At 44.3% G+C, this 115,343-nt stretch carries 89 protein-coding genes, 7 tRNA genes and 2 pseudogenes (2 of these 98 cut by a window edge); 28 read left to right on the plus strand and 70 right to left on the minus strand.

Translation table 11 applies throughout. From position 1 onward, the window contains the following. The 5 genes from AC1EKT_RS04075 to AC1EKT_RS04095 all read right to left on the minus strand — a co-directional run. Positions 1-1,235: the 5' portion of a dipeptide ABC transporter ATP-binding protein gene (locus AC1EKT_RS04075; RefSeq protein ID WP_419399007.1), read on the minus strand. 790 nt of this gene lie to the left of the window's left edge; only the first 1,235 of its 2,025 coding nucleotides appear in the window; the start codon lies at positions 1,233-1,235; its stop codon lies off the left edge, out of view. Positions 1,236-1,260: 25 nt separating this feature from the next. Beyond that, positions 1,261-2,253, minus strand: coding sequence for an ABC transporter permease (locus AC1EKT_RS04080; RefSeq protein WP_415686973.1), 993 nt, complete (start codon positions 2,251-2,253; stop codon positions 1,261-1,263). A 12-nt stretch (positions 2,254-2,265) separates the two neighbouring features. Continuing rightward, complete coding sequence (locus AC1EKT_RS04085; protein ID WP_415683430.1) at positions 2,266-3,192, minus strand: ABC transporter permease; 927 nt, start codon at positions 3,190-3,192, stop codon at positions 2,266-2,268. Positions 3,193-3,396: 204 nt separating this feature from the next. Beyond that, positions 3,397-5,025 (minus strand): peptide ABC transporter substrate-binding protein, encoded by a 1,629-nt coding sequence (locus AC1EKT_RS04090; protein WP_415683429.1) that lies wholly within the window; start codon positions 5,023-5,025, stop codon positions 3,397-3,399. Between the two features lie 386 nt (positions 5,026-5,411). Beyond that, complete coding sequence (locus tag AC1EKT_RS04095) at positions 5,412-6,380, minus strand: tyrosine recombinase XerC (RefSeq protein ID WP_415683428.1); 969 nt, start codon at positions 6,378-6,380, stop codon at positions 5,412-5,414. Between the two features lie 85 nt (positions 6,381-6,465). Here AC1EKT_RS04095 and AC1EKT_RS04100 point away from each other — a divergent pair, with 85 nt between their 5' ends. Then, a complete protein-coding gene (locus tag AC1EKT_RS04100) occupies positions 6,466-6,756 on the plus strand; it encodes a DUF6725 family protein (RefSeq protein ID WP_481616039.1) in 291 nt (96 codons plus the stop codon). Between the two features lie 407 nt (positions 6,757-7,163). On the opposite strand, the gene AC1EKT_RS04105 is transcribed toward AC1EKT_RS04100, so the two are convergent. From AC1EKT_RS04105 to asnB, 10 genes are all read right to left on the minus strand, one after another. Beyond that, entirely contained in the window at positions 7,164-8,267 is a 1,104-nt protein-coding gene (locus AC1EKT_RS04105; protein WP_415687745.1) for a prephenate dehydrogenase, read from the minus strand. Continuing rightward, positions 8,261-9,256, minus strand: coding sequence for a prephenate dehydratase domain-containing protein (locus AC1EKT_RS04110; protein ID WP_481616040.1), 996 nt, complete (start codon positions 9,254-9,256; stop codon positions 8,261-8,263). The genes AC1EKT_RS04105 and AC1EKT_RS04110 overlap by 7 nt, the downstream gene beginning before the upstream one ends. Positions 9,257-9,402: 146 nt before the next feature. Next, positions 9,403-9,909 carry an alcohol dehydrogenase gene (locus AC1EKT_RS04115; protein ID WP_481616041.1) on the minus strand — a complete coding sequence of 169 codons (507 nt, stop codon included), beginning with the start codon at positions 9,907-9,909 and terminating at the stop codon, positions 9,403-9,405. Next, complete coding sequence (gene typA, locus AC1EKT_RS04120; protein WP_481616042.1) at positions 9,854-11,779, minus strand: translational GTPase TypA; 1,926 nt, start codon at positions 11,777-11,779, stop codon at positions 9,854-9,856. The genes AC1EKT_RS04115 and typA overlap by 56 nt, the downstream gene beginning before the upstream one ends. A 722-nt stretch (positions 11,780-12,501) precedes the next feature. Next, on the minus strand, positions 12,502-13,341 hold the full coding sequence (locus AC1EKT_RS04125; RefSeq protein WP_004110398.1) for a ParA family protein: 840 nt from the start codon (positions 13,339-13,341) through the stop codon (positions 12,502-12,504). Between the two features lie 48 nt (positions 13,342-13,389). Next, the gene (gene xerD / locus AC1EKT_RS04130; RefSeq protein WP_415686979.1) at positions 13,390-14,349 is read right to left on the minus strand and encodes a site-specific tyrosine recombinase XerD; all 960 of its coding nucleotides are present in this window, start codon (positions 14,347-14,349) and stop codon (positions 13,390-13,392) included. 94 nt (positions 14,350-14,443) lie between these two features. Then, positions 14,444-14,827 carry a 50S ribosomal protein L20 gene (gene rplT / locus AC1EKT_RS04135; protein WP_004105106.1) on the minus strand — a complete coding sequence of 128 codons (384 nt, stop codon included), beginning with the start codon at positions 14,825-14,827 and terminating at the stop codon, positions 14,444-14,446. A gap of 68 nt (positions 14,828-14,895) precedes the next feature. Further along, on the minus strand, positions 14,896-15,090 hold the full coding sequence (rpmI, locus tag AC1EKT_RS04140) for a 50S ribosomal protein L35 (protein ID WP_004128670.1): 195 nt from the start codon (positions 15,088-15,090) through the stop codon (positions 14,896-14,898). Further along, complete coding sequence (infC, locus tag AC1EKT_RS04145; protein ID WP_415689314.1) at positions 15,071-15,832, minus strand: translation initiation factor IF-3; 762 nt, start codon at positions 15,830-15,832, stop codon at positions 15,071-15,073. The genes rpmI and infC overlap by 20 nt, the downstream gene beginning before the upstream one ends. 229 nt (positions 15,833-16,061) lie before the next feature. After that, positions 16,062-17,948, minus strand: coding sequence for an asparagine synthase (glutamine-hydrolyzing) (asnB, locus tag AC1EKT_RS04150; RefSeq protein ID WP_415686980.1), 1,887 nt, complete (start codon positions 17,946-17,948; stop codon positions 16,062-16,064). A 299-nt stretch (positions 17,949-18,247) separates the two neighbouring features. On the opposite strand from asnB, the gene AC1EKT_RS04155 reads away from it, so the two are divergent. The 4 genes from AC1EKT_RS04155 (at position 18,248) to AC1EKT_RS04170 (ending at position 21,360) form a co-directional block, all read left to right on the plus strand. After that, positions 18,248-19,045, plus strand: a complete 798-nt coding sequence (locus AC1EKT_RS04155; protein ID WP_415687026.1) for a thiamine diphosphokinase — start codon at positions 18,248-18,250, stop codon at positions 19,043-19,045. Between the two features lie 370 nt (positions 19,046-19,415). Next, positions 19,416-20,471, plus strand: coding sequence for a type I glyceraldehyde-3-phosphate dehydrogenase (gap, locus tag AC1EKT_RS04160; RefSeq protein ID WP_004573912.1), 1,056 nt, complete (start codon positions 19,416-19,418; stop codon positions 20,469-20,471). 176 nt (positions 20,472-20,647) lie between these two features. Next, a complete protein-coding gene (gene ybaK / locus AC1EKT_RS04165; RefSeq protein WP_004105119.1) occupies positions 20,648-21,148 on the plus strand; it encodes a Cys-tRNA(Pro) deacylase in 501 nt (166 codons plus the stop codon). Positions 21,149-21,285: 137 nt separating this feature from the next. Beyond that, positions 21,286-21,360, plus strand: a complete 75-nt coding sequence (locus AC1EKT_RS04170; RefSeq protein ID WP_369803150.1) for a 50S ribosomal protein bL37 — start codon at positions 21,286-21,288, stop codon at positions 21,358-21,360. Positions 21,361-21,428: 68 nt separating this feature from the next. Here AC1EKT_RS04170 and AC1EKT_RS04175 read toward each other — a convergent pair whose 3' ends face one another. After that, entirely contained in the window at positions 21,429-22,115 is a 687-nt protein-coding gene (locus AC1EKT_RS04175; protein WP_415686981.1) for a sigma-70 family RNA polymerase sigma factor, read from the minus strand. A gap of 149 nt (positions 22,116-22,264) precedes the next feature. Here AC1EKT_RS04175 and AC1EKT_RS04180 point away from each other — a divergent pair, with 149 nt between their 5' ends. The 4 genes from AC1EKT_RS04180 (at position 22,265) to AC1EKT_RS04195 (ending at position 27,015) form a co-directional block, all read left to right on the plus strand. Next, positions 22,265-23,044 carry an exonuclease domain-containing protein gene (locus AC1EKT_RS04180; protein WP_415686982.1) on the plus strand — a complete coding sequence of 260 codons (780 nt, stop codon included), beginning with the start codon at positions 22,265-22,267 and terminating at the stop codon, positions 23,042-23,044. Positions 23,045-23,069: 25 nt separating this feature from the next. Beyond that, positions 23,070-24,881 (plus strand): UDP-N-acetylmuramoyl-L-alanyl-D-glutamate--2,6-diaminopimelate ligase, encoded by a 1,812-nt coding sequence (locus tag AC1EKT_RS04185; protein ID WP_415686983.1) that lies wholly within the window; start codon positions 23,070-23,072, stop codon positions 24,879-24,881. Positions 24,882-25,009: 128 nt separating this feature from the next. Then, complete coding sequence (locus AC1EKT_RS04190; protein WP_481616043.1) at positions 25,010-26,251, plus strand: carboxylate--amine ligase; 1,242 nt, start codon at positions 25,010-25,012, stop codon at positions 26,249-26,251. A 35-nt stretch (positions 26,252-26,286) separates the two neighbouring features. Next, entirely contained in the window at positions 26,287-27,015 is a 729-nt protein-coding gene (locus AC1EKT_RS04195; RefSeq protein WP_421784466.1) for an aspartate/glutamate racemase family protein, read from the plus strand. 17 nt (positions 27,016-27,032) lie between these two features. Here the strand turns inward: AC1EKT_RS04195 and AC1EKT_RS04200 are convergent, their stop codons facing one another. Beyond that, positions 27,033-28,490 (minus strand): bifunctional folylpolyglutamate synthase/dihydrofolate synthase, encoded by a 1,458-nt coding sequence (locus tag AC1EKT_RS04200; protein ID WP_116442640.1) that lies wholly within the window; start codon positions 28,488-28,490, stop codon positions 27,033-27,035. A 770-nt stretch (positions 28,491-29,260) separates the two neighbouring features. Here AC1EKT_RS04200 and AC1EKT_RS04205 point away from each other — a divergent pair. Further along, entirely contained in the window at positions 29,261-30,856 is a 1,596-nt protein-coding gene (locus AC1EKT_RS04205; protein ID WP_481616044.1) for an aminopeptidase P family protein, read from the plus strand. Positions 30,857-31,141: 285 nt separating this feature from the next. After that, on the plus strand, positions 31,142-32,044 hold the full coding sequence (locus AC1EKT_RS04210; protein ID WP_415683415.1) for a carbohydrate kinase family protein: 903 nt from the start codon (positions 31,142-31,144) through the stop codon (positions 32,042-32,044). A gap of 79 nt (positions 32,045-32,123) precedes the next feature. Here the strand turns inward: AC1EKT_RS04210 and AC1EKT_RS04215 are convergent. From AC1EKT_RS04215 to AC1EKT_RS04250, 8 genes are all read right to left on the minus strand, one after another. Then, a tRNA-Ile gene (locus tag AC1EKT_RS04215) sits at positions 32,124-32,197 on the minus strand. An 867-nt stretch (positions 32,198-33,064) separates the two neighbouring features. Continuing rightward, positions 33,065-33,745 (minus strand): ECF transporter S component, encoded by a 681-nt coding sequence (locus tag AC1EKT_RS04220; protein ID WP_415686989.1) that lies wholly within the window; start codon positions 33,743-33,745, stop codon positions 33,065-33,067. Positions 33,746-34,039: 294 nt separating this feature from the next. Continuing rightward, a tRNA-Glu gene (locus AC1EKT_RS04225) sits at positions 34,040-34,111 on the minus strand. A 462-nt stretch (positions 34,112-34,573) separates the two neighbouring features. Next, complete coding sequence (trmB, locus tag AC1EKT_RS04230) at positions 34,574-35,392, minus strand: tRNA (guanosine(46)-N7)-methyltransferase TrmB (RefSeq protein ID WP_415683413.1); 819 nt, start codon at positions 35,390-35,392, stop codon at positions 34,574-34,576. A gap of 158 nt (positions 35,393-35,550) precedes the next feature. Next, positions 35,551-36,009 carry a cell division protein SepF gene (locus AC1EKT_RS04235; RefSeq protein WP_415683412.1) on the minus strand — a complete coding sequence of 153 codons (459 nt, stop codon included), beginning with the start codon at positions 36,007-36,009 and terminating at the stop codon, positions 35,551-35,553. 24 nt (positions 36,010-36,033) lie between these two features. Then, on the minus strand, positions 36,034-37,245 hold the full coding sequence (ftsZ, locus tag AC1EKT_RS04240) for a cell division protein FtsZ (RefSeq protein ID WP_116431860.1): 1,212 nt from the start codon (positions 37,243-37,245) through the stop codon (positions 36,034-36,036). Between the two features lie 202 nt (positions 37,246-37,447). Then, complete coding sequence (gene dusB, locus AC1EKT_RS04245; RefSeq protein ID WP_481616045.1) at positions 37,448-38,602, minus strand: tRNA dihydrouridine synthase DusB; 1,155 nt, start codon at positions 38,600-38,602, stop codon at positions 37,448-37,450. A 69-nt stretch (positions 38,603-38,671) separates the two neighbouring features. After that, complete coding sequence (locus AC1EKT_RS04250; protein WP_415686990.1) at positions 38,672-40,192, minus strand: glycine--tRNA ligase; 1,521 nt, start codon at positions 40,190-40,192, stop codon at positions 38,672-38,674. A 730-nt stretch (positions 40,193-40,922) separates the two neighbouring features. Between AC1EKT_RS04250 and AC1EKT_RS04255 the strand changes: the two genes are divergently transcribed. Continuing rightward, entirely contained in the window at positions 40,923-41,291 is a 369-nt protein-coding gene (locus AC1EKT_RS04255; protein ID WP_415683409.1) for an MTH1187 family thiamine-binding protein, read from the plus strand. On the opposite strand, the gene AC1EKT_RS04260 is transcribed toward AC1EKT_RS04255, so the two are convergent. The 3 genes from AC1EKT_RS04260 to AC1EKT_RS04270 are packed head-to-tail and all read right to left on the minus strand — an operon-like array spanning position 41,288 to position 44,361. Continuing rightward, positions 41,288-42,082 (minus strand): isoprenyl transferase, encoded by a 795-nt coding sequence (locus AC1EKT_RS04260; protein ID WP_415683408.1) that lies wholly within the window; start codon positions 42,080-42,082, stop codon positions 41,288-41,290. The two genes, AC1EKT_RS04255 and AC1EKT_RS04260, sit on opposite strands and share 4 nt — an antisense overlap. Before the next feature lie 2 nt (positions 42,083-42,084). Then, a complete protein-coding gene (recO, locus tag AC1EKT_RS04265; protein ID WP_415683407.1) occupies positions 42,085-42,831 on the minus strand; it encodes a DNA repair protein RecO in 747 nt (248 codons plus the stop codon). A gap of 30 nt (positions 42,832-42,861) precedes the next feature. Further along, positions 42,862-44,361, minus strand: a complete 1,500-nt coding sequence (locus AC1EKT_RS04270; RefSeq protein WP_481616046.1) for a DivIVA domain-containing protein — start codon at positions 44,359-44,361, stop codon at positions 42,862-42,864. 118 nt (positions 44,362-44,479) lie between these two features. On the opposite strand from AC1EKT_RS04270, the gene AC1EKT_RS04275 reads away from it, so the two are divergent. Continuing rightward, a tRNA-Val gene (locus tag AC1EKT_RS04275) sits at positions 44,480-44,553 on the plus strand. 81 nt (positions 44,554-44,634) lie between these two features. Here the strand turns inward: AC1EKT_RS04275 and AC1EKT_RS04280 are convergent. After that, positions 44,635-45,522: a YlbL family protein gene (locus tag AC1EKT_RS04280; protein ID WP_481616047.1), complete on the minus strand. Its 888-nt coding sequence runs from the start codon at positions 45,520-45,522 to the stop codon at positions 44,635-44,637. 260 nt (positions 45,523-45,782) lie between these two features. Here AC1EKT_RS04280 and AC1EKT_RS04285 point away from each other — a divergent pair, with 260 nt between their 5' ends. Further along, positions 45,783-47,585, plus strand: coding sequence for a zinc-dependent metalloprotease (locus AC1EKT_RS04285; protein ID WP_481616048.1), 1,803 nt, complete (start codon positions 45,783-45,785; stop codon positions 47,583-47,585). A 260-nt stretch (positions 47,586-47,845) separates the two neighbouring features. Here AC1EKT_RS04285 and AC1EKT_RS04290 read toward each other — a convergent pair whose 3' ends face one another. Next, entirely contained in the window at positions 47,846-49,393 is a 1,548-nt protein-coding gene (locus tag AC1EKT_RS04290; protein ID WP_481616049.1) for an ATP-dependent helicase, read from the minus strand. 155 nt (positions 49,394-49,548) lie between these two features. On the opposite strand from AC1EKT_RS04290, the gene AC1EKT_RS04295 reads away from it, so the two are divergent. Together AC1EKT_RS04295 and AC1EKT_RS04300 are read left to right on the plus strand one after the other, a co-directional pair. Further along, positions 49,549-51,270, plus strand: coding sequence for a phosphotransferase (locus AC1EKT_RS04295; protein ID WP_481616050.1), 1,722 nt, complete (start codon positions 49,549-49,551; stop codon positions 51,268-51,270). A gap of 120 nt (positions 51,271-51,390) precedes the next feature. Next, on the plus strand, positions 51,391-51,609 hold the full coding sequence (locus tag AC1EKT_RS04300) for a DUF3107 domain-containing protein (RefSeq protein ID WP_004573894.1): 219 nt from the start codon (positions 51,391-51,393) through the stop codon (positions 51,607-51,609). Between the two features lie 113 nt (positions 51,610-51,722). Here AC1EKT_RS04300 and AC1EKT_RS04305 read toward each other — a convergent pair whose 3' ends face one another. After that, positions 51,723-52,580 carry a PHP domain-containing protein gene (locus AC1EKT_RS04305; RefSeq protein ID WP_415687028.1) on the minus strand — a complete coding sequence of 286 codons (858 nt, stop codon included), beginning with the start codon at positions 52,578-52,580 and terminating at the stop codon, positions 51,723-51,725. A gap of 175 nt (positions 52,581-52,755) precedes the next feature. Here AC1EKT_RS04305 and AC1EKT_RS04310 point away from each other — a divergent pair, with 175 nt between their 5' ends. Beyond that, positions 52,756-53,406, plus strand: a complete 651-nt coding sequence (locus AC1EKT_RS04310; protein ID WP_415686994.1) for a vitamin K epoxide reductase family protein — start codon at positions 52,756-52,758, stop codon at positions 53,404-53,406. 69 nt (positions 53,407-53,475) lie between these two features. Here the strand turns inward: AC1EKT_RS04310 and murI are convergent, their stop codons facing one another. The 5 genes from murI to AC1EKT_RS04335 form a co-directional block, all read right to left on the minus strand. Beyond that, positions 53,476-54,246: a glutamate racemase gene (murI, locus tag AC1EKT_RS04315; protein WP_415683400.1), complete on the minus strand. Its 771-nt coding sequence runs from the start codon at positions 54,244-54,246 to the stop codon at positions 53,476-53,478. Between the two features lie 62 nt (positions 54,247-54,308). Then, positions 54,309-56,054, minus strand: a complete 1,746-nt coding sequence (gene nikE, locus AC1EKT_RS04320) for a nickel ABC transporter ATP-binding protein NikE (RefSeq protein ID WP_415683399.1) — start codon at positions 56,052-56,054, stop codon at positions 54,309-54,311. 6 nt (positions 56,055-56,060) lie between these two features. Continuing rightward, positions 56,061-57,767, minus strand: a complete 1,707-nt coding sequence (locus AC1EKT_RS04325) for an ABC transporter substrate-binding protein (protein ID WP_415683398.1) — start codon at positions 57,765-57,767, stop codon at positions 56,061-56,063. 172 nt (positions 57,768-57,939) lie between these two features. Further along, the gene (locus AC1EKT_RS04330) at positions 57,940-59,136 is read right to left on the minus strand and encodes an ABC transporter permease (RefSeq protein ID WP_481616051.1); all 1,197 of its coding nucleotides are present in this window, start codon (positions 59,134-59,136) and stop codon (positions 57,940-57,942) included. Next, the gene (locus tag AC1EKT_RS04335) at positions 59,133-60,065 is read right to left on the minus strand and encodes an ABC transporter permease (protein ID WP_481616052.1); all 933 of its coding nucleotides are present in this window, start codon (positions 60,063-60,065) and stop codon (positions 59,133-59,135) included. Before AC1EKT_RS04335 ends, AC1EKT_RS04330 begins: the two co-directional genes overlap by 4 nt. A 299-nt stretch (positions 60,066-60,364) precedes the next feature. Here AC1EKT_RS04335 and AC1EKT_RS04340 point away from each other — a divergent pair, with 299 nt between their 5' ends. Both AC1EKT_RS04340 and AC1EKT_RS04345 read left to right on the plus strand, forming a co-directional pair. Next, a complete protein-coding gene (locus AC1EKT_RS04340) occupies positions 60,365-60,640 on the plus strand; it encodes a BrnT family toxin (protein ID WP_004110572.1) in 276 nt (91 codons plus the stop codon). Further along, positions 60,618-60,821 (plus strand): hypothetical protein, encoded by a 204-nt coding sequence (locus AC1EKT_RS04345; protein ID WP_415683395.1) that lies wholly within the window; start codon positions 60,618-60,620, stop codon positions 60,819-60,821. Before AC1EKT_RS04340 ends, AC1EKT_RS04345 begins: the two co-directional genes overlap by 23 nt. 93 nt (positions 60,822-60,914) lie before the next feature. Here AC1EKT_RS04345 and ileS read toward each other — a convergent pair whose 3' ends face one another. From ileS to AC1EKT_RS04430, 17 genes and pseudogenes are all read right to left on the minus strand, one after another. Then, positions 60,915-64,337, minus strand: coding sequence for a mupirocin-resistant isoleucine--tRNA ligase (gene ileS / locus AC1EKT_RS04350; protein ID WP_481616053.1), 3,423 nt, complete (start codon positions 64,335-64,337; stop codon positions 60,915-60,917). 357 nt (positions 64,338-64,694) lie between these two features. After that, positions 64,695-65,777: an Abi family protein gene (locus AC1EKT_RS04355; protein ID WP_415683569.1), complete on the minus strand. Its 1,083-nt coding sequence runs from the start codon at positions 65,775-65,777 to the stop codon at positions 64,695-64,697. Positions 65,778-65,982: 205 nt separating this feature from the next. Further along, positions 65,983-66,055: transfer RNA gene (locus tag AC1EKT_RS04360), tRNA-Arg, on the minus strand. A gap of 281 nt (positions 66,056-66,336) precedes the next feature. Further along, complete coding sequence (locus AC1EKT_RS04365) at positions 66,337-66,678, minus strand: exodeoxyribonuclease VII small subunit (protein ID WP_415687000.1); 342 nt, start codon at positions 66,676-66,678, stop codon at positions 66,337-66,339. Between the two features lie 45 nt (positions 66,679-66,723). Continuing rightward, positions 66,724-68,100 carry an exodeoxyribonuclease VII large subunit gene (gene xseA, locus AC1EKT_RS04370; protein ID WP_481616086.1) on the minus strand — a complete coding sequence of 459 codons (1,377 nt, stop codon included), beginning with the start codon at positions 68,098-68,100 and terminating at the stop codon, positions 66,724-66,726. 120 nt (positions 68,101-68,220) lie between these two features. After that, positions 68,221-68,294 (minus strand) — tRNA-Lys (locus AC1EKT_RS04375). Between the two features lie 750 nt (positions 68,295-69,044). Continuing rightward, positions 69,045-70,181 (minus strand): class C sortase, encoded by a 1,137-nt coding sequence (locus AC1EKT_RS04380; RefSeq protein WP_481616054.1) that lies wholly within the window; start codon positions 70,179-70,181, stop codon positions 69,045-69,047. A gap of 93 nt (positions 70,182-70,274) precedes the next feature. Beyond that, complete coding sequence (locus AC1EKT_RS04385; protein WP_481616055.1) at positions 70,275-72,017, minus strand: SpaH/EbpB family LPXTG-anchored major pilin; 1,743 nt, start codon at positions 72,015-72,017, stop codon at positions 70,275-70,277. Beyond that, complete coding sequence (locus AC1EKT_RS04390) at positions 72,014-74,962, minus strand: hypothetical protein (RefSeq protein WP_481616056.1); 2,949 nt, start codon at positions 74,960-74,962, stop codon at positions 72,014-72,016. The genes AC1EKT_RS04385 and AC1EKT_RS04390 overlap by 4 nt, the downstream gene beginning before the upstream one ends. Positions 74,963-75,712: 750 nt before the next feature. Beyond that, positions 75,713-76,753 carry a class C sortase gene (locus tag AC1EKT_RS04395; RefSeq protein WP_481616057.1) on the minus strand — a complete coding sequence of 347 codons (1,041 nt, stop codon included), beginning with the start codon at positions 76,751-76,753 and terminating at the stop codon, positions 75,713-75,715. Between the two features lie 766 nt (positions 76,754-77,519). Then, a complete protein-coding gene (locus AC1EKT_RS04400; protein WP_481616058.1) occupies positions 77,520-78,161 on the minus strand; it encodes a hypothetical protein in 642 nt (213 codons plus the stop codon). Positions 78,162-78,519: 358 nt separating this feature from the next. Further along, positions 78,520-80,226, minus strand: coding sequence for a SpaH/EbpB family LPXTG-anchored major pilin (locus tag AC1EKT_RS04405; RefSeq protein ID WP_481616059.1), 1,707 nt, complete (start codon positions 80,224-80,226; stop codon positions 78,520-78,522). Between the two features lie 272 nt (positions 80,227-80,498). Then, the gene (locus tag AC1EKT_RS04410; protein ID WP_481616060.1) at positions 80,499-84,479 is read right to left on the minus strand and encodes a hypothetical protein; all 3,981 of its coding nucleotides are present in this window, start codon (positions 84,477-84,479) and stop codon (positions 80,499-80,501) included. Between the two features lie 1,036 nt (positions 84,480-85,515). Further along, positions 85,516-86,529, minus strand: coding sequence for an Abi family protein (locus tag AC1EKT_RS04415; RefSeq protein WP_481616061.1), 1,014 nt, complete (start codon positions 86,527-86,529; stop codon positions 85,516-85,518). 100 nt (positions 86,530-86,629) lie between these two features. Next, positions 86,630-86,971 (minus strand): annotated as a pseudogene (locus tag AC1EKT_RS04420) (ORF6N domain-containing protein); the annotation flags it as partial. Between the two features lie 901 nt (positions 86,972-87,872). Then, positions 87,873-88,313 (minus strand): helix-turn-helix domain-containing protein, encoded by a 441-nt coding sequence (locus AC1EKT_RS04425; RefSeq protein WP_415683382.1) that lies wholly within the window; start codon positions 88,311-88,313, stop codon positions 87,873-87,875. 205 nt (positions 88,314-88,518) lie between these two features. Beyond that, the gene (locus AC1EKT_RS04430) at positions 88,519-88,773 is read right to left on the minus strand and encodes a DUF4160 domain-containing protein (protein ID WP_165844139.1); all 255 of its coding nucleotides are present in this window, start codon (positions 88,771-88,773) and stop codon (positions 88,519-88,521) included. Positions 88,774-89,435: 662 nt separating this feature from the next. On the opposite strand from AC1EKT_RS04430, the gene AC1EKT_RS04435 reads away from it, so the two are divergent. Further along, entirely contained in the window at positions 89,436-89,711 is a 276-nt protein-coding gene (locus AC1EKT_RS04435) for a type II toxin-antitoxin system RelB/DinJ family antitoxin (RefSeq protein WP_019260758.1), read from the plus strand. A 17-nt stretch (positions 89,712-89,728) separates the two neighbouring features. Next, a pseudogene (locus AC1EKT_RS04440) lies at positions 89,729-89,991 on the plus strand (Txe/YoeB family addiction module toxin). A 164-nt stretch (positions 89,992-90,155) separates the two neighbouring features. Here AC1EKT_RS04440 and AC1EKT_RS04445 read toward each other — a convergent pair. Continuing rightward, positions 90,156-90,228 (minus strand) — tRNA-Arg (locus AC1EKT_RS04445). Further along, the gene (locus AC1EKT_RS04450; RefSeq protein WP_102155374.1) at positions 90,219-90,416 is read right to left on the minus strand and encodes a hypothetical protein; all 198 of its coding nucleotides are present in this window, start codon (positions 90,414-90,416) and stop codon (positions 90,219-90,221) included. The genes AC1EKT_RS04445 and AC1EKT_RS04450 overlap by 10 nt, the downstream gene beginning before the upstream one ends. Positions 90,417-90,610: 194 nt before the next feature. Between AC1EKT_RS04450 and AC1EKT_RS04455 the strand changes: the two genes are divergently transcribed. Continuing rightward, positions 90,611-90,919, plus strand: a complete 309-nt coding sequence (locus AC1EKT_RS04455; protein ID WP_421790137.1) for a hypothetical protein — start codon at positions 90,611-90,613, stop codon at positions 90,917-90,919. A 180-nt stretch (positions 90,920-91,099) separates the two neighbouring features. On the opposite strand, the gene AC1EKT_RS04460 is transcribed toward AC1EKT_RS04455, so the two are convergent. The 9 genes from AC1EKT_RS04460 to AC1EKT_RS04500 form a co-directional block, all read right to left on the minus strand. Beyond that, on the minus strand, positions 91,100-91,606 hold the full coding sequence (locus AC1EKT_RS04460) for a hypothetical protein (RefSeq protein ID WP_481616062.1): 507 nt from the start codon (positions 91,604-91,606) through the stop codon (positions 91,100-91,102). After that, positions 91,596-94,478 carry an ATP-binding cassette domain-containing protein gene (locus AC1EKT_RS04465; protein ID WP_481616087.1) on the minus strand — a complete coding sequence of 961 codons (2,883 nt, stop codon included), beginning with the start codon at positions 94,476-94,478 and terminating at the stop codon, positions 91,596-91,598. The genes AC1EKT_RS04460 and AC1EKT_RS04465 overlap by 11 nt, the downstream gene beginning before the upstream one ends. A gap of 154 nt (positions 94,479-94,632) precedes the next feature. After that, the gene (locus tag AC1EKT_RS04470) at positions 94,633-95,244 is read right to left on the minus strand and encodes an ECF transporter S component (RefSeq protein WP_119526908.1); all 612 of its coding nucleotides are present in this window, start codon (positions 95,242-95,244) and stop codon (positions 94,633-94,635) included. A gap of 535 nt (positions 95,245-95,779) precedes the next feature. After that, on the minus strand, positions 95,780-96,553 hold the full coding sequence (locus AC1EKT_RS04475) for a DUF4191 domain-containing protein (RefSeq protein WP_415683565.1): 774 nt from the start codon (positions 96,551-96,553) through the stop codon (positions 95,780-95,782). A gap of 202 nt (positions 96,554-96,755) precedes the next feature. After that, positions 96,756-97,394, minus strand: a complete 639-nt coding sequence (locus AC1EKT_RS04480) for a DUF3043 domain-containing protein (RefSeq protein ID WP_481616063.1) — start codon at positions 97,392-97,394, stop codon at positions 96,756-96,758. Between the two features lie 280 nt (positions 97,395-97,674). Then, positions 97,675-99,042, minus strand: a complete 1,368-nt coding sequence (locus tag AC1EKT_RS04485) for a dipeptidase (protein ID WP_415683379.1) — start codon at positions 99,040-99,042, stop codon at positions 97,675-97,677. Positions 99,043-99,241: 199 nt separating this feature from the next. Continuing rightward, entirely contained in the window at positions 99,242-99,790 is a 549-nt protein-coding gene (locus AC1EKT_RS04490; RefSeq protein WP_415683378.1) for a low molecular weight protein-tyrosine-phosphatase, read from the minus strand. Positions 99,791-99,837: 47 nt separating this feature from the next. Next, positions 99,838-100,503, minus strand: coding sequence for a dihydrofolate reductase (locus AC1EKT_RS04495; protein ID WP_481616064.1), 666 nt, complete (start codon positions 100,501-100,503; stop codon positions 99,838-99,840). Between the two features lie 75 nt (positions 100,504-100,578). Beyond that, a complete protein-coding gene (locus AC1EKT_RS04500; RefSeq protein WP_481616065.1) occupies positions 100,579-101,451 on the minus strand; it encodes a thymidylate synthase in 873 nt (290 codons plus the stop codon). A 151-nt stretch (positions 101,452-101,602) separates the two neighbouring features. Here AC1EKT_RS04500 and AC1EKT_RS04505 point away from each other — a divergent pair, with 151 nt between their 5' ends. Both AC1EKT_RS04505 and AC1EKT_RS04510 read left to right on the plus strand, forming a co-directional pair. Then, the gene (locus AC1EKT_RS04505; protein ID WP_415687363.1) at positions 101,603-102,022 is read left to right on the plus strand and encodes an OsmC family protein; all 420 of its coding nucleotides are present in this window, start codon (positions 101,603-101,605) and stop codon (positions 102,020-102,022) included. 174 nt (positions 102,023-102,196) lie between these two features. Beyond that, on the plus strand, positions 102,197-103,489 hold the full coding sequence (locus AC1EKT_RS04510) for a glycosyltransferase (RefSeq protein ID WP_421790588.1): 1,293 nt from the start codon (positions 102,197-102,199) through the stop codon (positions 103,487-103,489). Between the two features lie 709 nt (positions 103,490-104,198). On the opposite strand, the gene AC1EKT_RS04515 is transcribed toward AC1EKT_RS04510, so the two are convergent. From AC1EKT_RS04515 to AC1EKT_RS04525, 3 genes are all read right to left on the minus strand, one after another. After that, positions 104,199-105,224 carry a universal stress protein gene (locus AC1EKT_RS04515; protein ID WP_004105206.1) on the minus strand — a complete coding sequence of 342 codons (1,026 nt, stop codon included), beginning with the start codon at positions 105,222-105,224 and terminating at the stop codon, positions 104,199-104,201. A gap of 156 nt (positions 105,225-105,380) precedes the next feature. Further along, entirely contained in the window at positions 105,381-106,103 is a 723-nt protein-coding gene (locus AC1EKT_RS04520) for a C40 family peptidase (protein WP_415689240.1), read from the minus strand. A 189-nt stretch (positions 106,104-106,292) separates the two neighbouring features. Continuing rightward, positions 106,293-107,444 (minus strand): CHAP domain-containing protein, encoded by a 1,152-nt coding sequence (locus AC1EKT_RS04525; protein WP_481616066.1) that lies wholly within the window; start codon positions 107,442-107,444, stop codon positions 106,293-106,295. Between the two features lie 185 nt (positions 107,445-107,629). On the opposite strand from AC1EKT_RS04525, the gene AC1EKT_RS04530 reads away from it, so the two are divergent. Further along, entirely contained in the window at positions 107,630-107,896 is a 267-nt protein-coding gene (locus AC1EKT_RS04530) for a DUF2530 domain-containing protein (RefSeq protein WP_391496310.1), read from the plus strand. Positions 107,897-108,014: 118 nt separating this feature from the next. On the opposite strand, the gene AC1EKT_RS04535 is transcribed toward AC1EKT_RS04530, so the two are convergent. Further along, positions 108,015-109,319, minus strand: coding sequence for a sensor histidine kinase (locus AC1EKT_RS04535; RefSeq protein WP_421790149.1), 1,305 nt, complete (start codon positions 109,317-109,319; stop codon positions 108,015-108,017). Between the two features lie 345 nt (positions 109,320-109,664). Between AC1EKT_RS04535 and phoU the strand changes: the two genes are divergently transcribed. Then, positions 109,665-110,345 (plus strand): phosphate signaling complex protein PhoU, encoded by a 681-nt coding sequence (gene phoU, locus AC1EKT_RS04540; RefSeq protein WP_415683369.1) that lies wholly within the window; start codon positions 109,665-109,667, stop codon positions 110,343-110,345. Between the two features lie 509 nt (positions 110,346-110,854). Here the strand turns inward: phoU and AC1EKT_RS04545 are convergent. Together AC1EKT_RS04545 and lysS are read right to left on the minus strand one after the other, a co-directional pair. Continuing rightward, a complete protein-coding gene (locus tag AC1EKT_RS04545) occupies positions 110,855-111,595 on the minus strand; it encodes a phosphoglyceromutase (protein WP_004112459.1) in 741 nt (246 codons plus the stop codon). A gap of 58 nt (positions 111,596-111,653) precedes the next feature. Beyond that, positions 111,654-113,351 (minus strand): lysine--tRNA ligase, encoded by a 1,698-nt coding sequence (gene lysS / locus AC1EKT_RS04550; RefSeq protein ID WP_481616067.1) that lies wholly within the window; start codon positions 113,349-113,351, stop codon positions 111,654-111,656. 260 nt (positions 113,352-113,611) lie between these two features. On the opposite strand from lysS, the gene AC1EKT_RS04555 reads away from it, so the two are divergent. Together AC1EKT_RS04555 and AC1EKT_RS04560 are read left to right on the plus strand one after the other, a co-directional pair. Then, positions 113,612-113,685 (plus strand) — tRNA-Pro (locus tag AC1EKT_RS04555). 227 nt (positions 113,686-113,912) lie between these two features. Further along, positions 113,913-115,343: the 5' portion of a DUF4037 domain-containing protein gene (locus tag AC1EKT_RS04560; protein WP_481616068.1), read on the plus strand. It continues 726 nt past the right edge of the window; 1,431 of the gene's 2,157 nt are visible here — the first part of the coding sequence; the start codon lies at positions 113,913-113,915; its stop codon lies beyond the right edge, outside the window.

Below are 115,343 nucleotides of genomic sequence, written 5' to 3' on the forward strand. Positions count from 1 at the left end.
CTTTTTTCGAGAGTTTGCTCACCTACTACATGATGCTCAAGAAGGCTATCAGCATTACCACCATGCTCTTTCACTGAGATGATTCGCTGAGATGCCAAAGATGGAGCGGCAGCAACAAGTCTCTTTGTATACGGATGCTGAGGATGCTGCAAAACTTCCAACGATGGACCAGATTCAACAACACGACCCTTATACATAACAACAACGTGCTGTGCACGAGCAGCAGCAAGGCCCAAATCGTGTGTAATGAACAGAACAGAAGTTCCGAGCGAATCAGTTAGTGTGTGCAAATGGTCAAGAATACGCTTTTGCACAGTAACATCCAAAGCAGAAGTCGGCTCATCTGCAATAAGCAAGTCTGGTCGGCAAGCCAAACCGATAGCAATCAAAGCGCGCTGACGCATACCACCGGAAAACTCGTGCGGGAACTGACGAGCTCGAGTTGCAGCATCTGGCAAACCAGCTTCGTCAAGCAAACCAGCAATACGATCTTCAATAGTTGCGCCAACAACATACTTCTTGGCAATTTCCCAAGCTTTGTCGTCATTCACACCATACTTGATTAAATCGTCTGCTACGCGCCAACGAGTTTCAGAACCTGGAACCCACTCTTTTTTGTAGTATTCCATGGCTTCATTGAACTTTTCAGAATTGTTATTCTCATCAAGTCCAACTTCTTTCAAAGCATTCTTAGTAGCTTCAATCAATTCTGGTAATTCTTTAGAGCCAAGGAATGTTTCATCATCGTTGTTTTTGACTTTAACAGAATCGCCTGCAAGAGCCTCAGCTAATGAAGAGCGACTCTCATGATCAACGTCAACACCATTTGCGATTAATGCTTCTTTAACCTGTGTACCAATACGCCACACAGGATTCAAGTTGCTCATAGGATCTTGTGGAACTAAGCCCATGGTATTACCGCGCAATGCAGCATACTCTTTTGGCTTTAATTTGCTAATTTCTTTACCTTTGAGCTTAATAGATCCACCTGTAACATGACCGGTTCCAGGAAGCAAACCCAAAACTGCCATTGCAGAAGTAGATTTTCCTGAACCAGATTCACCTACGATTGCAACCCACTGTCCTGGGTAAACACAGAAGCTAGCATCTCTAACAGCGTGAACAGCTTTTTTTGAGTCTGTTGTGAAATCTACCTGAAGATTTTTCACTTCCAACAACGGCCCTTGCTCTAATTGCATGGCGCGAATGTCGATATCTTTACGTGTAGTATTCATGAGTTTCTATTCCTTCACGATGATTTCACGCCTTGCGGCTCTTTGGATCCAATGCATCCTTAACAGCGTCGCCCATCATAATAAAAGCGAGTACTGTAATTGCGAGCGCAATAGACGGATAGAACAAGACTTCTGGGTTTGTTGTAAGAACATTTCTAGCGGTAGAAATATCTCCACCCCAGCTGACCGTAGTAGTTGGCAAACCAATTCCCAGGAAGCTTAATGTTGCTTCCAGCACAATATATGTTCCAAGCGAAGTTGTTCCAACGACAATGATTGGAGCCAAAGAGTTCGGGATAATATGTTTGAAAAGGTTACGTGTTGGAGTAGATCCTAAAGCAGTAGAAGCTGTATTAAACTCAAGATTCTTTGATTCCATAACGGCGCTTCTTGCAATTCGAGCTACACCAACCCATCCAAAAAGCACCATAACAAGTACGATTTTCCAAATTGACTTAGATGTGCGGAACATTTGTAAAACTACGATTGCACCAAGAAGCATTGGCAAAGCCAAGAAAATATCAGTTATTCGGCTGAGAATAGTATCAACCCATCCTCCGAAGAATCCTGCTAGTGCACCAATTAAAGAACCAACAAGTACAACCAAAATCGTTGCAAGTAAACCAACACTAAGCGATGTACGAGTACCATAAACAACTCGAGCGTAAATATCGCATCCTTGCATATCAAAACCAAATGGGTGCGTAGATGAAGCTGGCTCAAGTGAATGTTCCAAAACACAATAATTAGGATTGTGCTTTGTAAGAGTACTTGGGAAGAACGCAACAAAAATAATTGCAATAATCAAAACTGCAGAAACAATAAACAATGGATTTCTGCGCAAAGTTCTCCAAGTATCTGCCCACATACTTGTTGCAGCAGCGGATTCATCTACGGAATCTACTGCTTGAATAGGAGTATCGTCTAATGATGCAACGTAGCGTTCTTGTCCCGGCAATGTATTGCAATTCGAAGCATCATTTGCAATCAAATCATTTTTCATCAAATCATCTTCCATAGTTTGCTCACCTCACGCGTAACGAATGCGCGGATCAAGAGCCGCGTACAACATATCAACAAGGAAATTGCTAAATACGAATATCAATGTCAAAAGCGTTACGATGGAAACAACAAGGTTTCCTTCTCCCTTTAGAATTCCTTGATATGTGATGAATCCAATGCCATGAATATTGAAAATTGTTTCCGAAATCATTGCGCCGCCCATAAGAGCACCCAAATCCTGACCTAAGAAGGTAACAACAGGAATAAGCGAGTTTCGCAAAATATGGCGAACAATTACAGAACTTTCTTTTAAGCCCTTTGCGCGAGCTGTACGCACATAGTCGAGAGCAATATTTGAAGAAATTTCAGACCTTGTAAGTCGAATAATATATGCCATAGACACAGAACCAAGAACCATTGCAGGAAGAAGCAAATCGAAGAATCCAGGATCGTTACTAGCTGTAACTGGTAATATGCGCCATTTAACACCGAATAAGTACTGTCCAACGAAACCTGTAACAAATGTTGGAACAGAAATAAGAAGAAGCGATACAACCAAAATTACACTGTCGTACCACTTGCCTTTCTTCAAACCTGAAATTATACCAAATACGACACCAAATATTGCTTCGAAAGCAAATGCCATAATTGCTAGTTGAATAGTAACTGGGAATGCACGACCAATTTCATCGATAACTGGTTGACCTGCAAAAGTATTACCAAAATCGAGGGTAAGAGCATTCTTTAAGAATAATAAATATTGAACAATAAATGGTTTGTCTAAGTTATACTCGGCTCGTATTTGTGCAGCTACTGCAGGATTAACAGGTTTCTCGCCAAACATTGCTTTTACTGGATCTCCAGGCAAAGCAAATACTAAAGCATAAACTAATAATGTTGTGCCGAGAACAACAGGAATCATCTGCAAAATACGACGCAGAATGTACTTACCCATCGAATTCTCCTTGAATTGTTAAAACTTACTCAAAAAACAACAAAGTGCCGCTCCAGCTAAAGTGGCTTTACTTAATCTTACTTCAACTGGAGCAGCAATCTCGCAATAAGCGATATTAAATTATTGAGAGGAATCAAATAGCGTTACTTACTAATTTTCTAAAGAGCATGTAACGCTATTCTGTTTTCTCGATTGATTACCAACTTATTTGTGAAGCTGATAGTACAGTGCCATATTCTGCCAATCCATTGTGAAGCCCTTCAAAGTTGGAACCATCACAGCCTTAGCGTTCGAGTAGAACAATGGGATTGATGGAAGTTCATCAAGAAGGATTTCGTTTGCTTGCTGATAGAGCTTAGTAGCTTCAGCTGGCTTAGCAGATGCAGCCTTCTTAAGCAAATCGTCAAACTTTGGATTCTTATAATCGCCGTCGTTGGAACCATTGCCATCAGCTGCAACGGATGCAAACTGCTGAGTCAAGTAGTTTTCTGCACTTGGATAATCTGGCATCCAGCCTGAACGCCATGCACCCTTAATCTGACGCTTGGAGCAAGCATTACGGAACTCCTGGAATGTAGGAATTGGAGTAGTTTCAGCCTTGATTCCCAAGTTGTTCTTCAAAGAATTCACAACAGCATCGAACACGGACTTTGCGTTTCCATCAGCATTGTAGGAGAAAGTAAGAGATCCATCATACTTGGAAATCTTATCTGCCTTAGCCCAAAGTTCCTTAGCTTTCTTTGCATTAAATTCAGTGTTCTCATGACCCTTAAGATCAGCCTTATAGCCTGGAGTCAATGGAGAAGTAAATTCGTTTGCAGGAGAAGCAGTGCCATTAAGAATCTTGTCTATGATTACCTTACGATCTATAGCCATAGAAATAGCTTGACGACGAAGCTTACCCTCTTCAGTATTCACATCGAAGTGTGGGAGGCTTGAAGAAATAGTGAACTGCTGAATTACAGAACCTGGACGGTTGTAAGCCTTAACAGTTGTATCCTTCTGGAAAGTCTTAGTTTGCGTATCTGGAATGTTATCGGTCATATCGAGGTTTCCAGCCTGAACGTCGCGGTATGCAGCGTTGCCATCTGTGTAAACCTTGAAAGTAACACCATCATTCTGAGCCTTACGTGGACCCTCGTAATCTGGGTTCTTCACAACTTCAATCTGCTTGTTGTGATCCCAAGACTTGAACAAGTATGGACCAGAAGAAACTGGCTTTTCGCCATAAGCCTTTGGATTCTTGTAGAAGGATTCTGGAAGTGGAGCAAATGCCAAGTAACCAACCTTAATTGGGAATACAGAATCTGGCTGTTCCAAATCAACAGTAAAAGTATTCTTATCAACAACCTTCAAACCAGAAAGCTGCTCGTCACCCTTGGTGCCGTCCTTCTGCAAATCAGCATAACCCTTAATGGTCTGGAAGAAGGAAGCGCACTTCTGAGCGTTCTTAGCGTTAGCAACGAAGCTCCAAGCTTTAGTGAAGCTCTCAGCGGTAATAGGAGTACCATCGCTGAACTTCTTTCCCTTCTTAACCTTAACGGTGTACTGGGTGGCATCAGCATTTGGAGTAATGCTTTCAGCATCCTCATTTACAGGATTACCCTTTTCGTCGAAAGTTACCAACGTGGAATTAACCAACATGGCAGGACGAGCGCCAGCGTTTTCGTTAATGTTTCCAGGAACTAATTCGTTCTGCGGCTCAGAATTTGAAACGGTAATAATAACCTTGCCACCGTTTGTTTTTGCATTCTTAGCGGAAGAGCCACAGCCACCAAGTAACATTGCCAGCGAGCAGGCAGCAGCAGCAAAAGCTAAAGCCTTATTCTTCATATATTTTCTCCTAACGTCTGGTAGGCAGGATTGTCATATCATGAAAAAGTCAGGAACAGGCTAAAACGTAAGAATCCACCCGGTTTTTATTGCCAGATGGATTCTTGCAAGCCAATTACGAGGCCTCTTCATTGATTAAAATTCAATGATACATATTTTTACAAACAACGCAATAGCAAAAGAAAAATGAGAAAAAATATTCTATATTCCTAATAATTAATTATTTTATTCTAAAATTAATTATGAATATCGAAAATTTTATTATACAAACAGTAAAATTTATTGTTTTTTACACGTACATATATATTACATAAATGTAAATAACATATTTATTATGTAAAAAACATGTTAAACATGAATAATTAAATATCTAAAAACATTTAATATCATGCACGCGGAAAAGCTTGAGAATACTTACGTTTTAAAGATTCAATAGAAACATGAGTGTAGCGCTGAGTAGTATTAAGCGATGAATGCCCCAATAATTCCTGCACTTCGCGTAGATCTGCTCCACCATTCAACATATGCGTCGCAGCACTATGCCGCAAAGCATGAGGAGAAATATCCGGAACATGCGCACTCTTAGCCTCGTCATGCACAATCTGTCTTACCAAACGCTGATCAATACGTTTTCCGCGAGCGCCAAGAAATACTGCCTCTTCAACAGAATTTCGCAATAAAATTTCTCGTCCATCTTTAGAAATCCAAGCAGATAAAGCTTTATAAGCAGGAACCCCAAAAGGTACAACACGCTGCTTATTACCTTTGCCAGTAACTTTTATAGTGTGTGAGGAGAAATTAATATCCTGAATATTTAAACTAGTAAGCTCGCCAACACGAATACCAGTCGCATATAAAAGCTCCAGAATTGCAGCATTACGAAGTTCTACAGCTTTCTGATTTTTGGTACACGAAGATGAAACATTAGCTTTAGAATCAACATTATTCATTAATGATTCTGCTTGATATTCATCCAAGACAGATGGCAGCATATTCTTAATTTTTGGCGTCATTAAAATTTCTGCAGGATCACTTTTTATGTATTCAACATGCTGACACCACGCAAAAAAACCACGCACCGCAACTACTTTGCGAGCCAAGCTTGAACGCGCATGACTTCGCGACTCATCAGCCATCCATGAACGCAAATCATCCGTAGTAAGATCCGAAATATTATTAAATCCGTGCCGATTACACCATGCTAAACATTGCAAAATATCGCTTTTGTAAGCTCGCTGCGTGCGCTCCCCCAAGCCCTTATTAGCTCGAACATAATCAATATAATCATCTATTAAACTCATATATTTAGAAGGTAAGGCTAAGAAATTTTCAGAAACAGATTTATTGTTTCTCATACTTAACTCACCTTCCATAAAAGCTCAAAACAAAACGTTTGCTATACGCGCCTGTCACATGCATAATACAACAAGGAGCTTGTTTATGAACACACGTACAAAATCAACTACACTACCGCAGCAAATACCTGCAGGCGCGCGCATAGTAGTAAGAACATACAAAATTATAGAAGAAAATAACGATGGAACGCAAAAAATCGAGTATCATGATGCAATTGGGCACGTACTCGAGTGGGACGGGGTAATGCTTCATTTACTTCGAGATCCTGCAGCAAACGGCACTAGAGCTGCCGAAGAAATGTTCATTGATGCCAAAACTATTTACCGATTAAAGCCAATCCCAGAACGCAAATTCCAAAAACCTCTTAGCGTGTAAGTTGTTTGGCTGGCGGGTTTCTGGAGTGGCTGTGTGAGATAGGAATTACTTGTCTCGCAGCGCTCCGCTCTTATACCTTATTTGGACTTAGCGGTTGCGTGGTTAAGTTTAGTTTTTTACTTACTTTTTCTGCAAAAATAGTATTCGTCAACAAGATTATTACTATCGTTCCGCTTTTATATTGCTCGACCAAGCAATTCCTATCTCCCACTACTAGTAAAACCGCTAGTGTTTTTTGGTGTGGTAGGTGCGTCTGGTGTGGTGTGGGCAGCAGCATGAGTGCTAGCGTTCTCTATGCAATAGAGAATCAGCGTCTGCAGAGCACAACTGCAAAACTTCATGAACGTGCAAGCATCCAATCAGGCAAAAAATATCAAAACTCGCGCAACATTAAAGAGAAACTCGCATTATAAGTTTCTTAGCGAACTATCTAAACGCAATAAGAGTTGCGAAGATTCGTCAGTATTGGATCCGAAAAGTTCAACAATAGACTCACCTAAGCGCGCGGAATCCAGCAAATCTTTCTGCCAATTGCTTCTGGAATCATACTTCCACAATCTGCTATTTGCATCATCATTTTGCTTCTCATCGTCGCTTTGTTGCGTATTAGTTTTAGACGAGTTGCGCTGCTGGTATTTATATTCTCTCCACGATTGAGCTTTAGCAAAAAACTCTTGCTCTAAAGCATCCGCGGTTTCAACATCATTATCTAACATATTTGCAGCAAAAGTTAGCTCAGAAATTACGGAACGCAATAATTTCGCAGTATTATGCCGATTTTCGCTTACCATAGCGCGCGTGCGTTGCGGATCCGTAAGAGCAACTCGCGTCATATCTCGCCAAGAACCGGCAGATAGTTGCAAAGCGATTGCACGATTAGGTTGTTCGCACAAAACATTTGCAAGAGCAGTTGCAACAACGTGAGGCATGTGAGAAATAAGAGCTGCAGAATTATCGTGCGTTGCATCATCCAAAACTATTGCGCGATTCTTGCATAGCGAAACAATCATTTGCAAAACATTGCGAACTCGCCAAAACTCAGTAGAATCATCAACAGTTAAAGCCCACAAAGCACCATTTAAAAGCTCATCACTAGAAGCTTTCCAACCAGTAAATTCACTTCCAGCCATCGGATGCGCACCAACGTAGCAATCTTGCAAACCTGCGTCTTTTACTTGCTCTCGAACTAAAGTTTTTACGCTGCCAACATCGCTGATAGTTGTGCGAGATTTGTCAATATAAGGTGCGATTTCCTGCAAAATACTTGGCATAGCAAACAAAGCATTGCACAAAATCAGAACATTTGGGCGAAGTTTTGCTAAATCTTGCACTTTTTCTACGCAAGTAATTCCTAAACTTTTAGCTTCTTCGTACGGATCATGATGACGATTCCAAGCGTACACTCTACATTCCGGCAATTTAGCAAGTCGTTTTGCAAGAGATCCGCCAATAAGACCAAGACCTACAATACCGACAGAAAATTTTTGAGAAAACTCAGCATCTTCTACCATAATAATTCTCTTTCTGCACGCAATACGTTCAAATTACGCAAAGCATCAACCGAAGGCTCAACACACACTCCACCATGAGGCAGCATCCAATCATTCATAACTGGATTATTGCGCTTATCGGAAGGATACACTGCTAAAGCTCGAACCCAATCGCCATGTTCGACAACCTCTTGAATCATAGCTTTACACATAAAATCCCAAGGAGCAGCATCAACAGTTGCAATAAAACTGTATAAACCGCCTTGCCCTTTAATCGGTCTAGACATAAAAGAAGTCATATTAAGACCGTGATCACGCACAACATCAAGCAAATTTGCTAACACTCCAGCACCTGTGCAACGCGGAATAAACGCAATAATTGAGGAAAATGATGAAAAGTTTTCTCGCTGCACATTAACAAAATCTAAAGCCTGATCTCGAGGAGCTAGCACTAAAAACTCAGTTCGCGCGCCAGAAAAATCTTCAACTGCTTCACTCACAATCTGCCTATTGTATAAATCAGCACAAATTTTAGGACATAAAGCAACTTCGCCAGGAACTAAATCCCTACAAGCAGCAGCATTTGAAGACGCAGTTTTTTCTTTCAATCCACGCTCTTGAGCAAACTTACGGCATTGTGCCAACGCGTGCGGGTGAGCAACAATAGTAGAACAATTATCGATTGAATCTGATTTGCAAACAACAGCATCAAAACTAATATCGACGCCGACGCGAGCAATACCAACCATATTTTTTGCATCGATTAGTAAATCTAAATTAGGTATTACAACGCCTTCAATATTGTTTTCCCACGCAATAACACCCCAATTGTGATTCTCTTCAATTTCACTAGCAATACTAAGAACATTCTCGCAAGCAGTTGGAATAAGTTGCAAATTATCAAATGATTGTAACTGCTGTTGAACTTTTAAAGCTGCTTGATGCGTAAAAGAACCTTCCGGCCCTAAATAGCATAATTTACGTGAGCACTTACTGTTACTACTATTCATAAGTATTCCTTAAAAACTGTTGCAGTTAAGAATATTGTAATCAAGAGTACTGTAAAAATACTGCTTAATACTGCTTAATACTTCTTTGTATGCAAAATTCACAGCGAAGTCGCGCTTAAATTATTGCAAATTCTTAACTTATTTTACTATTCAATAACAAACCAACGCTGAGGCATACAAAGCAAAACTAAGTGAGCAACAATAACACCGTAAAGCCACAAATATCCCACATATTGCGAACACCATGGCAACGGTATTGTGAAACCAACAGGTACAAGAATTGCACTGCCAATAAAACCTAATGCGAGAATCCAAGCAAACGCGGAAAAAACTATTGCGTGAATAAGTAATCCACTCCAACCACTACGAGATCTTGCACACCAAGCAGACAAAAACAGCAAAAGCATAGATAATACGAATCCGTAAGGAATGTTATCCATTGCACCGCAGCGATGAGCAAAAGTACCAATCAACGCGCATATTACTGCAGAAACACACGTGATCGCATACCTGCCCCAAGAAGGCAAGCAATGCGACCACGGTTTCGACGACATAATAAAACCTAACGTTTCATTACTAATTGGTATATTGCGATTATCACGCAGCGTTGTTGTTTTGACGACGCTGCTTGGCACGCCACTTGTACCACTCATCGCGGCTCAAAATAATTTTGCGCACGCGAATTGCTTCAGGCGTAACTTCCACGCACTCATCTTCGTTAGCGAAGTCAAGAGACTCTTCCAAGCTCATCTTGATTGGCGGAGTTAAAGTTTCAAGCACGTCAGCAGTTGAAGAACGCATGTTAGTCATGTGCTTAGCAAGCGTAATATTTACATCCAACTCATCTGGCTTGTTGTTAATACCAACGATTTGTCCTTCGTAAACTGGGCTTTGTGGGTCAACGAAGAATACACCACGAGCTTGCAAACGCTGCATAGCATAAGGAGTTGCAACACCCTTACGGTCGCAAACCATGGAACCATTCTGACGAGTCACAATCTGACCAGCCCATGGAGCATAACCGGCGGAAATAGAGCTTGCAATACCAGTTCCGCGAGTAGCAGAAAGCAAAGCAGTGCGGAAACCGATAAGACCGCGAGAAGGAACAGTAAATTGCAAACGAACCCAACCAGAACCGTGGTTGCTCATAGAATCCATGCGACCCTTGCGATCAGCCATAAGCTGAGTGACGGTACCCATGTACTCTTCTGGGACGTCAATCGTAGTGCTTTCCATAGGCTCATTAATTTGACCATCAATAGTCTTGGTAACAACTTGAGGACGACCAACTGTAAGCTCGTAGCCTTCGCGACGCATCTGCTCAGCTAGCACAGCCAAAGCAAGCTCGCCACGACCTTGAACTTCCCAAGCATCTGGACGCTCAGTTGGAATAACCTTAATAGAAACGTTACCAATAAGCTCGCGATCCAAACGATCCTTAATCATACGAGCAGTAAGCTTATGATCTTTGCCTTCAGTTCCAGCAAGAGGAGAATCGTTTACGCCGAAAGTCATAGAAATTGCAGGATCGTCGACATGAATTAATGGAAGCGGCTTTGGATCGTTTTGGTCAACGATAGTTTCGCCAATCATAATGTCATTCACGCCAGCAACAGCAACAATATCGCCAGGACCTGCAGAAGCTACAGGAGTGCGCTCCAAACCTCGAGTGCGAAGAAGCTCAGAAACACGGAAGTTTTCAATGGAACCATCGACACGAGAAAGACCGTAAGTCTTGCCCTTTTCCAAAGTACCGTTGTAAATTCGCACTAAACCGAGACGACCCAAGAAGTCAGAGGAATCAATGTTTGCAACATGAGCCTGAAGAGGAGCGCCTTCTTCGTATTCAGGTGCTGGAATGTTCGAAATAATAGAATCAAACAATGGCTCCAAATTATCGTTATCTGGCAAACCACCATTTTCAGGCTGGTTAACAGAAGCATAACCGGCTTTAGCAGCGCAATAAATCACTGGCAAATCAAGCAAAGCGTCGAGATCGAGGTCAATACCTTCCTCAACAACATCCTGAGCCAAACCAAGAAGCAAATCTGTAGATTCGCCAACAACTTCTTCAATACGAGCATCTGGACGATCTACCTTATTTACGCACAAAATAACAGGAAGCTTAGCTTCCAAAGCTTTACGAAGCACAAAGCGAGTCTGTGGAAGAGGACCTTCAGAAGCGTCAACCAACAAAACAACGCCGTCAACCATAGAGATACCACGCTCGACCTCACCACCGAAATCAGCGTGACCTGGAGTATCAATAACGTTAATAGTGATACCTTCTGGATGGCCATACTTTTCAGCTAATGGACCTGTGTACTGCACAGCAGTGTTCTTAGCAAGAATAGTAATGCCCTTTTCGCGTTCCAAATCATTGGAATCCATAACGCGATCTGGAACTTCTTCGCGCTCAGAAAATACGTGCGACTGCTGAAGCATGGCGTTTACCAGAGTGGTCTTACCGTGGTCTACGTGCGCCACAATTGCCACATTTCGAATATCACCGCGAACAGTCATCACAAACCTCTTCCATTCTTCGCGTTTAAGTAATTATTAACATGCAACCGCTTAAGCTATAAATATCAGCTAAAACAGCAGCTATATACATTATTGACAAGCACCCAAATAGGTAAACTGCCAAACCGCACCGATTTTACTAGCGAGCGCAGACAGTTTTACAAATAACACACTGAATAAGAAGCTTTGCAATCGTATTGCTGACTATGACTACCGTCGATTACTGAACATTAACAATCATGCTCCGCCGAGACCAGAACAAATAAATCTACAAACCACGCACCCACCCGCAGCTTATTTGCGCGACTTTAATTTCAGGGATATTCGTGTGGTAGAGATTTGAGATTTTTCGCACTGAGCGAGGCGAACGTCAGAGCCGCAGGCTGCTGATTCGCCAAGCGAAGAAGAAAAATCGAAAAATCTCTGCGATAGACACGGTTATTAACGATTAAACACGCAGAGTTTGGGGGATTTCTTTACGAGCACTAAAAGAGGACTGATGGAGCAACATTCTTAAAGAAAGACGAACACACTAAACTCTTTTAGCAGCCAGAGCGACTGAAGGACGGGACGTGCGAGGAAAGAAATCCCCCGAAACTCGCGCAACAGTAAACACGAGCGGAGCGCTGCGAGACAAGTAATTCCTATCACTCACCTTTGCGTAAAATAAAATCGCAAATAAAGAAATCCCCCAAAACTCGCGCAAATCAAGCCGTAAAAACTTAAGCAACAACACCTTTAGCAATAAGCTCACGCGCAACTTCGCGATACTCTTTTGCAGTCTTGTGTTCAGGAGCAAAAATAGTGATAGGAACTGCAGCAACTGTAGAATCTGGCAGCTTAATAGAACGCGAAATCACAGAGTGCAAAACGCGATCTTGGAAAGCTTCATAAATGCGCTGCAACACTTCCTCACTATGAAGCGTGCGAGTATACATAGTGACAAGAACTCCAAATACTTTAAGATTTGGATTAATACGAGATTGTACCTTCTCAATTGATTGCATAAGAAGAGCAACGCCTCGAAGAGCAAAGAATTCTGCAGCAAGTGGAATAATCACGCCATCAGCTGCTGTTAACGCATTTACAGTAAGCAAGCCGAGAGAAGGCTGGCAATCGACTATAATAACATCGTATTCGTCGCGCACTTTGCGCAATACGCCTGCTAATATTTGCTCTCGTCCTACTTCAGTTACTAACTGAACTTCAGCTGCAGATAAATCAATATTTGCAGGAATAATATCAATATTTTCTGTTTCAGTATGACGAATTACATCGTGAACGTCTACAGACGAATCAAATAATGCCGTATAAACTGTATTATCAAGCGCATTTGCGTTAATTCCAAGTCCAACTGTTGCTGCACCTTGCGGATCGAAATCAACAATCAAAACGCGACGACCATACTGACTTAATGCGCCAGCAATATTAATGGAGCTTGTAGTTTTACCAACTCCACCTTTCTGGTTGCACATTGCAATAATGCGAGCAGGACCGTGTGAAGTTAACGGCTCTGGAGCATGAAAAGTTTCGTATTCGCGTCCAAGTAAATCAGTAGGCATGTTCCCCACTTTATCAACAGGTATACTCACGAAACTCTGAGCATAAAATTATTTAGCTCGAGGATGGCTCATTACGTAAGCTTCAACTAATGCGTCAGGACTAATATGCGTATAAATTTGAGTTGTTGTAACTGAAGCATGTCCAAGCAACTCTTGAACTGTGCGCACATCAGCACCACCTGCAATAAGATGCGTTGCAAGAGAATGCCGTAGTGTATGCGGATGCAATGGTTTGTCAAGTTTTGCGCGCTCGCCAGCTTGCGTTACTATTCCCCATGCTGATTGGCGAGAAAGTGCATTACCTCTCTTATTTAAGAAGATTGTGTGCAATTCACGTTTACCCTTTAACGCTAATTCTGGGCGAGATTTCTCCATATAGTTACGAAGAGCACGAACAGCACACCCACCAATCGGAACTAAACGCTGCTTAGAGCCTTTACCAGTAAGTTTTACAACAGACTCGTTTAAATCAATATCTTCAAATTTTACGCCAACTGCTTCCGAAATTCGCGCTCCAGTAGCGTATAAAAACTCGAGAAGCGCAGTATCTCTAATCGAAATAGCATCGGAACTTCCAAAATTCCCTGCAGCTTCAATAACTCTATCTACTTCTTCAATACTTAAAACATCCGGCAAATACTCGGCTTGTTTTGGAGCTTTTACTTGCGCTGAAACGTCAGCTTGTATGTCGCCATGGGCAAGCATAAAGCGATGCCATTCGTGAATACTCGCAAGTCGACGCGCAACTGTTCTAGCCCCCAACCCTAATTCATTCAAAGTTCGAATGTATGATTCAATATCTAATTGAGAAATAGTAGTAATATCTTTTATTTTTCGTTCGTCGTAAAGCCAGCACGTGTAATCTTGCAAATCTGAAGCGTAGGCAGATACTGTTTTTTTAGAAAGACCACGCTCAATATCAATATGCGCAATAAAGCGTTGAATATAAAGTGCAAACTCTTTAGGAATATTATTTTTCTTATTGTCAGAATCAAGATTTGAGCGCATAAAAATAATTATAGCTAATAAGTAAATTTGTTGATTTAAAAGAAAAAGCCCACCTAAATTGGTGGGCTTAAAATAAAACTCTATTAAAGCAAAATCAGGCTTCAACTGGAGCGTTTACATCAGCTGGCAATGCAGCCTTAGCAGCTTCAACAACAGCCTTGAAAGCTTCAATATCGGAAACTGCGAGCTCAGCAAGAGCGCGACGATCCAATTCGATGCCTGCCAAGTGCAAGCCCTGAATGAAGCGATTGTAAGTGATGCCTTCAGCGCGAACTGCTGCGTTAATGCGCTGAATCCACAACTTGCGGAAATCACCCTTGCGAGCCTTGCGGTCGCGGAAGTTATAAGTAAATGAGTGGAGCAGCTGTTCCTTTGCCTTGCGATAAAGACGGGAGCGCTGACCGCGGTAGCCAGAAGCCCTCTCAAGAACAACGCGACGCTTCTTGTGAGCGTTTACTGCGCGCTTTACTCGTGCCATAAGTATTCCTCAGCTTTCTTAAAAATTTTCGATTGCGTATTCGTTTACAAGCAATTCTTACTTGTTACTTACTTAACGAGCAAGCCCTTAAGCTTCTTGCTCTGCGCAGTAGCCAATACTTTATCTTCAGAAAGAGCACGACGCTTACGAGCCGACTTGTGCTCCAAGTTGTGGCGCATGGCGCTACCATCGTGCATCACCTTACCGGTACCGGTAAGACGAACGCGCTTGGACGCTGCGGAATTAGTTTTCATCTTCGGCATTGCTGCCCTCCTTGTGATGTTGATCGGATTGCATAGCATTTACTGCAGCTGCAGCTTGTGACTGAACCTCTTGCTTAGCTGCAAGACGAGCAGCCTGACGAGCTTGACGCTCAGCGCGAGATTCAGCGCCGCGACGACGCTGCTCAGACTGTGTATGAATTTTCTTGCCTTTTGGAGCAAGAGTCATAATAATATTTCGACCTTCTTGCTTTGGCGCAAACTCTACTGTGCCACTTTCAGAGACCTCATCTGCAAGTCGGCGCAACAATTCAACGCCACCAACCGGACGAGATTGCTCACGGCCACGCAACATAATAGTTACTTTTACCTTGTCTCCGCCGTTCAAGAAACGAAGCACATGACCTTTCTTCACATCGAAATCGTGATCGTCGATCTTAAGGCGGAAACGAATTTCCTTAACCTCTGCGACGGTTTGATTACGACGTGCTTCACGAGCCTTAATCTTTTCGTTGTACTTGTACTTACCGTAGTCAATAAGCTTGGCTACTGGAGGCTTAGCAGTAGGTGCAACTTCGACAAGATCGAGGTTAGCTTCCCTTGCAAGGTTTAACGCGACAGAGGTTGCGATAACTCCCACTTGCTCGCCCTTTGGACCAATAAGGCGCACCTGAGGGACTCGAATTTCCTCGTTAATGCGTGGTTCGTCGCTAATGATGACTCCAATCCTTCTAAATACTTGTAAGATGCAATACACCAAGAAGTCCAAGAGATTAGGATTCACTACTTCATATCAATAAGACGCTATAAACAGCGCAGCAAGCAGCACAAAAAGCAAACTTGCGTGACCGAAGTCATGAACCCGAAACCACAGTAGGCTTCCAGGTGGGGACATCCCACTTTCTTGATTACTCAAGCCGAATGTCTATTCTACTAGAAGCCTTGACAAAAAGGCAGCCAACACACGAAACGTGTTTTGACTGCCACAAATCAAAGCTAGAACTATGCGATTTCTACGCTAACTGCATTGGCTCAGGCTTCAATCCATCATGATTAAAGTACACATCATACCAAGTCAGGAATGTGTAAACTGTCCAAATCTTACGACGATCGTCATTTTTCTTTGCATAATTATCGTCAATCATACGAAGTAAAGCATCTCTATCGAAGAATTTAGCAGCGTCGTCACTTTCAAACGTCTTACGCACAATCTTATAAAAACGTTCCTCGCGCAACCAATCCTTAACCGGCACAGGGAAACCGAGCTTTTCTCTGTCATACCAAGCTTTTGGCAAATGACGGGACGCAGCTTGTCGGAAAGCAAACTTCGTATTTTCGTCAGTAATTAAGTATTTAGTAGGAACTTTTTCTGCAACATCCATGAGCACGCGATCAAGCAAAGGCACGCGAAGCTCCAAAGAATGAGCCATAGTCATTTTATCCGCCTTAAGCAAAATATCTCCTGGCATCCATTGATGCATATCAAGATATTGCTTTTTCTTCACTTCAGAAAGTCCCTTACCAGCAATTCTATTGTAAATAGAATCGACAATGCTGCGAACGCTAGGACCTTTGCGATACTCAGGCTTCAAAAGTTTTACAGCATCTTCCTCATTGAAAACCTTTGACTGACCGATAAAATGCTCCTCAGCTGGAGCTAAATTAGCGTACAAATGCCAAGCTCCGTGGAAATGCTTACCCTTTGCAGCTCGACCAATCGCGTAACGCAACTTTTTTGGCAACTTTGCAAGCATGCGAGTCACAACTTTAATAAGTTTAGAACGCGTATGAACACCATAATCAATGTATCCTGCAAATAATTCATCTGCTCCCTCACCGCTTAGCACAACGCGTAAATCTTGCGAAGCTAATTTTGCAAGGAAGAATAATGGGACGCAAGAGAAGTTAGAATCAGGCTCGTCCAAATACCACTGAATTTGTGGGAAATAACGGAATGCGTCAGCAGCGTCAATAATTTCAGATTTATTGTTTAAGCCAATAATTTTTGCCAATTCGCTTGCTTGTTTGGATTCATTGTATCTTCCACCGGCAAAACCAATAGAGTATGTGTGTTCAGGGCGCGCAACAGCGGCAACATAACTTGAATCAACTCCAGAAGAAAGGAACGAACCAACTTCAACATCCGCAATTTGGTGAGCTTTAACAGAATCACAAACTGTTTTATCGATAGAATCAACTAATTCATTCAAGCGTTGCTTTGTTTCTTTGAAATTAGGATCGTAATATTGCTCAATCTTCATTTCGCCATTCTTATACGTAAAGCAATTACCTTCACGCAGCTTAAAAACGCCTTTGAAGAAAGTTTCGTTAATTGCAGGATATTGGAATGTCATAAACGGCTTAAGCGCATTTTCGTTAAGTTCCTTCTTAAAATCTGGATGGCGCAGTAAAGATTTAATTTCGGATCCGTACATAAAAGTACCGTTCATTTGCGCATAATAAAAAGGCTTAATACCAAAATGATCGCGAGCGCCGAACAATTCTTGAGTACTCTTGTTCCAAATAACGAATGCAAACATTCCGCGTAAGCGATTAAGTAAGCCTTTACCCCACTCTTCGTAGCCGTGCACTAATACTTCTGTGTCGCAATCAGTGTGGAAAGTGTGACCAGCTTTAATAAGTTCTTCGCGAAGTGGCTTGTAGTTATAAATCTCGCCATTGAAAGTAACTGCAAGATTCCCATCCTCGTTGTACATAGGTTGGGATCCACCGTGAAGATCTATAATGCTAAGTCGACGAAAACCGAGTGCTGCGTGTTCGTCAATCATAGTTCCATACTCGTCAGGACCACGATGCGCAATCACATCTGTCATATCTTTTACAATTTGGCTTTTGACGTTAATTGGGGTGTCATTAATGAACCCTGCAATTCCGCACATTTATTTCTCCTCGTAGAATATACAACACAGCATTACGTTAGTCTACTAGCAAATAATTAACGAAAATCCATAATAACTTGGAAAATCTAACTTGCCATGCAATATTACACCAAGCACTTTATGTTAAGCGAGTATTAGTCTAAAAATTCCTGTATTTGCCGAAATAAAAGCAATCAAATACGCTAATATCAAATCCGAAAAATGGCATAAAACATAGTCAAATGTTGGTTGACACTACGCTTATAAACTCTTGTTATAAATGTATGTCATCAGTACAAATGCAGCGTTATTATGTTGCTATGGAACCTTTGCAACGCTGCGTAGTATTAGCAGCAGGAGATTATTACGATCATACGCGTGAGCATGTGCCAGATCGCGCTTTAACAATTGCAGCTGATGGAGGCTGGGATCATGCATGTGAATTAGGTTTGCATGTGGATGCACTCATCGGCGATTTTGACTCTGTTAGATTAAAACTCCCTACTGATGCAGTTATTACTAGATTGCCTGCAGAAAAAGATGATCCGGACTTACTTTCTGCGTTAAAAGTCGGTTGGGCTAAAGGCTCTCGAGAATTTCATATTTTCGGAGGATTAGGTGGTCGAGTTGACCATACTATTTCTAATATTCAACTTATGGTTCGTTTAGCACGTCGCGGTGGAATTGGATTCTTGTATGGCGACGGTCAAATTGTTACAGCAATACATGATGGATCTCTTGATTTTCCAGCATCATCTGGAGATGATTTGCGTATAGTTTCCGTTTTTTCTCATACTCCAGTTTCTAATGATGTAAATGAAGTTGGATTAAAGTATCAGCTTAAACACGCAACCATGCATGGAGATGCTGTACAAGGTTTAAGTAACGAATTATTAAATGATACGCCAGCTCATATTGACGTTCATGAAGGAACACTTATTGTAACCTTCCCTATTAACACCCCATTGCCACAGGTGAGCTGGTTTAAAAGACCAATTGGAGATTTAGGCGAAGTTGATACTTCTATATCGGAAGCATTAGCAGTTCCTCTTGAAAGCGAGACTACTCCAACATATTCGACTACTGCAGCTGCTGAAGCAATGACGTATAACGAATAGGCGAAAACTTTAGTTTGCACAAATGGCTGACGAGAATCTTTTACTTTAAAACTCGTCAGCTTTTTTCTTTTTAAAATTACATGCGTTGTTCAATTGAACAATATTGATTCGTAAAATGTTATGCAAAAACGCAACTGGAAACTATCAAAAAATTCACAAAAACACTCATAAAACACAGCATGTTAACGCTCACTGTTTTCACAATGCACAATTGCAATAAAAGTGAGCTATATTACAACTCTTCGTACATACCGCACACTAAAATGAACACCGTTAATTCAAATAACGATGACCTAAATGCGTGAGTTTTCATCGCGAAAATAGCGCGGCTTAAACGTTGCGCACGAGGTCTCACTCAAGGGAGAACCACATGACAGTCAAGATTGGTATTAATGGTTTCGGTCGTATCGGTCGTCTCGCATTCCGTCGTATTTTTGAGCTTCAGGCTCGCGGCGGTCAAGCAGGTGACATCGAAGTCGCAGCCATCAACGATCTGACCACCCCTTCGATGCTCGCCTACTTGCTCAAGTATGACAGCACCCACGGCACATTCCGCCACGATGACGGCACCCCAGTTGAGGTAACCTCCACCGAAGACGCAATCGTTGTAGATGGCAAGACTTATAAGGTTTACGCCGAAAAAGATGCAAATAACATTCCATGGGTTAAGAACGACGGCGTTGAATTCGTTCTCGAATGCACCGGTTTCTACACTTCTGCAGAAAAGTCCCAGGCTCACTTGAACGCAGGCGCTAAGAAGGTTCTTATTTCTGCTCCTGCTAAGGACGAAACCACTCCAACAGTTGTGTTCGGCGTTAACCACGAAATCTTGAAGGCTTCTGACAACATTGTTTCCGCTGGCTCTTGCACCACCAACTCCATGGCTGCAATGGTGAAGTTGCTTCAAGACAACTGGGGAATCAAGTCCGGCTTCATGACCACAATTCACGCCTACACCGGCACTCAGATGATTCTCGACGGCCCACGCGGCTCCAAGCCACGCAACAACCGTTCCGCAGCTTGCAACACCATTGAGCACTCCACCGGCGCTGCTAAGGCAATCGGCAAGGTTGTTCCAGAAGTTAACGGCAAGCTCCAGGGTCACGCACAGCGTATTCAGGTTCCAGACGGCTCTGTTACCGAGTTGACTACTGTTCTTGAGAAGCCAGCAACCACTGAAGAAATTAACGACGCTTTCAAGAAGGCTTTCGAAAACTGCGAGTACTTCGGTTACAATGCAGACAGCATCGTGTCTTCTGATATCATCGGCGACACCCACGGTGGCGTTTTCGATCCAACTCAGACCGATGTGAACACTGTTGACGGTGTAACTTTGGCTCGTACCGTTACCTTCTACGACAACGAGTACGGCTTCACCTCCAACATGATTCGCACCCTTCTTTACTTCGCTGAAATCTCCGAGTGATTTCGCTAAGCATCGATCAGCAATAGCTGGTTGTGCGAATATTTAATCTATCAAACCCCTTGTGCTGCTTTCTAAGCTCACAAGGGGTTTATATGTTTAATATACATTAAGTCAACAGTCGGTATAGCATATCATGTAACACAATTTGATAGTTGAGTATAAGGCACGGTAACAAAATGAGTAAAAAACATGCAGAAACCGGAAAAGCAACTCCTGCTATTGCGCAACTCGAAAACGCAGGCATCACCTTCCGCATAGCGCAATACGAGCATGACGCTGATCACATGGACGACGGCTACGGAATTGAGGCTGCTGAGAAGCTAGGCGTAAGCGCAGCTCAAGTTTGCAAAACTCTTATGGTTGACACTGGTGAAAAGCGAGTAGTTGGAATTGTTCCAGTAAACGGACGTCTCAATATGAAAGCAATTGCAGGAGCCGTACACGCAAAGAAAGCAAGTATGACAAGCCCAGAAGTTGCGCAACGAGAAAGCGGCTACGTAGTTGGCGGAATTTCACCATTCGGACAAAAAACTCATCATGAAACAGTACTAGATAGTAGCGTAATGCAATTTGATGAGATTCTTGTTTCTGGAGGAAAACGAGGATTGGACGTAGTTCTTAATCCTCAAGATATCGTAACATTATTAAACGCAACTGTAGCTGATATAGCAGCATAAGCAACATAAGCTTTATCACTGCAAATATTGCTACCAAAAAGTGATTACTCGCACGAGATTAGTACGTTGGCAAATATAACGTCTTGGCAACGTGCGATAATCCCTAAGGTTGTTCATTAATCGTTAAGGAGTGCATTATGGGTATGCGTGGCCGCAAGCGCAAGGCGCGTCGTAAAAAAGCAGCGAATCATGGCAAAAGACCAAATGCTTAAGCTATAAATTCGCTTATACATACTGTAAAGCCCACGTAAATCGTGGGCTTTTTCGTTTTAGCATACTTTTATTCACCAGAATAATCAGAATAATCAGAAAGCTCACGTTTAAGTTGCATGCGAGCGCGGTTAAGTCTGCTCATAACGGTTCCTATTTTTACGCCTTCTTCTTGCGCAATTTGTTTATAAGATTTACCTCGAATAGCGGCTTCAATAAAAACTTTTCTGCGCTCAGGCGGCAACTTACTAAGCGCTGCAATAATCTCTTGTGGAGCAAACCCTTCTAAATATTCTTGTTCAGCAGAAAGCATTCCTTTTGCGCAATGATTAGAAGCTTCATAAATATCCCAATCATTGTAGTCACCAGTTTCATCGTTAGCACGTTTAGGGCTTCGTTTTGCTTTCGCGTACTGATTAAAATACAAATTTCGTTCAATCCTGTTAATCCAGGCATCAAAATTTGTGCCAGGCTGAAAAGTTTCAAAAGATTTAAGAGCGCGCTCAAAAGTATCTTGCACTAAATCTTGCGCATCCTGCGCATTTTGCGTAAGACGCATAGCTTGAGTGTATAAAGGATCAACGCAAGTAGATACAAGTTGTTCAAATCTTTTGCGTCGACTTTCTATTGCAGAACTTTGCTTAGTATTTACTAAACGATCACTAAATAAGCGAGCATTACAATTTTTTGCACTTTGTTTTTTAGCTCTTACGCTTTTAGAGCACATAACATTTGTCTTCTCGATTTGCTCACTCATATAGTCAATAATACTTTTACTTTGCACATATAGCTACTGATTTATCGTGTTGCATAGTGTAACGCAACGCGAGATGATAACACATCGCAGCACAATAACGCAGCGCGGCATAGTGTGACATTGCGTGACATTGCGGTAGTATTGTGACTATGCCAACTCATATTCAAGAATTGTTAAATGCTTTAGATTTAGCACCTAAGCAAGATGAGAATACATTACTTGCTGAATCATGGTTACTTGGTTTCGACACTGAAACTACAGGTGCAAATATTGGTAAAGATGCCATTGTTTCTGCAACTCTAGTATTACGCAATCCTGAACTAGCTCACGCTGGAGATGTGGTATCAACTTGGTTAATTAACCCTCATCAGCCTATGAATCCTAAAGCAAGCGAAGTAAATGGTTTCACAGACGAATACCTCAAAGAACACGGCGGAGAGCCTGAAGAAGAACTTGAATTCCTTGCACGCGCAGTAAGCATGGCTCAAGCTAAGAATATTCCACTACTTGCTTATAACGCTCCATTTGATATTTCAATGTTACGTCACGACTTGAAGCGTTGGCATCTTACTGCGCTAGAAGAACGCCCAACTTGTTCAATACATGCACTAAACGCTAATGACATTCTTACTGTTGATCCTCTTGTTATCGATAGAGCTGTTTCTAGAAGATCCGGCAAGCGTACTCTCACTATTACATCTCAATTTTACGGAGTTGAACCAATCGGAGATTTCCACGATGCTACAGCAGACACAGTTGCAGCTCTTGATTTGATTGCTCCAATGAGCAAACTATATGAGTCAGTAAGTTGCATGAGGCTGAACACTATGATGGATTGGCAGCGCGAAGCTTATATTAATTGGCGAGATAGCTTCAATCAATGGCTGCAATCTCACGGACGTGAGCCTATTACTGGAACATGGCTATAAAACATTTGGTGAAAAGAAGTAAATTATGATCATGCATAACACGTTGTCATTAGCAAGCGCAAGTGAAATTTTGCAGCACTATGGTTTGTTGCGCGAAATGATTCAATATTGTAAAGCAGAAGATACTAATAGTGCTAATACTAAAGAAAAAACTGTAGACTCTACTCACTCTCGTAATGAAATATGGTCTTTAAATCCGTATTATTTCCCAAATATTGATGCAGATGAGTGTTTTACTAACGCAACTTACGATACTCGCGATATTAAACCTGGAACACTTCTGTTTATTAAAGGCAATTTTAAGTCGGAATATCTTTTAGATGCAGACAACAAAGGACTTGCTGCATATGTTGCTGAACAAAGCTACGCGCAATACACAAAAGCTGTTGGTTTAATTGTTACGGATGCTAAAAAAGCAATGAGCGTGCTTGCAGCAGCATTCTTTGGAAATCCACAAGAAAAACTCACTATTGTTGGAATTACTGGAACTAAAGGCAAAACAACTACAGCCTACTTTACTCACGCTATTCTAAACTCCCATTCGCACGGTAAAACAGCACTGTTTTCTTCAGTAGATAATTGCGTAGACGGAAAAAATTACGTTGAATCTAATTTAACTACTCCTGAAAGTTTTGATGCTTTCAAAATGATGCGCGAAGCTGTAGATAACGGCATGAAGTATCTTGTTATGGAAGTTTCTTCGCAAGCTTATAAGGTGAATCGCGTATACGGTCTTAAATTCGATGTTGCAGCATTCTTAAACATTAGCCCAGACCACATTAGTCCTATTGAGCACCCAACTTTTGAAGATTACTTGTATTGCAAACGACAAATTATTGCAAATACTAAGCGTTTAGTACTAAATTCTGATACAGATCATGCAGATCTTCTTTTACAAGATGCAGAACGCAACAATGTGCTCGTAACAACTTTTGCGCGCATTAAAAAAGATGAAATAGAAGGCGATGCTTGCGAAAATAACAATTTCGATGATCTTGACGACGATCGCATAAATTATTGCGCTCCTGCTAACGATGAAGATTACACGGAATTACTTACTCCTGACTACATTGCAATGCCAGTAGAAAATAGTGAATCACATTGCATCGCTATGCGAGACTCAAGCGAAGACGACGACTACGAAGATAGCGACTACGAAGATAGCGACTACGAAGAAGACGTGCACTACTGCCCTATTGACGAATTCGCATTGTCTATTGCAGGAGATTTTAACTACGAAAATGCTTTAGCTGCGATCGCTATTGCAGGAGAATTGGGAATTAATCAAGATACTGATTTACACGCACTACACGCTATTGAGAACGTGAAAATTTCTGGACGCATGGAAGTTTTCAAAGACACGCACTCAAACATGATTGCAGTTGTCGACTATGCGCATAACTACATTTCTACAAAATCAGTTCTTGACTTTGTAGAAGAACGCTACGGCAAATTTAATCCTCGAATTACGCTAATAACTGGTTCCACAGGAGATAAAGCTGTCGACCGCCGTAAAGAGATTGTTGAAGCAGCGCAAAACCGCATAGAACAGTTTATTTTCACTACTGAAGATACTGATACTGAAGACGTAATGCATATTTGCGAGGATATGCAAAGTTATGTTACGAACACGAATGTTTCTTCACGCATTATTATCGACAGAGCTGAAGCAATAGAATATGCTTACAACGATGCTGCAAACAGCGAACAAAAAAATGGAAGATTAAACATTCTTCTTGCTATTGGTAAGGGCGATGAACGTTGGATTAAAAACAAACGAAAGCATGTGCCGTATGAGGGTGATTCATTCGTAATAAAGCGTCTTTTTGGTCTGTAATACGCTTATGCGAAAGTATGAAAATATACGAATAAAATAAACGCAATTACTACATAAACTAAATAACAAGCTAGCTAACAAACTAAGACAAACTAAATAACAAATTAAAACAAATGAAGAAGATACAAATGAATAATCAACGATTCCAACCTGTGTTACTCGGTAGCGATATAAACGCATATGGCATGGCTCGAGCATTCCATGAAGAATATGGCATTACTTCAATTGCTTTTGCGCACTTCCAACTTTCACCTACGAAATTTAGTAAAATTGTCGATGTGAGAATTGTTCCAGGCTTTGGAGAACTTCCTACATTCCGCAATACAATGCTTAATTTTGCTAAATCATGGCATCAAGAGCATCCTAATACCAAGCTTCTGCTTATTCCTTGCGGCGACGTATATGCGAACCTTCTAAGCCAATGTGGTGATGAATTGCACGAATATTTTGCTTTCCACACATTGCAAAATTCGCTCAATCGCCAGCTTAGCCTTAAAAGCTCATTCTATAAAACTTGTGAAAAATACAATCTTCCTCATCCAAAAACTAAAGTTGTAAACGCTCAAGAAGTAGCAGCGCACGCTTATGAAGATTTGCCATTCAGCTTCCCTATTGCTATGAAACCAGCGAATAGCACTAAATGGCTTGATATTGATTTTGAGGGACGCAAAAAAGCTTTTATTATCAATACTCCGCAAGAACTTGATACTCTTATTCAACGCTCGTACAAAGCTGGCTACGATGACGAAATGATTTTGCAAGACTTTATTCCTGGAGACGACAGCCGCATGCGTGTGCTAAATGCTTACGTTGATAGCGACCATCATGTGCGCATGATGTTTCTAGGACACCCTCTGCTGGAGGATCCAACTCCAGAAGCAATCGGAAATTATGCAGCTATTATTCCAGACTACAATGAGGAAGTTTTCCAAAATATTAAAGCATTTTTGGAAGATATACGTTATGTTGGCGTAGCTAATTTTGATATGAAATACGATGAGAGAGACGGAAAGTATAAGCTTTTTGAAATCAATTTACGTCAAGGACGTTCAAGCTATTTCGTCACTTTAAACGGATTTAATATTGCTAAATATTTTGTTGAAGATTTAATTGACCATAAGCCTTTTGATGGAAATACTGTGTTCGGCCATGGAGAAAAGCTGTGGATGGAGATTCCGCGATCGATATTTTGCAATTATGTAGCAGAAGGCGATGAAAAGAAGCGCGGTCTTAATATGATTCGTCGCGGCGATTGGGGCACTACGCTAGAATATAAAAAAGATATGAATCTGCTACGCTGGTTGATGATTCGTCATATGTTTTCAATCTACACAAGACGTTACGCAGAATTTTTCCGCAACAAAGCGTGAAAATTATTACGTAACTTTGAAGGGAATATGAGACAATGAAACGTCCGTTTTTTGCTGTACTTGGCGGCATGGGCACACTTGCAACAGAAAGCTATATTCGTTTACTTAACAAAGAAACGCATGCGCATAACGATCAAGAGTTTTTAGATTATGTGGTGTTCAATGATGCTTCTGTGCCAGATAGAACAGCATATATTGTTGGCGAATCATCCGAAAGCCCATTCCCTACTCTTGCAGACGACATAGCTAAAGCAACTGCGATGGGTGCTTCATTTATTGTGCTCACGTGCAATACTGCTCATTACTTTTACGATAAGTTCCAAGCACTTACCGACGTGCCAATTATGCATATGCCGCGTGGTGCTGTAGCTGAAGTTTCTAAACGTTACCCAAAGTCTAAATGTAACCGTATTGGATTCTTAGGTACTGCAGGGTCGCGTAAAGCTGGAGTGTATCAGCGCGCTATAGAAGAAGCAGGATACACATTCGTAGCACCCGACGACGATTTACAAAAACGCATTACATCACTTATTTATGATGATGTAAAAGGCACAGGCGATCTTAATTTACGCCGTTACGAGTCCGTTTTAAGCGACATGCTTGACCCTGCAGGAGCGTGCCGTTGCGACGCACTTATTTTGGGTTGCACAGAATTAAGCGTGCTTAATGAAGCTTTCCCTCTTCCGCAAATACCGTTAGTTGACGCTCAAGCAGTACTTGTAAAAAATACTGTAGAAAAAGCTAAATCTTTGCGAATTAAGTAGCAGAAATAGCTTAATTTTCAAGACTCGTCAATATTTGGGTGGATTGCTACGCGCTGATCCTTTGGCTTTTTTAGATCCGGATTCACGTGCTCAACAAGCATTGTGCGCGCGTCTCCTGCAGTGACGAAACTACCGCAAATAAGCACTCCGTGACCATAGCCCACACCAAGCTCATCGTCTTCATCAACTAAATCAACAGCAGTTTGAATAGCATCCGGCAACTCGTCAACACGAATTACGCGATCCTCGCCAAATACGCCTACAGCAATCTTTTCGAGCTCTTCTGGATCCATTACACGGTCGCGCCAAGAATTACGCGTAACAACAATCTTCGTCAAAATAGGCTCAAGAACACCCAAGTATTCTTCAACTTGCTTATCTGCCATCATTGCCACAACGCCAATAAGCTGCTCAAAATGATAGTTTTCTTCAATAGTTTCGCGAAGAGACTCAGCAGCATTCACGTTATGTCCACCGTCAATGATGATTGTCGGCGAAGTACGAACCTGCTCAATACGACCAGGAACCTTAACCTGGCTTAAAGCCTCTGCAACCAAATCGCCATCCAAAGCACCATTTACAGGCAGCACAACCTCTGCAGCGGCAAGAGCTGCCAAAGCATTATGAGCCTGATGTTTGCCAAACTTGTCAATTGGAACATCCTCATAAGTGCCAAGAGGCGTACGCAAAGTAACAACCTGTCCACCAACTGCAGGAGTACGAGACACAACTTCAAGTTCGCCATCGCCATAAGAAGAATCGCGCAATAATGTAGCATGATTGCGCTCCGCAACTTCCTTAATAATTGGCAAAACCTTAGCTTCATGCGGCTGAGGACCCAAAATAACAGTGCAATTTGGCTTAATAATACCAGCCTTCGTGCGAGCAATCTCTTCAACAGTGTTTCCAAGCCATTGCATGTGATCCATATCAACCGGCCCAATAATTGCAGCATCAGCATTCATAACATTGGTGGCATCCCATTCACCACCCATGCCAACTTCCATAACAGCAACATCAACAGGAGCATCCGCAAAAGCCCAAATTGCCATGGCTGTAAGCACTTCAAAAAAGCTCATTTTTGGCTTACCGTCAGCCTCCATGCGAGCGTCAACCATGTCGATAATGTCTTTCATTTGATCCCACACATCGACGAACTGATCGTCACTAATTTCCTGTCCGTCAATCATAATGCGCTCGTTTACGCGCTCCAAATGTGGAGAGGTATATAATCCGGTTCGCAAACCGTATGCTCGACAAATCGACTCAGCCATTCGAGCAGTAGAACCTTTGCCGTTCGTGCCAGTTATGTGAATAACACGCATAGACTGCTCTGGATGACCTAAAATATCGAGAATAAGACGCATGCGATCCAAGTCGAGATTGGTTTTATTATGCTCTGGAGCTCGGCTCATAATATTGCGTTCAATATCAACAATTCGCTCATTATTGCGATTTGGATTTTCAATAGACATAACTACTCCCCCTAATTTTTACGCTCGCTTACTCATTTTCCAACTATCTAGATTAGTTGATACCAACAACACTTACAAAAAAATAATAGGTTATTCTGCAAATTAATTGCTTCGTCATTCAGTCGTGTGGATATTCGTGTGGTAGAGATTTGAGATTTTTCGCACTGATTTGATGATTGCACGTTCATGAAGTTTTGCAGTTGTGCTCTGCAGACATTGAGTATTTATTGCTTAGAGAACACTAGCGTCATTGCTGCTGCACACACCACGCCAAACACTCCTACCACACCAAAAAACAATGGTGGGTGAATTTATGAGTGAGGGGTGGGTGTTGCTTGGTCGAGCAATATAAAAGCGGAACGATAGTAATAATCTTGTTGACGAATACTATTTCTGCAGAAAAAGTAAGTAAAAAACTAAACTTAACTACGCAACCGCTAAGTCCAAATAAGGTATAAGAGCGGAGCGCTGCGAGACAAGTAACACCCACCCTCACAGCCACATAAGAAACCCGCCAGCCAAAAAAACAGTCCCCAAAACTCGCGCCACAGCAAACTAATTGTAATATAAACTATAATTTTTAATAAGAAAGCTAGTACTAATACTCGCATACAATTGTTTTGTAAATTGCGTATAAAATCTTGCTATTTTGCACTAAAAAACTCGCATAAAACACTAAATAAGACTATGTTAGTTTATTGACTGTTTATTTACTATTTGTATAATTTGCGCAAGCAAAAATTAACAAGCAAAAATTAAGGAGTCTCATAATGGCAGAATATACGCCAACTGAGCACGGCGAAGAGCTAAAAGCTGACGGCACGCAAAAGGCAGAAGATCGCGTAAATAACCGCTCACTTCGTCCAAACAGTGATTCTTTTAAAGATTTTATGACGAATAGCTGGGATAACCAGGAGCCAGAAGTTAAGGCTCTTGAATCTAGCAAGTACATTCCAGCTCGTTTAGAGGCTCTTTCTAAGCGTTTCCCAGGCGAACGTTTAATTATTCCTGCAGGACAGCCAAAGGTGCGTAATAACGATTGCGATTATGCTTTCCGCCCAGACACTACTTTTGCTTACTACACTGGCTTAGGTCAAGACTATGAGGCTGGTGCTGTGCTTGTTATGGAACCGGTTGAAAAAGACAGCGAAGAAGCTAAGGCTGGAAAAACGCATGTGCCTGAACTTTTTGTAGCCCCACGCGCAGATAACAGCACTTCAGCATTTTACAAGGATCCTCACTATGGAGAATATTGGGTTGGTCCTCGTGCAGGCTTAAAAGAACTTAAAGCAATGACCGGCATTGAAACGCGCGATATTGCAGAACTTGATGACGCTATTGCAAAGAACGTAAGCGACGACGCTAATGGCGAAGGCATTCGCGTGCGAATTGTTCGAGAAACCGATCCTGAGCTTACTGCAAAAGTTGAAACAATGCGCGAGGCAAGTGGATTTACTGATGAAGATGCAAACACTTGCGCAGACGACAAATTGCACGAATTCGCTGCAGAAGCACGAATGCTTAAGGACGACTATGAAATTCGCGAAATGCGCAAAGCTATTGCAGCCACAAAACTTGGTTTTGACCGCATGCTTACGCGTTTGCCTAATGCTTTAGGTCATGAGCATTCCGAGCGCATGATTGAGGGTGCTTTTAATTCTGTTGCTCGCGAAGAAGGCAACGAAGTTGGCTACGACACGATTGTTGCTTCCGGCAAGCACGCGCCAATTTTGCACTGGATGCGCAACACTGGCGTTGTTTCCAGCGGAGAATTGCTACTTATTGATGCCGGCGTTGAAGTTAACAGCCTCTACACTGCTGACATTACACGCACTTTCCCAACTAATGGCAAATTCACTGACTTACAAAAGAAGCTTTACCAGTGTGTTCTTGACGCTCAGCAAGCCGGTTTTGAAGCAGCTAAGCCAGGTGCAACCTACTCCGATATTCACCATGCTTGCATGCGCGTTCTAGCTGAACACTTGCACGAATGGGGAATTTTGAAAGTTAGCGTTGAAGAATCACTTTCGCCAGAAGGTCAACAGCATCGTCGTTGGCACGCTTGCGGTATTGCTCATCATCTTGGTTTGGACGTACACGATTGTGCGCAAGCACGCTACGAGTCTTATCAGGGCGCAAAAATTACTCCAGGAATGATATTCACTATTGAGCCAGGATTATACTTTGCATCTAACGATTTGATGCTTCCTGAAGAAATGCGCGGAATTGGAATTCGTATTGAAGACGATGTGCTAATGACTGAAAACGGTCCAGAATGGCTTTCTATTGACATTCCAAAGCAAATCGATGACGTAGAAGCATGGATGGCTGAACAAGCTCACAAAAGTGATATTTTTCAGCATTAAGCAATAAATCAAAATAATAGAAAAATATAATAAAAAAGAATAATAATAAATATAGTACGCCAGCATAAGCTAAGTTAAACGTACACAATATTGCACTTATGGTGCGCTCTATAGAAACGTAACACGCATTGCGCATGTTACTTATCGAAAGGGCGCACCATAATTGTTTATGTAGCATTTTTACAAGCAAAATTTGCATCAAAATGCTTTTGAAGAAGCGAGAAGATATTTAGTAAAAGTATAGCTCTACAAACTTGCTGCACTGACGCGCGCGAAAGGAATATTATGACTAAGCCAATTGTTCTTTCACTCGGCGAACTTTTATGGGATTTGCTCCCACATGGAAAACGTGTTGGAGGAGCACCAGCAAATTTTGCATATCATGCACAGTGTCACGGGGCGCAAAGTTGCATGATTAGCGCTGTTGGTCAAGACCAACTCGGCGATGAGCTGATTGACAAAGTGAACAAAGCTGGCATCGCTTCAATTATTCAACGCAACGCTTGGCCAACAAGCACTGTTGAAGTAACGCTAAAAAATGGAATACCAGAGTACACTATTCTGCGAAATATAGCATGGGATCATATTCTTTACACTCGAGAACTCATTGATTTAGTAGAACGAGCAGATGCGGTATGCTTCGGCACTCTAAGCTTACGTTCTCAAGAAACTCACGACACAATTTTGCAATTGTTAAAGCATACTAAGCCTGGAGCAATGAAGTTCTTCGATATTAACATTAGAAGCGATCACTACTCTAAGGATCTTATTGACACATTACTTCAAGAAGCAACAGTATTTAAGCTTAACGATTCGGAACTATTCTTATTGCGCGATATGTTCAATATTCGCGACACTTCAGACGAGGAAGCTTGCAAGTGGTTCCAAGCTCGTTACGGACTAGATTATGTGATTCTTACAGGCGGCTCTACTTTTAGCACGATTACTACAAATACCGGAGAAAGCTCTACTATCCCAACTCCACACGTTGAGGTTCTTGACACAGTTGGTGCTGGAGACTCGTTCTCAGGAACATTTGCAGCGCATATTCTTAAGGGAGAAAGCTTGCAAGAGGCGCATCGCGCAGCTGTTAATACTGCAGCATTTGTGTGCACTCAAGAAGGAGCATGGCCTAAGTATCCAAAGCAAATACCAGATTACTTGTCAATGGTAGAAAATAACAAATAAAACAAAAAATAAAATTTAAATTATAAGATACAAAAATGCCACTTCATAAACCATAATGAAGTGGCATTATTATATCTTGTGGGGCCTCAGGGGCTTGAACCCTGGACCGACGGATTATGAGTCCGCTGCTCTAACCGACTGAGCTAAAGCCCCACGCTAACAAAGTTAGCAACGACTAGATTAGCACATACCCATAAACGTAGGCAATTCAGTGAGTCGAATTTTTGACCTTGCTAACGAAGGCAGACCTTGCTTGCGTTGAAAGCACACCGTGCTTTCAACCTAAGCAAGCTCGGCGCTCCGAGTTGCTTTCGCACGCTAAATCGCAGCGCTCAAGCAGGTCGTTACTAACGCATTCACTAATCTGCACCAGTAACAAAAACGGCAGAAATTTTACGTGCTTGTAAAGAAAAAGCCGCCTACGCGCGCAATCCCGGCAGAAACTGTGCAGAGGTGTAAAGTAAAAGTCGCGAAATGACGGAATGGAGACAGAAACTTTACAGCCGCGCGCAGTTTATGCCGTTTACGTGAGCAATGCCGGCAGAAACTTTACAGGCGTGTAAAGGAAAAGCCGGCTACGAGCGAAAAAACGGCAGAAACTGTACAGAGATGTAAAGAAAAAGCCGTTTGCACTCCAAAAAGCGACCAAAACTTTACAGCGGTGTAAAGGAAAAGCCGTTTGCACGCCTCAATCCGGCAGAAACTTTACAATTGCGCTGCTAGCGAATCGATACACGCGTTAAATATTTTTGCAGTCAATAGAAAATGTCGAAAATATCGGTTGATTTGGTGTTTTCGACAGTTTTCTCTTGCATTTCGTTTATTTCATCAAATGGTTTTGTGTTTTCGACGGTTTCGGCTTGCGTATAAAGAACAACCTAGTTTCTAAAGCACAGCCATACTAACCTGCCCTGCCTTCGTCTTTACTGACGAAGGCAGACCTCGCTTGCGTCGAAAGCACACCGTGCTTTCAACCTAAGCAAGCTCGACGCTCTGAAGGAGCTTGAAATCCCGATGATTTCAAGCTCGGTCAGAGCGTCCGGAAGCAAAGTTATCAAGAGCACCAGTTTTGCGCAAAGCCAAATACACAAACCACACAAGCACTCCAGAAAGCAACAATCCACTAATAAGCTCATTAATCATATGAATAGTAATATAACTTGAAGCCTTAGCTTGATACTTAGTAAATGTTAAGAAAATTCCATACTCAAACGCTACCAACAATCCAGATGCAATGCTTAAAGTCAAATTAAACTTTCGCAAACGGAAAATTAAGAACGGAATCTCCGCAAACACACCCTGCAAAAGTGCGGAAATAAGCGTATCCCGCATATTAAACGGAGTTCCAAGAAGCACCTGTACAAATGCTGCAACAACGTTTACATACACTGCAGAACCTGGCTTACGAATAAGCAAAACTGCAAGAGTTCCAGACAAATACCAAACACCATGCGTTATGCTTGCAAAACCAGGAAGAACAGCTGAATTCAAAGTACGAATCAAAGGAATAAACACCAAGCCATAGCCATACAAAATAACGCCAAAAACAGCAGCAAGAGCAGCACCTAATGCGATATCTGCAACACGCCAACGCATGCTTACAACCCTATTAATACTAGAAGCAGCATTACTATCTACTTGATCCGTTACACAATTAGACGATTCTAATCCATCATTATTTGTATTGAAAATATCGCTCATAGGAAATCCTTTTTTAAGCTGCTGCGCATTGTAAATTACTTAATTGAATACTTCCTGACCTACGCAGCCCGGGCAGAAGCACCAATGAGAAAGTGTATCATCTCTAAAAAGCACAACATACATTTTGTGATATTTAATACATTGTCAGAAGTTATACCGATTTATAAAAAATATGAAAGACTGATTGCTGCGCAACAATACGAAAAATAGAGGCAAGCAGCAAAAACAGAAATACAAAAAACAGAAATACAAAAAACGAAAACGCCGCTGAAAAACCAGCGGCGTTGTAATTTGTACCCCCTAAGAGAGTCGAACTCTTGTTGTCAGATTGAAAGTCTGGTGTCCTAACCGTTAGACGAAGGGGGCTTCGAACCAAACCATATGATATTAACACTCAAAAAAGAGTCGCGCAACTTACGGCGTGTTGAGGTTAAGTACGGCTTAATTGCTGTGTGTTTCTTTTTCTTAGCGAAATGTGAGCAATGGGAATTACTTGTCTCGCAGCGCTACGCTCTTATACCTTATTTGGACTTAGCGGTTGCGTAGTTAAGTTTAGTTTTTTAGTTACTTTCTTTCAAAAATAGTATTCATCAACAAGATTATTACTATCGTTCCGCTTTTATATTGCTCGACCAAGCAATTCCTATTGCTCACAGCAAACTAATCAAAATAAAAGAAATTACGCAAATAAGCTGCGGTGGGGTGCGTAGATTGAGATTTTCTGGTGCGACGCGTGCAGCAGCACGGATGTTAGCGTTCTTTGGACAGTAGGAAATCAACGTCTGCAGAGCACTGATTCAAAGATACGAGAACAGCGACGGCAGAGTGTTATTGAGCTAGGTAAGTGAAGTCGTGAATCGTGCGACCAGCTTCTAAGCCTTTGCGCTCAAAATTCGTAAGAACGCGACCGTCAAAGCGCTCAGACTCACTAAAATCTGCGTGCGGAAGAGCTGCAGCGGTGTCAGCTGTACCTTTTCCAACGTGTTCAATTGGAAGACTTACTTTTAATTCGCCAATGTTCGCGAAATCATTGCGAGAATCCATAACTTCGTGCACGTGCAAAGCGTAATCCTCAATATCTGTAGCAATGCGCCAAACGCCCTCTTTACGCAACGCCTGGTGGATTGTAGAGGCAAGCTCTGGCTGCACAATACGACGCTTATGGTGGCGCATTTTAGGCCATGGATCCGGGAAGAAAGTCCAAACTTCTTCTAAAACTCCACAGTCGCAAGCAGCGAAGAAATCAGGAGCGTTAATTTGCGCAATACGAAGATTAGTCAAACCTTGCTTTCCAGCAAGAAGCATTGTGTGAGCAACACCTGGATCATAAACTTCAAGCGCCAAAAAGTTAGTTTCCGGCAAACGTTCTGCTGCAGCAACAATGTTTTCGCCTTGTCCGGAACCAATTTCAACAATAAGCGGATTATTATTGCCCCACTTATCTTTAATCCAATCAGAGGTAATTCGCAAATTTTCGCGCAATCTAAATGAGCCAGGCGCTTCAGTAACGTCTAGTAAGTACTGACTTGCATAACGCTCCTGAGCGTGCTGTAAACGCGCATCTAAGCGCCCAGAACGACGCACAAACGACAATACAGTGCGTTGCTTGGCTTGCATAGTGTTTTCGTTTTCATTTTCAGTGCTCATGAGATTACTTTCGTTATTTGGGCTACACGCCTTTAGTTTAAATTCGCATGACTATAGTCATGCTCGTACGTATCGCTTTTATGCTACCAAAAAGTATAAAAAGCAGCGAAAGTTGTTAAACAAACGCTGCTTAATTAATTCTTTAGCAAATACAATTTTTAGGAGAACAAGTCACGCGCAGTATTGCCGTTCGGAGCGTCCTCTACTTTGATATTCACTTGTGCTGGGCTTAGCAAAAATACTCTAGGAGTTACGCGCTCAATAGATCCACGAACGCCAAACACAACTCCAGCAGAAAAATCAACAATACGATACGCAACTGATTCAGTTACACCAGTAAGGTTCAAAACCACTGGAACACCGTCTCGCAAAGCACGACCAACCATTTGCGCATCATCGTAAGACTTAGGATGAATTGTAGTAATACGACTCATACGACTAGCATTCGCACGAGCAGAACCACCACGCAAATCATTGCCACGTTGCGACACAGCAGGAGTTACCGAGCGATCATTATCGAATGACGTTTCTTGAACATCAGATTCAGCATAATCATCGTCTTCAGGCACATCTGCCATACCAACGTATGACATCACGTTCTTCATAAAGCCAGCCATGAAGCAACCCTCCTCTCGTTACGCTTAACGCAGAAAATCAGGAATATCTAGTTCGTCAGGTTCAGCAGGCTGCTGTACAGGAGCTGCAGAAGGAGAATATTGCTGATTCATTGCAGGCTCAAACATAGAAGGCATGGAAGCAGGTTGTTCTACTTGTGGAGCAGCTTGAGCTTCCTCTTTGAAAGATGACGTAGACTGTGCAGGAGCTACAGGCTTAACATCTGCTTGCATATCAACAAACTGACCAGCTTTAGCTGAGGACTCCTCCGCCTTAGGATGGGAATCAAATCCAGCAGCAATAACCGTAACTCGAACCTCATCGCCGTAAGAATCATCCAAAGAAAGACCCCAAATAATTTGAGCTTCTGGATGAATAGCTTTACGAACAAGTTCAGTTGCAGCAGAAGCTTCCTGAAGCTTCAAATCACTTGGACCTGCGATATTAATCAAAGCACCATGAGCACCCTCAATGCTTTCTTCCAGCAATGGGGAGCTAATAGCAATTTCAGCTGCCTGAGTTGCACGATCCTCGCCCTTTGCAGCACCAATACCGAACAATGCGGTACCTGCTCCGCGAAGAACAGCTGTAACATCAGAGAAATCAACATGAATGTAAGAATTCATGGTAATTAAATCAGTAATGCCTTGCACACCTGCGAGCAATGCAGTATCTGCAGTCTTAAATGCTTCAATAATTCCAATAGTACGATCAGAAATTTCCAAAAGACGATCGTTTGGAATAACAATCAACGCGTCAACTTCTTTGCGAAGATTCTCGATACCAAGTTTTGCAGATGCAGCACGTTGCGGTCCTTCAAAACCGAATGGACGTGTCACAACAGCAATAGTCAAAGCACCTTGCTGATGAGCTGCACGAGCCACAATAGGGCTTGCACCAGTACCCGTGCCGCCGCCTTCGCCGCAGGTAACAAACACCATGTCAGCACCCTTGAGTGCCTCTTCAATGTCTGATTGATGATCCTGCGCAGCCTTAGCACCCTTTTCAGGGTCAGCACCAGCACCCAAGCCTCGGCTCGAAGCATCAGATAATGAAATCTTTACATCAGCATCAGAACGCAGTAAATCTTTAGCGTCAGTATTAATGGCCACAAACTCTACATTCTGTAGGCCCTCGCTGATCATCCGATTGACGGCGTTACCGCCGGCACCACCGACGCCGACTACCTTGATGATGGTTTTGTCGTTGAAATTGTCAGTCTGGGCAATCTCGCTCACCGTTATCTCCTGTCACTCACGCACGTTTACACAATATTTTAGCGCAAAACGCTCGATACTGACGACGTTTTCACAATAAACTGAAAAAATGTCACTGCTTTGATAATACACCGTGCTATATGCAAATATGAGCACAAGGTGATTTTAATAGAATATTCTCGAAATAATCAGTGCGAAAAAATGACGAAAGCCCTAGAAAACACTAGTAACTTGCATCCATTGGATCGTCACCAAATAATGCCTCTCGCTCTTCGTGACTAGTTGTACGAGAATCTAACCATCCATACGGCAAATGAACTTTTTTAGCAAATCTAACTCGCCCACGCGGCGTGTCTAACACTTTTTCTGGCAAACGAAGAGAACCGTCAAGCATATCGAGATTACGTTGAACATCCTCAATCGACTCGCACTCCATAAACGCTTTACGAGTGCCACCGCCAACAGGAAAGCCCTTTAAATACCAAGCAATATGCTTACGCAGGTCGTGAACAGCCATACGCTCGTCACCATCATAAAACTCAACTAAAAGATTCAAGTGACGCAAAATAACAGAACCAACTTCTGCCAAAGTAGGATTCACACGATTCTCGCTACCTTCGCAAGCATTGCGAATATCAGCAAACAACCACGGGCGACCCTGGCATCCTCGACCGATAGCAACGCCAGCGCAACCAGTTTCCTTAAACATTGCGAGCGCATCTTCCGCACCCCAAATATCACCATTGCCAAAAACTGGAATATCTAGTGCCTCTACAAGCTCGCCAATACGCGTCCAGTCTGAATGACCGCCGTAATATTCTGCAGTTGTGCGAGCGTGCAAAGTTACAGCAGCGCATCCTTCTTCTTGCGCAACATGACCAGCTTGAATAAAGGTTTCATGATTCTCGTCAATTCCAACGCGGAATTTAGCTGTAACAGGGATTCCTGCTGGCTCACAAATAGAAACAACGCGTTGCAAAATTTCTTGCAACAAATCAGTTTTCCAAGGAAGAGCAGAACCGCCGCCGCGTCGCGTCACTTTTGGAACTGGGCAGCCGAAGTTTAAGTCAACGTGGTCAGCCATGTTTTCGTCGACAACAATTCGAGCTGCTTGCTCTACAATAGAAGGATTTACACCATAAAGTTGCAAAGATCGCACTTTTTCGCTAGGAGCAAAACGGCAAAGTCTAAGAGCTTTTGGATTTCGTGCAACTAGAGCTCGCGCTGTAATCATTTCTGCTACATAAAGCCCGTCCGGACCAAATTCGCGGCAGATTACGCGAAATGGCCAGTTAGTGATTCCTGCCATTGGAGACAGAACAACAGGAGTTGCAATATGAACTTTCCCTAAATCCACTGGTTTTATAGAAAAATTCATATTGCTTTAACTCCGTTCACTTTAATAATAATTTTGTTTATTAACTCTTAAGCACTACTTAAATGCGTATTAGTACAATCCGCCAGCAGTCGCGATTTTAACAGGCTCAGACTCGTCTTTGCCTGCTTCTTTAGCAATATCCGTAGCACCGTCAGCTGCACGAGTACCAACGATTTCAACAGGACCTTGCGGATACTTAACGCGCTTTTCGTTAATGCGGCTAGCAACGTAATCTGCAACCTTATCCAGAGAAACGCGCTCTTGTTGCATTGTGTCGCGCTCGCGAATTGTAACAGCATGGTCGTCTAAAGTATCGAAGTCGACTGTTACGCACAAAGGAGTACCAATTTCATCCTCGCGACGGTAGCGACGGCCAATAGCACCGGCTTCGTCGTAATCGATAACCCAATCATGCTGACGCAAATCTGCAGCCAAATCTTGAGCAACAGCTTGCAATTCTGGCTTCTTACTCAAAGGCAAAACTGCAGCTTTAACAGGAGCCAAACGAGGATCAAGTCGAAGAACAGTGCGCTTGTCAACTCCGCCCTTAGTGTTTGGAGCTTCGTCAACGTCGTAAGCATCAACCAAGAACGCCATAAGCGAGCGCGTAAGACCAGCCGCAGGCTCAATAACGTAAGGCACATACTTTTCGCCAGTAGCCTGGTTGAAGTAGCTCAAATCCTCGCCGGAATGCTTAGCGTGAGCAGACAAATCGTAGTCAGTACGGTTTGCAATACCCTCAAGCTCTCCCCAATCCGAACCTTGGAAGCCGAATTTGTATTCAATATCGACAGTGCGCTTGGAATAGTGGCTGAGCTTCTCCTTAGGATGCTCATACATGCGCAAGTTTTCTGGCTTAACACCCAAATCCACATACCAACGCACGCGAGTGTCAATCCAATACTGGTGCCAAGCTTCATCTGTTCCAGGCTCTACGAAGAACTCCATTTCCATCTGCTCAAACTCGCGAGTACGGAAGATGAAGTTTCCAGGCGTAATTTCGTTACGGAAAGACTTACCAATATTTGCAATACCGAAAGGTGGTTTTTGACGAGTAGAAGTCATGACGTTCTTAAAATCAACGAAAATGCCCTGAGCTGTTTCTGGACGCAAATAATGCAAGCTATTTTCGTCTTCAACCGGTCCCAAATGAGTGCGAAGCATCATGTTGAAGTCACGTGGCTCAGTCCAGTTTCCGCGAGTACCGCAATCTGGGCAAGCAATGTCTTTTAAGCCATTTTCTGGCATTTTGTCGCCATGCTTTTCAGCATAAGACTCTTCCAACTTATCTGCACGATGACGCTTATGGCAATTCAAGCACTCAATCAAAGGATCGTTAAACACGGAAACATGACCGGAAGCAACCCACACCTGTGAAGGCAGAATAACGGAAGTATCCACACCAACAACATCTCCACGCGTGGTAACCATGTAGCGCCACCATTCGCGCTTGATATTATCTTTTAACGCAACGCCAAGCGGGCCGTAATCCCACGCAGAACGCGTGCCACCGTAAATTTCGCCGGCTGGGAACACAAATCCTCGACGCTTAGCCAAGGACACGACTTCATCAAGCTTTGAAACAGCCACAATACACCTTTTCGTAAAACTAGAAAATTCGGGTGAAAACGTTGCTATTATAGAAAAACCCTGTGACGCTTGTAGAATTATCAAATATTGCAATTCGTTTAATGTGGCGCGAGTTTTGTGAGATTTCTTTATTTGCGATTTTCTTTTCGAGATTCTTTAGTATCGTCTATGAGTTTTGATTAATGTTTTCTATAGTCGGTCTGATGAGCCTCGAAAGTTTTCAGCATCGCAAGTCCCGTCCTTCGTCGCTTTAGCTGTTAAAGGTTTTACTGTCTGCTTTGTTCTTAAAGAATGTTGCTTCCTCAGTCCTCTTTTATTGCTCTGCCCGAAAACTTTTGAGTCTCTACAACATTAGTCACAACACAAAACTCATAGACTCGTTGAGTTTGTTACGAAAAGTGCGTGGTTTACTAAGTGCAACTAAAGTCGCGCAATTAAGCTGCGGTGTGGTGCGTGGTTTGTGTGCCTGGTGTAGTGTGTGCAGCAGCAATAACGCTAGTGTTCGCTAATCAACAGGAATCAGCTCCTGCAAAGCGCAACTGCAAAACTTCATAAACGTGCAAGCATCCAATAAGTGCGAAAAATCTCAAATCTCTACCACACGAATATCCACATGACTGAATAACGGAACAATCAAGAGGTAATATAAATTATAAGTTTGGTGACGCATTGTTTTGCGTTACATTTTGCTAAATTTGCGTAAGATTAAGATTTTAAAGGAATTGTTACTATGAGTGAAAATAATAACGAGAATACAAACGACCACGCAAACGCTCACAAAACTAACACGGTTGCGGCGCTCTGCATCTTTCCAAGCGGAGTCGGAGAAGAGCTGAGCGAGTACGTGGCGGATGCAGTGCAAGTAATTCGCGATTCTGGATTAAAAAACGAAACTAACGCAATGTTCACGAATATTGAGGGCGAATTTGATGACGTTATGCGCGTTGTGAAAGACGCTACGATGGCACTAGTCAGCAAAGGATACCGCACTGGGGTAATCCTAAAATTAGATATTCGCCCTGGTTTTAGCAATCAACTTGACGCAAAAGTCGATCTTGTAGACAAGATTCTCGACGAACGCAAAAACAACGAAGATTAGGCGTTTTTTACGCCACCAAATCTACGGTCACGATGCGCATAACGGTCAATCGATCTCCACAGCGCTTCGCGGCCGTAATCCGGGAATAGTTCCGGCACAAAATCAAGTTCCGCGTAGGATGCTTGCCACGGTAAAAAGTTGCTGGTGCGCTGCTCGCCGGAAGTGCGAATCACCAAATCGCAATCTGGAATATCCGGATTATACAAGTGCTCAGCAATCATTTTTTCACTTACGCGATCGCCCTTAATTTTGCCGTCTCGAATTTCTTTCGCAATTTGCGCGCAAGCATCCGCAATTTCTGCACGACCGCCGTAATTTATGCAAAAAACAACGTCAATAGTTTTATTATTTTTGGTGATTTCTTGCGCTTTTTCCAACTCGTCAATAACAGACTTCCACAAACGAGGGCGCCTTCCTGACCAACGAACGCGCACTCCCCACTCGTTCATTTGCGCAACTCGCCTATGGATAATTTCCCTAGAAAATCCCATTAAAAAGCGCACTTCTTGCGGAGAGCGCTTCCAATTTTCGGTAGAAAAAGTGTATAAGCTTAAGTAGCGAACTCCTGCTTCTATAGCTCCTGCAATAACGTCAAAAACTACCGGTTCTGCAGCTTTGTGACCTTCGGTTCGAATCATTCCGCGCTCTTTTGCCCAGCGTCCGTTTCCGTCCATAATCACACCGACATGACGAGGCACTTTGCCCTTAGGAAAATCTGGTATGCGAGAAGGGTCACTAAAAGGAGCCGCTGGAATATCAAGCGACTTATAATCCACGTTTTCAAAAGCCATACTTACGAATGTAACAACCCCATCGAACGAATAGGTCGCTCAAGATAATATTCAGCCCATTGCTGAACGCAGCGCATAGTAGAAGAATCAACCGACACTCCGTCAAGAACAGACCAGTTTCCTTGCGCAAGAGCGCATAATTGCAAACGCGTCGAATTAGCACAAACTATTGAATCTGGAGTGTGATCGCTTGCACACATCATTCCACCTGCGCAAGGCGAAAAATAGCATAAATCTTCGTTTTTGCCACATACAACACAAGCTTGTAGTCGCGGAGACCACCCAGCTAATGACAATGCTCGCAATATATACGACATGCCAATAGCATCAGGAGAATGCTTATGCTTAGACAATGAAAGTAAAGCCGCAGTAAGTAGACGATACTGCCCTAGCGTATCTTGATATTCACGCCTGTATTCATCTGTATATTCGTTAGAAACAAGCAAATCCACAACTTCAAGCATGACGTTTGCATACTCATAGGACGTATAATCTGCACAAATTTCGCCAGCATAAGCAGCAATAGAAACTGCCTGTGAGACTACATCCAAAGATTTACCTTGCGCAAGAAGCAAATCGACACGCATAAGCGGCTCAAGACGACCGCCAAAACGCGATTTAAGCCTACGAACTCCCTTTGCAACAGCACGAACTTTGCCATGCCGCTTAGTAAGAAGCACAACAATCCTATCCGCTTCACCTAAAGGAAAAGTACGAAGCACAACAGCTTCATCGCGATACAATGGCATAAATCAAACTATATCTTTTTAATAGTTAGATTAATTACGATCGTTATTTTCCGAATCGTCGTCGCTTTGAGAAGAGCTACCGAAATTAGTAGATTCATCAATATGGCCAATAATTGGGAATGACAAATCTGGAATATCTAAACTCAATGGCTTACTCGGCTGCAAATTAGAAACATGCAACTCCGGAATATTAAGCGAGGAATGCTGCGACGAATGCTGTGCAGAATCTTGGGGAGCAAATGATGGAATTGACTCAGAAGGAGCAGGAGCCGGTGCAGGCATAGGTGCAGGTGAATTATTGCGATTACGAGCTGCAGGAGTGAAAGAAGGAGGTAGCACAGAAGATTCAGAAGAGTTTCGCATTACTGTAGCACTTTGCAAAAGCTCGTCATTGCTATCAGCATCGTTAAGAACATTAGAAGGCTTACTTGCAGCAGCATGAGGTGTAAATATTGCGCGCTCAGACTTATTTAACGCTTCAAACGAATCATTAGAATCTTGATTAGCATAATCTACAGGAGCAAAAATGCTTTGTTTATCATGATTTGGCACGCTAGGTACTGAGCGAGGTGCAATCTTAGGCAATCTATCTGCAGTGTCTTCATCTTCCACAGCATCCTCAACAGGTTTGAATATTGAAGAAGCTGAAGAAGCAGCAGCTGCAGCAGAAGCAGCACTGAAATCAGATGCAGGCTTTATTGAAGGAGCAAATGATGGAACAGGCTCTTCATAATGGTTATAAGATTCCGTAGATTCTGAAGATTTAGCAGGCTCTTCAGCTTTAGTTACAGGAATAACAGAAGGTGGAATGGAAGGAGGAACAGAAGCAGGAGCAGAATAAGATTCAGATTCTTCTCGAGAGTATGAAGAACTACTATTATCCGCATCAACATACTGTTCTACACGCTCAAAAGATTCCAAGCTGCTAAGCAAACGCACACAAGCGTTTAAATAGTAGTCAACTTGGCGCTCATCATAACCGTGCTTACCGTTTTTTTGCGTAAAAATCACATTAGAAACATAAGCAGAATCAATATCTTGCAATGTTTCTTTGTCGGTTTCCCACTCAAGCTCATGACCAAGCATAAGAGCAATCTTATCTAACGCTTGATCGACCATAATATCCACTTGTTTACGCGCATAAGACGGGCGACGCGAAGAACCACTATCAAAACGATCGCGATAATCTCTTTGAGCATGTTGCAAAAGTTTACGATAAAGCGCTTCTACGCGAGCTTTCCATGCAACTCGTCCACATTGCGCCAATTCTTGCTCAGTGCACTTATCTACTACCGCACGTTCCAAACGCGACAACGCAGCATCAACTTGACCAATAACGTAACCATTACGCTCCAAGTCAAAAGAAACCTCTTGAATATCTTTCTGTGTGAGTCGAGCTTCATCACTTTCGTACAAAGTGTGAGCGCGCTCTAGAAAAGCATTCACCTGCGCAACGTTATATCCTAACTTACGCTTACCCACACGCTCCATTGCTGAAGCATTACGAGCGGTATCAGGTTTCTGAGCCATCGAATATCGACCTCCTGAGCACATGTTCTTATTCAGTATACTGTACGCGATTGTTACGACGCGCGCCACACGTTGCATTCGTACACACCATCATGTATGTTTTTAATTTGTTGCGAACGGGCGATTAGCTCAGCTGGCTAGAGCGCCACCTTTACACGGTGGATGTCGGGGGTTCGAGTCCCTCATCGCCCACTTTCTGCTTTTTATTTATTTCTTTTTATTTAGTTTTTTTATTTAGTTTTTTTATTTATTTCTTTTTTATTTATTTCTTTTTTATTTCACATTACAACTTGGCAATTTATCTGCCCCACGACCAGAACCAATAGCTTTTAACGCTTTGTAAGCATCATCCAATGTTTTTACACTTACAACGCGCAAACCTTGTGGCACATGCCCAATAACTTCATTGCAATTATCGTAAGGTGCTAAGAACCAAGTGGCTCCATCTCTTTTAGCTGCAATCATCTTTAGACGAATACCACCAATTGCACCAATTTTTTGCGATTTTTCAATAGTTCCAGTTCCAGCTATCGTATTACCACCAGTTTCTTGTTCAGGAGTAAGCTTGTCAAGAATTCCTAGAGTGTACATCATTCCGGCAGACGGTCCACCAATATCTTCAATATGTAAACGAACTTTTACATCTTCTTTTTTAATTCCAAGATGCTTAGACGCGTACTGCAACGCAACATTTTGAGCAAGGCTTTGCGAATCATCCATCTCGTTAGTTGATTCCTTCTCATACTCTTCAGCGCTCTGCCCTACTGGCACAATAGCTTCACGAGGTAACAAACTTTTATGAGGATCCATCCATGAAATCAATGAATAAAATGTTGAAACCTCATATCCAGGAACACCAGAAACATTTACAGTAATCAACAATAACTTACCAGTATCATGATTCTCTTTTACTCGAGAACCAGACATATCAATCACAGGAGTATTTGATAGGGATCCTAAAACATCCTGCGTTGGACCAGGCTCTTCTACAACGTATGCGCTTGGAAGTGACAACGCAAAAATCGCAACAATTACTGTAAAGAATCCTGCAAAATATCGCAAAGAATGAGAAGTAATGTACGAAACTAAAGCGTGAAGCAGCGAGCGCAAGAATCTAAAACACGCACGGAATACATTAGTACCTGTAGAAAAGCGAAACATGCTTGTATCATGACACAAGCCCTATATAGTTTTGCTTTAAAATATATTTGCGTGCAAGTTGTAGCGCATAAAACCATATTATCGAGTAGAATATTTGTATTAAAAAATATTTTTATTAAGAAGATGCGCTAAACTCGCATATAAAGACGTGTAAAATACGTATAAATACTTATAAAATACGTATAAATACATGCAGATACGAAACGTATAAAAATAAAAACTGTAAATTATGCAACACGTGGCACGAGAAGGATACGCTCATGAATGACGATGCAATTCACCAATGGCTCATTGAATGCTTTGGGCCAATACAAGGAGAAGAAGCATGGAAACAACTTGATCAGCTTCCTTTTGAGCTACGCGAACAACTCTTAAATCAGAATCCAGATAAGCTTCCTAAACCAGACGAAGTTCGCGGAATGATGCAAGCTTTCAGCGCAGGTGGTCTTAATAATCCGTACGAAATGGAAGCAACACTTGAAGAAGGGCCAATTAATCGCAAATTAGCGCAATCTATTGCTCTACAGCACGCTAATGGCGATCAAGGAAATGTAAATGCAGACGTAGCAGATGCCACACGAAGAGCTTTAAGCCAAGCGAACTTGTGGCTAGATATAACGTGCAATTTCAATCCTGCTCCTGGAACGCCAGAAGTATTGTCTAGAGCTGATTGGGTAGAAAAAACGCTGGAAGCGTGGGTTAAATTCGCTAATCCTGTTGCAAAATCAGTAAATGAAGCACTCACTTCTGTTATTGAAGAACGATTCCGCGATGTGGATGATGCTGAAGTAAAAGGATTATTTGCAGGAGTTGTGCCAATTCCGCTGCCTGAAGGAATGAATAATCCAGCGCAACTAATGAAACTGCTTGGAAACACTTCGTTTGCTATGCAACTAGGTCAAGCAGCTGGAGCACTTTCACACGAAGTGCACGGCAGTTTTGATCAAGGTCTTGCGCTTTTGCAAAATCCTGCAGGAGGATTAATTCCATATAATTGCATTGAGTATGCAAAAGTGTGGGAATTGGATATTACAGAAGTCATGAATTATTTGGCTTTGCGAGAAGCTGCACACGCAAGATTATTTGCATCCGTGCCATGGCTTATGCCACGATTTGAAGCGCTGATTATTAAGTACGCAAACGGAATAAGCATTGATTTAGAAGCTATGGAAGAACAGCTTCGCGACGTGGAAACAATGAATCCGGAAGCAATTTCGGGAGCTGTTAATTTGCAAAATATTGGCAGCAATGATTCTGAAGAGCAGCGTCAAGCTTTGCATAGTTTGGAAACTCTACTTGCGCTTGTTGAAGGTTGGGTTGATTGCGTTACATGGCAGTCTGGAATGGCTCATATTGTGCACATTGAGCAGTTGCGAGAGATGATGCGTCGCGAGCGAGCTGCAGGAGGACCTGCAGAAGTGACGTTTGAATCGTTACTTGGTTTGCATTTGCGCCCTCGTCGTATGCGCGAAGCATCGCAATTGTGGGAAAAGTTGACTCGCGAGCGCGGTATTGAAGAACGAGATAGCTTGTGGAGTCATCCAGATTTATTGCCAACTTTGCCGGAAGCTAGCGAAGTTACGAAAGACGCTAGTAATGAAGGTAACGCAGGTGACGCTGGTAACGGCGCTGGTAACGGCGCTGGTAACGCAGGTAACGAAGTTACGAAAGAAATCGATGCTGAGGATGCAACGGAAACTGCTGCAAAAAATGCAACAGAAACTCAGTCTAATCAATCTAGCGAAGCAACTGAAAAAACTAGCGAAAGTCACGAAAGTGCAGACAGTTACGAAAGTAACAAAAATACTGCTAACGCTATCGAAAATGCGCCTATCGAAAAATCGTTTGAAAAATTAACAGAAGACGATTTAGGCACAAATGATTGGGATGCTGAACTTAGCAAGCTTTTGGAAGAGGATGCGCGCCAAAAGAAGCAAAACAGCGAAACCGGCAACGAAACCGGTAATTCCGACGAAACTGGCAACGAAACTGGTAACGAAACCGGTAACGAAACCGGTAACGAAACCGGTAATTCCGAAGAAACTGGTGCTGACGGCGAATAAAACTCCTGTAAAACTCCTGATCCAACAACAATCCAGCTAAATAATCGACCTCAACGCACAAAACGGCATAAACTGTGCAGCCATGTAAAGGAAAGGTCGTCTACACAACTCAATCCGGCAGAAACTGTGCAGCCGCGTAAAGAAAAAGCCGGCTACGCAACTCAATCCGGCAGAAACTGTGCAGCCGCGTAAAGAAACGGTCGGCTACGCGCCAAAAAACGGCAGAAACTTTACACGAGCGTAAAATTTATGCCGCGAGATTAAGCAAGAAAGCGGCTAGGCACGCGATTCATGCCAGTTCCACTGTCTTTTCTAGAAGCGTAAGAAAGATGCAAAGTCTTTTCTGCGCGAGTTATTGCAACGTACATAAGTCTGCGCTCTTCTTCCAAAGCACTGTCATCAGCCGCAGAGCCAAAAGGAATAAGCCCTTCAGAACAGCCAATTACGTAGACATGCGCAAACTCTAAACCTTTAACAGCATGAATAGTTGAAACAGTAACAGTTGAAATATTAGAAGATGCAAAAACGTCAGAAATACCTTGAGCACCATAGCTTTGCGCATCCTCTAAAACATTTCGCTGCCACCCCACATCTTTTCTCACGCGATACGGAAGTTTTGCTGCTTTTAACGCTTTACAAACTACTTGCTGTTGAGCATTGGTTCTCGTTAGTATTGCGCACTCCCCAAGATGTGCAACGCCACTTTTTACAAGTTTTGCAATTTGCTCAACCACGCCCAAAGCTTCTTCAACATCGGTTGCAAAAACTTGCTGACTAACGCGAACGCCACCTTTTGTTGCCGCTTTAACTTTTACGTAATCCTTTTTATGCGCAGAAGCCGCAAGCACTCTATTAGCAAGACCTACGATGCGTTCTGTGGAGCGGTAGTCAGTATTCAAACTAATATCTGCACCAAGAGGAGCAAATTCTTGCGGAAATGAAAGCAAATAGTAACTATTCGCACCTGCAAACGAGTAGATTGTTTGCGCAGGATCGCCCACTACGCAAATATCGCGATTCTGCCCCATCCATAATCGCAATAATTCGTGCTGTAAAGGAGACACATCCTGATATTCATCAACTGTGATCCATCCGATTGATTGCTTAATACGGTTCGCAGCTTCCGGAAAATTTCGTAAAATATGGCAGCAAAGTAGAAGAATATCGTTAAAATCTATGCAATTATGCGCATTTTTTTCGGTTTCGTAAGCTTCATATATATCGACAAATTGCTGCGGCTCTAAACCTGCAGGAGGCAAACGGTGCGTAGAAGCGCACACACGCAAGTAATCGTCAGGCGCAATAAGCGAAACTTTCGCCCAATTAATTTCTGCCAAAATATCGCGAGTTTGCAACAAAGTCATGTCTGCAAAATCCGGATAACGCTTAAGCGCAGAAGCTATGATTTGCTGAGAATCATTCATAATTGACGGAAATTGTGCTGAACAGACGTCGTTCCACACGCTGCGAATTTGTTGCAAAGCCGCAGAATGAAATGTTGAAACGCATCCAACATTACTTACACCAAGAGCCTCAATACGCGATCTCATTTCCGCAGCTGCTTTTACAGAAAAAGTAACTGCCAAAACTCTTTCAGGATCCCACTTACCAGTAGCGCAAGCATACGCAATTCTGCGCGTAATAGTGCGCGTTTTACCAGCTCCTGCACAAGCTATAATGCGCACAGGCCCTTCTAGCGCGGTAGCAGCTTCGCGTTGCGAATCATCCAACCCGTCTAAAAGTGCTTCTGGAGAAGTCACTTGCGAAGTTTTAGAAGTCACTTGCGAAGTTTCTGGTGAAGAATTCATAATTCTATTGTTGCAGCAATAACAACGCTTACGCAACAAGAATAAAAATATGTGTATAACTTACAAAAAATTGGCAAAATTTCGGTGCTTTGTATTACTGTGGGAGTGTGACACAACTCAGTAGATTCAAGTTGGCAGCACTGGCATCTGCAGCCATGCCCGAAGTACAGTTTGCAGGAACACGCCAAAGTGAGCAAGTTAATGCCACTGATACCGCGGCTGGAATTTCTCACGCCGTTGTGCAAGATATTTCCGGTAAGCTTTACGACGTTTTTATCAGTGCAGATAGTAAAGGTCGCAAGCGTTTGCGTGACCGAGCTCGTGCAGCATGGACTCTTGAGCACAGTAAAGATTTGGCAGCTTTAGGATTCGCCTACGACACTATGCTCACGTTTATGCCAGGAAAACGCGAAGATGCCAATAATAACGCTGGAAATGTTGCAAATAATGCAACCGCTGGAAATTCTACAGTTGCTGGCACTCAGCAATATGCGCAACAGCAATCTACGCAACAGCAATCTACACGAATGTCAAGCATTATTGCCAACGACAACGATGAAGACACTGTGCTTGTTTGCGAGCATCTTGAAGGTAGCGCTCGCGACTTGCGTCTTCTCACTACCGACGATTGCGCAAATGTTGGAACTGCAATCGGCGCTATTCATCGCTTGCGTCCTACTTTTGTGACGCGCGGAAAATACCCTGCTTTTACTACTGGTCAGATTCGAGCACAGTTAACCGGTTGGATTAAAAGACTTCGTCAAGCCGGTCATATTCCAACCGAAATTACTGACAGTTGGTCGAGAGTGTTGGAAACTGAAGGATTGTGGTCATTTGAAACTTGCCCAGTACACGGCGGTTTTATGGATGGCGACATTTTGTTTGCCGGCTCAACGATTACTGCTGTAACAAATTGGCAAAGAATGCAAATTAACGATCCTGCGCGCGATTTGGCTTGGATTTTTGCAAAACTTAACGAGCAGCGCCGAAACGCAGTGCTTTCTGCATACGGTAGAATTATGGGTTCTCGTTTAGATAGTTTGATTATGCTTCGCGCAAACTTGTGGTTGCAAATGGAACAAGTTGGCGATTTTGTTCAAGCTTTGCAACGTGCAGATAACACCAGTATTATGCGTTTTAAGGCTCAAGTTGAGCGTTTAGCGCACGAGCTTAGTCGCATTAGCAATGCACAAGCTGCTAAAACTGGTCGCGCTGCAGGAAATCCTGCCTCGACTATTACAGTCGGAACGCTTCTTGAAAATGACAATACGCAAAGTCGCCAAATTTCTAAGAATAATTCTGCTGAAAATCAACTAAACGTTGGAAATAGCGACGAAACTAACGAGCGAGACATTACTTCAGAAGGAAATACTGAATTAAATAACGTTCAAGACGAAACTTACGATAGCAACAAAACTATAAGCGACGATACTCATGAGCGCAAAGTTCAGTATGCTGGAACACACGCAGCTAACGCTGAGGAAGCTGAAAAAGCAGCACAACTCGCTGACGACACAGCAACTCAAGTAATTACTCATGTAGAAACTCAAACAGCACACGAAACCGCGGAAACTATTGTGCAAACTGCAATGAGTAAATCTGCTGATAGCGATGCTAATGATGAGCCTGAAAACGTCAATAACGCTGGTGGCGCTGAGGTTGCTGATAGTAAGGATGAAGCTATAGCTGAAAGCGACAGTAAGGTTGATAGCGCAAACGAGACTTCTTCGGACTCAAATACTTCTTCGGACTCAAAACTTTCTGAAGATGCACAAAAAAATACGCGAGAAGATGACGATAAACCAGAGACCGTAATCATCCCTCTGCTAGAGCGTGAAGAACGAGCGATGCGCGACGCACAAGCAGACTTAGACTAAAATAAATACACGAAAATGCTAAATATTAAATGAAGTAAATACTGAAGTAAACGCTGAAGTAGATACTAAGTACTAATTAAAACGATAAATAGCATAAAAAATAAAGCAAAAGGAGCATGCATGCGAGTTGTTTTAGGAGTAAAAAACGTTTCTGATTCCATCGATTTTGAAACCAACCAAAGTGCAGAAGAAGTGCGCAAAGTGATTGACGATTCCAAGGATATGCTTGAGTTTACGGACGTAAATGGGCGCACTATTATGGTCTCAGCTTCGTCGCTGTCTTACGCGCTAATCGGCGATACGCCAAAGCATTCAGTAGGCTTCGGCGCGCTCAACTAAAATAACGAAATTCCGCGAAAAACGGCAGAAACTTTACACGTGTGTAAAGAAAAAGCCGGCTACGTGCGAAAAAACGGCAAAAACTTTACAGCAACATAAATAAATAAATAGTTTTAGAGCTTATAGCCGCGCAAGAGTATTTCCGATACTACTTCGCGGCTTGTTGTTTCTTCGCCCAAGCGATTTGGCTTACCATAGCCATGCCAATCCGAGCCGCCCGTCACAAGCAAATCGCACTTACTCGCTAAAGAAAGCAGTCTTTCACGTTGTGCTTTAGAATTTCCGCGATGATACACTTCTAAACCGTCAAGACCAGCTTTAGCAAACGATATAATCTGATCGTCCGAAAGAAGCACGCGGTTACGCGTAGGATCAGCAGGATGCGCAATAACAACAACTCCTCCAGCATCTTTAACAGCCTCAATAACTTCACGAACATTCGGAGAAGGAGTTGGTATATAGTACGGGCTGCACGGAGAAATAGGCCCAGCAAAAGCTTCAGAACGCGTTTTATACACGCCAGCTTTTACTAAAGCATCAGCGATATGCGGCCGCCCGATTGTAGTTAAGTCACCGAGCTTCGCTTGAGCCAAAACGTCATCCCAAGTAATTGGAAAATCGCACGATATACGTTCAACCATACGCTTTGTGCGATCAAAACGACGCTTCCTAGTAAGCTCAAACATGCTCACAATCATGCTATTTTGCGGATTGTACTGGTATGCGAGCATGTGCACAAACACGCTTGAGTCTTGCGCAGTAATCTCCGAACCAAATAATACTGGCATATTCGAAGCCTTAGCAGCCTCTTGAAAATCATGCCATCCTGCAGTTGTGTCGTGATCAGTAATAGCAACACCTTGCAAACCAACGATTTTAGCTTGCGTAATTAAATCTTCTGGAGTTGCAGTGCCGTCTGAATAAACAGTATGACAGTGCAAATCCCAGCGTTCGCGCGCAAAATTCATCATGCTGGAGTTGCTATCGCTAGCATGATTTGATGCGTCGCGCTGGTTGTTGCTTATTGCGGTCATATAATCATCGTAAACTGTGCCATGTAACGAGAAATGAATATACACACATAATTATTTGCTATTATTTGTTATTATTAGCATTGTTCGCAATTAGTAAATTTTAGGAGCAGCAATGGAGCAAACTGACGCCGCTAAAGAAAACTATGAAACAACACTTAGCGGATGGAGGCACTCTGCAGTATGGACGTATGGCGTTATGCTATTTTTCTCTGCGGTAGCGCTCGTAACTTCGCTTATACTTTCTGCTGAAACTCTTGCTTTAGCGCGCAAACCTAATAAGCTGCTCAGTTGCGACTTCAACACCGTAGTATCCTGCTCTAGAGTTGCGCAAACTTGGCAGGCAGAAATTGTGAAATTTGGCGAATTAAGTTTCCCAAACGCATTCTTTGGAATTGCTGCAGAAAGCGTATTCGTAACGCTCGCAGTTATTGGAATGATTCGCGTACGCGTGCCGCGATGGTTCGCAATTTGCACTTGGCTTGGCGGATTATGCGCGCTCGCCTATGCTTACTGGCTGTTTTCGCAATCTATGTTCGTAATTCACGCGTTATGCCCGTGGTGCATTGTGCTTATGTTCTCCACAACAATGCAATTTATATCGTTGACTCACGCAAGCGTAAGTTCGCAAAAGTTACTTGTTAAGCGTTTTAGCTTGGTTGAAAGCTACTACCGCTTGCGATACGACTTGCTAATAGACGTGCTTTGGGTTGCGGCATTGCTTACTTTGATTTTGTGCCAATATTCTAAAGTTATTTTTGGCTAAGTAAGAGCGATTTTTAACGCGAAATTTTTAACGAAAGATCTTAACGCAAGATTTTTCAGCACAAATTTTTCAGCACAAGCTCTTCGCAAGTTCTTGCATACGCAAGCTTGTATCCGAATTAGTAAGAGTTATGCTGCCTTCTTGAGAATCGCTTGCAAGCTCATTATTAAGTTCCAATATTTTGCGCAAATGATTAATAGTTCCTTCGTTGCCGTCAACAATATTCGTGCGCTCAGGCAAAAACTCGCGGAAATAATCCCTATAAAACACAAAATGAGTGCAACCAAGCACAACCGAATCAATACTGTCTAAATCATACTCGTCGAAATACTTGTGAAGAGCAGCAAAAACTACATCACGATTATTAAGCTCCCCACGCTCAACAATACGCACTAAATCAGGGCAAGGCTGCGAAAAAATCGTGTTATTTTGCGAAAAACGTTGCAGCAAATCCGCAAACTTGCGCTCGCGAAGAGTAAGAGGAGTTGCAGCTACGATTACGCGCTGAGGCTCACCTTTGCCTAAATCACAAGCTAATTTAAGCGCCGGCTCCATACCTATGATAGGTATATTGTAATGCGCGCGCAAATCGTTCACAGCTGCGGAAGTGGCGGTATTACAGGCAATTACGACAGCTTTTACATTTAGGCGAATAAAATGCTCGACAATTGCAAAGCTTAGCTTTTTAACTTCTTCAGGAGTTTTAATGCCGTATGGCGCGTTTGCAGAGTCGCCGAAATAAACAATTCGCTCATGCGGCAGAGCAGCATGCAACTGACAAGCTACGGAAATGCCTCCAAGCCCCGAATCAAACACACCAATTGCTGCCGACGATGCCATAAGCTACCTCCTAAAAACGCTTACTATCGTAATGGCGAGCCTCAACATACTAGGAAAACATACTACGAAATATATTGAACGCTGCCATTTCTAATTATGGCAACTTCGCTAGCAACTTCCTGCACAACGCCAACATCATGAGTAATAAACAAGCATGCGTAACGGTATTTTTGTTGCAAATCATGTAATAAGTTAAGTACACGACGTTGCACTGTTACGTCAAGCGCAGAAGTTGGCTCATCCGCAATAAGCAGAGAAGGCTGCAAAATCAACGCTCGCGCAATACCTACGCGCTGTCTTTGGCCTCCGGAAAGCTCGTGAGGAAAACGGTTTGCGAATTCGACTGGCACTTGTACTTGATTAAGCATTTCTTCAACGCGCTCTAAACGCTCATTGGCATCAAGATTCGTGTGTAAAAGTAATGGTTCTGCAATACTCCAACCAATGGTTTTACGCGGATTTAGTGCGGAACCTGAATCTTGAAAAACGTATCCAATTCGCGATAATGCTTGGCGGCGAGCTTTACTGTTTAATCTGTTTAAGTTTTCTCCATTAAGTAGCACTAATCCAGAATTTGGTTTGATTTGCCCAGAAATAAGCTTTGCAATAGTGGTTTTTCCAGCCCCAGACTCCCCAACTAAAGCTAGTGTAGAGCCAGAGTTAATGCGCAAGTTTGCGTCACTGAGAGCGAGCTTATTTGAATCTTTGCTAAAACGAGCATGCGAATACTTCACACTTACGCCTTGAACTTCAACTACTGGAGATTCAGATTCTGGAGATTCAGAAATATTCTTAGAAATATTTTCAGCAATATTATTAGAAATATTCTTAGCAATCGCTTTCGCTACTTCTTCTATACTTTCATAAGAATCACCACTTGAAGCATATTGCATATCAAATTTCGGAACAGAATCCAGCAAAGTTCGCGTATATTCGTGCTTAGGATTCGCAAAAATATGCTGAACTTCGCCAGATTCCACAATATTCCCGCCTTGCATTACATACATTTCATCCGCGAGCGCGCGCACAACACTCATATCATGCGTAATAATTAACACAGCAAGATGTAATTTCTCCGACAAATTACGTATAAGACGTAAAATATCTCGTTGCGTTGTGATGTCGAGCGCTGTTGTAGGCTCGTCTGCAATCAAAACTTGTGGACGATTTATTAAAGCCATCGCAATCATCGCACGCTGAAGTTGGCCGCCAGAAAGCTCATGCGGATAAGAACGATACACGCGCTCAGCATCACTCAACTCAACCTCGAGAAGCTGCGAAATCACACGCTTCTTACGCTCTCTTTGGCTAAGTTTTCCTGCTTTTTCAGGATGATATATTAGCGCTTCTTCTATTTGCTTGCCAATTGTTTTCACAGGATTAAACGCACTGGACGGCTCCTGAAAAATCATGCCAATCATGCCACCGCGAACATGCTCATATGGGGCATCTTCGCTAAGCAAATTTATAAAAGATTCGTTAGTATCCGAAGCGTTAAAAAGCGCCGCATTCCCTTCAACACGCGCATTATTCTCAAGCAATCCTATAAGCGCAAGCGCAGTAAGTGACTTTCCAGAACCGGACTCGCCCACTAACGCAGAAACCATTCCGGCGCGCAATTGCATAGAAACATTGCGCGTAATTTGCCTACCATCAATCGAAACCGACAAATCTTCAACGCTTATAACAATTTTTTTACGCGCATCTGAAGCTTGCGCATCCGAAGCTTGTACATCAGAAGATTGAGCATCTGAAACAGCATTATCCAAAGCTTGAGCATATGAAGCTTGCGCATCCAAATTCGTCATCTTCAATCACCTATTCAAAGACACAGCTGCATAATTAGGGTAAGCAGGAAAACTTCCGATGTAGAAATTCTCAACACTGCTTCCATGAATAAATGTGTTATGCGAGTAAATAAGCGGAACAACAGGAGAATCTTCCATAATAGCGCGATCCGCCTTTTGCCACAGCTTATGCGCCGAATTCTCGTCAACAGTTTGCACAGCTTCGCGAATTAAAGAATCTACTTTAGGATTCGAATAACGAGAAATATTCCAGTTACCGCCGCCAATTTGCGAAGAATCAAAAAGCGGTCCCAAATTGGCAAAAGCAGAAGGAAAATCAGGCTGCCACGAAGCCAAAGCCAAATCGTAATCTCCGGAATTTGACGTAATTGCGTCCGTAAAGTTTACTGCGTCAACAGTTTTAATCGTCACTTTAATACCAGCTCGCTTTAAGCTTGATTGCACAGAAGACGCCACTTGCGTTTGATCCGGACGCGCAATAAGGCTCAACTTAATATCAGTTTTACCTGATTTTTTCAACAGTTGTTTAGCTTTCTCAACGTTCCCGCGAGGATCTTCAGAATACAAATTAAACTGCTTTCGGCCAGAAATACCAGGCGTAATAAGCGTAGTAGCAAAACCTCCAGCAATTTCGCCGCCCTTCGCAGTGCGATACGACTGCTTATCAACAGCATACTGAATCGCTTTTCGAATATTGATATCCGTTATTCTGCGCGTATTAATAGCCAAATATTCAAGAGCACCATCACTACTAGTAGTTAGCAACTTGCGAGATTGAGGATGCGCTTGAGCTTGCGCAAGCTGAGCAGGCGGCACAAAATCAGCCAAAAATGCGGTTTTTGTATCCGTATTTCCTTGAATCATAGACTGAGCTGAAACAGTAGTATCCGAACCAAGTTTCCACACGATTTCATCTGTAGCAGCTGTGCGAGTGCTGTCAAGCTTGGGATCCCAATACTTATTGCGTTGCATTACAACTTGCTTTCCAACTTCGTTTTGCACAATCCTGTATGGCCCTGAAGATTTCGGCTTTTTACTATATGTCTGAGCATCGCCTGAACTAGTTGGAACCGGCACAAATGCAGCCAAAGATGTCACCCACGGCCAATCTGCAAAAGGTGCTTTCAAATGGAAAATAATCGTTTGATTATCTGGAGTTTCAATCGAATCAAGCGACTTTCCGTCGAATGGTCCTCTATAGTTTTCAGCTCCAACAAGAAGAGTTTTGTGATATCCAAAACCACCGCTTAACGAATCTGCAAACGAGCGCTCAATGCCAAATTTAATATCGTGCGAAGTGATTTCGGTTCCATCTTCATACTTAACACCCTTTTTAAGAGTGTATTTCCAAGTTTTTCCACCGTCACTTGTTGTGCCAGTATCCGTTGCCAAATCTGGAACTACGCGCGTTTGCTTGCTTAAATCCGGATTTACTTTCCACGTAGTAAGCGCGCGGAAGATGAAATTATTTGACGTAATTGGCAAACCCTGACTGCGAGCTGGATCGAAATTCATATTCGTATTTGACGTAAATATTGTAAGAGTTCCGCCTTTTTTAGGATTAGAATTTAGCACGGAAGCGTTCGTAATACTGGTTTTCCCCGAGTTGTAATTTGTGCAAGCTGAAAGTGACAGTAGCGAAATTGTAAGTAGTGAAAAAGCTGCTGTTGAAGCAAGGATTTTCTTTGAAATCGTATTTTTGAAAATGAACATAATAATCCCCTTATTTCTTTAATATTTCTATTTAAAATTTAATTCTTTAAAACTCGCGCATACGCTATTTAACGTTTTTTAACTTGAGAAAAAGTGAGCGAGCTGACACAATCAGCATCAAGCAAACGCAAGCGCTTAGGACTCGCCCACTAACAATTGCACTCGAAAAGCACTAACAGACTGCAGCACGAGGATCGACGAAGCGATAACAGATGTCAACAATAAGATTCGCAACAATCACAAGCGCAGCCGCAAAAAGCGTCACACCAACCAGCACTTGCAAATCAAGATTTTTAACAGAATCAAGAAGTAGCGAACCCAACCCTTGCATAGAGAAAACTCTCTCAGTAATCACAGCACCGCCAAGCAAACCGCCTAAATCCAAGCCAAACATTGTTAGCACAGGAAGCATTACGTTAGGCAGAGCGTGACGAGTTATAACTTTCGTTCGCGGCATACCCTTAGCCAAGGCAGTGCGCATATAATCCTGTTGCAACTCGTCAAGCATATGAGCACGAGTAAGTCGCGTATAATAAGCGGCGTTAAGAAGCGCCAAAACAATCCACGGAAGTAGCAAATGCTGCAGCCAACCTAAAGGATTATCCGAAAAATTCACATAACCGCCTGTAGGGAAAATCGGCAAATACACTGCAAAAGCAAGTATCGCGAGCATACCAATCAGGTAAGCAGGAGACGAAATCCCAATTGACGAAAGCGCTCTAAATGCACGATCAAAAAGCGATCCTTCTTTAGAAGCAGAAATCACTCCGGTTACTACACCAATAATTACCCAAAGTAATGCAGCGCCAATCGCCAAAGAAGCAGTCACAGCGAAACGACTCATAATAAGATCTGTGACTGGTTCGTTAAGCGTGAATGACCAGCCTAAGCATGGAGACGAGCAGATAATTGCAGCACCGGCGGCACTAGCGGCAGAACCGGCGGCGGCACCAGCAGCATCAGCTGCTGAAATTCCTGAGAATGCAGAATTAGTTCCAAATTCTCGTCCAAAAAATATTCCACGAATATAGTTTCCAAGCTGCTCATACCAAGGCGCGTCCGTGCCCATAAATGCGGAAACTCGAGCCAAACGCTCAGGAGTGCACGGCTTTCCGCAAGCGAGTTGCGCAGGATTCGCTGGAAGCATAAAGAAAATAAGGAATAATACAACTGCAATCAGTGTTAAAACAAGTACCGAGCTTGCTGAACGCTTGCCAATAAAAACAAGAAAATCGAAAATCTTGCCGATTATTCGCGAATTGGCAGCAGATTGATTACTGCTCATTTTCTGCGTATTGATTATATTTTGTTGCGCGCTTTGCGCATTCTGCATATTTTGAGTATTTTGAGTATTTTGCTTGTTACTCATTCCGTCACCGCCTTTTTGGAAGCTCGCGGCTGAAGAGCACTGGCCAAACCGTCACCAACAAGATTAAAACCGAAAGTTAGCAAGAACAGTGCAATTCCAGGGAAAAGTAAATACCATGGGTCAACTAAAACCCATTGCACAGCTTCTGCAATAGCGCGACCCCACGAAGGAGAAGGCGGATTCATACCAACGCCAAGGAAAGACAACGCAGCTTCAGCTCCAATTCGTCCAGGAATAAGGAACGTTATATTTACGAGCAACAACGGCATCATATTTGGCATTATTTGTTCACGAAGAACATGCCACATACCAGCTCCCATTACGCGAGATGCAACTGCAAAATTGCGGGATTTAAGCGTAAGAGTTTGAGCACGAACTAAACGAGCAATACTTGGCCAACCAAAAAATCCTAAAACAAGTATTAGCAAAAGTGGACGCGGAAAATCTTGTGGCACAACAGCAGATAAAGCAATCGCAAAAATCAAGAACGGGAATCCGAAGAACACGTCCATTGTGCGCGAAAGCAAAGCATCAGCAAAACCACTGAAATACCCTGCAATCATGCCGATTATGATGCCAAGAAATAGCGATATTATGGTAGAAGCGATACCAATTCCAAGAGATACGCGAGCGCCATGAGCCACAATTGCAAAAATATCAAGACCACGAAGTGGCGTAACACCAAACCAATGCTGGAAACTAATTCCACCAAAGCCTTTTGGAACAGAATTAAAATCTAAATATTCTGGATGCTCATCATAAGGATTATTGCCAGTGATTGCAGTAAAAGCATCGGCGAAAATTGCCAAAATCACGAATATTGCAATAATTATACTTCCTGCAATAATGCCAGAATTATTTCCAGTAGGAACGGTGACGCTAGATGAATCACGCTTATAGCGTGAACGAAATACACCGACCCTTCTCATCTTTACTCATTTCGTCACCTGCACTTTCTTTTTGAATATCATGCAATATAAATTAACGCAAAATACAAATCGAGTAAAAATTTGTATTGTTGTCTTATCGACACTATAGGAACCCATAGAACTTTAGGAAGTAGAGTGTCGCATTGAGCTTGCTTCTATAAATAGCCTTTAACCACAATGCGTAAAAAATCTAGGAAAGCCGACTTAAAGCATTTACGATACTTAATACAAAACAACAATCATTAAAAATAGTTTCAATTGATGCTATTTTACGTTAAAATAGACGATAGAAGGTGAGTATGAATTTTGAGTACGATCCTGCAAAGAGCTTAAAAAATTTAGCTAAACATGGTATCAGTTTCAAAAAAGCTCAAATACTTTGGAATAATGAAATAACTGAAATCAAATCCAAAAATTCAGGCAATGATGACTCTCGCTACTTAGTTTTTGGAAAGATAGACAGCAAACATTGGACTGCAGTAATAACAAAAAGAAATAATCGAATTCGTATTATTTCTGTAAGAAGATCACGAAAGAAGGAGGAACAATATTATGAAAAACACCACAAAAAGTAAAGAAATAAGCGGAAAAGAAATTGATAGAAAATTCGATAACGGTGAAGACGTACTTGAATACTTTGATTTGGAGCATCCAATTATAGAGAACCACTCGAACGAACAAAAGCACGTCACTTTTATTATGCCTGAATGGATATTGAGAATAATGAAATTCTTTAGAGTAGCTACAACACGGTAGTCAAATAAAACTAGAGATAAAACAAAAACGTGCCGACGTATTGAATTGTACGCCGGCACGTTTTTGTTTAGTTAATTAGCTGTTAGTTGTGTTTTACGCACGCTTAAGAGTTACGCTAAGCTCAGTTGCGTTAGAATCAGCCTCAACAACCTCGAAGCTCGTAGCCAAAGTCTCCTCCGCAATCAAATCGCGGAACTGCTCAACTTTAGCAACGTCCGAAGCTGGCACGCTCAAAGTCAAAGCGATTCGGTCACTAATATCCAAACCGTTCTCCTTACGCGCATCTTGAACAGCGCGAATAGCATCGCGAGCGTAACCTTCAGCAAGCAAATCGCTAGTCAAAGCAGTGTCAAGCATAACGAAACCGCCAGTTGGCATTGCAGCAGAAGCCGTATTCGCAGCCGCTTGAGCATCCGAAGATTCAACGCGATTTACAAGTTCATATTCGCCTTCAACAAGCGCAACTTCGCCGTTTGGAGTCTGAACAACAGGAGCGCCAGATTCGTCAACTCGCCAATCGCCACTCTTAGAAGACTTAATAGCAAACTGCACTTGCTTACCCAGACGAGGACCAGCAGCGCGCGCGTTCACCTTAAGCTCGTGAACAATCTTCAAACCGTGGTTACTTGCGTCTTCCAAAGTGCAGAATGTTACATTCTTCACGTTAAGCTCGCGCTCGAGCACCTGCTCGTAAGGCTCTACAGCAGCAGTATTTTCTGCAACAACCGTCAAGTTTGCCAACGGCTGGCGCACGCGCAACTGCTCCGCCTTACGAAGCGAAAGCGCAGAAGAAACAACCTCGCGAACCTTATCCATAGCAGCAACCAAAGCGTCGTCATGCGCAAGAACAGCACCAAGCTCGGTTACTTCGCCAGCTTTAGGGTTCTTCTCGCCATCCGAAAGCATTTCAGGCTCCACCAAATAAGGCCAATCAGCCAAATGCACGGATTCGCCACCGGTAAGACCGCGCCAAACAGCCTCAGCTTCCATAGGAGCAAGAGAAGCAATAGTGCGCATGAACACTTCCAACACAGTGTAAAGCGTGTTGAAAGCAGTCTCATCTTCATTCCAGAAGCGGTCACGGCTGCCGCGAATATACCAATTCGTAAGCACGTCAATAAAATCGCCAACTGCTGCGCAAGCATCGCTAATCGCAAACTCGTTCAAGCACTTTTCTACGCGCTCAACAAGCAAACGCGTGCGAGCAAGCAAATAACGATCCATGTTGCAAAGTCCTGCAACCTCATCCGCGCGAAGGCGACGAGCATCGTAACCCTTACCACCGTTTGCAGCGTTCGCATACAGCGTGAAGAAGTAGTACGAGCTCCAAACTGGAAGCATAACTTGACGAACAGTATCCCTAATTCCGTCTGCAGTAACAATCAAATTGCCACCGCGCAAAATTGGCGAAGACATGAGGAACCAGCGCATTGCGTCAGAACCGTACTCGTTGAAAACGCCATTCACATCTGGGTAATTGCGCAAATGCTTACTCATCTTCTGGCCGTCGGAACCAAGCACAATGCCGTGGCAAATCACGTTCTTAAAGGCTGGGCGGTCGAAAAGCGCCGTAGCCATAATGTGAAGCGTGTAGAACCAGCCGCGAGTCTGACCAATATATTCAACGATGTAATCGCATGGGAAGTGCTCTTCGAAGAATTCCTTATTTTCAAACGGATAATGGAACTGCGCGAAAGGCATGGAACCGGACTCAAACCAGCAGTCGAGAACATCCGTAATACGGTGCATTTGCGACTTTCCAGTAGGATCGTCTGGATTTGGACGAGTAAGACGATCGATATACGGGCGGTGCATATTCACATTGCCGTCGTCATCGCGCGGATAGTCGCCAAAATCAGCCTTAAGCTCTTCCAACGAACCGTACACGTCTACGCGAGGATACTTTGGATCGTCACTCACCCACACTGGAATTGGCGAACCCCAGAAGCGGTTACGGCTAATCGACCAGTCGCGCGCGTTAGAAAGCCACTTACCAAACTGACCGTCCTTAACGTTTCCAGGAATCCAATTAATCTCCTGATTAAGCTCAAGCAAGCGCTTCTTAATCTTCGTAACAGACACAAACCAGCTAGAAACAGGCTTGTAAATAAGCGGAGTTGCGCAACGCCAGCAGTGAGGATAGCTGTGCACGTAGCTTTTTTCTTGGAATAGCAACGCGCGCTGATCTTCCGGCATTTGAGCAAGCGGACCGTCTCCTGCACGCAAGTTGCGCAAAATTGGCAAGTTCGCGTCAAAAACGTACAAGCCTTCGTAATCTGGGCAGTCGCTTGTAAACTTGCAGCCTGCGTCGAGCACGTCAACGCTACGAATTTCGTGCGCGTTAAGCGTGTTCATATCGTCCTCGCCGTAAGGAGCCTGGTGAACGAGACCAGTACCTTCAGCAGTGTCAACATAATCTGCAGTGAAAATAGTAAAAGCGTTAGGACCAGGAGTGCCGCCCTCTGCGAGCGCAGATTCGCTTGCAAAGTATGGGAATACTGGGTAGTAGCGCCAACCTGCCATCTCAGCGCCCTTAAGTTCGCGCACAACTTCGTAGTTTTCGCCAAGTTCCTTAGTGTAGGAGCCGAGCAAAGGCTTACCGATATAGAACTTTTTGCCAGCAAACTTGCCTTCAGTTGGGCGAACTTCCACGTAGTCGATGTCTGCTCCAACTACGATTGCGAAGTTGGTTGGCACAGTCCAAGGAGTAGTGGTCCAGAATACTGCGTAAGCGTCGGCTTCGTCGCGAAGCTTAACGGCGACGGAAACGGTTGTATCCTGGCGATTCTGGTACACGTCCGCATCCATGCGAAGCTCGTGCGCGCTGAGTGGAGTTTGGTCCTTCGGGCAGTACGGAAGCACGCGGTAGCCCTTGTAAGCCAAGCCCTTATCGTAAAGCTGCTTAAATGCCCACATTACGGATTCCATGTATGGAATGTTCAGCGTTTTGTAGCCGCGCTCGAAATCAACCCAGCGAGCCTGACGATGCACGTAGTTTTGCCACTCTTTCGTGTACTTCAAAACGCTGGCACGGCAAGCATCGTTGAACTTTGCGATACCCATTTTTTCGATTTGCTCAACCGACTCGATGCCGAGCTCCTTCTGCGCTTCCAACTCTGCAGGAAGACCGTGAGTATCCCAACCAAAAACGCGGTTTACTTTGCGGCCGCGCATAGTCTGATAGCGCGGAACGACGTCTTTTGCGTAGCCTGTGAGCAGGTGGCCGTAGTGAGGAAGACCGTTTGCGAATGGAGGGCCGTCGAAGAACACGAACTCGTTTTGGCTACCCTTGCCGGACGGGCGGTATTCGATTGACTTGCGGAAAGTGTTGTTTGCATCCCAGTATTGGAGAACTGATTCTTCAAGCTTTGGGAAGGAAGGATTTGGTGCAACTTGCGCGCCGGCGGTTTCTTGCGTTGATGTTGAAACACTTACCTTTGGGTATACGTGATTTGCGGACGTATTTTCGGACGTATTTTCGGACGCGTTTGCTGCTGGATTAGTGGATTCGCTCACTGTGCTCTCCTCGCTCAACAGGGTGAATATTTCCCTGCGAGGACGACAGTTACTGCCGCGGTACCACCTCGCTTGCTATAAGATGATTACGTAACGTGTAGCGCAATGCGTAACGCAAGTGCGCAAGTTACGTAAATTACGTGCGTAACGCAAGTGCGTAACGCAATCGAACTATTCTCATAGCCTCTCGTGTTTGGCTGTACGGGCCAACCCCGTCGGTTCTAATAAGCGAGAATCTTACAAATCCTCGCCGTTCTTCCGAAAACTCCCCGCCGATAACGGATCATCGCTTAAGTTAGAAATAATCTAACACTATCCCCTAACATTAGGAAGGATCTCGCGACTCGCGAATAATTTTCATGACATATTATCCAAAAATGCTTTAGCTTCATTAGCATTGCTAAAAACAATGCCATCTTCAGAAATTTTGCCATCTATAATTTGATTAGCGTGATTCATAGCCTTAAGCGTTGCTTCGTTGGGAACAGGCAAGTTACCATCCAAGATAATATTTTCTTTAATTTTATTTTTCCAATCATAAAATTCATTAATACTAGACATTCCAATGCATTCAATAACATTCTTAGAGCAATTTGGCACTTTATCACAAAGCGCACTTAATAATTTCTCAATCTTCTCTAAAAACTCTAGATAATAGCTACTTTCTAATAATATGTCGAAATCTTTAATAAGCTGAAAGACTGTTGCATTATCACTATGCGGTCTAGCACAATACAAACGTTCATCGTGCGCACAAATATTTCTGAACTCTTTAATTCTTCTATAAGTAGAATCAATTTTTATTGACCTAATATTTTTTTGAGAATAGTGTGAAGAATTATAAAGTTCAGTATATTTTTTAGCAACCAAACCTCTCACGTAATCGGTCTGTTTTTGATAAAACCAGAATATCTGTCCTAAAGTCAAATCATTAGATAAAACCCATAATGGAATTTGACCATCATGAATATCAATGCAATGGCGTATATATTCTTTCCCTGGATTTAATTTTTGATTATTTGATGTATTATTTTCGATGATTCGAGCAAATGTATTAATTAAAGTAAGTGATCCCTCTGGATCTTCATAATTAGTTTCATTAAGATAAGCATTAACTTCATTATTGTGCGTCTTACTAAAACAATACGAACATGATGATTTTAATAATGCCTCTGCTCTAGTTGTAGCCGCAAAGATAACACTGCGAAGTTCACGATCAAATTTAAAAAGATAATAAATGTGCTCAAACTTTGTTCCTTGAACATATTTATTCGAATTGTTTGACTCAAGAAATGGATTTTTATACCCATTCACAACACTATAGTAACTTTCTCTTTCAAGTATTTCCATAGCTTTAGACTCATCACCAAACTTTACTCCTCTAGACTTAAGCAATTCTATTTGTTGCTTGATAGTAGTAAAAGGTTTATAAATAACCATAATCCCCACCAATCCCCCGCTATTAGATGCACAAAGAGCCAATCAATTACTTGATTGGCTCTTTGCGAACCAGACACTGCCTGGCTTCATCACATTTCGATTTTACAAAAGAAACTAATGTTTGTCAACAAAAAAATAGGCAAACTACACACAGCACACAACACCATTGCACAAATATAAACTGCACAACATCCACACATAAAAGTGCCCCGGATCAGAATCGAACTGACGACACCCACTTTAGGAGAGTGGTGCTCTATCCACTGAGCTACCGAGGCAACAAATGGCAATTATACACCATGGCGTGATTCGCGCACAATTATGCGAGCAACAATTTAGGCTAGGCGACTGATCGGAACGGCAGAAACTTTACAGGCGCGTAAAGAAAAAGTCGTTTGCGCGCGAAAAAACGGCAGAAACTGTGCAGCGACGTAAAGTTTCGGTTGGATTAAGGCGATAAAACGGCAGAAACTGCGCAGACGTGTAAAGTTTCGGTCGGGAAACCGCCAAAAAACGGCAAAAATTTTACGCGAGTGTAAAGAAAAGGTCGGCTGCGCGCTTAATCCTCAAGATTCGATTGCGTACCAGCCGTAGCCGCCGTCGCAGACTGCTCCGCCTGCGCCGCGTCCAACTTGGCGCGAACCGTTGCAAGCAAACCCTGCGCGCGCTTTGCCAGAGCCTCGCCAATCTCCCACTGACGCATGGACTGATCCAGCGTCAAACCGCCAGCTTCCAGCGCCTGAACCGCCTGAACCAGCTTTTCGCGAGCCTCTTCGTACGGCATCGCCTCAATCGCAGCGCGCTCTTCTTTCGTAAGCGTGCTCGCGAAATCCGCGCTTTCTGCGCTATTTGCTGATTCTGCCGCTACTTCTTCCGCTTTTTTCGTTACTTTCTCGCTCATATCTAACCTTTCGTTGTATCTAAAATATCTAAAAAATCTAAAAAATTACTTACTTGACTTTTTACTTGGCTTTCCGGCAGCTACTTTCGTTCCAGCTACTTTTGTTCCAGTCACCTTGCCAAGCACCACGCCGCTTTTAAGCGTAACTGTCATATCGTCGCCAACTTTCGCTAAAGCCGCGTCGTCAAGCACTCGCCCACCGCTGAGCTGCACAACAGCATACCCGCGATTCAAAGTCGATTGCGGACTCAACGCAGTCAAGCTCGCGTGAGCCTTCTCAACAGTCAAGCTCGCGTCGTCAAGAAGTCTCACCAAACCGTGACGCATTCGCTCAACAGCCTGCTCAACCAAGCGCTCATGCGGCTCAAGCATAGTGCTCGGGCGCGTAAGGCTCGGGCGATTCGCATAACCCTCAACGAGGCGGATCTCATTGTCGACGCGCGCAGAAATTCGCATGCGCATAGTTTGCAACGCGTTATCAATAAGCTGCCACTGCTCGCGAACGTCCGGAACAACGCGCTTTGCAGCATCCGTAGGAGTCGAAGCGCGCATGTCTGCAGCCAAATCGATAAGCGTCCAATCGTCCTCGTGACCAATTGCGGACACAATCGGCGTCACGCACGCAGCAGTAGCGCGAACCACGCCCTCGTCCGAAAAACCAATCAAATCCTCAAAGCTGCCACCGCCGCGAGCAACAATAATAACGTCAACTTCTGGGTCCGCGTCGAGCTGCTTAATTGCGGCAATAATATCCGCCGGGCACTGCACGCCCTGCACGTGCGCGTGAACAACTTTGAAGCGCGTAACAGGCCAGCGCAAATTCACGTTCGTAATAACATCGCCCTCCGCGCGAGCTTGAGGAGCGCACACGAGTCCGATGCACTTAGGAAATTCCGGCAACGGAACCTTATTTTCAGCGTCAAATAAGCCCTCGCCCTTAAGCTTTTTTCGCAACTCGTCAATTTGCGCTTTTAAGTCACCGGCACCGACGCGGCGGATTTCGTCTGCAACGAAGCTCAAACGCGTGGCTTTCACCCAAATATCCGCCTTGCCGTGAACGACTACGCGGTCGCCCTGGCGAAGTTCGCGCGCCTGCTGCACGAAATTGCTGAAGCCCATTACGGAAATCGACACTTCTTCATTGCTGTCGCGAAGAGTGATGTAACCGGAAGACGCGCGGCGCATGTTGATTTCGACGATTTGACCCTCAATCCACGCTGCTGGCCAGCGTTCGACAGCGCTGTGGAACTTTTGGCTTAAGATTGCAACAGGCCACGGGTTTTCTGCAGTCGTGTCGGCAGCTTTTAGAGGGAGCTGGCGCAGCTGAGCTTGCTGCGGCGTAAGCGGTTGCTGCAGCGTAAGCGGTGGTTGTTGTTGCGGCTGTTCAAGCAGGGCATCATCCTGGAATAATTGCGGCATCATATTTGACGAGGTCATGTTTCCAGCTTGACTGCAAAGAGGGACAAACGCGCGCTGCTGCATGTGCGTAGCGGAGAGATTAGATACGAAAAAACCCAAGCTGTAAAGCTTGGGTTTTGCTTGTGCCCCCTCAGGGATTCGAACCCTGGACACGCTGATTAAGAGTCAGCTGCTCTAACCAACTGAGCTAAAGGGGCGTTGGTTATCTTGGTTCGTTTCGCGAACCGAGTAACTACTATACTCAGAATGAGCTCGAGCGCAAGCCGGCGTGTCGCATTGCTCTTGCTTGAAGCTGCATTGTGCGCTTCAAGCAAGCTCAATGCGGTAGCGACGACTCAATGCTGAAAGCACGGTGGGCTTTCCACGCAAGCGCGCATACGATTACGCTTTCTTTATATTCCTAAGAAAGCGTAATCTGCCGACCAAAGAAGCTTTGCACCAATGCTCTGCAGACACTGATTCCTGTTGATTAACGAACGCTAGCATTCACGCTGCTGCACACGCCATACCAAGCACTCCTACCACACCAAAGAACACTAGCGGTTTTACTAGTAGTGAGGGGTGTGTTGCTTGAGAGGTACGAATATTAGTGTGGTAGAGATTTGAGATTTTTCGCACTGAGCGCGGCGAACGTCAGAGCCGCAGGCTGCTGATTCGCCAAGCGAAGAAGAAAAATCGAAAAATCTCTGCGATAGACACGGTTATTAACGATTAAACACGCAGAGTTTGGGGGATTTCTTTACGAGCACTAAAAGAGGACTGATGGAGCAACGTTCGTAGAGAACAAAGTATGCATGAGAGTCTTTAACAGCCAAAGCGACTGAAGGACGGGACGTGCGAGGAAAGAAATCCCCAAAACTCGCGCCACATCAAAAGAAATTCACGACCATCACAGCCACGCAAGAAATTCGCAAGCCAAAACCACGCAAGCGCGCGACGATATTCGCTCAGGCAGGTCGTTTGCGCAACTTACGCAGCATTTTGCGCGAAACCGCCAACAAATGCCTGCCTTGCAGACTACTCACACCATTCTTCTTTCGCAACGACGCAACCAGCATCATCGCCATCAACACCGCGGACATCACCATCGATATCACAAACAGCGTCATCCACAACGGCCACTGCATATGGTCGCCCGGCACGTTAGCAGGATCCGGCAGCACGCGATACCCCGTCACAAGCAGCCTGTGCGTGTTAATTCCATACGGCGTGCACGTAATCAGCGTCGCCAAGTCGCGCCCCTTTTCGCGCCGCAGCAAACGAATATCGTTCGGCTCCACCACATTTATGCGAAACACTCTGTACCGAAAAGTTTTGCCTTGCACATCAAAATAGAAGTAGTCGCCTTTTTTCAGCGTGTTTAAATCGTCAAACATCGTGGCATCCGGCATACCCGTATGCGCCGTCACAACCGTGTGCCTGCTTTTGCCACCCACCGGCAAATCCGTGCCGTACAAATGACCAGCGCCCATTGCGAGAGTATCTTGAGTAGTTCCGTGGTAAATCGGCAGTCTAACGCCAATTTTTGGTATTTTCACGATGCCCATAATCCCCATCGGCTCGCTAAGCATTTTTTCGTACTCTTTATATTCGGGAGTGTCCATGTAGTCGTTACTGCCGTTATACGGGTCCGCGCTAATAATCGCCTTGTGGCGAGCGTTGTATTCACGCGCTTTTCGCAAAATTTCCGCGCGATTTTCTTTAGGTTTTTCCTTATTTAATTTGTCGTACTCGATTGAAAGTTCCTTGGCAGCATGATTGTTAACCAAAGTAGAAACCACAGGATAGCTGAAACACAAAATGCCAATAGTAACAAGCGCAATTGGCTCAGCCAGCTTGCGAAGTGTGGACATTGGTTTTGGGGAAGATTGCTCTTGTGCGGATTGTGATGATTGCGGAGACTGCGATTGTGATGATGAAGATTGCGAAGTTTGCACAGACTGCGCAGATTCAGTATTTTCGGAAGACGCAGCAATTCCAGAGCTCGCTGAATCTTCCACACTTTTGGAGGACTTATTAGCGCGCATACGAGTCAGACGCTTAAATAGCGCGCGAGCAGACTCTGCAAAATCAGCTAGCTTCATAATTCCTCCAATAAATAAACAGGGAGCCGGGAAAGCGTTAGTTAACGCGCGCCCGACTCCCCATTTTCGTTAATGCTTAAAGAAAGGGATTAACTAAGCGCGGAGCTTAGCCTGCTCCTCTTCCTTCTTGCGACGACGCATGTACACAAAGAATCCGGAGCCAACGAAGCACATGCCGATAACTGCGAAGATGATTACGCCAGCAGCACCGGTCTTTGGAAGAAGGCTGAGCCAAGAGCCGTTGCTATCGTCTGGAACGTCCTCGAACTCGAAGTTCTTGGTTTTATCAGTATCCTCAACCTTTACTGCAACAGCCTTAGGGTTACGAATGTAGCCGGTTGGGGCAACAGTTTCCACAACGTAGTACGTCTTACCGCGAACTACTGAATATTCATCAGTCTTAGCATCAGTGCCCTTTGCGTCTTTCTCACCGAAGTTAGTAGAAGCAGCAGAGCAAGCGGTAGTCAAATCGTTATCTTTCTTTCCGTCGGTAATAGCCTGAGAGCACGTATTTGCACTAGTTTCATCAGCAAACAGCTTAAACTTTGCAATTCCTGTTGTAATTGGTTTTTTATCCTTTGCAGAAAGCTTCTGAATAGTGAACTTTGAGAACTTCACTTCCTTGTACACTTTACCTTCAACAACGTCTGGATTACCAGTTGTGTGCGAAGGAATTAAACCACCCTTGTTAATAACTGTGTTGTTGCCAAGAACATCCGAACCAGCAAGAGTGAACTCTAAAGTAACAAATACCTTTACTACATTGCCAGCGTTATTGTTAGCAGCTGTAGCAAGCGCAGTCTTACCGTCATTAGTGAAGGAGATAGTAATCTTCTTGCGTGTAGTATTATCGGTTTTATCCGTAAAATCTTCTGGACCGCTAACGGTGTAGTCAGTAGTAGGAAGCGTCGTATCACTCTCTACAGGTGCTTCGCCGGTTCCAAGTTGTACCTTTGTAACTACGCTCGCATCATAAGCTGTGAAGTAGTTAGCAGGAGCGAGATCGACTACAGAATAGCCTTTAAAATCATCGGCAGTAAGAGCCGTAGCATCAGCACCCGTCTCCTTCATCTTGTCAAGCTCAGCGCTAATGGTGTAGGAAATCTTATCGCCAGCGCCAACAGTCTTAGAAGTATCCGCAGTCTTCTTAACGCTATTGCTCAAATCCTTGTTCTTTGGATCCGCGTATGGAGCATAGTTGTAGACTACTTTGCCATCAGAACCCTTCTCAATCCTTGGGATTGTCATATAGAATGGCTTGGATTCGGCAGCAGAGAAGCCCTTTGGAGGATTTGATTCTGTAACTTGATACAGACCGATTCCAAGATCGAACTTCGCAACACCCTTATAATTAGTATTTTTTGGAGAACCAGTAACAGTTTCAGTGGTTATTCCAGTAGCAGTGCCTTTATTAAGACCATCAATATTATTGGCGACCTTAACCCAATCGGCGTACTTAGTTAAGTCAAGATCCTCCTTATCACTTGCATTAAGCTTCGTCACCTTTTTTACAGTGAATTCGGCACCAGGAACAGGAGTTGACTTCTTCTGCTTTTTGGTGGTTGAGTCAACCTCGTACTTCCACTTGAAAATAGTGAGGGAATAAGTCTTTGCCTTATCGGTATCATTAAGCTCCCATGGCGCATCACCCTTCTGCACAGGTTGGGATGGATTACCAAGACCAGTAACACCGCCTTGAGACTGACCACCCTGTTGTATACCAGGCTTGCCAGCCCACGCAACGCCGGACACTGTCACAGCACCCGCCGCGCACAGCGTCCCAGCCATTGCGAGCGAGGCGAATGCGGCGACGCATCGTTTTGTGAAATTATTCATTTCTTCTCCTTTATTTCAGTGCCCTTGCGAGCAGATACTTCAGTGCCCTTTTGAACAGCTATTTCACTGACCTTTTGAGCAGAATTTTGGTACACAAAATTTTTCATAAATGCGCGCCCCCACTGTGTTTGGTCGAGAGCAAACGCAAGAACCATAAGACTTGTGAAAATCGTTGTAGCAACGCTAAGAATCATGTTCCAGCCTGCGAATCCTGTCTTTGGCAGTTTAAAAGGCTCAACAACGTGAATTGGAACCACGGACTTAGTCCAATCCTTGCCTTCTACGAGGCTAGTGTCGCCGTCAAGAAGAGTATCGCCGTTTGTTACGGAAGTTTCATCAGTCACCTTAGCTGTATAAGCATCAAGCGCCTTCTGCTTCAACGCATACACAACGCACTGGTAATCGCCTGTTTCTGTAGGCGCGCCGCCAATAATCGAATCCGTACGTTCGACTGCATAGAATGGATTTTCTTCATCCCAATTATTTGCTTTGATATCACGCTTATACAACACATGTTTAGTGCTACAGGAAGCAGAATCACCATTACATTTATCAGCTTCTTCGAACGAATCAACATGGCTCCACTGATGAATCTGATCACCGTTTGGAGCAGCCAAGCCATCAACACTACTAGACCAAACACCCACGCCACTAGAGCCATTAGTGTCAGCAGAGCCGTCTTTGCCAGCTTTGCTCACATTAGTGCACAAAACTTTCAGCGAAATCTTATTGCCTATATCATGCAATGACCACGCATCAATATACGGATTCAAAAAACGCATTCCGCGCATCATTGTGATGCCCTGGTCTGGATCTACATCACCATAATCGTCTCTTTGCGAATCAGACTTATTACTATCCGAAGCTTGCTTAGTTGTTACACGCAACTTTAAATCATCATCACCAATTAAAGATACAGAATTATTGACCGCAACTTTTAGATATATTGGTTTACCTTTATTGCTAGATTCATCGTCTTCTGAAGAAGAACCATCAGGATAATGTGCAACCACAGGAACAAGATAATTTCCTGTTTTCATCCACGAACTTACTCTAATGGTAACTTTCCCATATTTCTTTCCTGAATCTTTAGAATTATCTCTTCCATGCTTGTCTTTTTTTACATCTTTAGGCTCATTACTTTGATTGCCCTTAAATGAAGCCCAATCAGGAACTGGGTGATCAGAATCATCCTTATATTGCTTTATCTCAAACCAAGTTCCGTCAGGAAGATGACGCGTATGAGCTAATTGTTTACGGCAACTACCTACACCACATTCGTTAACAGGTGCTACTGAAACCTTCTTTTCTCCAGGAAATACTGACACACCATATTTGTAGTAAGGTTGATAGTAGTAAGACATTTTGCGAACAGTAATGTTCAAAGTCTTAGATTCCCAAGTAATTCCTTTACTTGACTTAAACAAATCTTCTGACTTTAGCGCAGAATCAATTTTATCAATGTTGTTAGAGTTATCTTTAGCTATTTGATCAAATTTTATTGCAATAGAATCATCTTGCACATCATTAGCGTTAACTTTATTTTTTAAAGCATATACTTTACATACAAAATTGCCTGAGTTTGTTGGAGAACCAGCAAACTTACCAACTGTTCTTTCACTAACACTTATAGGCTCATATTCAGAATGAGAATCTGCATACTTTTCGTACACGTAATCGTCATAAAGTAAGTCAGCCATATTGCAGCCTTTAGCAGGATCATCAAAACATTCTTTTTGCTGCTTGTAGCTGGCATGCTTCCAAACTTTTACGTTAGTATCATCTTGTTTTAATTCAAGCCCGTTAATTCCGCCATACTCGTATTTTCCACCGACAGGCTTGCCATCAGAATTCTTTTCGTAGCAAATCACACGCTGATTAATATTGCCTATGCCAAGATGCGCAGATGAATCAAAAGTGGTTTTTTCAACCTTTTGACCAGCCATTAACACTAAATCTGATTCATCAGACTGACCATACCTATAGTCTTCATTATCTTCACTATTTATCGAAAGGGACAAATCTCCGATTTGTAGCTTATATCTGTAAACATGAATATTAGCGTAAACAGCAGTTTTCTTATTAAAAAGGATATTTCCTGCATTGGAATCATCTGATGTAGTTCCATCTGGATAATGCACAACTACGTGCACCTTATAATCTCCATCTTTAGTCCACCTATTTGGTTTGAAAGTTATAACGCCATAATTATCCAAATCATCAGCATCATCATCTGGAATTTTTTTGGTCGTCTTACATTCAGTAGCATCATCGCACTGTTCGCCTTCAAAGTTAGCCCAGTCGTACGCATCGCCTTTATCATTTGTATTTGCTCTTTTAACTTCAAACCACGTACCAGCAGGAAGATATCCAACTTTAATCTTCTTATTATTAGGTACTTTTTCACTCATAGGAGTTTTAGATGCATTGTACGCACTACCAGAAAGATTTCCTGCAAATATACTTGATGTTCCACTATAAACTGGATTATAGAATTGCGCGCCGTTTTGGTTATTGTCAGTAGAACTTCTCTCACCGTTCGACCCAGTTTGAGCAGATTTAGCAGCGTTTTTATCTTCTTTACTTTTACTGTTTTGATTAGCCTTTTTATCATTGGAAGCCGCGTTTTGAGGATTTGCATTAGGCGTTACAGAAGTATGTTGCTCAGGCTTACTACCAGGTTGCTGCTGATCAGTCTTAGGCTCAGCATTTTTCTCAGCAGAACTACCCGGTTGATTTTCAGCCTTCTTATCCCCTTGCTCCGCAGCACCGGTATCCTTCGCAGAATCAGCACTTTTCGAAGTCTTCGTTGTTTCTTCGGTTGAAGCACTCGACGAAGCGATAGGCACAATCGCGAGAGTTGCGAGAGTCAGCACGCAGGACGTGAAACCGCAAATTACGCGCATAATCTTAGAAAGACTGTTACGACGACGCTGCGGAAACATCTCTAATCACCTTCGTTAAATTCAAACTCTCAAAATTTGTGTAGTCATCATTACAAAATCAAGAACCACACAGCACTGCAAAACCTCTCTTAATTGCAGACACAGTGCTTGCAACTATACCCCCCCCCTAGGCATTTTGCAAGTCTAATCGCGAAATAGAAGTAGTAAATGTGATGAGCGACAGACACAGAATGTGTTAGAATTTGTTTTACCTGTGTAGGTTGCTCCTACACGTGATTTCATTGAGCTCTTGTTCGTTAAGGACAAGAGCTCAGTTGTTTCTGGATGGCGGTTTTGCCTATAACCCTATAACCCGCTGTTACTAAAGCAGTACGCTGACTGCGCTAATAACGCTAAATGCCGTTTTTTCGCGCGTATCCGACTTTTTCTTTACACGCACGTAAAGTTTCTGCCGGTATTACTCACGTAAGCGGCATAAACTGCGCGCCGCTGTAAAGTTTCTGCCGTTTTTTCGCACGTAACCGACTTTTTCTTTACACGCACGTAAAGTTTCTGCCGTGTTGAGGCGTGCGAACGACCGTTCCTTTACGTGACTGCACAGTTTCTGCCGGTATTTGTTACTGGTGCAGATTAGTGACTGCGTTAGTAACGACCTGCTTTCGCGCTGCGATTTAGCGCGCGTAAAGTTTCTGCCGGTATTACTCACGTAAGCGTCATAAACTGCACGCGGCTGCACAGTTTTGGTCGTTTTTTCACGCGCAATGCTGCGCTCACCGCACAGTCGTCGCGTTACTCGCGACGCAACTTACGCAGCATTTTGCGCGAAAGAGCCAGCAAATGCTTGCCGCGAATGTCGAACTGTCGCCCTCGCTTAGACGTTGCAGCAACAATCATCGTGGACAAAACAATCAATGAGAACACCATTGCAATCACAAATAGCGTCATCCAAAGCGGCCATTGCACGTGGTCCTCCGGCGCCTTCACAGGGTCCGGCAGCACACGATACCCCGTCACCAAAAGCCTATGCGAGTTCACGCCATACGGGGTACACGTTAGCAGCGTCGCCAAGTCACGCCCCTTTTCGCGCTGCAACAAACTGATATCGTGCGGATCCACAACGTTGATACGGAATACTTTGTATCGCAAAGTTTCGCCTTGCACGTCGAGGTAGAAGTAGTCGCCCTTCTTTAAATTCACCAAATCGTCGAACATGGTTGCATCCGCAAGACCCGTGTGCGCGGTAATAACTGTGTGACGGTTCTTGCCACCAACCGGCAAATCCGTGCCGTACAAATGACCAGCGCCGTGCGCTAAAACTTCCTGCGAACTACCGTGATAAATAGGAAGTTTTACACCAATCTTCGGAATTTTTACGATGCCGATAATGCCCATAGGCTCCTCAAGTGCCTTAAGATAACGCTTGTATTCAGGCGTGTTAGTTACGTCTTTTTTCCCATCCGGACTATACGGATCCGTAGTAAGCATATTCTTGCGAGTTTTATTGTAAAGCTTCGCGGCACGAATGTGAGCGCGGCGCACGTCACCAGCCTGATCGTGGTTATACTTGTCGTACGCGTTAGAAATTTCCTTCGACACGCGATTATTCCAAAGCGTTGAAACAACAGGGTAACTGAAGCACAAAATGCCTGCCAGCACGAATGCGATTGGCTCGACGATGCGGCGGAGCTTGGATTTTGGTTTTTTGGCTGGTTTTGTTGCGGTTGATGAGTCTTGGGTTGATTCGGTTGCAGGTTTTGCTTGAGCGGCGATTTTTGCTTTGAGTTGCTTGAGGAAAGCATATACTTTTGTAACAACGTTGTTTAATTTCATGCTTCCTCCGTTTGTATGTTTATGTACGTAATTTTATTTTATGTGGCGCGAGTTCGTGTTTACCGTGGCGCGAGTTTCGGTGGATTTCTCTCCTCGCAAGTCCCGTCCTTCGTCGCTTTGGCTGGTGTTTGGCTGGCGGATTTCTTTGCGTGGCTGTGTGAAATAGGAATTACTTGTCTCGCAGCGCTCCGCTCTTATACCTTATTTGGACTTAAAGGTTGCGTAGTTAAGTTTAGTTTTTTACTTACTTTCTCTGCAAAAATAGTATTCATCATCACGATTATTACTATCGTTCCGCTTTTATATTGCTCGACCAAGCAACACCCACCCCTCACTACTAGTAAAACCGCTAGTGTTCTGTGGTGTGGTAGGTGCGTCTGGTGTGGCGTGTGCAGCAGCAATGACGTTAGTGTTCTTTAGGCAACAAGCAATCAACGTCTGCAGAGCAATAATGCTAAAGTTCACTAAGCAATAAGTAATCGCCGTTTGCAAAGCACAACTGCAAAGCTACATAATCGACGTTTGCAAAGCAATGGCGCAAAGCTGCAAAACCACTTTTCGCAGAAGCACAACTGCAAAGCTGCAAAACCACTTTTCGCAGAAGCATTACTGCAAAGCTTCATAAGCAACGTTAGCAGAGCACTGGTGCAAAGCTACATTAGCAATGTTTGCAAAGCAATTATGCAAAGCTTCAGAAGCGACGTCAGCAGAGCAATAATGCAAAGCTACAGAAGCGACGCTTGCAGGTACTCAGCTTAGCGCAATACTACCTGCCGAAATTACTACGACGCACTGAGCTACGGTTGTAAATGCGTATGCTTGTTTTCTTAGGATTTGGTTGAATTGTGTTATTTATTTTCTCAAGTTCAGACCTAATAAGCTTCATCTCATTAAACTCAGCTTCTAAAGCCTTCGTTTCTTCACACTTAGATTTTGATTTTTTTATTTTCTTGAGTTCAGCCTTAACAACTTCCATTTCCTCATAATATGTATTTGCTACATAAACGAACAACCATTGGCAGAATAGAATGACTAGGAAGAAACCACCAATGAATACTGAAATTGCTTCAATATATTCAACATTCCCTATTTTATTATTCAAACTAAAAAGATCAATACCAAACATTTTAAGGATATTAACTTTACTGTCAACCGATATATTTTTCGCTTGCCCAACTAACAATCCAATAAGCCCAAAAAGAAATGCAAACACAAAATTTGAAGAGAAACCACTCCATATATTATAACAGAATCTTACAGTTCGAAGTTGATCCACTAATTTTTCTTTTTTTTCTTCTTCAGTATATTCTTTATTCTCTAGGATTTTATTTATCTTCTTGCCACGATATTTTCTAATTTTTGTCACAATGCGAGAAATTTTTTCTTTATCTGGTTTTTTGTTTAACATTGCAACTTCTTCTCTTAGAGGGTTGATTGTTATTGATTAATGTTCTTTCTGAATGGAAAGAATGAATACAGCAGACTGCGCTGTGCGCAGAAGAGAGATACTCGCGCATAGCACAAGCGAGCAACGCACGCAGCGAAACGCCAATCACACAACGCACGTGGCAAGACACCACAAAGCGCATCACGCCGCAGCAAACGCCGCAAGCGAGCAACGCACGCATTACGCGGCTAGCGCGAACACAGCGCAGCCTGCTAAGTTTTTATTTATAAGCCAGGCGATTAAAGTTCCGCCGCGCAACAACATGGCGCGCCTAAACTCAATCGCCTAGCGGATTGCAATTCCTAAGAATTGCGCGGAATCAGGCAGCCTGCTGCTCTTCATCCTTCTTGCGGTTGCGCAAGAAGATGAACATGCCAACAGCAACCAAGCACATGCCAGCCAACGCGAAGATAATCACGCCTGCAGCACCGGTCTTTGGAAGGTTGAAGAGCCAGCTCTTACCGTCATTGCCTGAATCTGGAAGGTTCTCGACAGTAATAGTCTCCTCAGACTTATTTTCATCAACCTTAATAGGATGAACATTAGGGTTACGAATGTATCCAGCTGGAGCAACAGTTTCCACTGCATAGAACTCTTCACCACGCTTAACGGAATAAGCTTCAGTTAAGCCAGTATCTTTTGCAGTTACCTTCTCACCAAAGCCAGCGGAAGCCTTTGCCTTGCAAACATTGTCAAGGTCTGTACCAGTTTTACCTTGCTTAAGTGCATTTGTGCAAGCTGTAGCCTCACCCTGGTTTGCGAACAACATAAACTTTGCATCTTTCAAAGGAGAATTATCCTTAGAAGAAACCTTCTTGATTTTGAATGTAGCGAAATCTACCTTTGGATTAGTTTTAGTCTTAACTTCGCTTGGAGTTGTTCCGGTACCATGAGATGGCACCATACCACCCTCGTTGGTAACAGAGTTCGTAGAAAGTGTAATCGTCTTAGCAAGTCTGAACGTCAAATCAATAGTTACCTTTGCAGCCTTGCCAACACTTGCATTTGCGGCAGCAGCGAGCTTGCCACGACCCTTATCAGTGAACGTGATTTCAATCTTCTTCTTAGCACCACTCTCAGCATCAGTAGATGACACTTCGTAATCTTCAGTTGGTTTAAGCGAATCAGTGCTGTCTCCTACCTTAACATTCTTTACAACATCATCATAGCTTTCGAAATATTTAGCTGGCGCAAGATCGAAGACGCTATAGCCCTTGAATTCATCTGCAACACGATCTGAATCAGTAGCCTTAGCCTTAACCTTATCGAGGTCTGCTGTAATGGTGTAGGAAATGTTATCTCCAGCACCTACAGTCTTAGTTGTATCCTTAGTCTTCTTAACGCTATCAGCGATATCAACGTTCTTAGGATCAACGAACGGAGCATAGTTGTACTTGGTCTCTTTATTGCCACCAGTAGTAACCTGCTGAATCATTGGCAAAGTCATATAGAATGGCTTAGTTTCCGCAGCAGAATAACCTGCAGGAGCCTTGGTTTCCTGAATCTGATACAAACCAAGTGGAAGATCCTTAAACCTTAAAACACCATTAGCGTTTGTAGAGCCACTTAATTTACCATTTGTACCAAATGTATTATCGAAAGCTACAGTACCAGCATTCTTATTAAGATCACCAGCTGCCTTAGCAACCTCTACCCAAGAGTCATACCTGGTCAAATCAAGGTCTTTGCTGTTGACAGACTTAACCTTCTTAATAGTAAATTCAGCATCCTTAACAGCAGTTTCCTTCTTCTGGTTACCGTTGTTATCGGTTTCAGACTTCCACTTGTAGATGGTGATGGAACCAGATTTTGGAGCATCAGTCATCCATGGAGCTGATTTGTAATCACCAGCTTGCGAATCGGTGGTCAAACCAGCTGCACCTTTTGTATTGAAAGTAGTATCAACACTTGGCGTACTATCAGCCCAAGCAGAGTTGTTTGCCACCACGGCGCCGGCGACGCACAGCGTGCCAGCCATTGCGAGCGAGGCGAATGCCGCCACGCATTGTTTAGTGAATTTATTCACTTTCTTCTCCTTTATATCAGTGCCCTTGTGGGCAGGTTTTGAGGAAAATACGTTTATTGTTTTATTTTGTGTTGCGCACGGTCGGCGGAGTCATCGCAAAGCCGCATGAACTCTGTCGGCGGCTACGATTTGCGCCGCGCGCAGCAAGATTAAATCCGAACCATACGTCGGCATAATTACCGTCACTGTGTAACGTCACTAAGTAACGCGTAATGCTATTGCCAGCACATGGAACGTTAACACTGCAGTTTTTAAGCTGCAGAAAATTTTCATCAGCATCGCCACCTTTCGCTACGTTGCCTTAAAGCGCGAAGCTTTTTGGCAGTTTTGCAGATAAAATCTTTAATCAGTGTCTTACGCAGCAACGCATCAAGCATCGCGCGCCCCCACTTGGTTTGCTCAAGGAAGAACCCAGCCGCCATCACGCCCGTGCCAATCACAGCAAACGCACCAAGCAGCACGTTCCAGTTCATTCCGCCGGTCTTTGGCAGCGAGAATTTGTCGACCACAGTTACTGGGAAGAATTTGACAGCATAGTCCTCGTCACTCTTGCCGGTAAAGCCAATAGCCTTAGCAAAGTTATTATTAGTAACGCTAATCTTGCCGTTCGTATGCCAAAGAGCCTTATTATACTGATCCATAGCTTCTTTCTTCATCGCAAGCACAACGCAATAGTATTTGCCAGACTTCGTAGGAGCTTTGTCGCTAGTGATAGTTCCGCGCGCACGCTCCATAGTGTCGCGCGTGCTGTCAAACAGGAGATGCTCATTGCCAGTATCGCAACCATCACCATTATTACTACCCTTACGGCAAGTTTCCTGTCGAGCAAAAGTTGGATATTTCCACGCCTGCTGCCAATTAAGCTTGAAGAACAGATTATCGAGATTCTCACTCCAAACCTGAGGCTGATTCTTTTTAGCAGCATCACTATCGTCTCTGCACAAAGCTCTAAGCGTAATGCCTTTACGCTTGGCTATGGACCACGAGTCAATGCCCATATCCTTCAGCAAGCCAACGCCTTTCATAACAACAATGCCATTCACGTCGTCTACATACCCAGTAAACTTGCCATTTTCATACTGCTTGTAAACGTTAAGATGCAAATCTTTGTTACCAATAGCTGGTCTAGTAACCTTCACCTTTGCGTAGATAGGGTGATTCTTGTTAATTGAATCATCGCCGTCCGAAACAGAGCCGTCTGGGTAGTGCACCTTAACCTCGGCCCAATACTCGTCAGCATCCTGCCATTTATCTGGGCGGAAGGTGACAGAGCCTTTGTTGGTGGCGTTACTATCTTTTGCTTCTGCCTTACCGTCAGCTTTGTTGTCTTCGCCGTCTTCAAAATTAGCCCAAGGCAAACTGCTTGCTTTCGAGTTTGTAATATCTCCAGCCTTAACAAAGCGCTTAATCTCGTACCAAGTGCCAGCAGGAAGAGCGCCTTCCTCAACGTTCACCAAATCCTCTTTTGGAACGCCGTTAGCATTAACGTCATGATTATTGCTGTCTTTAACAGTCTTCTTGCTTTGCGGCGCGTCAGAGCTTATCTTAGCCTTATTGCCTTTCTTAAGATTCTTGTCAAAAGTACTACCCGCCTCAATCGTTGGCATCTCGGTGTAGGTCGGGTTGTACTTTTGGTTATCTTTGAGCTTTATCTTAAAGTAGAAATTGTCAGTAAGCCACTCTGAGCCTTTTGTGTCTTTTTTAATAGTTTCATAGTTATTAAAAAGTATTGAATACTCAGTAGAACCAGCATTTTTTGCCGTGTCATCAAATGCTTTCAGTGAACCACCGTGATTGTCTTTATCATCATACTTTTCATGGAAAGCAAACACTTTACACTCGTACGAGCCGCCTTCATTAGGCGTGCCACCAATCATCGCGCGCGAACGCTCCATAGTGTTATTGTCGTATTCTCTAGAGTGAAGGTAGAGATTATCGTTACTGCAATCCTTGCCCTTGCATTTCTTGTCGTTATCTCGAATCCACTGGCGGAAATCCTCAAAATGCAAACCGTTAATCTCTCCACTAGCTTTCTCGTTGCCTTCCGCAGGCTTAAGCAACATGAACGGAGAATTAGGAACATCCGTCCTATGGCATATCACGCGGAAAGTAATAGGACCTTTACCATTGTTTGCCCAAGAATCGAACACAATACCCTTATTAGGGTTCTCGTGATCCTTATCTGGCAGACCCATTTTCTTTCCCTTATCGATCTCGTGAGGATTCGTTTTATCTCTAAAGGAAAAGCCCCAGAACCCATTATTATCTATGCTCGTTCCGTCATATAAACCAAGATTCAAGTCACCGCCCGAAATTGGCAAATCACCAACTTTAACAGGGGCATATACGACGCCATCATTACCAGCATCCTTATCTTCTGAAGTAGAGCCATCTGGGTACGTAACAAGCACAGGAGTGTGATTGCTCTCACCAGCGTTTGACTTGTTTGGCTTAAACGTCACTTTGCCATTACCAGTATTGTCTGGACTCTTTTTGCTGATGCTCGACCAAGGCAGTACACCATCACCCCTAGGATTGGTGCTACCGCCAATTTTCATGGTGTATTGTTTAACCTCAAACTTAGTACCTTTAGGAAGATTACCTGTCCTAATCAACGGATTACCAGATTTAGCAACGCTTTTAGGCTCAGCACTATCAGTAGGTCTAAACTTCTTCTGCTCTGGATCGTAGCCAACATTAGTTTCCTTGTACTGTGGATTGTAGATGGATGCTTGCGAAACGACCTTGATTTTAGTATCGTGAGTAAATTCTTTTGCATTTTTGTGTTTACAGTTATATGACCCAGAATTAGGGTATGAGATTTTCGTGTGGAATGTAATAGTCTTATTTCTATCCTCTTTTCGAGGATTATACGTTAAATGACCTGTATTAGGATCAATATATGCATATCCTTCAGAAATATTATTAGGAGAATTTGCAATTTTAATAGTGTTATCCGAAATGCCAGTAATAGAATATCTTATTCCAAGATCAGTAGGCAAATCAGTGGAAGTACCACCATCATATACAAAATTGCCTTCGGAACTATTACCTCGCCAATGACCTGTTTTAATATAAGGCTTCTCAGTTATTTTACGACCATACGTAGTAATTGGAACATTATCCTTACCATAATCTTTGAGCATAGATTCATTAAATTGAGGATAAAGTATATCGTCAGGAGACTTAGGATTCATATTATGATGATGCTCAACAGAGTCAGGAATACCATCACCATCAGTATCAAATGGACCAGAAACAACAAAACGAGTCTTAAACTCTTTAGCTGAAATCCAACCAGCAGCAAATGTAAGCAAAAACGGATTTTGGCCACGGTCAACTATTGCACTAATAGTCCAACGATGACTAATAGTAGAATCATCTTTCTCTTGAGAAATAAAGACTCGAGAAAACTTATTTTCTCTTTTCCAAGCATAAACCTCACACATGTCATAATCTTTTGCGTATGCGCCATAAGAGCCAGAGCCTACTCCTTCAACTTTAGAGCCTGTGCCTGGACCAAGAGACTTATTCCAGTCATGCCCTTCAAAGTTACTATCCCCTTTGTAGTAAGTCCAGCGCGATGAGCCTATATCACCAAAAACATAATTTGTATAATCGCCAGGATGATTACCAGGAAAGTCCTTAGAAGATCGCGCTTTCTGCCAATCAAAATCTGTGACACCACCCCAAGTTTTTCGCACAGTAACCTCGCGATATATTGTAATTGATGAATCTTCAATTCCAGAAGGAAGCCAAGCATACAAAGTTGGTTGACCGCCATAAGCCGAACCTTTAGAAGGTTGATTACCCCCAGGAAACTGATTCTGAGAAGCGGATTTTGCACCAATACCTTGAGAATTGAAAGTTACTGTCCAAGTTATCTTTTTTCTAGTTTCACCATTATAATTTACATCTTCTATTTTTGGATATGGCATATTAATTTGATTTACAGCGTCACCAACCCATGAACCAGTTGACGTCACATAACCATTGCCAGCATAATCCCACCAAACCTGTGCCGCATTCGCGTTATTCACTGGCGGAACGATGAGCATTGAAAGGAGCGTGGCGGCGGATACGAGCATTGCGAAGATCGCGCGACGGAAGGTGTGAGCGGTGCGAGCGATGGTGACGCTGCAGGAAGTGCGAGCGGTGGCGCCATCACGCTCGCCGTCCTTATGCCAGACCAAAGCGCGCGACGCAAGACGACACACGCGTGATGCGAATCCACGGAACTTTGCTGGTAACATTTTCTCGCCTTCCTAGTCCTCCACTGCCGCAAAAGCCGCAGTATATCTCAAATTCCAACTCTCTAAGTGTTAAGCTTCAAACACTCAGCCTGCATACGATGCCGATGTATGGCAAATCAAAAACCCTGCGCACTCGCTACTACGAATGCAACTAACTGAGCCAAGCACAGGTAGTCAGTATAACATACCTGTATGCCCCATATGCAAGCATATTTGCTGAAAAACCTCTAACAGTTATACCCCCCCCCCATGAATGATTTCAAGTAAAACACGAGTTATAATCGCACATATAAAAAATTTCTATAATTCACGAATCTCGCTAAAAAATCTACTGCAAAACGCATTTATAATGAATAATTTCCGACGCCAAAACGACGAAATCGCGTCTTCGGCGTGTCTAAAAAGCGCCCACTTCCCCAACCCCAAGCACTACATGTTGTTATAACGCATGCATCGCACCGCTATATGCTGTGCTGGCTGTGCGCTGCGTTTGCTATGTGCTGCGTTTGCTACGTGCTGCGCTTGCTACGTGCTGCGCTTGCTACGTGCTGCGCTTGCTGCGTGCTGCGATGCTGTGTTCTGCGATGCTGTGTTCTGCGTCTCTATATATATACTGTGTGCAATTCGTCACTATATGTCTCCTGCGCACGCAATCTCGGCAGAAACTTTACAGCCGCGCGCAGTTTATGCCGCTTCCCAGCCAGATTCCGACCAAAACTGTGCAGCGGAGTAAAGTTTCGGTCGGCTACGCGCGATAAAACGGCAGAAACTGTACAGCGATGTAAAATAAATGTCGCGAAATGACGGAATGGCGACCAAAACTGTGCAGCTGCGCGCAGTTTATGCCGCTTCCCAGCCAGATTCCGACCAAAACTTTACAGCTGCGTAAAGAAAAAGCCGCCTACGCGCGCAATCCCGGCAGAAACTGTGCAGCTGTGTAAAGTACAGGTCGCTTGCGCGGCAAAAAAAAATCGGGGCAGATGCGCTCTCGCACTTCCGCCCCCCAAAACCCTAAGGTTTTCAAGCATTTTCAATTCTATCTTTCACATATCCAACTGTCAATAACAGTACAAATAAAAGCAAGCAATGAGTTAAATTTACTCGCTTTATCGTACTCTTTTGTATACTCAGATGACTTTTTTATAAAACACCCTGAAATGTATTCAATAATGCTTTTTTGATCATTCACGCATTCATCACATTGATAATTCCTATACAGAAATTTCTTATACATATATGCAGTTATCACTATTTCTTTCATCTTCGCATTACACATATTTGATCGCCTCGCACGCTTATTGAAGCCTATAGATTCAATAGCTTTACTTACTTCTTCAAGCACAAGTACGTTGTCAAAACTCTTTTCAGTAATTCCATCCAATATTGAATTAGAATGAGCACAAGCATTACGTACGGATTTTACCCTGCACAATAAGTGATGTTCCTTCTGCATCTCTCTGCTATTCCATCTTTTTGCGCAAAAACGATAAAATCTTAACAATGCTCCAAATGTAATACCTTCAACAAATACCCAAATTGGCATTCCAACTGTATACTTTGCTGCCGATTCTCTGTTATATCTTCCATCTTTAAGTCGTTCTAATTCAGCAATTAGTATTTTGCGGTCATCATTATCAAGACTAGACATGTAATCTTCAACAATGGAGTATCCATCTTCTTCAGGATTTTCAGTAAACATTTTCATTAACTTAACTTTTGACTCATGCTCTATAGCTAAAGTTATTAGAAGCAAAAGTCTTTGAAACATCCTATTAAGCTGCTCTATTCTACATAATTGATCAAAATCCAAGTCAATATACTGCCCATCCCTAGATCCACCAACTCTCTTGCTAAACAATTTTTTATATGAACAAGTTTCAAAATAGTATGAGAAGGTTGAGAGGTAGGAAATTGCAGAATCTTCAGATTGTTTGTTAAAAGTTATACCTTGCTTCTTAAGATGTTTTATCTGATCTATTGACGAAAGCTTCACAGGCAATTTATTAATTACACATGTTTGCTTTGTACATGAATAGTATCGATTATCCATTTCGCTCTTCCTTCCCAACCATGGATAAATATCGTTTATTTTTGCGAATACTAACCCAATAACATTCGATGATTCTATCCGTGTAATAGTCGAAATTTTGCATAGTCATGAGCATATAAACACCTTGCTCAGTAAAAGCATATGGAAGTGACCTGCTTTTAGAACTAATATTTGCGGTCAAAAAATTTGATTGCAAATATACCAACTCAGATTTGTTTAATTGAAACATAAAATCATCATCAAACTTTTCTATGTTATTTTTTACTTGTTGATTGAACGCTCTTGTACTGTATCCATATATTTCAGCTAAATCCACATCAAGCATGACTTTTTGATTGCGAATGTTATAGATCTTCTCTTTTATCGTTTTAGCGTCTATAAGCACTTTAGATGGCACACTTCTAGCGTCCGCGATAATTAAATTTTTATTCTGCTCTACCATAAAACCCCTCCTAAAAATGTACGTAAAACATAGCGCAGCGCAACAAAAACGTAACTTCTAGCACAAGACCCATAAATCGCAAGTAATGCAACAAATCACAGAAACAAATCACAAGTAACACTGCAAAATCACAGAAAAAAAAATCACAGAAACAAATCACTAAGTTACTAAAATCACGATTACTAAAATCACGCAAATCACATATAAACGCATCGTTTAAACGCATCAGCGCATATGCAACTATTCTACAAAACACTACAGGAAAAGCAACGAGTATACAGGCGCGACTGAAACGACTCAACCGCGCGCAGTTTATGCCGCTTCCCAGCCAAATTCCGACCAAAACTTTACGCGCGTGTAAAGAAAAAGCCGGCTACGCGCGCAATCCCGGCAGAAACTGTGCAGCTATGTAAAGAAAAAGCCACCTACACGCCTTAATCCGGCAAAAACTGTGCAGCCGTGTAAAGAAACGGTCGCCTACGCGCGAAAAAACGACAGAAACTGTGCAGCCGTGTAAAATAAATGTCGCTTGCGCGCGAAAAAACGGCAGAAACTTTACAGCCGCGTAAAATAAAAGTCGGCTACGCGCCAAAAAGCGACAAAAACTGTGCAGCTGTGTAAAGAAAAAGCCACCTACACACCTTAATCCGACAAAAACTGTGCAGCCATGTAAAGAAACGGTCGCCTACGCGCGAAAAAACGACAGAAACTGTGCAGCCGCGCGCAGTTTATGCCGCTTTCCAGCCAAATTCCGACCAAAACTTTACGCACATGTAAAGAAAAAGTCGCCTACGCGCGCAATCCCGGCAGAAACTGTGCAGCGGTGTAAAGAAAAAGCCGCCTACGCGCGCAATCCCGGCAGAAACTGTGCACGAATGCGGACAGAAGGTGCGAACACAACTCAATCAGCACCAACCTGATTCCCATACTCTCTAACCATTGCGCTACGAGTAACAACCCACTGCTTGCCGTACTTTTGCGCATCAACGCCCTTAATAAGCTTCTTATACAACACCGCTTTTCTAAGAGTCGACTCGCTTAAATTCCACAAATCGCTCGCGTCCGCAAAAGACATTAAATTGTCAAACGGCGTTTTAATCTGCTTACCATTGTTCCACAACTCGTCGCACGAAACATCTAAATCATCATTCCAAACAATGCCATATCCGCCAACATCTACAACAACTTTATTAAACAACTCTGGATCTTCCAACGCTTTAAACGTTGGAAACTTGCTCAGCAGATTACGCACATTGTATTCTTTAAAAGTTCCGTTTACAAACTGCACACGAAGACGCATATTTGCACACGCTTTTACATCTTTAATCTTATGAAACTTCATAATCTCTCCTTTGTCACATTTGCAAAACTCACTATTACAAAAACTCACTATTACAAAAACTCACTATTGCAAAACGCTATTGCAAAACGCTCAGTCTTTGCCAACACTACTAACGCGCTACCCTACTAACGCGCTAATGCACTAATTCTTCTGATTAATCTGCTTAAAGCGCTTAAAAACTTAAACGTACTAGCGTACTAGCGTATTAACTCAGCGGTTCTATTTTCTTAAATTCTTGAGTGTTCCACATAGTAATCAACTCATCTTTGTGAAATTTTATCCACTCAATCACCATGCACTCTGCGCGCTTTGGCAAATATCCATCAATGACTTTGCATAACTGAATATCTAGAGCAGCAACATAATTGCCATAAATAGCATGAATATGCGGCGGATTATGTTCTGCGCTGGCAAAATACATTCGTATAACAATCCCATAAAACCTTGAAATTACAGGCACATTCACCCCCTCTTTCTTTTTCTGATTTATTTCTAGTTTCTTTCTGATTTATTTTATAAGCATTAAATCATACCGGTAATTATATCACGATACAGTGATATTTAACGCACGCCAACAAGCGAAAATAGTGCTTGCTAAGTTTAGTGCGTGATGCTAGGTGCTAAGGGCGAAGTGCGAGACGGGAGGTGCGAGACGCAACCAAAACTACTCAACAGCGCACAGTTTATGCCACTTCCCAGCCAAATTCCGACCAAAACTTTACGCACGTGTAAAGAAAAAGTCGCCTACGCGCACAATCCCGGCAGAAACTGTGCAGCCATGTAAAATAAATGTCGCAAAATGACGGAATGGCGACAGAAACTTTACAGCCGCGCGCTACGCTCCAAGCGAAAAGGCATGTCGTGTAGCTCGCGCGGATTAGCCGCGTTCACGTCCTCGCTTGCGTTGAAAGCACACCGCGCTTTCAACCCCAAGCAAGCTCGGCGCTCCGAGTTGCTTTCGCGCGCTAAATCGCAGCGCTCAGGCAGGTCGTCGCGCAAGAAAATCATCAATAATTGCTTGCATAATTAATGATATTTACGTTACATTATATAGAATTATTGTATACTTATATGCGAGTATGAGAAAAAGTACAAAATTCAACATAGACATAGGAGTCCAAAATGACTACAGCAACAACAGATATAGTAAACGTAAACTTTCGAGCAAAGAAAGAAGACAAACTCAACGCAGAACGAGTTTGCAAAGAACTCGGAATCTCTATGAGCGCCGCGCTGAACGTGTTTATTAAAACTATTGGTCGCGAAAAGAGGATACCGCTAGATTTTTCGCTAGATCCGTTTTACGAACCGTCAAATCAAGCATATTTGAAATCGCAGATTGACGGCGTGAGAAATGGAACCATCAAGCTCGAAGAGCACAATCTAATAATGGATTAGGACGTAGGGTTCAAACAATGAGAAAGATTGCTTGGACTCCAGATGCCTGGAACGACTATCTCTATTGGGAAAGCGATAATAAGACTCGTAAAAGCTCAACAATATTATTAAAGAGATTATGCGGAATCCAATAGACGGAAAAGGGAAGCCTGAACCACTCAAAGGAAACTATTCCGGTTGCTGGAGTAGACGAGTAAACGATAAGGATAGAATCGTTTACTCATTTACAGATGACGCGATTATAATCTACGCCTGCAGAGGCCACTACGACGATAAGTAGGGAAAGTAGAGAAAGTAGGGAAAGTAGAGAAAGTAGAGAAAGTAGAGAAAGTAGAGAAAGTAGAGAAAGTAGGGAAAGTAGGGAAAGTAGGGAAAGTAGGGAAAGTAGGGAAAGTAGGGAAAGTAGGGAAAGTAGGGAAAGTAGAGAAAGTAGAAAATCAAAAGTGGGCCTAATGGGATTCGAACCCACGACCTTCTGCTCCGGAGGCAGACGCTCTATCCACTGAGCTACAGGCCCGCGACTCGAGAAAGTATACACGCTAGTGAGGATGCGCGACGACCTGCTTGAGCGCAGCACAGCGCGCGCGAAAGCAACTCGGAGCGCCGAGCTTGCTTAGGGTTGAAAGCACAGTGTGCTTTCAACGCAAGCGAGGTCTGCCTTCGTCTCGATTGACGAAGGCAGGGCAGACTCACATGTGGGCACATTGGGAATTTGGTTGTGGTTGTGTGCGCTGACGACCTGCTTGAGCGCAGCACAGCGCGCGCGAAAAAGCGGCAGAAAGTTTACAGGCACGCACAGTTTATGCCGCTTCCCAGCCAGATTCCGGCAGAAAGTTTACACGGGAGTAAAGTTTCGGTCGGATACGCGCCAAAAAACGGCAAAAACTTTACACGAATGCGTGCAGAAGGCACGGACAGAAAGTGCGGAGCCGGAAGAAGCGGCAGAAACTTTACAGCGGTGTAAAGAAAAAGTCGGCTACGCGCCAAAAAACGGCAGAAACTTTACAGGAGCACGTAGTTTATGCCGCCTACGCAGCAAAAAACGGCAGAAACTGTGCAGCGACGTAAAGAAAAAGCCGGCTAGGCGCGATAAAGCGACAGAAACTGTACACGAATGCGGACAGAAAGCACGTACAGAAAGTGCAGAGCCGGAAGAAGCGACAGAAACTGTGCAGTCGTGTAAAGAAAAAGTCGGCTACGCGCAATAAAACGGCAGAAAGTTTACAGCGGAGCGAACAGAAAGTGCGAACAGAAAGTGCGGAGCAGGAAGAAGCGACAGAAACTGTGCAGAGGTGTAAAGAAAAAGCCGGCTACGCGGCAAAAAGCGGCAGAAAGTTTACACGGGAGTAAAGTTTCGGTCGAGTACGCGCCAAAAGGCGGCAGAAAGTTTACAGCGGTGTAAAGAAAAAGCCGGATACGCGCCAAAAAGCGGCAGAAACTGTACACGAATGCGGACAGAAGGCACGGACAGAAAGTGCGGAGCCGGAAGAAGCGACAGAAACTGTACAGCGGAGTAAAGTAAAGGTCGCGAAATGACGGAATGGCGACAGAAACTGTGCAGCCGTGTAAAGAAAAAGCCGGCTACGCGGCAAAAAGCGGCAGAAACTGTGCAGCGGAGTAAAGTAAAGGTCGCGAAATGACGGAATGGCGACAGAAACTGTGCAGAGGTGTAAAGTTTCGGTCGGATACGCACCAAAAAACGACAAAAAGTTTACGCGAGTGCGGACAGAAGGTGCGAGCAGAAGCGCAGAACCGGAAGAAACGGCAGAAACTTTACGCGCGTGTAAAGAAACGGTCGGTTGTGCACCAAAAAACGGCAGAAACTTTACAGGCGTGCGCAGTTTATGCCGCCTACGCACCAAAAACTCAACAGGCGCGCAGCCATCACGCGCCACCGAGGAAGGCAAAGGCGCCGAAGTAAAGCGCAGCCACAACAGCAACCGACGGCACAATCGCACACACAGCAAAAATCCACCAGTCGCGCGCACGCACACGACTCACGCGAGCGTGCGAACGCGCACCAACTCCCCCAAAACCGCGCGCTTCCATAGCCGTGGCGAGCGTCGTCGAGCGTCGAATCGAAAGCACAAGCAGCGCAAACGACTGCGGGAAGAACGCCCTCACGCGATGCTCATCACCCAAACCGCGCGAACGCCTCGACGCAGTCAACGCCGCCCAATCATCCTGCAGCACACCAAACAGCCTAATTCCAGCCAAACCACCGTACACGAATCGATCCGGCAAATGCAACACCTGGCTAAAAGCATCCGCCAAATCCGTAGCATCAAGCCCAATCACCATCACAATCGACGGCACACCAATCGCCAAAATCCTGAGCGAAGTTGCAACAGCCAGCATAGCCGAACGATCCGTAGCATGCATCAGCCACCACTGGAACCAAGTATTTCCGCCACTTTTGCCGTATAGCAACACAGTGAGCGCGGAAGTCGGCGCACCCACCCACACAGGCCACGAAAGGCGAATCACACGCCATGGCGGAAGCTTAATGCACGCAAAAATCACAAATTCCAACAGCAACGCGACCGAAGCAGAAACGCAATCAAGCGTAAAAAGCAGCGGAATCGAAGCCGCGAACGCTCCAAAAATACGAAATACTGGATTAATTGACGCAAGAAGTGGCGATTTGCTGGAAAGTTTCGCTTCCTCGTCGCGATTGTTTACTGCGCTCACTTTGATACGCGAAATGTCTGTTGCGCCGGTAATTGCGGAAAGCGCTTCGGAAGATTTTGCTTCAGCCTCAGCCTCACCACTCACTTCATCATCTTCAACACCACCCACTTCAGCAGCTTCAGTTTTCGCATCCGGCACAAGCTCAACCAAGCGCGCACCCAACACCTCAACCAGCTCACGGTCGTGCGTCACCACAATAATGCTCACGCCCTCGCTGCGAAGGCTTGCAATCAAGCGAATAATTTGCAACCAAGTTTTGCGGTCCTGCCCAAAAGTTGGCTCATCCAAAATCAACACACGCGGAGCCGCAGCAAGCGACGCCGCAACAGTCAGACGACGCTTTTCGCCTCCCGAAAGCGTGTATGGATTCGCGTTCGCGTAACGCGCCAAACGGAATCGCTTCAGCAACTCCTGAGCCTTCGCGCGCGCCTCATCCGCCGAAACACCCGTGCGAAGCGGCCCCAACATAACCTCATCCAACACCGAACCGCACGCAAACTGATGCTCCGGATTCTGAAAAACGTACGAAATGCGCTTCGCCAAATCAGGCGACTTCCACTTCATTGGATCCGTGCCGTTCGCGCCTTGAGCAAGAGCATCACTCGCCACAACTTCGCCGCTTACTGCCGGCAAAAGACCAGCCAAAGTGAGCGAAAGCGTTGACTTTCCAGCACCGTTCGAGCCGACCAAAGCCGTAATCTGCCCGGCTTTAAACTCAAGATTGATGTGACGCGCAATCGGCTCGCTATTATGGCTGATTGCGAGGTCTTTTGTGGAAAGTAGCACTTCTCCGTAACCTTCTGCTGGATCGCAGTTTTTGTAATATTTTTCGGAAGATTGCGCGTTTGCGGAAGAATTACTTTCGGAAGATTTACTTGCGGAAGAATTTTCAGGAGATTCCGTATTTTCGGAAGATTTTGTAGTTACGGAAGATTTTGTAGTTACGGAAGATTTTGTAGTTACGGAAGATTTTTCGGAAGACTTTGCGTTGCGCTTGTAACGCTCAGGAAGCCAGATTCCAAGATCCTCAAAGTCCAAATCAGTGCGATTAAACACCTCGTCTGGCATGCCGTCCGCCACAATCACCGTGCGCGAAGAAGCCGCGCGCGCAATATCGTCGTCGTGAACGGTTTCGCTATGAACGGTTTCGTCGTGAACCGTTTCGTCGCGAGAAGTTTCGTTGTTCGCAGTTTCGTTCGCAGCTTTCCCTTTAGCAGCTTCATCATTCTCAAGCCCAAGCACAACCACGCGGTCGATCATTTCTATCCATGGCTCCGCGTGATGCTCCACAAGCACCATCGTGGCATGCGTCGAATCCAAAACCGCGCGCACAGCACCCACAATCTGCTGCGTGCCATCCGGATCCAAATTCGCAGTCGGCTCGTCCAAAAGCAGCACACTCGGCTGCATAGCGAGCGCGCCAGCAAGCGCCAAACGCTGCATCTGACCGCCGCTTAAATGCGAAGTTGAGCGATGCAATTGCAAGCCATCCAACCCAACTTCTTTAAGACTTTTGCGCACGCGATCCCAAATCTCGCCGCGCGGAACGTTCATATTTTCCGGACCAAACGCAACGTTATCCCCCAAACGCTGGAAAATCGCCTGTGCATCCGGATCCTGCAAAACCAAACCAACACGACCGCGCGCACGTCGAACCGGCACGCCGTCAACCAAAACGCAACCCTCGCTCACGCCACCATCGGCATCTTCGACGAGAGTGGTTTGCTGGGATTTTGCGCTATTTGCGCTGTTTTCGCTATTTTCTACGCTATTTGCGCTGTTTTTTGCGCTATCTTTCGAGCTATCTTTCGCGCTATCTTCGCTATTTTTCGCCACAAAATCATTGCCAATAAGACCTGCCGCGCCGCTTAAAATCGTGGACTTACCTATGCCTGATGCGCCAAGCAGCAACACGCGCTGCCCCGCCTTAATCGTGAGGTCCAACCCGCGCACAGCAAAAGCGCGACGGGAAGCATGACGATAACCCCAGTTTTCAAAACGAAGTTCAGCGTTACTTGCGTTAGTAGCGTTACTAACGTTATTACTAGAATCACTAGCGTTACTAGCGTTGCTGATACTCTTGCGATCACTTAAATCTGTTGGAAGGAAAGTTTCAGATTCTTGCGATTGAGTAGCATCAGGCATAGTAAATCCTTTATGGCAATGATAGATTTTAATTTTTAGTATATTTAATTTTTAATTTTTAATTTCGCTATTTAGCAAATTGCAACTACGCACGAGCTACGCGACCAGATGCAAAACGATCCAACGCGCCAGTTGAGCAAATTGCCTTGTACAAATACCACATCAACAAGCCCGAAATAATCGCACCAGAGACGAGTCCAGAAATTGTGCTGATAATCATGTAATTGCTAAAGATTGACGTACCTTCACCCCAAAGAATGTAGGAAATCACAGTGCCGCCAAATGCTGTAAACGCACCATCAAGAGTAGCAACCCAAACATTCCAAACGCGATATAGGAAGAAGAGGAAAATAATCTCACCAAAAATACCCTGAACTAAACCTGGGATCAAAACTCCACTTGCACCCCAGCTGGTACCAATAAGAAATTCGGTAAGTGCAGCAACAAACTCGCCTAAGAATGCAGCTCCAGGCTTACGAACAATAATTGCAGCCAAGCAAGCAGGGAAATAGAACAAACCATAGTACAAGCAATTCAAACCAGGAACTGCAGCAAATGGAATATCGAGGAAATGATGAGTAAAGTAGCCAAGCCAGAAAATCACACCGGAAGCAACGCCAATAACTACCGTAACAGTAATATCAGCGACGGTCCAGCGCCAATTAATCTTAGCTTTCTCTTTTAATTCTTCTGACATAAAATGTGCCTTTCTTGTTACGTGTTGCAATGCGTTACATTGTGCGCAATGCAATACTTTGCGTTACAAAGAAACCTTGCAACACCTCTCCAGGCACGGGAAAAACAGACCTCCGTGCGCCGGTATTACCCGGATTCACGTTCAAGCGGTTTTCTCTCAGCTCTGAATGTTCACGCTTGCATAAGCGAGATAACACAGAGCACCCGTGTCGATTGACGATTGTACGGCACTGCGTCGACGCACGCCGCAACGAGACTAATTGTTTACGCACGACAGTTCCTTTACAGCGGTGTACAGTTTATGCCGCCTACGTGCGCAATCCCGGCAGAAACTTTACGCGCATGTAAAGAAAAAGTCTCCTACGCGCTAAAAAACGGCAGAAACTGTGCAACGGTGTAAAGTTTATGCCGCTTCCCAGCCAGATTCCGACCAAAACTTTACAGCCACGTACAGAAAATGTCGAAATCTCATCAAAAAGCGACAGTTCCTTCACATTTACGTAAAGTAACTGTCGCCAATCCGTCGCAAGAATAATTTACTTACCGCGCATTGCACGACGGCTGATACGCTGCGGACGCGTTGGATCGATGCCCTTCGGAATGCCAAATCCACTCTTGCTTTGCAACGTGCGCAAACGCTCATTCAAAATCGCAAGCTCCGTCTTAGTAAGGAAGAATCGGCGGTTCGGATGAATTTTATCGAACAGCGCAAACTTGTGCTTCACAGGCTGTAACGTCTTCGAGCGCAACACCTTTCCGCGCAATTCTTTAAGCTTCACCTGATTTTCGCCATTACCAACAGCAATACGGTATACAGGTATATTAGATCCGGCAGTAACGCTTTTAATAGCGTGCTCCTGTCGATCCATAGCATGCATTAAACGCTCGTAATTACCCTCACCAACGAGGAAAATTCCGTTAAAACCAGTGCCGCGCCAAAGCGCATCCTTCGTGCGCGCATCCACCCACACAGGCTGCTGCGGAAAAGTAAAGCCGCCCTTATTAATCGCAGAAATAATGCCGGCAGCCGCACCCGGACGACCTTCCAACTTTGCATAACCAACTTTATCTGCGCGCTTCGTAAGCACAACAGTAAACAGCAGCAAACCAAGCATCGCCGCTGTAATAAGCATCATAATCCACATCAAAATGGACCAACGAGATACAATTCCAAGAATTACAGCAACCAAAATCGGCGCAGCAAACGCGCAAGACAGGAACAAAGGCAGCTGCTTATCGTCAGAATGCGTGTACTTATAAATACGTATAATCTGCGAGAACATGCCCTGCTTTTTCTTAGGCTGCTTCATGCCTTGCGTCGCGCCCTGAGATGCGCCTTGCGATTTGCTTTGTGCTTTATCTTGTGCCATGCGTTTACCCCATGATATTCGCGTTATTTTGAGTATCCCAAATAATAATAGTAGCTTGTGCAAAAATAATAATAGTAGCTTGTGCAAATATTAATAAATTTGCACTTACTTTTGCACTTATTTTTGCACTTACTTCAGCCAGTTACTTCGGCCAGTTACCACGCTTTGCGCTACTCGGCTTAGGCAAACGCCAGCGACGAAGCTGCATAGCGCGGCTGAATGCATACATGCCGGAACGCGATTTGCGCGACACAGCCACATCGCCAAAACGACGAATCAGCTCCTTGCGCAACTTACGCCACATAACAAACATGTCAATTACAGATGCAAACAAATACACGTACAAGAACACTGCAAAAACAAAATAAACAATCACAAAATTAGATAGCGCAAACAAGCAAATCATAATCAGCACTGCAACTGGTATGAAAAACTCGCCAATATTAATTCGAGCATCCACGTAATCGCGAATATACACGCGCCATGGAAGCTGCTCAATTTTTGGCATATGCGCCAAATCGCCAGTGCGCATTGCGTTGTATTGCAAATTCTCGGATTCGCGAAGACGAGCGCGCGCGCGTTTTGCACTTTCCTTGCGATCTGCCGGCACTAGTGGGCGAAGCTTTTGCGCCTGAGCAGCGTTGCGCTTAGGAGTCGGCGCGTTTTTTTCGCGAGATTTCGTCGCTACAGACGATTCTGCATCCGCTACTTTCTTTTGCAACGAAGGAGTAGATGTGCCCTCGTTATTGGCAGTTTTCTTTGCAAATGGATTCCATGTCATGTTTGCAGATTACTCAACAGACTAGACGCATGCAGACGCGGCGGAAACGGCAGAAACGGCAGAAATGGCAGAAAGTTTACAGTAACGTAAAGTTTCGGTCGGGAATCGCCACAAAAGCGGCAGAAACTTTACGCGCATGTAAAGAAAAAGCCGGATACGTACGAAAAAGCGGCAGAAACTTTACAGTAACGTAAAGTTTCGGTCGGGAATCGCCACAAAAGCGGCAAAAACTTTACAGCGTTGCAAAGTTTATGCCGCCTTCGCGCAAAATTAGCCAGAATTACTCGCCCAATCGATCCAAAAGCAGCGCTTCCGTCACAATATTTCCGCGCAAACCAGAAAGCGAAATCGACTCGTTCGGGCTGTGCGCATTGGACTTAGGATCTTCCGGACCCGTCACCAGCACCTGCGCCTTCGGGAAGATGCGCTGAAGCTCCGGAATAAACGGAATCGAACCACCCTCGCCCTTATTTACCGGCTCCACGCCAAAAGCATCGCGCATAGAAGCGAGCGCATCCTTCGTTGCAACAGCATCCGGATCCATTGCCCAACCCATGCCGTTATCAATCGGCTCCGCAGTAACTTCTGCACCAAAAGGCGCGTGAGATACCAAAAAGTCGCACAAAGCTTTTTGAGCTTCTTCCGGACGCTGCGAAGGCGCGGTACGAAGCGAAAGACGCAACTTAGTTTCGTGCGCAATCACATTAAAACTGCCCTCAACAGGATGCGCGTCCATGCCGATTACCGTCAAGCTTGGCTTAGTCCACATGCGCGCGGCGAGTGAACCGGTGCCTGCAAGCTTATAAGAATCGACCACGGAAGCATCGGCACGCACTTGCGCTTCGTCCAAATCGCGCTGCAAACCGCCAACTGGCTCCTGAGCTTCAATTCCTGGAACTGCCAAGTCGCCAGCTTCGTTGTAAAGCGAGGCAATAAGCATGGAAGCGAGCGTGTAAGCGTCCAAAATCGGGCCGCCAAACTGTCCGGAATGCACTTGATGACCAAGCACTTTAACCTTTACGTCTACGTCTGTATTTCCGCGCAAACTCGTTGTAAGGCTTGGAATTTCGGCGGACCAGTTTCCGGAGTCAGCAACGATAATTACGTCGGATTCGAACTCGTCTTTATGCGATTCAATGAACGGGATGAAGCTTGGCGAGCCCATCTCTTCTTCGCCTTCGATGAAAACCTTAATATTTACGCGCAAATCGTCGCTTAGCGCGCGCAAAGCTCCGTAGTGAATTGCGATTCCGCCGCCGTCGTCGGCTGAGCCGCGTCCGTAGAGGCGACCGTCGCGCTCTGTGCCTTCAAATGGGTTGGTTTCCCACTCGGATGGGTCCGGAACTGGCTGCACATCGTGATGTGCGTAGAGCAAAACCGTTGGCGCGCTTGGGCTTACGATGCGCGAGCCGACCACTTCGAAAGCTCCTGGAGTGCCGTCCGGATTCGTGGACTGCTCGACGCGCGCGTCAATACCAACCTCACGCAATACCCCAGCCACGTATTGCGCGGACTTTTGCATATGCTCGCCAGCAATGCCCTTAGCCGACACCGCAGCCAGCGAAATCTTCTTATTCAGCACGGAAACTACGTCATTCCAAGCGTCCTGCACGCGAGCGCGCACGTCTTCGACAGCCAAACCTGCCATAAATCCTCCAAACTAAAAGTAACAGAGCGGTAATTGATGCCTGTAAAACTATACCTACAAATTTAAACTATATTCGCAAACGTGACGACCTACTTTGTTCAGCTTGCGAGACAGTTTCTTTACACTCGCGTAAAGTTTCTGCCGCTTTCAAGCTCGCAAACGACCGTTACTTTACACAGCTGTAAAGTTTCTGCCGCTTTCAAGCTCGGTCAATGCGCGCGGCAACCCAATCGACGATATAAGGCGCGCACTGCTCAACCTGATCCATCGCAACCTCAAATTCGCGAGGACCTCCGTACCACGGATCTGCCAAGTCGAGCAACATCTCGCGACCCGGCTGCGGCTTAGGAAGCGACGGATCAAACGCGCGGTACATGTGCACAAGTTCGCGCTTTTGCAGCGGCAGCAAACGCAAAAGCGAACGCATATGCGAAGCCGTCATCGGCAAAAACAGGTTCGTTTCCGCAATCTCATCCTCTTCAATTCGATGCGCAAAATGCGAAGCAGGAAGCCTGTATCCGCGCTTAGTTAATTCCCTTTGCGCGCGGCGGTCAATCGGATTTCCGTACTCTTCGTCGCTTACACCACTGGAACGCACGGCAACTACGTCGCCCAATCCCCTCAATTGAAACTCGTTGCGCAACACGATTTCCGCCATTGGTGAGCGGCAAATATTGCCTGTGCAAACCGTCATAACGGTATATGGGTGACGCGCGTCGACCTTGATTTTGCTTGATTCTTCAGTCATATTTCCTCGTTTACTTTGCGGTTTTCGTTTACTTTGCGGTTTCTTGTTTACTGCGCAGGCTCATATACCATAAACCGGTATCGTGCAGGATTGCTTTCGCTACCAACCTTCAGCAGCGCTTCCTCAAACTCGCCTTCGCGCGCAACATGCCATTTTCCTGCATCAACCAATGCATGAATATTCGGAGCAAATGTGTCCGCTGCAACTTTCGCATCAATTTGCGTTACGTAAGCTGCGTCTGCGTGATAATTCGCAAGCATTTCACGCAAAATCGCAGCGCCGCCAATAACCCAGATTGCTGGGCCATCTTGAGGCGAGTCTTGAGATGCGTCTTGAGATGCGCTTTCCTGATTTTCAAGCGTTTCCCTATTTTCCAGCGCTTCCCTATTTTCCAGCCATTCGCGCGCATAATTCAAAGCCGCGTCAATGCTAGTAAAACTACGCGCACCATCCGCCACAAAATCAGGATTATGCGTAACAACAATATTTTCACGCCCAGGCAGCGGACGGAACTTCGGCGGCATCGCATCCCACGTGCCACGACCCATAATCACAGGGCAGCCGATAGTCATCGCCTTAAAATAGCGCAAATCCGGCGAAAGTCGCCACGGCATGCCTCCGTTTACGCCCATCGCGCCGGGCTTGCCGTCCAAACCGAAAGCCTCGCCCCAAATCAGTCGCACAGGGAAATTATGCGACACACTGTTTGCCATATACGCACCTCACACGCTAAATCAAGCTAAATAATTCACAACCAATCACACCGCAACCAATCACACCGCAACCAATCACACCGCAACAGGCGCTTTAATCGTCGGATGATGCTTGTAATCAACCACCTTAAAATCGCTGTAATCGTAGTCAAAAATCGAATCCGCCTTATGAATTTCAAGCTGCGGATATGGGTATGGCTCGCGCGAAAGCTGCTCGAGCACCTGCTCAACGTGATTGTCGTAAATATGGCAATCACCGCCCGTCCACACGAACTCGCCCGGCTCCAAACCTGCCTGCTGAGCCATCATCATCGTCAAAAGCGAGTAAGACGCAATATTAAACGGCACGCCGAGGAACATATCGCAAGAACGCTGGTAAAGCTGGCATGAAAGCTTGCCGTCGGCAACGTAGAACTGGAAAAGCGAGTGGCAAGGCGGCAACGCCATATGCTCAACTTCCGCAGGATTCCAAGCGCTAACAATCATGCGGCGAGAATCTGGGTGATTCTTCATAAGATCCAGAACGTTTGCGATTTGGTCGATTGTGCTGTTTGGATTTTCCGCGGTCGGCGCCGGCCAACTCCTCCATTGCACGCCGTAAACAGGGCCTAAATCGCCATTTTCATCCGCCCACTCGTCCCAAATATGAACGCCATTTTCTTGCAACCAACGCACATTGCTCGATCCTTTAAGGAACCAAAGAAGCTCGTACGCAAGTCCTTTGAAAAACACGGTTTTCGTGGTGATAAGCGGGAAGTATTTGCTAATGTCGAAGCGAATTTGCTGACCAAAAAGCGAAATCGTGCCAGTGCCAGTGCGATCTGATTTTAAAGTGCCTTCCGTAAGGATTTTTCGCACTAAATCCTCGTAAGGAGTTGGGATGCTGGAAAGCGGTTTTTGTGGTACGCGCGCGCGAATTGCGGCAAGTTCTTCTTCTGTTAAAGCCATGCTGCCATGTTAACAAAGCACTAATAAATTTAAAGAATCGCGCTTGTAAAACCATATGTCTACCACGCAAAACGCTAGCTTCGGCAATTGAACGCAAAGTTACAATCCTTACGATAACATGAACAAATACGACTACAGCAAAGGAGCAAAAATGTCTAGAAGATTATGGGTAGAGCGCAACGAAGACGGCACTTGGGAAGCACACAGCGACGACGGCGTGAGCTTGAAGTTTGGCCATGGCGAAGGCATGTTCAACCCGGTTGAATTAATGCAAATCGCTTTAGCTGGTTGCACAGCGCTTAGCAGCCAGTATGCTGCAGAACACGCTATTGGCGAGGGCGCTGGAGCGCGAGTTGTAGTAAACGGCACGTACGACGCGGAAGAAGGCACGTATTTGCGTTTTCAAGAAGACGTCACTCTTGACGCAACTTGCGCAAAACCTGCACTCAGCCAGGAAGATGCGTCCGCACTAAAGGAGCGCATGGAACGCCACATTTCCAGGGGTTGTACTGTTAAGCATACGCTCGAAAAAGGCGCGCAAGTTAGCATAAACGTTACTGTTCGCAGCTAGAACAAGCCAAAAGTCGCGCCAAAAGTCGCGAAAAATTGCACTAAACTTGCACTAAACTTGCACTAAAATCACACTAAAATCACACTAAAATTCACCACGTGTGGCACAATTGAGTACACAAGATATTTGCGCAATAATGACGCTACGCATGCATGTATGCAACCGGAGGAAACTTTGAAAATCGCTATTTTTACCGAAACGTATCCACCGTACATAAATGGCGTCGCAACACAGTCTTACATGCTCAAAAAGATGTATGAAGAGCTTGGGCATGAAGTGCTAGTAGTCACGGTCGGCTCCGAAAAACAGCGCAAAACCAAGCTTGAAGATGGAGTTGTTTACGTTCCGGGCATATTGCTTAAAAAGCTTTACAAATACCGCGTTGCGCTTCCGATTGGTCACATGCGAAAGCAACTTCCTCTTAAATTTAAGCCGGATGTCATTCATATTCAAAACGAATTTGGCATTGGCGAAATCGGCTTGGAAGTAGCAAAAAAAGAGCATATTCCCGTTATTTACACGCTTCACACAGAATACGATAAATTCCTGTTTTACATTGGTTTAAAGCATTTTACTGAGTTCTCTCGCAATATTTCGGCGAAATATTTTATGCGATTCTCGAAAAATGCCACAATTATTACGAGCATGTCTCCTAAAGCACAGGCATATATTGACCGTCAGAAGGTTGATAAAAAAGTAATCGTGCTGAATAATGCTGTGGAATATAAAAAGTTCCTACCAACGCCTGAGCGACTTGCATTCCGCAAAGCTTTCCGCGAAAAATATGGCGTTTCTGACTCTACTAAGCTGTTTGTTTTCGTTGGTAGAATCGGCGCTGAAAAAAATATTTCAGAATTAATTGACAACTTTATGTATTGCGATTTTCCTCGCGAAAAAGCGCGCTTATTTGTTATTGGCGGCGGTCCTGATTTGGAATCGTTGCGAAAGCGCGTGGCAGATAATGGCTTTGACGACAGAATTTGCTTGCTTGGGCCTATTGCTCACACGGAAATTCCAAAGTATTTGCACGCAATGGACTACTACACAACCGCCTCACTTTCCGAAATGCACTCACTTTCGATGCTAGAGGCAATGGCTTCCGGTCTGTTTGCGCTTGTAAAGCATGATGTGCCGAATGAGAAGCAGATTATTAGCGGTCAAAACGGGTATCAGTGGGATACTAAGGAAGATTTTAAGGCTGTTTTTAGTAAAGTTTTGAATATGAGCGAGGCTGAGCAGGCTCAGCTTAAGGCGAACGTGCTCGAGTATTCGAAGAATAACGATTTTAAGAGCCAAGCGCTTGAGCTGCTTAAGATTTACAAGCGCGCAATTGAGATGAATAAAGAGAAGCTCGCTGAAAAGAAAGCTAAGCGAGATGCCAGGCGCGCGCGTTTTATGCTGAAAAAGCGCGAGAATACTGAAGCGAAGTCGCAAGAGACGAAAGAGCCGCAAGAGCCGCAAGACTAGATGACTTGCGCGCTCCAAACGCTGGCACGACGACGTGCTTGAGCTCAGCACAGCGCGTAGGCGGCATAAACTGCACACAGCTGTAAAGTTTTGGTCGGAATCCGGCTGGCAAGCGGCATAAACTGCACACAGCTGCACAGTTTTGGTCGTTTTTTAGCGCGTAGCCGACCTTTATTTTACACGCGCGTAAAGTTTCTGCCGTTTTTCGTTACTGGTGCAGATGAGCAACTGCATTAGTAACGCATATCGTCATTTTTTCGTTACTGGTGCAGATGAGCGACTGCGTACGCGACGATCTGCTCGAGCGCAGCACAGCGCGTAGGCGGCATAAACTGCACACAGCTGCACAGTTTAGGTCGAAATCCGGCTGGCAAGCGGCATAAACTGTACACGGCTGTAAAGTTTTGGTCGGATTTTCTTGCGCTCGCGGCATAAACTGTACACGGCTGTAAAGTTTTGGTCGGATTTTCTTGCGCTCGCGGCATAAACTTTACACGGCTGTACAGTTTCTGTCGGATTTTCTTGCGCTCGCGGCATAAACTTTACACGGCTGTACAGTTTCTGTCGGCTTAAGTTGCGTAGCCGACCTTTTTTTACACAGCTGCACAGTTTCTGCCGGATTTCGTTACTGGTGCAGACGAGCAACTGCGCACGTAACGACATGCTTGAGCACAGCACAGCGCGCGCGAAAGCAGGTCGTCAGTGCACATTAACGCAGCGGATCGATTGTTTGCTCAATCTCCTTAGCAGCTTCTTTACCAGCCTTCGGCACATCAACCTCATGCACTCCGGAAATATCGTCAATAGACGCTTCAGAATGCTGCTTTTGCGCTGCTGCAACCTGAGCTGCACTAAATTCCACATACTTGCGCGGCACAACGTACACAGGCCTAGAAGAATGCTGCAACAATCCCTGACTAATCGAGCCAAGCAACAGACCGGTAAAGCCACCGCGACCGCGAGAACCAACAACCACAAGATCATGATTCAAACTAGCCTGAGTCAAAGCTTCAACAGCAGAACCAGGCACAACAGTTCGATGAATTTGCAAATCTGGCAAACGCTGCAAAATTGGCTTCACACGCTCCTCAAGATCCTCCATGTACGATCCCATAACAGCGGTGTCTCCCTCAGCACCTTGCACCCTTGGCACTGCGGAAATAACATCAAGCTCAGCATGCCAGCTATCCGCCAAATCAGCCGCAATTTCAAGAGCTTTAAGCCCCCACTTTGACTCGTCAGAGCCAACAGCCACACGCGTAATCGTGTTATTCAAGTGAATACGCTGACCGTCATCGTCAGTGTAAGGCACAACCACAATTGGGCAATACGCATAAGCTGGAAGCGAAGAACTAGTTGTGCCGAGCAAACGCTCTGCCAAGCCACCTTTGCCGCGATTGCCAATCACAATAAGCTGATAGTTACGGGAAAGTTCCACGAAAACCGAGGAAGGATCACCCGTAACAATTAGCGTAGTCGCGTCAACACCCTGCTCAAGAGCAACAGCTTTTGCTTTAGATAGAATTTCTTGAGCATCGTGATGAGCTGCATTATCGTCACCAATCGCAGTGTAAGTGGCATCAAAAGAAACAGCAGCATAACTTGGCAACGAATAAGCGCAAACAATTTGCAATTGCAACCCAGCATGCTTTGCGTAATTTGCAGCCCACCAAACCGCTTTATAGCTCGCGTGTGAGCCGTCAACTCCAACCAATACAGCTTTTTCTGGGATCATTGCCAACCTCCTCATACTTGCACTCGCGACAGCAGCGTCACTCGCGCACAACTTGTAAATACTATTGTAGCGTAATTTTAGATTGAGTGTTGGCAGTTTTGCGATATATGACTACAGAAGCCACAAAAGCTACAAAAGCTACAGAAACTACAGAAACTACAGAACGCGACGAATAGAGTATGCGCCTGGGAACACGTAGCGGATAGGATCGTACTTAGTGCCAGCAAGCTGCGAATTAATTACCATGCCGTTACCAACATAAATAGAAGCATGCTGCGCATTCGCGATAATGTCTCCAGGCTGCGCTTGAGCCAAACTTGGGATTGGAGTTCCGACAGTCGCCTGCGCTCCAGAAGTACGAGGCAAAGAAACACCAACACTAGCAAAAACATACTGCACAAAACCAGAGCAATCCCATCCAGCAGGAGTATTGCCACCGCTGCGATACGGTACTTTGCCTAAGAATTGAGTAGCAAAATTCAAAAGAGAAGCAACAGACTTATCGTCAGGAGGAACTACAGAAGCAAGAGGAACCTGCTCAACACCACTGCGGAAACCAGAACGGCTTGCAGCATCATTTCCAGCAAAAGCACGGCGTGCCACTTCAGCAGCTTGTTCGCTAGGAGTCTTAGTTTGAGGTACATTCAAGCTTTCTATGCCGCCCCAATGAGAATTTGCATCGACATCAGTAGAAGTGGATTCAGTTAAAATATCGCGACGCACATTCGTCACCTTTGGAAATGCGCGCGTAGAAGTGACAGCTGACTCGGAAAGCTCATGCGAAGACTCTGCCATGGCGAATGGCACCATAACAGTAAGCATTGAAGCTGCTGCGACAGCTGATACAAAAACTGAGAAAATTCTACTTTGTTTTAGCATACTTTTTGCAGTATATCATCGGGGTATTACATACGAGAGAAATTAGCAACGCCAGTAATAAACAAACTAATTTTAGTAACAAACAAAGCAGCTCTAGTAACGAAGCTTTAGTAATGCAGCTTCAGTAACGCGCCTTGATAATTAGCTTTAGTAACGAATCTTCAGTAATACAGCTTCAGCAATGCAGCTTTAGTAATGAATAAACTGATATTGAGAAACTTCCTTAGCGTCAAACTTGCGCGAGAAAGTTCGTCCTTGGTAAGAAGCGCCACATTCAGAAGTTTCAATAGAACCGTCTGAATTAATTTTTTCAACAACTGCAACGTGCCCGTAGAACGGATCAGAACCAGCCTGACCTGAACGGAACACCATAATATCGCCAACGTGACGAGCGGAATTATCTACCCAATAGCCAAGACTGCGCGCAGAATCAGCCCACATATTTCCGTTGCCAAAATGCGAGCCAACAGGCAAACCTAACTGATGTCGGCGAATATACACCCACCAAGTGCACTGGCTGAACTCATACGCGTTACCGGTATCCCCAGTTGTGTGATTTGGATTAAAGCCCTTCGGCAAAACGTCAAAGTCTTTATCCATCAACAAAGCAACTTTAGGATTATTCGCAGCAGAACGCGACATTTCCGCAATATTAAAGCCTGAATCAGAACCTAAATTCCACGAATCAGACTTTGAAGATACAGTAGAAAAAGTGCCAGGTTGTACTGAATTAGCAACCTTATTGGCTAAGTTTTCATGCTTCGAATCCGAGCGAGCAGGACTATTTTCATTCGCGCTATTTGCAGCATCAGCAGAGTCCGTATGCGATTTTTTAGCAGCATTCTCAATAGAGTCAACAGCGTTATTAATAGTCGCCATAGGATCAAGCGACTCGCGCTGGCTAGAACGCGAAACAGTTGAAGATGCGTCGCCAACTGCAGTCACAGACGGCTCAAATTCGGAAGCGCGAGCATCAAAACTATTAACCTTAGTTAAAGCCATAGTAGCTGCAACAGTACCAACCATTGCAACAAGAGAAGCCGAAAGTATTAAATTGCGACGACGCTCATTAGCAAGTTTAGACAACCTAAGCGCACGTCTGCTTTGAGGAACAAGCTCCTGCAAACGCTCAGAAACAGCTTCCGGAAGTTCTACAACAGCACCATTGCTAGTAGCAACCGCAGCCAAACGCTCACTAACACGATTAGCTTGAACAGAACGCATACCGCGCACACTATGCGCACCATGAACACCATGCGCTCCATGCTGAGCTACAAACAGCGAAAGCGGCGAATCACCACGCCTCTTTGCTTTTGTGGCACCATGTGCAGCATGTCTCATACTAATCACTTTCTTACGTTAAACGTGGAACGCAGCGCACAAACGCTACACCCCCAACTGACTTTCTTTCAATCTTCTATGTGAAAGGTTACAACGTGGTTAGGATGTAAGAAACACATACAGCCTAAATCCGCTAATTTTCGCGCTTAAGCTGCCATTGTCACACTTAGACTTCGGTAAGTTGTATGGTTGGAAGTATGAAATTTGCACCTATAGTTAATCCTGATGCACGAAAAGCAGCACCAAAACCGCTGCGCGTTGATTTGCGAAAGGTTTTTTCTATAGGAACGATCGCGTGGTTAGTCGCAACAATAATTGCGCTTATCGTTGCGTTATTGCATATTACGACTTGGTTTCCTGTGTTGTTTTGCGCATCGGGAACAATTATTGGCGTTCTGCTATTAATTTGGGAACATTTTGACCGATGGGACTACAGGCGCTTAGGAAAATAGTTTATTGCTGATTTGCTGATTTGCTGATTTGCCGATTTGCTGATTTGCTACTTACTACTTACTTACCTGCTGAATTATTTACTTGCTACTTGCTACTTGCTACTTACTTACCTGCTGCTTATTTACTTGCAATCGGTAGCGCAAAACTTACGGTAGTACCCTGCCCCGGCATACTCCAAAGCGTAATATTTCCGTGGTGCGTAAGTGCCACATGCTTAGCAATTGCAAGCCCTAAACCAACACCATCCTGGCTTTGACTATTTTGATTATTCGCACGATAGAATCGTTCAAAAATTCGCGACTGATCTTGCAAATCAATGCCAACTCCGCGATCTACAACACGGATCACAGCGTATTGACCATCTGTTGAAAGCGACGCAGATAGCGAAACTGTAGAATTTTTTGGAGAATACGTAATTGCATTCTCAACTAATTTCCGCACTGCAGCTTGAATTTGCGAAATTTCACCGCGCACGCATAAGCTCGAATCGACTTTTGACACAACATGTACGCAACAATCCTTAGCAAACGCAGCAACTTGATTTTGCACATACGACAAAACATCATTCAAAGAAAATACTTGCGCAGAATCTAAGTCAATAGGATTTTGAGCGCGAACCAGCCACAACAAATCTTCAAGCATGTGCTCAAGTTTCTTGGAAGATTTACCGGCAATTTGCGCAATATCTTTAATTTTTTGCGCAGATACCTGTTCGTTTTGCAAAACTTTCGTAAGCTGAGTTAAGTTGCGAGTAGATCGCATTAACTGCTCAGAAACGTTGGAAATAAAGTCGTCGCGAGTTTGCGCAAAACGGTGAGCTGCACTCGTATCCTCAATAATTACAACTACGATACCGCCTCCAATGCTTCCAGCCGTAACAGTAAGCCAATTAGGGCGCGAAACAGTGGTTGACTCTTGAGGATTTGCGGTTATTGACACATAACGCTCAGGGGTCGAAGTGACCAAAGAGAAGCGCTCGAATCCGCCAGAAGCGCGTACGGAATTAACAGCTTGAAGAACGCGAGGCTGACATAGAGAATCATCGCTAACAACACCCAGCAAATAAGCTTCAGAACTTGCGCGAATTACGTCATTGTTGGCATCAATTACAACAGTTGGCATGTCGAGCATTGCCAAAACTTGGGACGCGTCGTCGCTGATGTCATCACTTGCGTTGTCGCTTGGGTTGTCGCTGATGTCGTCGGTTATGTCGTCAGTTATGTCGTCAGTTTCGCCATACTTTGCGCCATACTTTGCGCCATACTTTGCGCCGCGAATATAATTAAACGCTCGCTTAAAAAGACGCAAAACTGTAGAAAACCAATCCGACATCAACACACACAACGAAAGCACAACGCACAACGCAAGCACGCCGAAAGCAACAAATACAACGATCACAACCGCAGAAGAACCTTGAGGCATACTCCTATAATCTCATATTTTGCGCGCTTTTGTAACTATGCAACTAAAAAGCGGCATAAACTTTACACGGCTGTAAAGTAAAGGTCGGCTACGCGCCAAAAAACGACAGAAACTTTACACCGCTGTAAAGTTTCGGTCGCTTACGCGCGAAAAAGCGGCAGAAACTTTACGCTCGTGTAAAGAAAAGGTCGTTTGCGCGCGAAAAAACGACAGTTTCTTTACACCGCTGTAAAGTTTCGGTCGCTTCGTTACCAGCGTCGTCTATAATTGCATAGGATGCCTGACTTATAGCGATGTGCAAACTAGGCGTTCGAATAAACTCACAGCACTGAGAAAGGACGCACCATGCGAGTAATTTTCAACGAAGAAATGAAGGCGATTGCTTCAAACCTCGAACGCATGGCAGAACTTGTAGCAAAAGCTATGAACGATGCTGGAAGCGCGCTTTTGAACGCGGATTTGGAAGCTGCTCAAACTGTTATCGATAAAGACGCAGACTTAGACGCTTTAGAAGCAAGCACTATTGACCAATGCTTGACTTTGCTTGCGCGCCAAAACCCAGTTGCAACGGACTTGCGCGAAGTTGTAGCTACAATGCGATTAGCTGCAACATTTGAACGCATGGGAGATTTAACAAGTCATATCGCTCAAATTACTAGACGAACCTGGCCTGAATCTGCTATTGCGCAAGAAGGACGCGAAACTATTGTTGCAATGGTTGATTTCTTGCGCGAACTGTCAGGCCGCTTAACAACTATGGTTGCAAATCGCGATGTGCAAATGGCGGAAACTATTATTGCTGGCGACGATGCGCTCGACAAATTGCACGAGAAGATTTTTGAGCTGGTAGAAGGCGAAAATTGGAAGGGTACGCGCAGGCAGTTGATTGATGTCGTTCTGCTTAGCCGCTTTATTGAGCGAATTGGGGATCATTGCGTTGCTGTTGCAAGGCAAATTGTGTTTATTGTTTCCGGATTCGATCCGTCCAAGAAGCCGGAGCCAGATAAAGACACGGTTGTAGCGTAAAGCGCATGGATTAAGTAGCGAAAGTAGTTTCTTAAAAATAACTATAGCTTATATTACAAATTGTTTAATGTGGCGCGAGTTTTAGGGGATTTCTCTCCTCGCGCGCCCCGTCCTTCGGGCGCTCTGGCTGCTAAAAGAGTTCAGTGTGTTCGCCTTTCTTTAAAGAATGTAGCTTCTCAGTCCTCTTTTAGCGCTCGTAGAGAAATCCCCCAAACTCTGCGTGCTTAATCGTTAATAACCTCATTTTATCGCAGAGATTTTTCGATTTTTCTTCTTCGCTTGGCGAATCAGCAGCCTGCGGCTCTGACGTTCGCCGCGCTCAGTGCGAAAAATCTCAAATCTCTACCACACGAATATCCACACGACTGAATGACAACGAAACTAAAATGTAAAATAATTTATACAAAAAAGTAGGTCTGCAAATTAATTGCAAACCTACTTTTATTTTAAAAGCTAACTTAAGCAGTTAAAAGCTAACTTAAGCAAACCTAAGCCAGCGAATTAGAATCTCACTTCTGACCCTGAGCAGCCACAGCGGCAGCGCCGGCAGCAGCAGCTTCTGGATCCAAATACTCACCGCGAGGCTTGATTGGCTTGAAGTTTTCATCCAATTCGTAAAGCAGAGGAATAGCGGTTGGAATGTTCACCTTGGAAATCTCTTCCTCGCTCAAGTTGTCAAGCATCTTAACGATTGCGCGCAAGCTGTTGCCGTGAGCAGCAATCATTACAGTCTTGCCGGACTTAAGCTCTGGAATAATATCCGACTCCCAGTAAGGAGTTACGCGAGTCACAACGTTTGCCAAAGCTTCAGTTTCTGGAACTGGATCACCTGCGTAACGAGGATCATTCGTCTGAGAATACTCATCGTTTGGATCGATCTCAGGAGGTGGAGTTGCGTAAGAACGACGCCAAATCATGAACTTCTCATCGCCATATTCCTGACGAATCTCAGACTTGTTCTTACCTTGCAAAGCACCATAGTGACGCTCGTTCAAACGCCAGCTGCGACGAACTGGAATCCAAAGGCGGTCGGCTGCATCAAGCGCGTAATTCGCGGTGTTGATAGCGCGACGAAGCAAAGAAGTGAACACGATGTCTGGAAGAACGTTCTTCTCTTTAAGAAGCTCGCCACCATGCTTAGCTTCCTCAACACCCTGCTCAGTCAGCGGTACATCAACCCAACCAGTGAACTGATTGGTCTTATTCCATGCGCTCTGACCATGTCGGAGCAATACTAATTTGTATGTCATAATTACCTAGTCTATTCGTTTCGTACGACTACACATATTAACTTTGACTTTGAGTCAACTAGCGAAGTGGCTTCACGAGTGGGAACGTAATCGTCTCGCGAATAGTTGCGCCCGTAAGAGCGATCAGCAAGCGATCAATACCCATTCCCATGCCGCCAGCAGGAGGCATACCGACGCCGAGAGCCTCAATGAAGTCCTCGTCAATATCCATTGCCTCAACGTCTCCAGCCAAAGCATCCTTAGCTTGAGCAACAAAGCGCTCGCGCTGCACAACAGGATCGTTAAGCTCGGAGTAGCCGGTTGCAAGCTCAAAGCCGCGCACGTACAAATCCCACTTTTCAACCATTCCAGGCTTAGTGCGGTGACCCTTAACAAGAGGGCTGGTCTCCACTGGGAAGTCGCGCACAAACGTTGGCGCGTAAAGCTTATCCTCGTAGAAGTGCTCCCACAAGTGCTCAACCAACTTGCCGTGATTCTCAACTTCGTCGCGCTCAACGCCAAGCTTGTCCGCAATCGCACCCAAATGCTCAACGGAAGTTTCCGGCGTAATCTCCTCGCCCAAAGCCTCAGAAAGCGAGCCGTACATGGTAATCTGCTTCCACTCGCCGCCAAAATCGTACTCTTCGCCATTAAGCAAAGTCACTTTAGTGGAACCGAAAGCGTCGACAGCAGCCTTCTGAATCAGCTCCTTAGTAAGATCGCCAATCGTATCGTAAGTGCCGTAAGCCTGGTAAGCCTCAAGCATTGTAAACTCTGGAGCGTGAGTTGCGTCCACGCCTTCGTTTCTAAAATCGCGGTTGATTTCGAACACGCGGTCGATGCCACCAACCAAGCAGCGCTTCAAGAAAAGTTCCGGAGCAATACGCAAATAAAGATCAATGTCAAAAGCGTTCATGTGAGTTGTGAACGGACGAGCAGCAGCGCCACCGTGAACCGTTTGCAACATTGGAGTTTCGACTTCCAAGAAGTCGTGGGTTTCGAAAGTGCGGCGAAGCGAAGCCACAGTGTGAGAACGCCTGCGAACCATATCGCGAATCTTTTCGTCTGCAATCATGCCAATATAAGGCTTACGCGTACGAGTGTCGTCGCTTAATTCCTTGTGCAAAGCTGGAAGCGGCTGCAAAGCCTTAGCTGCAATCGCCCACTCGGTTGCGAATACGGAAAGCTCGCCGGTCTTGGAAGAAATCACGCGACCGCGCACGTACAAGTGATCTCCCAAATCCACCATCTGCTTGAAGCTTTTAATGGATTCTTCGCCAATTTCCTTCTTAGAAACCATCGCCTGAATCGTAGTACCGTCACCGGCAGAAAGCTTAACGAAGCACAAGCCACCAGCGTTACGCAAGAAAAGAACGCGACCTGCAATACCAACCTCGGTATCGGTTTCTTCGCCAGCTTCAAGCTTGCCATCGAACTGCTTACGAACCTGCTCGATAGTATCAGTAACGTTAAGATGCACAGGATAAGGCTGCACGCCCTCCTTAAGCATCATTGCGCGCTTAGCAACGCGCATCTGTACCTGCTCAGGATGAGCTTGTGGACCAAATTCTTTATTGCTTGGGTCGATTGCTTCATCCAGGCTTGCGCCTTCGTTTACGCGCTTGGCGATTGCCTCGTCTTGAGCGAGTAACATTTCGGCATGTTCAACAGTGTCAATTTCATTGACGGTATCTGTTGCTTCGTTTTCTGCTGCATTTTTAGCGGCAGATTCTGCGGCATTTTGCGCTGCAGACATTGCAGTATTGGTGTCAGTCATAAACGCTAATTGTAGCCAGTAGGTAATACAGGTTTTGTACGCGGCTTGCAGTGCTAATTTGTAATATGTTTACACAGAAGCTGTAGCGATAATTTGTAATATGTTTACGAAGGGATTCCGCAGCTTGTACGCAATATGCTTGCGCGAGACTTACTTTGCGCGGCTTGCACACGCTTTAAAATAATTTGTATTAGCCAACCTGTAACATTACGGACGTTGTTGGAACTTTTATGCGCATATGCTTTCGCGAGTTTCAGCATCGGGCTGTAGCGCAGTTTGGTAGCGCGCTTCGTTCGGGACGAAGAGGCCGCGGGTTCAAATCCCGCCAGCCCGACTTTTGATTTTTGGCATTATGCCCCCTCAACGCACACGCACACGCAATTCCGACATTTCCTATACACGTGCGTAAAGTTTCTGCCGTTTTTTCGCGCGTAACCGACCTTTTCTTTACACGCGCGTAAAGTTTCTGCCGCAATTTGGCGTAAAAACGGCAGTTTCTTTACATGGCTGTAAAGTTGAAGTCGATTAATTGTGAACAAGCGCAATAGCAAGGGGGCTTTGATGGAGGACGCTGCGCAATTTTATAACGAGCTTGACGAAATGTTCGCGAATCACGCAAGCGCAGACGCGATTGAAACGTATCTTTTGCGAAAACTTGCCGAAACGCAGGTAAATTCCGAAGTCGCGGCAGATGCAAAAGCGCAACAAGAAACCGCAGAAAATGCAGCAACAGAAGAAACCGCGTCAACCACCAAAACCGCGCAAACCAATCCCCTGCAACTGTCTATTCTCAACGAACTCATGGGCTTTTACCGTTCGCGCGGAGAACACGCAAAAAATCAGCCAATCATCAATCGCGCTCTAAATCTTGCAAACAAAATGCAACTAGCTGGCACCGAAGCTGGCACAACCACGCTAATTAACGCTGCCACCAGCCTCCGCGCGGCTGGCGACTACAATCGCGCCGAAAAAATTTACACTCAGGCTCTTAACGAATCCGCAACGACTCTTGGCGCCAAAAATCGCAAGCTCGCTGCACTTCACAACAATCTTTCGATGCTTTACAGCGAAACCGGTCGCACGCATGATGCAATTGAGGAGCTCAATCAGGCGCTTGAAATTTTGCAAAATACGAGCACTGATCCTGAGCGCGATATCGATATTGCAGCCACGCACACGAATCTTGCGCTTGCGATGTTGCAGGAGTGCTCAAAAGAGGGCTCGCATGAGCATACGAAGGAGTGTACGAATGAGCGTACGCAGGAGTGCTCGCATCCTAACACCAGCCCGAACAGCAAATTCGCAACTCTTGACTCTGCTTTTGAACACGCTTCGATCAGCGTTCGCATGTACATCGCAGGAAATAACGAAAATCAGCCGCATTACGCTTCTGCTTTGGCTGGTTTTGCGCAAGTGCAGTGCGCGCGCGGCGAGTACACTCAAGCAGAGGAAAGTTACAGTAAGGCACTTGATTTGATTGCGAGATGCTACGGAAAAGATAGCGAATCTTACGCAATTACGGCGGAAAATTTGCAGCAGACGCGCGAGTTGGCAGAAAAAGTTACGGAAGAATCTATAGAAATTCAAGAATCAGCAACCCAACAAACAGAAAGCCAACAAACAGAAAACCAACACCCAACAACCCAAAACGCAGCAAACAATAACCCAGCAAACAATAACATAAAAACCGGCATGCAATTAGCGCAATCATATTGGCAAACTTACGGAAAAGCCCTACTCGATCAGCCAAAATTCGCGAAATACAAAAATCGCATTGCAGCCGGATTAGTTGGTCACGGCTCGGAATGTTACGGTTTTGACGACGAGATTTCGCGCGATCACGATTTTGGACCAGGCTTCTGCTTGTGGCTTACCGACGAAGATTACGCGGAAATCGGCGCGGATTTGCAAAACGCTTACGACGCACTTCCGCAGAGATACGCCGGTTTTGGATCCCGCAAAGAAACGCCGCGCGCAAAATCATGCGAAATC

The sequence above is a fragment of the Bifidobacterium sp. C0047B3 genome, from assembly GCF_056590535.1.

Bases quoted from the DNA above. Each gene is read 5' to 3' on its own strand.
- AC1EKT_RS04080 (WP_415686973.1), bottom strand. From the start codon at position 2,253: ATGGAAGATGATTTGATGAAAAATGATTTGATTGCAAATGATGCTTCG.
- AC1EKT_RS04085 (WP_415683430.1), bottom strand. From the start codon at position 3,192: ATGGGTAAGTACATTCTGCGTCGTATTTTGCAGATGATTCCTGTTGTT.
- AC1EKT_RS04090 (WP_415683429.1), bottom strand. From the start codon at position 5,025: ATGAAGAATAAGGCTTTAGCTTTTGCTGCTGCTGCCTGCTCGCTGGCA.
- AC1EKT_RS04095 (WP_415683428.1), bottom strand. From the start codon at position 6,380: ATGAGAAACAATAAATCTGTTTCTGAAAATTTCTTAGCCTTACCTTCT.
- AC1EKT_RS04100 (WP_481616039.1), top strand. From the start codon at position 6,466: ATGAACACACGTACAAAATCAACTACACTACCGCAGCAAATACCTGCA.
- AC1EKT_RS04105 (WP_415687745.1), bottom strand. From the start codon at position 8,267: ATGGTAGAAGATGCTGAGTTTTCTCAAAAATTTTCTGTCGGTATTGTA.
- AC1EKT_RS04110 (WP_481616040.1), bottom strand. From the start codon at position 9,256: ATGAATAGTAGTAACAGTAAGTGCTCACGTAAATTATGCTATTTAGGG.
- AC1EKT_RS04115 (WP_481616041.1), bottom strand. From the start codon at position 9,909: ATGAGTGGTACAAGTGGCGTGCCAAGCAGCGTCGTCAAAACAACAACG.
- typA (WP_481616042.1), bottom strand. From the start codon at position 11,779: ATGACTGTTCGCGGTGATATTCGAAATGTGGCAATTGTGGCGCACGTA.
- AC1EKT_RS04125 (WP_004110398.1), bottom strand. From the start codon at position 13,341: ATGCCTACTGATTTACTTGGACGCGAATACGAAACTTTTCATGCTCCA.
- xerD (WP_415686979.1), bottom strand. From the start codon at position 14,349: ATGCGCTCAAATCTTGATTCTGACAATAAGAAAAATAATATTCCTAAA.
- rplT (WP_004105106.1), bottom strand. From the start codon at position 14,827: ATGGCACGAGTAAAGCGCGCAGTAAACGCTCACAAGAAGCGTCGCGTT.
- rpmI (WP_004128670.1), bottom strand. From the start codon at position 15,090: ATGCCGAAGATGAAAACTAATTCCGCAGCGTCCAAGCGCGTTCGTCTT.
- asnB (WP_415686980.1), bottom strand. From the start codon at position 17,948: ATGTGCGGAATTGCAGGGTTCATTAATGACACCCCAATTAACGTCAAA.
- AC1EKT_RS04155 (WP_415687026.1), top strand. From the start codon at position 18,248: ATGGAACCTTTGCAACGCTGCGTAGTATTAGCAGCAGGAGATTATTAC.
- gap (WP_004573912.1), top strand. From the start codon at position 19,416: ATGACAGTCAAGATTGGTATTAATGGTTTCGGTCGTATCGGTCGTCTC.
- ybaK (WP_004105119.1), top strand. From the start codon at position 20,648: ATGAGTAAAAAACATGCAGAAACCGGAAAAGCAACTCCTGCTATTGCG.
- AC1EKT_RS04175 (WP_415686981.1), bottom strand. From the start codon at position 22,115: ATGAGTGAGCAAATCGAGAAGACAAATGTTATGTGCTCTAAAAGCGTA.
- AC1EKT_RS04180 (WP_415686982.1), top strand. From the start codon at position 22,265: ATGCCAACTCATATTCAAGAATTGTTAAATGCTTTAGATTTAGCACCT.
- AC1EKT_RS04185 (WP_415686983.1), top strand. From the start codon at position 23,070: ATGATCATGCATAACACGTTGTCATTAGCAAGCGCAAGTGAAATTTTG.
- AC1EKT_RS04190 (WP_481616043.1), top strand. From the start codon at position 25,010: ATGAATAATCAACGATTCCAACCTGTGTTACTCGGTAGCGATATAAAC.
- AC1EKT_RS04195 (WP_421784466.1), top strand. From the start codon at position 26,287: ATGAAACGTCCGTTTTTTGCTGTACTTGGCGGCATGGGCACACTTGCA.
- AC1EKT_RS04200 (WP_116442640.1), bottom strand. From the start codon at position 28,490: ATGTCTATTGAAAATCCAAATCGCAATAATGAGCGAATTGTTGATATT.
- AC1EKT_RS04205 (WP_481616044.1), top strand. From the start codon at position 29,261: ATGGCAGAATATACGCCAACTGAGCACGGCGAAGAGCTAAAAGCTGAC.
- AC1EKT_RS04210 (WP_415683415.1), top strand. From the start codon at position 31,142: ATGACTAAGCCAATTGTTCTTTCACTCGGCGAACTTTTATGGGATTTG.
- AC1EKT_RS04220 (WP_415686989.1), bottom strand. From the start codon at position 33,745: ATGAGCGATATTTTCAATACAAATAATGATGGATTAGAATCGTCTAAT.
- trmB (WP_415683413.1), bottom strand. From the start codon at position 35,392: ATGAGCACTGAAAATGAAAACGAAAACACTATGCAAGCCAAGCAACGC.
- AC1EKT_RS04235 (WP_415683412.1), bottom strand. From the start codon at position 36,009: ATGGCTGGCTTTATGAAGAACGTGATGTCATACGTTGGTATGGCAGAT.
- dusB (WP_481616045.1), bottom strand. From the start codon at position 38,602: ATGAATTTTTCTATAAAACCAGTGGATTTAGGGAAAGTTCATATTGCA.
- AC1EKT_RS04255 (WP_415683409.1), top strand. From the start codon at position 40,923: ATGAGTGAAAATAATAACGAGAATACAAACGACCACGCAAACGCTCAC.
- AC1EKT_RS04260 (WP_415683408.1), bottom strand. From the start codon at position 42,082: ATGGCTTTTGAAAACGTGGATTATAAGTCGCTTGATATTCCAGCGGCT.
- recO (WP_415683407.1), bottom strand. From the start codon at position 42,831: ATGCCATTGTATCGCGATGAAGCTGTTGTGCTTCGTACTTTTCCTTTA.
- AC1EKT_RS04270 (WP_481616046.1), bottom strand. From the start codon at position 44,361: ATGGCTCAGAAACCTGATACCGCTCGTAATGCTTCAGCAATGGAGCGT.
- AC1EKT_RS04280 (WP_481616047.1), bottom strand. From the start codon at position 45,522: ATGTTTCGCTTTTCTACAGGTACTAATGTATTCCGTGCGTGTTTTAGA.
- AC1EKT_RS04285 (WP_481616048.1), top strand. From the start codon at position 45,783: ATGAATGACGATGCAATTCACCAATGGCTCATTGAATGCTTTGGGCCA.
- AC1EKT_RS04290 (WP_481616049.1), bottom strand. From the start codon at position 49,393: ATGAATTCTTCACCAGAAACTTCGCAAGTGACTTCTAAAACTTCGCAA.
- AC1EKT_RS04295 (WP_481616050.1), top strand. From the start codon at position 49,549: ATGCCCGAAGTACAGTTTGCAGGAACACGCCAAAGTGAGCAAGTTAAT.
- AC1EKT_RS04300 (WP_004573894.1), top strand. From the start codon at position 51,391: ATGCGAGTTGTTTTAGGAGTAAAAAACGTTTCTGATTCCATCGATTTT.
- AC1EKT_RS04305 (WP_415687028.1), bottom strand. From the start codon at position 52,580: ATGATGAATTTTGCGCGCGAACGCTGGGATTTGCACTGTCATACTGTT.
- AC1EKT_RS04310 (WP_415686994.1), top strand. From the start codon at position 52,756: ATGGAGCAAACTGACGCCGCTAAAGAAAACTATGAAACAACACTTAGC.
- murI (WP_415683400.1), bottom strand. From the start codon at position 54,246: ATGGCATCGTCGGCAGCAATTGGTGTGTTTGATTCGGGGCTTGGAGGC.
- nikE (WP_415683399.1), bottom strand. From the start codon at position 56,054: ATGACGAATTTGGATGCGCAAGCTTCATATGCTCAAGCTTTGGATAAT.
- AC1EKT_RS04325 (WP_415683398.1), bottom strand. From the start codon at position 57,767: ATGTTCATTTTCAAAAATACGATTTCAAAGAAAATCCTTGCTTCAACA.
- AC1EKT_RS04330 (WP_481616051.1), bottom strand. From the start codon at position 59,136: ATGAGTAACAAGCAAAATACTCAAAATACTCAAAATATGCAGAATGCG.
- AC1EKT_RS04335 (WP_481616052.1), bottom strand. From the start codon at position 60,065: ATGAGAAGGGTCGGTGTATTTCGTTCACGCTATAAGCGTGATTCATCT.
- AC1EKT_RS04340 (WP_004110572.1), top strand. From the start codon at position 60,365: ATGAATTTTGAGTACGATCCTGCAAAGAGCTTAAAAAATTTAGCTAAA.
- AC1EKT_RS04345 (WP_415683395.1), top strand. From the start codon at position 60,618: ATGAAAAACACCACAAAAAGTAAAGAAATAAGCGGAAAAGAAATTGAT.
- AC1EKT_RS04355 (WP_415683569.1), bottom strand. From the start codon at position 65,777: ATGGTTATTTATAAACCTTTTACTACTATCAAGCAACAAATAGAATTG.
- AC1EKT_RS04365 (WP_415687000.1), bottom strand. From the start codon at position 66,678: ATGAGCGAGAAAGTAACGAAAAAAGCGGAAGAAGTAGCGGCAGAATCA.
- xseA (WP_481616086.1), bottom strand. From the start codon at position 68,100: ATGATGCCGCAATTATTCCAGGATGATGCCCTGCTTGAACAGCCGCAA.
- AC1EKT_RS04380 (WP_481616054.1), bottom strand. From the start codon at position 70,181: ATGAAGCTAGCTGATTTTGCAGAGTCTGCTCGCGCGCTATTTAAGCGT.
- AC1EKT_RS04385 (WP_481616055.1), bottom strand. From the start codon at position 72,017: ATGAATAATTTCACAAAACGATGCGTCGCCGCATTCGCCTCGCTCGCA.
- AC1EKT_RS04390 (WP_481616056.1), bottom strand. From the start codon at position 74,962: ATGTTTCCGCAGCGTCGTCGTAACAGTCTTTCTAAGATTATGCGCGTA.
- AC1EKT_RS04395 (WP_481616057.1), bottom strand. From the start codon at position 76,753: ATGAAATTAAACAACGTTGTTACAAAAGTATATGCTTTCCTCAAGCAA.
- AC1EKT_RS04400 (WP_481616058.1), bottom strand. From the start codon at position 78,161: ATGTTAAACAAAAAACCAGATAAAGAAAAAATTTCTCGCATTGTGACA.
- AC1EKT_RS04410 (WP_481616060.1), bottom strand. From the start codon at position 84,479: ATGTTACCAGCAAAGTTCCGTGGATTCGCATCACGCGTGTGTCGTCTT.
- AC1EKT_RS04415 (WP_481616061.1), bottom strand. From the start codon at position 86,529: ATGGATAATCGATACTATTCATGTACAAAGCAAACATGTGTAATTAAT.
- AC1EKT_RS04425 (WP_415683382.1), bottom strand. From the start codon at position 88,313: ATGAAGTTTCATAAGATTAAAGATGTAAAAGCGTGTGCAAATATGCGT.
- AC1EKT_RS04435 (WP_019260758.1), top strand. From the start codon at position 89,436: ATGACTACAGCAACAACAGATATAGTAAACGTAAACTTTCGAGCAAAG.
- AC1EKT_RS04450 (WP_102155374.1), bottom strand. From the start codon at position 90,416: ATGTGCCCACATGTGAGTCTGCCCTGCCTTCGTCAATCGAGACGAAGG.
- AC1EKT_RS04470 (WP_119526908.1), bottom strand. From the start codon at position 95,244: ATGTCAGAAGAATTAAAAGAGAAAGCTAAGATTAATTGGCGCTGGACC.
- AC1EKT_RS04475 (WP_415683565.1), bottom strand. From the start codon at position 96,553: ATGAAGCAGCCTAAGAAAAAGCAGGGCATGTTCTCGCAGATTATACGT.
- AC1EKT_RS04480 (WP_481616063.1), bottom strand. From the start codon at position 97,394: ATGACATGGAATCCATTTGCAAAGAAAACTGCCAATAACGAGGGCACA.
- AC1EKT_RS04485 (WP_415683379.1), bottom strand. From the start codon at position 99,042: ATGGCAGGTTTGGCTGTCGAAGACGTGCGCGCTCGCGTGCAGGACGCT.
- AC1EKT_RS04490 (WP_415683378.1), bottom strand. From the start codon at position 99,790: ATGACTGAAGAATCAAGCAAAATCAAGGTCGACGCGCGTCACCCATAT.
- AC1EKT_RS04495 (WP_481616064.1), bottom strand. From the start codon at position 100,503: ATGGCAAACAGTGTGTCGCATAATTTCCCTGTGCGACTGATTTGGGGC.
- AC1EKT_RS04500 (WP_481616065.1), bottom strand. From the start codon at position 101,451: ATGGCTTTAACAGAAGAAGAACTTGCCGCAATTCGCGCGCGCGTACCA.
- AC1EKT_RS04505 (WP_415687363.1), top strand. From the start codon at position 101,603: ATGTCTAGAAGATTATGGGTAGAGCGCAACGAAGACGGCACTTGGGAA.
- AC1EKT_RS04515 (WP_004105206.1), bottom strand. From the start codon at position 105,224: ATGATCCCAGAAAAAGCTGTATTGGTTGGAGTTGACGGCTCACACGCG.
- AC1EKT_RS04520 (WP_415689240.1), bottom strand. From the start codon at position 106,103: ATGCTAAAACAAAGTAGAATTTTCTCAGTTTTTGTATCAGCTGTCGCA.
- AC1EKT_RS04525 (WP_481616066.1), bottom strand. From the start codon at position 107,444: ATGAGACATGCTGCACATGGTGCCACAAAAGCAAAGAGGCGTGGTGAT.
- AC1EKT_RS04530 (WP_391496310.1), top strand. From the start codon at position 107,630: ATGGTTGGAAGTATGAAATTTGCACCTATAGTTAATCCTGATGCACGA.
- AC1EKT_RS04535 (WP_421790149.1), bottom strand. From the start codon at position 109,319: ATGCCTCAAGGTTCTTCTGCGGTTGTGATCGTTGTATTTGTTGCTTTC.
- phoU (WP_415683369.1), top strand. From the start codon at position 109,665: ATGCGAGTAATTTTCAACGAAGAAATGAAGGCGATTGCTTCAAACCTC.
- AC1EKT_RS04545 (WP_004112459.1), bottom strand. From the start codon at position 111,595: ATGACATACAAATTAGTATTGCTCCGACATGGTCAGAGCGCATGGAAT.
- lysS (WP_481616067.1), bottom strand. From the start codon at position 113,351: ATGACTGACACCAATACTGCAATGTCTGCAGCGCAAAATGCCGCAGAA.